The sequence below is a fragment of the Ruegeria sp. AL12 genome (assembly GCF_056540885.1).
Map to the genome: position 1 here is coordinate 1,236,659 of NZ_JBQFXN010000001.1, position 113,425 is coordinate 1,350,083.

Sequence of the window (113,425 nt, forward strand, 5' to 3'; positions counted from 1 at the left end):
TCTTTTTCAGGTTCGCCAGAACCGCGTCACGAACACTCATGCTTGTTCCCCTTGATCCGCCCTGCTGACAGGGGCGTGCGTATCGACTCGGCGCTCATTGCACGTGTCTCCGTCTTTGTCTGTACATTTGACGCATCCCGCCCCGCGAAGTTACGTTGAGCCATGCGCTTTGTCCTCTTGTGCCTGAGCCTGACGCTCTCTGCCACCCCCTCTTGGTCACAAGAGGCGATTGGCCTTGCGGCCCCGGCAGAGGTTAAAGACTCCGGCTTGTTGCAACATATCCTTCCTCGCTTCTCTCTCAAGACCGGGATCCGTGTTATTGCAGACGACGCCGGGGTCATGGTGCTGGAAACCGCGCCGCCCGGTGATCCTGTTTTTGCCCGCAACGACGTGATCTATCACCTGCGTATCGAAGACAACGACCGCCAGTCCCGTTTTCTTGAATGGCTGAAGTCGGATATCGGCAAGCGCACGGTGGAAAGCTTTGCTCCGGCAGACGGTGGGCCCTACTCTGCCAATTTTGATATTGCCGTGGTTGAGTCCGGTGACATCGTCGAGGGCGACACCCAACTTGGCGAGGAACTTTCGATGACCCATTGCGGACGCTGTCATGTCATCGGGCCAAGGAACCGCATGAATGGCCTGGGGTCGACCCCCTCTTTCGCCGTTCTGCGCGCAATGCCCGACTGGTCGCAGCGATTCGAAGCGTTTTTCGCCCTGAACCCCCACCCCGCATTCACACAGATCGACGGTCTGACCCCGCCTTTCGATCCCGAACGCCCGTCTCCTATTCACCCGGTTGAGATGACATTGGACGATCTTGACGCGATCCTGGCGTTCGTATCGCGCATCGACGCTGCGGATCTGGGTGCACCCCTGAAACTTCAGTGATCCTTTCTGTCTGAATAGTAATCCTCGGTCGTGACGACCCGAGGCTTGGGCTTTGACTGGAAAGGATTGTCTTGCTGTTGGAACTGCACGTTCACCCGGCAATTGTCACACATCTGGATCATCCGCGCCTGATCCGACGTCGCGAACATCGGATGCGTGCCCGAAAGCTTCTCCATGATCCGCTCAACGGTGGATTTCACGCCGAACAATGCCCCGCATTCCACGCAAGCAAAAGGTTCTTCTTCGTTCAGAACCTGCTGTGACAGGGCCGCATCGCTGAGATCAAGTTGTGGAACAAGCGTTATCGCATCCTCGGGGCATATGGTCTTGCACATCCCGCATTGCAGACAGGCATCTTGCTGGAAGTTCAATTGCGGCTTGTCCGGATTGTCGATCAACGCACCGGATGGGCACAGCGACACACAGCTGAGGCACAGGGTGCAGCTGTCGGTATTCACTGCAACCGCCCCGTAAGGCGCATTTTCGGGCAGCAGCAAAGGCGATTCAGCCTGCGGGTTCAGCGCCTGTGCTGCCAGCCGCGCGATTTGCCGGCGATTGCCCATAGGCAAGACCGGATCGGACAAAGGCCGGGGCACCGCTTGCCCGTACAGCAGATCGGACATCGCATCGGGGTCTGCTTCGTCAACCAGGCCTATACCCTCGGGGCCAGCAATTGCATGTGCCAATTCAAGCTCCCGGTTCAACGCCTCGCGTTCAGTCGTCGGCGCCAACAGCACATCCACCCGCGCGAACCCATGCGCCAGAGCAGCCAGCATCTCGGCATGGCCAAAGCCAGATATCACATTCAATTCCAATGGGATCACGTCCGAAGGTAATCCACGCCCGAAACGCGCCGCCAACCGGATCATTTCGGCCCCGTGGGCGTCATGTACAAGCAACCGAGGCGTGGTGCCGCCAGCCCGTCGAAAAGTGCGAGCCAGAATATGCATCCGCGACAACAGCGCCGAAACAGGTGGGTCTTCATAGGTTATGGCCGTTGAAGGGCACAGCGCGGCGCAAGCACCACAGCCTGCACATACCATCGGGTCAATCGCCACATGCTCGCCCGCCGGGGAAATCGCACCGGTTGGGCAGATATCCAGACAATTGGTACAGCCCACCTGCTCGGCCCGGGAATGGGCACACAGGGTTTCTTCCACCCGCACATAAAGTGGCTTTTCGAATGTCCCCACCAATTGCGCGGCTTCAAAAGCCAGACGCTCCACGGAAACCGCATCCCTGGGATCAGCCCGCAAATAGCCTTCGCGCTTGTCCGGGGCTTGAACAAAGGGCGTGTCTCCTGCCAGATCAATGACAATGTCACACGATGAAAGCGCACCGTCCTTTGGATCGGTCCAAGCAAACGCGCCGCGCCCACCGGGCACGACTTGCTGAAGCGCGTCCAGACGCAACGAAAACCCACCAAGCGCACCGGAAACCGAACGCAGCCGCCCCCGCACCACGTCATAGGCGCGCGACAGGGGCTCTGACAAATCGGTCGTCATGACGGTCACTGCCAACGTATCCGCCAGACGCTCTGCCAGATCAAAGGCCACCGCACCGGGTCCGATGATGAAACAGGTGCCTTCACTGAAGACATCCACGCTGGGTGTGACCGGTTGCGCCAGAACGGCCTCGGCCGCCAAAGCGGCCATCTTGGGGGTCGCATCCGCACCTTGGTCTGACCACCCGGCCCGATCGCGCAGATCGACAAATCCGGGCACGTCGATATTCAGGTCTTCGGCCAGTGACCTGAAAACGTCATGCTCTTGCGCACAAGCGATGACGGTATCACCTTCTTTCATCAAGGCAGCGGCGGACTGCAACTCATCGGTACAAAGCGCCGTATGCAACCTAGAACAGGCAACGCCGCAGGCGCTTTCGATCTTGTCCGGATCGATTGCCTGTGTTCCGGCGCAATCACATAGCAGTAGTTTCGTGGCCATATCCTCTCCTCGGGCAACCGTCCCGGTTCAATCCACACTAGGCTGTACCCCCGGGAAAGCAACTTCAACCCCTTGCCGCGTTTCCTGCATAGGGTTGAATTTCGGCAATAAATGCCACGAAACACAAGCATTCACAGGCCTGCTCACGCAGTTGCTACCCTGGACTACGACCAAAGTCGTAGAGCTTAGGCTTGGCACACAGCCAGTTTGTGTACCATAGTGGACTTGGAAAGGCAGGGGAGAGCCTTTCGGGGAGGAGCCAGTGGCCAAGGCCGCAAGCCAGACTGAAATGCCGGTTGGCGTCATCGTGCGCAAGACACCCGGGGTCACACGGTGGGCCCGGTGGAACTGGCGCGCTGTGGCCCTTTTACCCGGCGCGGGGCCGACCGACTGGCAGGAACTGCGCCGCGAAGGCGATGCCGTCGAGTATCACGCGGCCACCTTGCCCCTGACGCTCTGGGCAGATGAAACCGAAGCCTACATGGTTAACTTGTCGGATGGGCAGCCTTCGCTGTACCTTGTGCTGCGGGACGAACTGAAAGGCGAAACTCCCCTGAATGCAGTTCTGATCACCGCCTCTCCGTTCGAGGGGCAGGATTACGCGGATACCGGTGAAGAAATTGTCGAGAAGATCCCGATGACTGAAGGGCTGATTGCCTGGGTCCGCGATTTTACTTTGAAACATCATCAGCACGAAGTTTTCGTCAAGCGCCGCCGCGACAAGAAGCGGACAGATCTGGTTGAAGACGGTAAGGGTGATGCTCGTATCCGGCAGACGTCGGACGTGTATCGCGCCCCGAGAAAGGCGCTGCAATGAACCGGCCCGATGATTTCTGGTCTCGCCGAAAGGCCGCCGTTCACGCCGAAGCCGAGGCCGAGGCACTGGCCCTTGAAGAACAGGCGATCGCAGAACGGCAAGCGGAGCTGGAAGAAAAGGATGACGCCGAGATCCTCGCCGAGTTCAACCTTCCCGACCCAGAGACCCTGCAACCCGGCGACGATGTTTCGGGCTTCATGGCCAAGGCCGTGCCTGATCGCCTGCGCCGTCGGGCTTTGCGTCGGCTGTGGCGGCTGAACCCGGTTCTGGCCAATGTCGACGGGCTGGTTGATTACGGCGAGGACTACACCGATGCGGCCTGCGTGATCGAAAACATGCAAACCGCCTATCAGGTTGGAAAAGGTATGCTGGCACATATCGAAGCACTGGCGGCCCACGCGGAAGAGATCAAAGACGATGCTGCTGAAAGCGAAGGCGATACGCGCGCTGAACCCGAGGCCGAGCCGGTCGAACCCGATACCGGGCCCGAGCCGGTTTCCGTCGCCCGCGCGGACGAGCCGGAAGAAATCGACCTTCCCCCGGCGCCACGTCGTATGACATTTGAATTTGAAGGATGACCGAATGACCGCAAGTGACGCGCACACTCTGGACGTTTCAGCCGAGGATCGCCTGCGCGCGGATTTCTACAACTTTCTGGGCTTGCTGCTGGCCGGTCCACCCGACCAGATGCTGCTGGATCAAATGGCGGGCCTCAGCGGTGATGACACTGATCTTGGTCAGGCCATCCAGGCCATGGCGCGGGTTGCAAAGGTCACCAAGCCCGCCGCCGCGGAACGGGAATTCAATGCATTGTTCATCGGTTTGGGTCGGGGCGAATTGCTGCCCTATGCCAGCTTCTACCTCACGGGTTTTCTGAACGAGAAACCTCTGGCGCAGCTTCGCAATGACATGGCGGTGCGCGGGATCACACGCGCCCAGAACGTGTTCGAGCCCGAGGACAACATCGCCTCATTGATGGAGATGATGGCAGGCATGATCGTTGGGCGTTTTGGCAGCCCGGCATCGCTTGAAGACCAGAAAGCATTCTGGAGCAAACATATCGGCCCATGGGCCGCACATTTCTATTCGGATTTGGAAGCTGCTGAAAACTCGGTTCTCTATGCATCCGTCGGCACCGCCGGTCGGGTATTCATGGAGATCGAGCGCGAAGCGTTCCGGATGACAGCGGGGTAGCCCGCACATCGCCGGTGCCCCGTGGGCACCAAACCGCAATTGGGACAGGAGGAGCCCATGAGCAAGACCAAGGAAGAAGGCGCCACACGCCGCGACTTCCTCAAACTGGCCGGAACCGCAGCGCCTGCTGCTGTTGCCGCCGCCAGCCTGACCGGGAAAGCCGAAGCGGCCGAAGCGCCGACAGACGATACCCGCATCCAGGATACCGCGCATACACGCGCCTACATCGAAAGCACCCGGTTCTAGGATCGGACGTTTTCACACCCGACTGACGGTTGCGATTGGCCCCGACGTCGGCTTCAGCAGTACCAAGCCAGCCGTGGCATACACGGCGCGCAAGGGAGGAAACAAATGCTTAGGAAAAAGACCAACGGGGTTGCGAGACGCCCCCAGCGGACAAGTATCCTGTCCCAGGTCGGCGAGAAAACCGTCGATCGCCGCGCATTCCTGCGTGGCTCGGGCCTGACGATCGGCGGCCTTGCCGCGATCAGCGCCACGGGTGGAACCGTGACGCCAGCCAGCGCCCAGACCGCAGCCAACACGGCTGTCGAGAACATCAAATCCGTCTGCACGCATTGTTCGGTCGGTTGCACGGTGGTTGCCGAAGTTCAGAACGGCGTCTGGATCGGGCAGGAGCCCGGCTGGGACAGTCCGTTCAACCTGGGCGCCCATTGCGCCAAGGGTGCCGCCGTTCGCGAGCACGCCCATGGCGAGCGCCGCCTGAAATATCCGATGAAAAAGGAAGGCGGAGAGTGGAAGCGCATCAGCTGGGAAGAGGCGATCAACGAGATCGGCGACGGCATGATGAGCATCCGCGAAGAATCCGGGCCTGACAGCGTGTACTGGCTGGGTTCCGCCAAGCACAACAACGAACAGGCCTATCTGTTCCGCAAGTTCGCCGCCTACTGGGGCACGAACAACGTGGACCATCAGGCCCGGATCTGCCACTCAACCACGGTTGCTGGCGTTGCGAATACATGGGGCTACGGCGCCATGACCAACAGCTACAACGACATGCACAACAGCAAGGCGATCTTCATCATCGGCGGCAACCCTGCCGAGGCGCATCCCGTCTCGCTGCTGCATATTCTGCGCGCAAAAGAGCAGAACAACGCCCCGCTGATCGTCTGCGATCCGCGCTTTACGCGTACCGCGGCGCATGCGGATGAATATGTCCGCTTCCGCCCCGGCACGGACGTTGCGCTGATCTGGGGTATCCTGTGGCACATCTTCGACAACGGTTGGGAAGACAAGGAATTCATCCGCACCCGTGTCTGGGGCATGGATCAGATCCGCGAGGAAGTTGCCAAGTGGAACCCGGATGAGGTGGAACGTGTCACCGGCACTCCGGGGTCGCAGTTGAAGCGGGTTGCCCGCACGATGGCCAACAACCGTCCCGGAACGGTTGTCTGGTGCATGGGCGGGACGCAGCATACCAACGGCAACAACAACACCCGCGCGTACTGCGTACTTCAGCTTGCACTGGGCAACATGGGAACCTCGGGTGGTGGCACCAACATCTTCCGCGGTCATGACAATGTTCAGGGCGCAACGGACCTTGGTGTTCTTTCCCATACCCTGCCCGGCTATTATGGCCTGTCCGCAGGCGCATGGGGTCACTGGGCCCGCGTCTGGGGCGAAGAACCTGAATGGCTGGCCGGTCAATTCGCCACGATCAAGGACAAGGACGGCAAGGACAAACCGCTGCAGAACGAGCGCGGCATTCCTGTTTCTCGCTGGATTGACGGTGTTCTGGAAGACCCGGCCAACATGGATCAGGACAACAATGTCCGCGCCATGGTTCTGTGGGGCCACGCGCCCAACTCGCAGACCCGGATGACGGAAATGAAGACGGCGATGGAAAAGCTGGACATGCTGGTCGTGATCGACCCGTATCCCACCGTTTCCGCCGTTTTGCATGACCGTACCGATGGCGTCTACCTGTTGCCCGCCTGTACGCAGTTCGAAACCCGTGGCTCGGTCACGGCTTCGAACCGGTCGTTGCAGTGGCGCGACAAGGTGGTCGATCCGCTGTTCGAAAGCCTGCCGGACGAGGTCATCATGGCCAAATTCGCCAACAAATTCGGCTGGGCGGACCGGTTCTTCCGCAATATCGAGATGGAAGACCCCGAAACCCCGAATGTTGAAAGCATCACGCGTGAGTTCAACTCGGGCCTCTGGACCATCGGCTATACCGGTCAGTCGCCGGAACGTCTGAAAAGCCATATGGCCAACCAGCACACGTTCGACAGAACCACGCTGCAAGCCATTGGTGGACCAAACGACGGCGAATATTACGGTCTACCGTGGCCCTGTTGGGGCACACCGGAAATGGGCCATACGGGGACACCAAACCTCTATGACATGTCCAAACCGGTGGCTGAAGGCGGCCTGACCTTCCGCGCCCGTTTCGGCGTGGAACGCGACGGCGACAACCTGCTGGCCGAAGGGGTCTATAGCGTTGGATCGGAAATTCAGGATGGATACCCTGAGTTTACGATGCAGATGCTGATGGATCTTGGCTGGGACGGTGATCTGACGGCCGAGGAACGCGCGGCCATCGACGCCGTGGCCGGACCAAAGACCAACTGGAAAACCGACCTGTCCGGCGGCATCCAGCGGGTCGCGATCGCACATGGCTGTGCGCCCTTCGGGAACGCCAAGGCCCGCGCGGTTGTCTGGACCTTCCCGGATCCGATCCCACTGCATCGCGAGCCGCTCTATACCAATCGGCGCGATCTGGTGGCGGATTATCCCACCTACGAGGACCGTCAGGCCTATCGCCTGCCCACCCTTTATGCTTCGATCCAGAAGAACGACTTTTCAAAGGATTACCCGATAATCCTTACGTCTGGTCGTCTGGTCGAATATGAAGGCGGCGGTGACGAAACCAGGTCGAATCCGTGGTTGGCCGAGCTTCAGCAGGACATGTTCGTCGAGATCAACCCGCGTGATGCCAACAACCTTGGCATTCGGGACGGATCACAGGTCTGGGTCGAAGGCCCCGAGGGCGGCAAGGTCAAGGTGATGGCGATGCTGACCAACAGGGTCGGTGCCGGCGTGGCCTTCATGCCGTTCCACTTCGGCGGCCATTTCCAGGGCGAGGACCTGAGGGAGAAATACCCCAAAGGTGCAGACCCCTATGTGCTGGGTGAAAGTACCAACACCGCCCAGACCTATGGCTATGATTCAGTGACCCAGATGCAGGAGACCAAGGCGACTCTCTGCAAGATCTGGGCAGCGTAAGGAGGACGATAAATGGCTAGAGCAAAGTTTCTCTGCGACGCTGAACGCTGCATCGAGTGCAACGCCTGCGTAACCGCGTGTAAGAACGAACACGAGGTGCCGTGGGGCATCAACCGCCGCAGGGTGGTGACGATCAATGACGGCAACCCGGGCGAACGCTCGATCTCGGTCGCCTGTATGCATTGTTCGGATGCGCCTTGCATGGCGGTGTGCCCGGTCGACTGCTTCTATCAGAACGAAGAAGGGGTCGTGCTGCACTCCAAGGACCTGTGCATTGGCTGCGGCTATTGCTTCTATGCGTGCCCCTTCGGCGCGCCGCAATATCCGCAGGCGGGTAACTTCGGATCGCGCGGCAAGATGGACAAATGTACCTTCTGCGCCGGCGGCCCCGAGGAAACGCACTCGACCGCAGAGTTCGCCAAATACGGTCGCAACCGGATCGCCGAGGGCAAGCTGCCCATCTGCGCCGAAATGTGTTCCACCAAGGCCCTGCTGGCCGGTGACGGCGACGTGGTTTCCGCAGTTTACCGTGAACGCGTCGTGGCGCGCGGTTTCGGCTCGGGCGCCTGGGGCTGGGGCACGGCCTACGACCAGAAAGACGGCTGAAATCCGGCTTTTGACAAAACAGCCTCCCGCCATTTGCGGGGGGCTTTTCAGGTGATGTGATCGGGGATCCGTTTCCTGCAACGTCACAGCAAACGTATTTGAGAGGCATGCATGACCAATGATGTTTACTGGCTGCTGAAGCTTGACCTCAATCTGGATAAAAAGGATGAGTTCGAAGCGCTTATGGCGGAAATGGTCGCGGCCACGCTGCAAGAAACCGGCGCCATAAGCTATGAATGGCACATGACCGGTTCGGCTGTTCATATCTACGAACGCTATGCCAGTTCCGAAGATGCCATGATACATATGCAAAATTTTGGTGCTAACTTCGCTGAACGGTTTCTGGCCCTTCTGACGCCAGTGGGGTTGGACGTGTATGGTCCGGCCAAGGATGATCTTCGCGAAGCGCTCACGCCAGTCGGCGCCGTTTTTCACCAGCAAATCGGTGGATTTGACCGCTGATATGAAAATGCACAGGAGGATATCCCTATGCGTCTGTTTCAGTTTCTGCTCGTTTCGATTTTTCTGACCGGAGCCGCATGGGCGCAAGAGACCTCTGAACCCACGGCGGATGAGCGCACCTCGACCGGCGGAGCGACAACGCTGGAAGATATTCTTGCCCGGCAGCGTGGTGAAACCGTCGACAACAGCTATCGTTCCGAGAACACGGGTCAGGGCAATGCCGAGGGGTTGCTGGGGCAGCTTGGCACGCGGGGTGTGGCCTCGGACAGTGACGTGTATCGCGCTTTGCGCTATGGCTCGGCTGATGTGACGGTGTCTTCTCATGGTCCGGCAGACAGCGTGCTGATACAGGATGGCGGCATGTGGTGGCTGACCTTCCGCACCGGACCGCTGCGCGAATACGGCACCTATATCATTGCCGGGATGCTGGGCATCATCCTGTTGTTTTTCCTGATCCGAGGCAAAATTCGCATCGACGGTGAAAAAACCGGCCGCACGGTCACACGTTTCAACGGGTTCGAGCGGTTCGGCCATTGGCTGTTTGCCGGGTCGTTCCTGATCCTTGGCGTCACGGGCCTGCTGACGCTTTATGGGCGCGACTTCCTGATCCCGGTTTTCGGGAAAGAGGGCTTTGCGGCCCTCGCACAGGGCTGCAAGTGGTTGCACAACAATCTGGCCTGGGCCTTCATGCTGGGCCTGATCATCGTCACGGTAAACTGGATTGCCCATAACATCCCCAACCGCGTCGATCTGAAATGGCTGGCCGCAGGTGGCGGGTTGTTCACCAAGAACAGCCACCCGCCGGCAAAGAAGTTCAACGCCGGTCAAAAGATCATATTCTGGGCCTGCATCCTGCTGGGCGTCTCCATCAGCCTGTCAGGCCTGTCGCTGTTGTTCCCGTTCGAGATGCCCTTGTTTGCCAAAACCTTCCAGATCGCCAATTCGACCGGTATTCCGCAAATGATGGGCCTGAACCTGCCGGAGCAGATGTCGCCGCAGGAAGAAATGCAATATGCTCAGGTCTGGCACGTGATGGTTGCTTATGTGTTCATTGCGATCATCGTGGCGCATATCTATCTCGGCTCTGTCGGAATGGAGGGCGCCTTTGACGCCATGGGCACCGGCGAGGTCGAAGAACAATGGGCCCGTGAACACCACTCTTTGTGGCTGGAAGAAGTTCAGGAAAAAGAGGCAGGCAAAACCGCCGCCTCGCCTGCTGAATAGATGCGAGGGCTGGTTCTGGCCCTGGCGCTGATCCCTCTGCCCGCCTCGGCCGAATTCTTCACGCTCAAGGGACATGGCGGCCCAATCATGGGGATCGCCACAGCCCCGGACGGGCGTATCGCAACAGCCAGTTTCGACAATTCCGTCGGACTGTGGGCTGATCGGACCCCCGAATGGCTGGAAGGTCACGAAGCCGCCGTGAACGCCGTTGCCTTCAATGGCACGGCCATCTACTCGGCCGGAGATGACTTCACCCTGCGCAAGTGGCCCGGTGGCGACGTGGTTGGGCGACATCAGGGCAAGATCGTGGGTCTGGCAGCGTCCAAGACCCACGTCGCAACCGCCAGTTGGGACGGAACGATTGGGCTTTGGCCCGTGAACGGAGCCGCGCCCACAACTCTCGGGCCAACCGGAAGCGGTGTGAACGCCGTGGTGTTTTCTTCTGACGGCACACGGCTTTATTCCGCAGGCATGGATGGGTCGCTGCGCATTTGGGACATCTCGAACGGGCAAGAGATCAACCGGCTCATCGAACACGGGTTCGGCATCAACGAACTGGTCCTGAATGAACAGGACGACTGGATCGCTTACGGTGCCGTTGACGGAGTGACCCGAATTCTGGACCTTTCCACCGGTGAAGAACGCGATTTCACTCTGGATCGTCGCCCGATCCTTGCCATGGCGCTCAGTCCGGATAGTCGGTTTCTGGCCGTGGGCGACGGCGAAGGCTATATTATGGTCATCGATACCTCGGACTGGCGCATCGCACAGGACTTTCGTGCAACGTTGCGAGGACCAGTCTGGGCCCTAGCCTTTTCGGTCGATGGTGAAAACATCCATGCTGGCGGGATCGACGAGGCCATGTACAGTTGGCCGGTCACCGCCTCGTCCGACCGGCAACAGATGGCTTCTGCCGAGCCGAGTTTTCTGCAAAACCCCGACGAGATGGACAATGGTGAGCGTCAGTTCGCGCGGAAATGTTCGATCTGTCACAGCCTCACCCCCAACAGTCAGCGCCGCGCAGGCCCCTCCTTGCACGGGGTTTTCGGCAGACGCGCGGGCACGTTACCGGGATATTTGTACTCGGATACGCTGCAAGGCTCTGATATCATTTGGAATGACGAAACAATAAATGCTCTTTTCGACGAAGGGCCTGACCATTACATTCCGGGGTCCAAGATGCCGATGCAGCGAATTACACAAGCTCAGGATCGTCAGGATCTTATTGCTTTTCTGCGCCGCGCAACGGGTGCCCGGAACTGAACAGGAGGAGACCATGAAAGCCTTTCTTGCCGCGGTCGCCGCAATGGTCGTCATTGCAGTGGCAGCCCCTGTCGTGCTGGATCGGATCGGTTTCACCGCCGCCGATGCCACGTCCGGCTCTGCCGTGCGCCTCGACTGAATGTCACAATACCTGACCACCCGCGAACTGGCCGATCTGCTGCGCATCGGCGAGCGCAAGGCCTATGATCTTGCCTCCTCGGGCGAGGTGCCCTGTGTTCGCGCCATGGGCAAACTGCTGTTCCCGCGCGCCGAAATCATTGCCTGGCTCAACGCGTCGCGATCCGGTCCGCAGGTGGCCGAACCGCCTCTGCCTCCGATTGTAGCAGGCAGCCATGATCCTCTGTTGGACTGGGCGCTGCGTGAAAGCGGATCGGGGCTTGCCACCTATTACGACGGCTCCTTTGACGGGCTGACACGGCTGAGCGAACGCAGCGCACAAGCGGCTGTATTGCACATCCACGAAGACGGAGGGTTCAACGAAAAATCCCTGCGGGACGCCTTGGGCGAAGGGCCGGTGGTGTTGTATGAAATCGCCCGGCGCCAGCGCGGGCTGCTTCTTGCCCCGGGCATATCGGATATCAAAACGTTCAAGGATCTCAAATCGCGCCGCGTGATCATGCGTCAGGACAGTGCGGCCAGCCAACACCTGTTCGACAGCCAGCTGGAAGCCCATGGCATGAGCCGAGACGATCTGGACGCGACCCCCGGCTGCGCACGCACGGAAGAGGAACTGGCCATCGCCCTTCACGGCGAAAAGGCCGAGGCCGGCTTTGGGCTGGGGGCTTTGGCAGGGCTTTACAACCTGGGTTTCGTCCCCACCCATTCCGAGAGGCTGGATCTGGCGATTTGGCGCAGGTCATATTTTGATCCGCCAATGCAGAAACTGATAACGCTGCTGCGCTCGGATCAATTTGCGCAAAGGGCCCGTGAATTCGGTGGCTACGACCTGTCGGGCCTGGGCACGATCCACCACAACGGTGCCAGCGGTTGAGCCCTCATCCGCCTTTTACCTTGTCAGGATGCGCCCGCCGCAGGCCGGCTTAGTCGGCGTTCGGAAAGAACACCTGCTGCCCGTCCAGCCTGAACGACGCAATCGCCTCCTGCCCGTCCGGCCCCGTCAGCCAGTCGATGAAACGCTGGCCGGCCGTCGCCCGCACATGCGCGTGCTTGTCAGGGTTTACAAGAATCACGCCGTATTGATTGAACAGGCGCGGATCCCCTTCGACCAATACCTCAAGATTTCCGCGGTTCCCAAAAGACAGCCACGTGGCCCGATCCGTCAGCGTATAGGCATCCATTCCACTGGCCACGTTCAGCGTCGCCCCCATACCAGATCCGGTCTCGCGATACCACGTACCCGAAGCTTCGGTAGGGTCCAGCCCGGCCGCGGACCAATAGCCCAGTTCAGCCTTGTGTGTTCCGCTGTCGTCACCGCGTGATGCAAACGGCGCTTCGGCCTCGGCGATTTTCGACAGCGCGGCCAACACATCGGCGCCGCCGCGAATTCCGGCAGGGTCAGACTTGGGACCGACCAGAACGAAATCATTGTACATCAGATCCTTCCGCTCTACGCCCCAACCGTCAGCAACGAATTTCTCCTCGGCTGGTTTGGAGTGAACCAAAAGAACATCCCCGTCCCCGTTGATGGCGTTGCGAATGGCCTGACCGGTTCCAACCGCCACGACACGGACATCGATACCTGAATCGGCTTCGAACCACGGCAGAATGTATTCCAACAGTCCCGAGTTCTGTGTGGACGTGGTCGACTGCACCACAATAAACGGCTCTTCCGCCGAAACCGCGCTGGTCAACAGGCCCAAAGCCACCGCCGCTGCCCGAATTGCTTTTCGGAACATCACTCTCTCCGCTTTCTCAGTTTCAAGTAACCAATCCGCCCGCTAAATAGCGGCGCGACGCATCGCTTTCGGGTGAATCCAAAACCTGTTTTGCCACACCATGTTCCACGATATGCCCGCCCTGCATCATGACCACGTCCGAGGCCAAACGACGTGCTTGACCGATATCATGCGTCACCATCACGATCCGCACAGCCCGAGCCGATGCCCGCAATATCATTCGTTCGATCATCTGGGTCGCGCTGGGATCCAGAGCGCTGGTGGGCTCGTCCAGAAACAAGGTCTCGGGGTCCAGCGCCAGCGCACGGAGAATCGCCAATCGCTGCGCTTCTCCCCCGGACAATGACCGCGCGGGTTGTCTGGCCTTGCCGTCCAGCCCGCCTTCGGCCAGCAATTCGGCGATACGGGCCTTACGGGCCCTTCGCCCCATGCCTTGACGCTTGAGAACGAAGTCAAGGTTTGCCGCAACCGATCGACGCAGCAGAACCGGTTTCTGAAACACCATGGCCTGGCGGGCTTTCTGTGCCGCGCCCAGCGGTTTTCCATCCTGGACGACCTGTCCCCGATCCGGCGTGATCAGCCCGTGAAGACAGCGCAGCAGCAGGCTTTTGCCTGCACCGTTGGGGCCAAGAATCAAGGTTGGCCCCGGCCCATCCAGAACCAATGACGAGACATCCAACAACGCCTTGCCGTTACTGCGGATTTGCAGGTTCTCGACCTTCAGGCAATTCACCGCGTCGCAGAACAGGTCACGCATGACGCACCCCTTCCCGTTCGGCCCGCAGGCTGACCGCGCTGACCATCGCGTTCACGGCCACCGCGATCCCGATCAGAATTGCCCCCAGCGCCAGAGCCAGCGCCAGATTTCCCTTCGACGTCTCCAACGCGATCGTCGTCGTCATCACGCGCGTCACATGATTGATGTTGCCGCCCACGATGATCACCGCGCCGACCTCGGCAATGGCGCGCCCAAACCCCGCAAGCAAGGCGGTAACCAGTGCCAGCCGCGCATCCCAGAGAAGCACGGGAACCGATGCAAGCCGCGACACGCCCAGTGATCGCAGCTGTTCGGAATATTCCTCGGCCAGCATTTCGACCACCTGCCGGGTCAATGCCGCGATAATGGGAGTGACCAACACGACCTGCGCAATGATCATGGCCGTCGGGGTATACAAAAGCTCTAGCACACCCAACGGGCCCGAGCGGGACAGCATCAGATAGACCAGCAGCCCCACGACCACGGGCGGGAACCCCATCAGGGCATTCATCAGAACGATCAGCATCCGCCGCCCCGGAAACCTGGCCACAGCCAGAGCGGCACCGACGGGCATGCCGATCAGGGCAGAAATCAGAACCGCAAACACGGATACTTTCAGGGACAACAGCACAATCGCCCACAGCTCTGAGTCTCCCTCAAAGATCAGCGCGATGGCAGAGTTGAATTCTGATGCAAATCCCTGCATTTAATCCCGTGAAATTCACATTTCGTATGAAATGCGTTCGTTTACAGGCAAATACTACTCTGATTTCAGGTCGAGTACAGACACATATCCGGCATTTAGAATGAAAAACGCGGCCCCGCTTGGGACCGCGCTTCAATTCCCTAAGGAAAGGCTGAGATCAATTCAGTGCAGCATCGGTGATCTGATGTGTCCAGGCCCCTTCGGGCTTTTTGGTAATAACCGGATCAGACCCGCCTGCCAGCAATGTGTTGACGGTGCGGTCGAAATCAGCCGGGTCCAGCGCGCCGTTCGACCCTGCGGTCAACTTGGCGATCTCACCCATCATACGCTTTTGGTGCTCTTCCGTCTGGGCACCGGTTGCATCGTTTTCCAGAACGATTTCCGCCGCTTCGTCCGGGTTCTCCTCGGCATATTTCCATCCCTTCATCGACGCGCGAACAAACCGCTCCATCTTGTCGGCGAAAGCCGCGTCGCTCAGGTTCTCTTCCAGCACATAGAGACCGTCTTCCAGCGTTGCCACGCCCTGGTCTTCGTATTTGAAGGTCACCAGCTCATCCGGGCTGACACCGGCATCGATGACCTGCCAGTATTCATTGTAGGTCATGGTGCTGATGCAATCCGCCTGACGCTGAAGCAACGGGTCGACGTTGAAGCCCTGCTTCAGAACTTCCACTCCGTTTTCGCTTTTGCCATCGGTGCTGATGCCCAACTGGCTCATCCAGCTCATGAAGGGAAACTCGTTGCCAAAGAACCAGACACCCAGCGTGCGGTTCTTGAGGTCTTCGGGCGACGAGATCCCGGCGTCTTTCCAGCAGGTCAGCATCATGCCCGAGCTTTTGAACGGTTGCGCGATGTTCACCAGCGGCAGCCCTTTTTCACGGGCAGCCAGCGCGGCAGGCATCCATTCGACGGTCACATCGGCGCCACCGCCTGCAATCACTTGCGTCGGAGCGATGTCAGGCCCGCCGGGCAGAATGGTGACGTCCAGCCCCTCTTCTTCGTAAAAGCCCTTGTCCTTGGCAACATAATAGCCCGCGAACTGTGCTTGCGTGACCCATTTCAGTTGCAATGTCACCTCATCCGCCGCCAGCGCCGCACTGGCTGCCAGGCTAAAGGCGGCAACCGCCCCGCTGAGTAGCTTGTTCATCTTCATTTCTCCTAGTTGCTTGTTGTGCCCCAATTTCGGGGTCTGTTGATTTCTTTGTCTTATCCGCGCTGTGACGGGTGCCAGAAGGTCACCACTTTTTCGATCCCCGCCACCAGCCCATAAAAGGCCGTGCCGGCCAGTGCCGCAACAACGATTTCGGCCCAGACCATGTCCAGCGACAATTGCCCGACACTGGTAGAGATCCGGAACCCCATACCAAGTGTCGGTGAACCGAAGAACTCGGCCACGATAGCGCCGATCAGAGCCAAAGTGGTGGAAATCTTCAACCCGTTGAAAATGAAAGGCATCGCTGCGGGCAAACGCAGTTTCATGAAGCTCTGCCAATAGGTTGCGGCATAGGTCTCCATCAGATCGCGCTGCATCGAGGTGGCTTCCCGCAGGCCCGCCACGGTGTTGACGAGCATCGGAAAGAACACCATCACAACCACCACCGCCGCCTTGGAGTGCCAGTCGAACCCAAACCACATCACCAGAATGGGGGCGGTTCCGACAATCGGCAGGGCGGCCACGAAATTGCCGACCGGCAACAGGCCCAGGCGCAGGAAATCCCAGCGATCCACCGCAATCGCCATCAGAAAGGCCGCGATGCACCCGATGACATAGCCGCTGAACGCGCCCTTAATGATGGTCTGCACAAAGTCAGCCCACAGGATCGGAAGGCTGTCCGCAAACCGTACCGCAATCACCGACGGCGCTGGCAGGATAACAAGCGGAACCTCTAGCCCGCGCACCAGAAGCTCCCAGATCCCGATGACCGTCAGGCCAAAGATCAGCGGGGCCAGAAACCGCACCATTCGGGTGTCGACATAAGGCCCGCTGGCCAACCGGCTGTTCAACCACCAGCCCAAAAGCCAAAGCAGGACAGCACACAAAACCAGTATCATTGCGCCATCCCCATCCGTTTCAATACGGCCCGTTCAATCAGCCCCAGCAGCCCGACCAGGCACGCCGCCAGAATGGCAGCCGCGAACAGAGCCGACCAGATCTGTACCGTCTGACCGTAATAGCTGCCGGCAAGCAATCGCGCGCCCAGACCGGCAACAGCCCCAGTCGGAAGCTCACCAACAATGGCGCCGACCAGCGACGCAGCGATCCCGATTTTCAGCGAGGTGAACAGATACGGCATGGATGCCGGCAGGCGCAATTTCCAAAAGCCCTGAGACCGGCTGGCGTTATACGTCCGCAGCAAGTCCAGCTGCATCGCATCGGGGCTGCGCAGGCCCTTGACCATGCCGACGACAACCGGAAAGAAACTCAGATAGGCCGATATGATCGCCTTGGGAATGATGCCCTGGATACCGACGGAATACAGCACCACAATGATCATCGGCGCCAGCGCGATGATCGGAATGGTTTGACTGACAATGGCCCATGGCATGACCGACAGGTCCATCACGCGGCTATGCACGATACCCACGGCCAGAAGAATGCCTAGGCCGGTGCCAATCGCAAATCCCAGCATCGTCGCGCTGAGCGTGACCCAGCCATGATAGATCAGCGACCGTTTCGAAGTGATCTTTTTCTGGACCGTCGTTTCCCACATTTCCACGGCGACCTGATGCGGGGCCGGCAAACGAGGCCTGTCCTGTTCCCACGTGGCCGGGATGGCGAATGTGTTGTTCAAAACAAGACCAACCTCAGACATGTCCCGCCGGTCCTTGGCGGATGGCGGCTGCACGATGGCCCCCGCGCGTTCTTGTTCGGTCAACACGCCCTTTATGTTCATCGGAATACAGGCCACGTACCAGAACAGAACAATTGCGGCGATGACGGTGAATACGGCGATGACTTGCTTCATGCACGCCACTCCATCCGATAGACGGGCACGGTATCCGGCGGCACAGGGGGTTCCTCGGCCGTCACTTCAAACCCTTCACGGCGATAAAAACGTTGCGCCGCCGTATTGGGCCGGTGCGTCGTCAGCCAGAGAAAATTTCGGCCCTCTTTTGCTTTGTCGACAAGGCGCTTGCCGATACCCTGCCCCGTCCGGCTGCAATACAGCGCGCCGATTTTATTCTGTGCCGGGTCCACTGACATGTAGCAATCGACCGGATCACCTGCGACCCACATTTCACGGCTGTCGAATGCGTCGCTGATCAGCTTCGCCAGCTCGTCGACAGGAAGTTCGTCGGGCATCCAGTCCGTTTGCGTGGCCCAGTCATGAACAACCTTGGCGCAGGCAGGCACATCGTCTGGCGCCGCGCGCCGGATCTTATCCGCATTCAGCTCAGCCGTCATTGGAATGCCCACCCCGCAAACCTTCGCGCACACGGTGCGCGACCTCGATGAATTCCGGGGTGTCGCGAATGTCCAGCGGCCGTTCCTTGGGCAGCGGGCTGTCAATCACATCGGCGATCCGCCCGGGCCGCGGGCTCATCACCACGATCTTTGTGCTCAGATAAACTGCCTCGGGAATGGAATGCGTCACAAATCCGATCGTCTTGCCGGTTCGCGCCCACAGCGCCAGAAGCTGTTCGTTCAGGTGATCGCGCACGATCTCGTCCAGCGCGCCGAAAGGCTCGTCCATCAAAAGGATATCGGCGTCGAAGGCCAGCGCCCGGGCGATGCTGGCCCGTTGCTGCATCCCACCCGACAGCTGCCAGGGGAACTTTCCACCAAATCCTTCAAGATCAACAAGTTCTAGAACGTTCTTTACACGTTCTTCCTGCTCCTGCGCCGAGTATCCCATGATCTCGAGCGGCAGTTTGATGTTCTTGGCGATGGTCCGCCACGGGTACAGGCCCGCCGCCTGGAACACATAGCCATAGGCCCGGTTCCGGCGAGCCTCGTCCGGGGTCATGCCGTTGACGGTCAACGTGCCGCCCGTAGGCGTTTCCAGCGCAGCGACACAGCGCAGAAAGGTCGTCTTGCCGCAGCCCGAAGGGCCGATGAAACTGACGAATTCGCCCTTGTCGATCGCCAGATTCACGTCCTTGAGGGCGTGCACGGGTCCGTCATTGGTTTGGAAGGTCAGGTCGAGGTTCTTTGCCTCAATTACCGGCGCGCTCGTTATCATTCTTTATTAGTCCCCAATCTTTCGACCCAAAGCCAAACCAACCCAGCAATCGCTCCTGCAACGCTAAACAGCAGTAGGTCATGCAAATCGACCACCAAAGGTCGTCCTGTCATGTTTTCGGTGCTGACCAAAAGGTACACCGCCACACCCGTCAATGCGCCAAAAACCGCAGCTGTTTTCGGATGAAAAAGGTGAAAGATCACCGCAGTCAACCGCAGTGCAAACGCTGGCAGGACCGTGAAGATGAGACCGAACAGCCAATACAACGGCACGAGAGACATGACTGCCCGCCAACCCATGCCGTTTTCTGTCTGTGATTCGATCAAGAGAAGCAGCAACACCGTCCCCACGAAGACCGCAACCAGATACCCCAATACAGCGCGGAAAAACGGCACTCACACCCCCGTCGCCGGGATGCCCGACCGCTCTACCGGGCGCGGGGCGGTCAGCTGTTTCCAGGTGCTCAGCGCCTTGTTGACGGTGGTATTCGCCTCACGCGCGACAAAGTCTCCATGACCTTCCTGCGTCCGGATTTCACCGTCATGCACCGCCACCTGACCCCGCGTCAGGGTAAAGCGCGGCAGACCTTTGACCTCTTTGCCCTCGAACACATTGTAATCAATCGAAGATTGCTGCGACGCGGCGCTGATCGTTTTGCTTTTCTCAGGATCCCAAACAACAAGATCAGCATCCGCCCCGACCAGAACCGCACCCTTTTTAGGATAGCAATTCAATATCTTGGCAATGTTTGTTGAAGTAACAGCCACAAATTCATTCGGTGTCAGACGCCCAGTATTGACCCCATGTGTCCACAACATCGGCATCCGGTCTTCCAGCCCGCCGGTGCCGTTCGGGATCTTGGTGAAATCCCCGACGCCAAAGCGTTTCTGTTCGGTTGTAAAGGCGCAATGATCGGTTGCAACCACGCTCAGCGTTCCAGATTGCAGGCCATTCCACAGGCTTTCCTGATGCTGTTTGTTGCGGAACGGAGGACTCATGACCCGTCGCGCCGCGTGGTCCCAATCCTGATTGAAATATTCACTTTCGTCCAATGTCAGGTGCTGGATCAGGGGTTCTCCCCACACTCGCTTGCCCTGCATTTTTGCCCGGCGGATGGCTTCATGCGCCTCTTCGCACGAGGTGTGTACAACATAAAGCGGCACACCCGCCATATCCGCGATCATGATCGCCCGGTTGGTGGCTTCGCCTTCCACCTGCGGCGGGCGCGAATACGCATGTGCTTCGGGGCCGGTATTGCCTTCGGCAAGCAGCTTGGCACTCAACTCTGCCACCACATCCCCGTTCTCGGCATGTACCAGCGCGGTACCGCCAAGCTCGGCAAGACGCTTGAACGAGGCGAACAGCTCATCATCATTCACCATCAGCGCGCCCTTGTAGGCCATGAAATGCTTGAAGGTGTTGATGCCGCGCGTCTCGATCACGGTTTTGATGTCGTCGAACACCTGTTCCCCCCACCAGGTCACCGCCATATGGAACGAATAATCACAATTCGCCCGCGTCGACTTGTTGTCCCAACGTTTCAGCGCATCCAGCAGGCTTTCACCCGGATTGGGCAGTGCAAAATCGACAACCATGGTGGTGCCGCCGGCCAGGGCCGCCCGCGTCCCGCTTTCAAAGTCATCACTGGAATAGGTGCCCATGAACGGCATTTCGAGATGGGTATGAGGATCAATCCCGCCCGGCATCACAAAACAGCCGGTTGCGTCCAGTTCCTTGTCCCCCGTCAGGTTCATACCGATTTCGGTGATCACGCCGCCCTCGACCAATACATCCGCCTTGTAAGTCAAATCCGCGGTGACAACGGTTCCGTTTTTGATGACAGTACTCATTTTGAACTCCCTGATGCGGTCTGCGCCGCTTGCTTCATCTGGCCAAAAATATCCCGGGGGAGTCGCCCTCGGGGCGACGGGGGCAGCGCCCCCTATTCCACGATTTCGGCAGTCTCGACCACGGCATGCAGCAGAACATCCGCCCCGGCTGCGGCCCATTCCTTGCTGATTTCTTCGGCTTCATTGTGGCTCAGCCCGTCAACACAGGGGCACATGATCATCGCGGTCGGCGCAACCCGGTTGATCCAGCAGGCATCATGCCCCGCGCCCGAGATGATATCAGTGTGCGAATAGCCCAGCCGTTCGGCCGCGTTTCGCACGGCCGATACGCAAGCATCGTCAAATTTCACCGGATCGAACCCGCCGACTTTCTCGAATTCGATCTGAAGGCCCATCTCGTCAACGATGTCCTCGGCAGCCACCCGCAGGCGGTTTTCCATGTCGGTGATCACCTCCAGCTCGGGCGAGCGGAAATCGACCGTAAACACCACCTTGCCCGGGATCACATTGCGTGAGTTCGGGTAGACATCGATATGCCCCGCCGCGCCCACCGCATGCGGAGCATGTGACCATGCGATCTCGTCCACCTTCTCCAGGATCCGCGCCATGGCCAGCCCGGCATTCTTGCGCATCGGCATCGGTGTCGATCCGGTATGCGCGTCCTTGCCCGTTACCGTGATCTGCGTCCAGCTCAGCCCCTGACCATGGGTGACGACGCCAATATCCTTGCCTTCGGCTTCAAGGATCGGGCCCTGTTCGATATGCAGTTCAAAGAACGCATGCATCTTGCGGGCGCCCACCTCTTCATCACCACGCCAGCCGATCCGGTTCAGCTCATCCCCGAACTTTTTGCCCTCAGCATCTTCGCGGTTGTATGCCCAGTCTTGCGTGTGCATCCCGGCAAATACGCCTGAAGACAGCATCGCCGGCGCGTAACGCGTGCCTTCTTCGTTTGTCCAGTTGGTAGCGACGATCGGATGTTTCGTATTGATCCCCAGGTCGTTCAGCGTCCGGATCAGTTCCAGCCCACCCAGGACACCCAGCACGCCGTCAAACTTACCGCCTGTCGGCTGCGTATCCAGATGCGATCCCACGTAAACCGGCAGCGCGTCGGGGTCAGTGCCTTCGCGGCGGGCAAACATGTTGCCCATCTGGTCAAGCCCCATGGTGCACCCTGCTTCCTCGCACCATTTCTGGAACAAGGCGCGGCCTTCCGCGTCCTCATCCGTCAAGGTCTGGCGATTGTTGCCACCGGCGACACCCGGGCCGATCTTGGCCATCTCCATCAGGCTGTCCCACAACCTGTCGCCATTGATCCTGAGATTCTGCGCCGGAGCTGCCATGTTCATCTTCCCTGTTTGCTGGCGAGTTGGCTCGCTTTTGATGTCTTGATTTGACCATATGGTCAAACTCACGCTATCACGGGTTCGGTATCAGTCAAGAATTTGCGCGGTTCAGCTGAAATTTTCAGTACGTCCCGCACCTGTTCGACGAAAAAAGAGACACGCTGAAAACATGCCAAAAGACCGCGCACCAACCCGTATTCAGAAAAAGAACCGCGCCGCGATTCTAGAGGCCGCTCTGAACGTGTTTTCAGCCCACGGGTTTCGCGGCGCAACCGTAGACCAGATCGCGGTAGAAGCAGGTCTGAGCAAGCCGAACCTGCTGTACTATTTCCCATCAAAAGAAGCGATCCATACTGAATTGCTGTCCGGCCTGCTGGATACCTGGCTGGCTCCGCTGCATGATCTGGACGCCAATGGCGATCCGATGGAGGAAATCCTGGCATACATTCGGCGCAAGTTGCAGATGAGTCAGGAGCTACCACGGGAAAGCCGCCTTTTTGCCAACGAGCTTGTACAGGGCGCGCCGCGTATTCACGATGCATTGTCCAATGACCTCAAGACACTGGTCGACGAAAAGGTCACGATCCTTACCGGCTGGATGGATCAGGGAAAAATCGCGCGGGTGCACCCCTACCACCTGGTGTTTTCGATCTGGGCCTTGACGCAGCACTATGCAGATTTCGATGTTCAGGTTCGTGCAATTCTGGGCAACGAAGATCCGTTCGAGGGCGCAGAAACTTTTGTTGACACGTTGTACCGCAAACTTCTGAGCCCCTGAAAAAAGGGGCCGAAAAAACGGCCCCTTGACGATCTGTCGCAATCCCGTCATTCGGCCGCCTTGGCCATCGGGTTGTTCGGATGCGTCGTCCAGTTCGCATAGGATGGCTGAACTTCTTTTCCGGTCCGGGGATCAACCTCGCCCGCTGCCATCGGCACCATATCGATGCAGCCTTCGATCGGACAAACATCGACGCAGAGGTTGCAGGCGACGCATTCGTCATCCATCACCTCAAAAACGCGGTCCTCGGACATGGAAATCGCCTGGTGGCTGGTGTCTTCGCAGGCCGCATAACACCGGCCACACTTGATGCACTGATCCTGATCGATCTTCGCCTTGGCGACGTAGTTGAGGTTCAGATACTGCCAGTCGGTGACATTGGGCACCGCACGTCCGATCACTTCATCAATGCTGGAATAGCCTTTCTCATCCATCCATTCCGACAGCCCTGCCGTCAGTTCGTCGATGATCTTGAAACCATAGGTCATCGCAGCGGTGCACACCTGAACGTTGCCGCAACCCAGCGAGATGAACTCGGCCGCGTCACGCCAAGTGGTGACGCCGCCGATGCCGGAAATCGGCAGGCCTCGTGTCGCCTCGGCCCGCGCGATCTCGGACACCATCGACAATGCAATGGGCTTGACGGCGGGGCCGCAATACCCACCGTGGCTGCCTTTGCCGTCAATGGACGGTTCAGGGCTGAACGTGTCCAGATTGACGCTGGTGATCGAATTGATGGTGTTGATCAGCGACACCGCATCCGCGCCACCGTTTCTGGCTGCCGCAGCCGGTTTGCGGATGTCAGTGATGTTCGGCGTAAGCTTAACGATGACCGGACGGTCGTAATACTGTTTGCACCAGCGCGTGACCATCTCGATATATTCCGGAACCTGCCCCACGGCCGAGCCCATGCCGCGTTCGCTCATCCCATGAGGGCAGCCGAAGTTCAGCTCGATCCCGTCCGCACCGGTTTCTGCCACGCGTGGCAGAATGGCCTTCCATGCTTCTTCCTCGCACGGAACCATGATCGACGCGATCAAGGCGCGATCCGGGTAATCGGATTTGACCCGCGCCATTTCCTCGAGGTTCACCTCGAGAGGACGATCCGTGATCAGTTCGATATTGTTCAGGCCCAGCAAACGGCGGTCGGCCCCGTAGATTGCGCCATAGCGCGGGCCATTCACGTTTACGACCGGTGGTCCTTCGGCGCCAAGCGTTTTCCAGACAACGCCGCCCCACCCGGCTTCGAAGGCGCGGCGCACATTGTATTCCTTGTCCGTCGGCGGCGCAGAGGCCAGCCAGAACGGGTTGGGGCTGGAAATGCCCAGAAAGTTTGTCGTCAGATCGGCCATGGCTTCTCCCTTCCCGGCTCAGCCGGATTTTTTGAATATCATTTCGGTCGGGCGAATACGCCCGGCCTTGAGGTTTTTGACGTAGTTTTGGAACTTTTCGGGCGCCGTTTCCCCCATCATCAGGTGGATTCCCAGCGGCGCTGGTCCGGTCTCGGCTATCTTGGCAAACACATCTTCGAAGAACTGGATCGCAAACGCGGTGCGGTCTGTTTCGGCAACCAGCTCAAGACCAGCCGCGGCCGCGGCGTCTTTGTATACCTCTGGCGCGTGAACAAAGGAGGTTTCTGGAAAAGTGGACCAGGGAAGCGGAAAAGCCAGCGGCTCATCCACCTCTCCGCCCATGACGTCGAACAGGGCAAATGTGCCACCGGTGGCCAGTACGCGTGAAACTTCAGCGAACAGCCCCGCTTTGTCTTCGATATTCATGCCCACATGCATCATGACGGCAAGGTCGAACCCGGCATCCGGCACAGGCATGTCCAGAGCACTGCCAACGTGAAAGCTTGTCTTTTCGGAATGCCCGACCAGATCGCTGAGCGCAGTTGCGGTTTCCACGAACTCGGGCGTCAGGTCGACCCCTGTTACCGTTGAGTCATATTTGTCCACTATGTACCGGGATGTGCCTCCGATGCCGCATCCGATATCCAGAACGCGTGTCGCATGGGTCGGGGAAAGCTGCGCAAACAGGTTGTCGGTCGCAAGAACGCCGCCCGTATGGAATTCATCCCCCGCCTTCAGATCAGCGACCGTGGCCGCATCCGGGTCGATGCCGCTGGCCTCCAGCGCCGCGCGGACGCGTTCGGTCAGTGCACCGGTGGTATAGTGTTGAGCAACGGCTTGTTCGATCTGGGACATGGGAATACCTCAGCAGCGAAAGGAATGGGGTGAATACCCCACCCTATCACGAAACGAGCATCGCGTGGATGTCCATCGCCGCGTCCCGACCTTCGGCAACGGCCGTTACGGTCAGATCTTCGCCGCCCGCAGCGCAGTCACCACCAGCCCAGACACCAGCCAAGGAGGTTCGGCCAGCGCCGCTGATGGCGATCTTGTTGCCATCCAGCGTCAGGCCTTCGGGTGCGCCCTCCAAGGTCTGTCCGATGGCCTTGAGAACCTGATCGGCCGGCAAGCGGATCGTTTCTCCGGTTCCGATCAGCTGACCGTTCTGGCTGGATGTATATTCCAGCTCGATCTCGGTCGCGGCGCCATTGCCGTGGATGGCCACCGGCTGAACATTGGCCATGATCCGAACGCCATGCGACGCTGCCAGGTCCTGCTCGTACCGACTGGCCCCCATGGCATCCCGGCCGCGGCGATAGGCAATCGTGACGTTTTCGGCGCCCAGAAGCTTGGATTTCACGGCGGCATCCACAGCTGTCATGCCCCCGCCGATGACGACCACATTCCGTCCAACGGGCAGATCGGCAAGGTCGCTGGCCTGCCGCACGTCCGATATGAAATCGACCGCGGCCCGCACACCGTCCTTGTCGACGCCGCCTGCACGCAAGGCGTTGACACCGGCAAGACCGATGGACAGAAACACTGCGTCGTAGTTTTCGACCAGCCCATCCAACGAGATGCTTTCGCCCAAAATCGAACCGGTCTCGATTGCAATCCCTCCGATTTTCAGCAGCCAGTCCACCTCGGCCTGTGCAAAATCGTTGGTCGATTTATAGGCCGCGATACCATATTCATTCAGGCCGCCGGGTTTGGGCTTGCTTTCGTGGATCACCACGTCATGGCCCAGCATCGCCAGCCGGTGGGCACAGGCCAGACCCGCAGGCCCGGCCCCCACAACGGCAACCGTCTTGCCGGTCGAAGGCGCACGTTCAAACGGATGCACACCCGAGGCCATGATTTCATCGGTGGCGAAACGTTGCAGGCGCCCGATCTCAACCGGTTTGCCTTCGGCGGCCTCGCGAACGCAGGCCTCTTCGCACAGCGTTTCGGTTGGACAGACCCGAGCGCACATTCCGCCCAGAATATTCTGTTCCAGAATCGTTCGCCCTGCTGATTGCGGTTGACCGGCTTGAATCTGGCGAATGAACAACGGGATATCGATATCCGTTGGACAGGCCGTCACGCATGGCGCGTCATAGCAGAAATAACAGCGATCTGCGGCTACTGCGGCCTCATGCTGGACAAGCGGCGGATGCAGATCGGTGAAATTCGAGGTCAGCTCATCGCTTGAAAGCCGCCCGGCTACGATACCGGGTGCCATCTGGCCCTGTGCCATCACTCTACTCCCTGTAGATATGTTTGTTATGCTCTCAGCTTGCCACAAATAATTTTTTTATCAATTGGTAAAATTTGCCAAATGGTCAAAAAATGAAAAGCGCTGCAAAAACAACCGTGTTTTTGGGCACTTTGCTTAGGGATTGATCACGAACCGCGTTGAATCACTGGGCCCGAAGGCAGGATTTGCCCAGGAAAGGCTGTGCGAGGATTGGCATACAAGGTTCGGTGAGCATGGCGCGCTGCCGATTGCACCTTTCGACATGAACCGGGCCAACCTCGGAAAATCCGCAAAAGAACCTTGCTCAACCCTTCCTCGGCGCGATGAGAGGAATGCCATAGACTAAAAGAAATCAAACTTTCGGCTTTTGACGCCCCACCCCGCTTGCTGTAATCCGGATTAAAGGGTGCCGGTTCCGGCAGCTTTCAGGAATGGGCATAGATGCAGGCAAGTTCTCGGAAATTCAACATAGCGGTTGTCGGGCAAAACAACCGTCTGCAATATGAGGCCCTGTTGTTCGCGGCCTCGCTTCGCCACTGCTCGCCTGGGTTCAAAGGCCGGCTGTTTGTCGCCACACCCAACCCGGGCCCGCGCTGGTCCAACAACCCCGGCATCCAGGACGAAGACGTTCTGAAAGCCCTGAAACAGTTGGATGCCGAAATCCTGCCCTTCGACTCGCATGTTTTCGGCGAAAGTTACCCTTATGGCAACAAGATCGAGGCTTTGTTGGCCCTGCCGCAAGGTGAACCCTTTGTGTTCTTCGATACGGACACGCTGATCACCGGCGACATCACAAGCGTTCCGTTCGATTTCGACCGCCCCGGAGCCTCACTGAAGGTCGAGGGCACGTGGCCAAAGCCGACGCTGTACGGCCCCGGCTTTGACGGTATCTGGCGGGCGCTCTATGCCCGCTTCGGGCTGGATTTCGAAAGCTCGGTGGATCCGGACCAACCCGATGGTTACTGGCGGCGATACCTTTACTTCAACGCGGGTTACTTCTTTTACAAATGCCCCAGAATGTTCGGTGAACGGTTCCTGGACTACGCAAGAACGATCCGGGATGAAAACATTCCCGAACTGACGGGCCAGAACCTTGATCCATGGCTGGATCAGGCAGCCCTGCCGCTGGTCATTCATTCTTTTGGCGGCGGTCGGGATGCATTGCCTGACGGGCTTTTGGACGGGTCCGTCAGCTGCCACTATCGCCTGTTCCCTTTGCTTTATGCCCGCGAAAGCGATCACGTGATCGATGTGCTGGAAACCGTCGTGGCCCCCAACAAGGTCAAAAAAGTGCTCAAACAGTATGATCCGTTGAAAAAGCTGGTTCTTCAGGGCAAAGGCGAAAAAATCCGTGCGCTCTTTGATCAGGACAATCTGCCGCGGCGGGAACAGGCACTGCGCAACGCGATCAAAAGCAAAGGCCTCTGGCTGCGCTGACAGGATCGTTGTGCGCAGGCAGGCAATGGCCTACAGATTCCGCAAGACAGATACCAACAGGAGATTTTCACGATGTCTGACGGCCCGACCTACGGTTTCGACACATTGCAAATTCATGCGGGTGCCCGCCCCGACCCGGCGACCGGAGCACGCCAGACACCGATCTATCAGACCACGGCCTATGTGTTCCGGGATGCGGACCACGCAGCGGCCCTGTTCAACCTGCAAGAGGTGGGCTTTATCTATTCCCGCCTGACCAACCCAACCGTCGCCGTTCTGCAGGAACGCGTGGCGACGCTTGAAGGCGGCGTCGGGGCGGTGTGCTGCTCGTCCGGGCATGCGGCGCAGATCATGGCGTTGTTCCCGCTGATGGGGCCCGGCTGCAACGTGGTCGCCTCGACCCGTTTGTATGGCGGTACGGTCACGCAGTTCAGCCAGACGATCAAACGCTTTGGCTGGTCCGCCAAATTCGTGGACACCGATGATCTGGACGCCGTAAAGGATGCCATCGACGAAAACACCCGCGCCGTGTTCTGCGAATCCATCGCCAATCCGGGCGGTTATGTGTCTGATATCCGTGCGTTGGCGGATGTTGCTGATGCAACGGGCATTCCGCTGATTGTCGACAACACCTCGGCCACGCCCTACTTGTGCCGCCCGATCGAGCACGGCGCGACACTGGTTGTGCATTCCACCACCAAGTATCTGACCGGCAACGGCACCGTCACCGGCGGGTGCATCGTGGATTCTGGCAAGTTCGACTGGTCCGCGAATGACAAATTCCCGTCGCTGAGCGAACCCGAGCCTGCCTATCACGGCCTGAAGTTCCACGAGACCTTTGGGCCGCTGGCCTTCACCTTCCACGGTATCGCCATCGGTCTGCGTGATCTGGGCATGACCATGAACCCGCAGGCAGCTCATTACACGCTGATGGGGATCGAAACACTGTCGCTGCGGATGGAGCGCCACGTGGAGAACGCCCAGAAAATCGCGGCATGGCTGGAAGCGGATGACCGGGTGGAATACGTCACATATGCGGGATTGCCGTCATCACCTTACAAGGACCGGGTCAAATCGCAGTATCCACGTGGCGCTGGTGCATTGTTCACCTTTGCGGTGAAGGGCGGCTATGACGCCTGTATCAAACTGGTCAACGCGCTGGAAATCTTCAGCCACGTGGCCAATTTGGGCGATGCCCGCTCGTTGATCATCCACTCGGCCTCGACCACCCACCGACAACTGACGCCGGAACAACAGGAAGCCGCGGGTGCGGGCCCCGGTGTCGTGCGGGTGTCTATCGGCATCGAAGACGTGAACGACCTGATCGCGGACCTTGATCAGGCCCTCGCCAAGGCCAGCGCCTGACAATGGCCGGGCACGACACAAACGACCTTGGCCAGCCCATCGGTTTGCCGGTGTCGGGTGACTTTCCGCGCCCGACGCCGCCTTATACACCGATGGAAGGCCGGTACTGTTCTGTCGTGCCACTGGATGTGAATCGCCATGCGCCCGGACTTTTTCGGGCGTTTGCAAATGACAGGGATGGCCGTAACTGGACTTACCTGCCCTATGGCCCGTTTGACAGCGAACCGGAATTTGAAGACTGGGCCCGCGCCAACTGCATGGATGCGGACCCGATGTTTCATACCGTATTGGATGCGGACGAAGTGCCGGTGGGCATGGCCTCTTATCTTCGGATCGAACCCGCAGCGGGTGCCATCGAAGTCGGCCACATCCACTTCTCGCCGCTGCTGCAACGCAAGCCGCAATCGACCGAGGTCATGTACCTCATGATGAAGCGGGTTTTCGACGAGCTTGGCTATCGCCGGTACGAGTGGAAATGCGACGCACTGAATGCACCGTCACGCAATGCCGCTGAACGGCTGGGATTTACTTTCGAAGGGGTGTTTCGGCAGGCGACTCACTACAAAGGCCGCAACAGGGACACGGCATGGTACGCGATCATCGACACTGAATGGCCGCGCATTCGCGATGCATTCGAAGCCTGGCTGTCGCCCGACAATTTTGACAGCGCGGGCCAGCAGCGCAAGCCGCTGATGGCCCGTGCAAAGGATTGACCCTATTCTGAAATCTCGAATTCCATCGAGACGCTGACAGAAACCGAAACCTCGCCGCCCGCGACGGGAACACCACCCGCATCCGCCATGCTCAGCGCGCGCATTTCTGCCATCGGACGGATACCTGCCGATTGTTCCGAGATCGACTGAACCGGGCCGAGCGTCACGCCCGCGGCCTGTGCCAACTGCTGTGCCTTGGCAGTGGCTTCGCCGACGGCCTTGGCGCGCGCCTGCGCCTCGATCGGTTTGGGATCCTGCACGCCAAAGCTCAGGCCCCCGAAATCATTGGCGCCGTCCTGAATGACCGCGTCCATGACCTTCCCCAGTTGGGTCAGGTCGCGCACACGCACAAACACGCGGTTGGACGCTGTAAAGCCGGTGATTTCAGGCTTCTCGCCATTCTGTCCATGACGACCCGACCAGACGGGCGACAATGACAGGTCCCGTGTCTGGACGTCACGATCTTCGATACCCATCTCGGTCAGGCGCGCAAGAACTTTGGAAACGGCATCCGACGTCGCCTGCATCGCAGCCGAGGCTTCGGCGTTTTCGTGGGTCACGCCCAAGGTTATCGTCGCCATATCAGGCGCAATCTGCACTGTTCCGCTTGCATCAACGTTGATGCGACGTTCTTCCGCATGAGCGGCCCCGGCAGCCGTAGCCGCCATCATCGCGGCCAGAAAAGCGAATGTCTTCAAGGTTATCACTCCAATTTGTTTTGTACTAAGATGGGTTGGCAGGGCTTGGCCATACAAGAGGAGATACCGCCTTTTTCTTTCCCTCGGCGGGTTCCTGCTTTAATGTCGGCCTGCAAACGCAAAGTCGTTTGCATTGACGTTGATAATTATGGTTCCTCCGGAATATGAAACCCGCCTTTGCGCTGTCTTTTTCTGCGACCGGAATAACACTGCACCACCGTTCCGATGACGACTGGTTTGTCATCGGTACGATTCCGCTGGATGTTCCGGACTTGTCCGGGCAGATGCAGGCGTTGCGGGAAAAAGCATTTGCGCTGGAAAATGATCTGAGCTGCAAGCTCGTGCTGCCAGAAGATCAGGTTCGGTTTCTACAGGTTTCGACTGATGGGTTGCCGCCGGAAGGCCGGACGGAACGTATCGAAAGTGCTCTGACCGAGGCCACGCCTTATACCTTGTCGGAACTGAGTTATGACAGCCAGACCGAAGGCGACACGACCTGTGTTGCTGCCGTGGCGGTTGAAACGCTGGCCGAAGCGCGGACCTTTGCCTCGGAACATGGTTTTGTGGTGGTGGCGTTCACTGCCGAAGACCGCGAGGGCGCGTTCCCGCGCGAGGCGTTGTTCCGCGAAACCTCGGACGCTTCCGATCTGTCACACCCGGAAAACCAGCCATCTCCGGTGGAAACGGACGCAGGTGAACAGGCTGATGATTCCGGCCTGCCCACCCATCCGATTGCCGGCACCGCCGCACCCGAGGCTTTCCGAGCACCCCGGGAAACAGCGAACAGCCTTGATGCATCTTCAGGGGTAAACCGATCTGCCATTGCTGTCTTTGCCGCTGTGTTTCTCGTTGGTGGACTAGTTGGTATTTGGCTGGCATCGGGGTCCGGCCCTGAACAGGATCAGGCGGAACAGAGCCCGGCGCAGTTTGCGGTTCCCGCCACTGAACCGGCCGCAGAGCCCCTGCCTGAACCAGAGCTGGACACGGCTGCGCTGGAAGCCCCGCAACAAACCGTTCCGGACCTTGCGACCGATGACGCCGAAGAGCCTGCGAACGCAGCCTCAGAAACCGAGACCGGAGCGCAGCCGGATCTGACCGCCACAGATGCAGCAATTCTGGAGGCCCTCAAAGTTGCCCCTACCGCGGTGGAATCCGTCGCTCAGGACCCCGAGACACAAAAAGGTGTCGAGGCCGTTACGGGCATAAGCACGACAGCGCCAGCGGCACCGGAAATACCCGAAACTGTTGAACCGCAGGAATTGTATCTGGCATCACTCGACAACGCCGATCTGTTCGAGGATGCGGTTGCCCTACCGCCCGACCCCAGTTTTGACACCGACGCTCCTTTTGAACCCGACGTATCCCCCAACATTGCGGGCACTCGGTTTGATCTGGATGAGAACGGCCTGGTCGTGCCAACACCGGAAGGCACCGTGAATCCGGAAGGGATCGTTGTTTATCTGGGGCGCCCATCCAAGGTTCCGCCTGAAACTCCGGTTCGTTTCGAAGAAGAACCGGTGGTCGACGAGGTCGACGACAGATTGGCGGGCATTCGGCCCAAGCCACGCCCTGCTGATCTGGTCGAGAATTTCGAGCGCGGTCAACTGGGTGGCCGGTCATTGGAGGAATTGGCATCCAAGCGGCCGAAAGCGCGCCCGGAAAGTCTTCAGACCAAGCCACAGGTCGATGATGCACCAACGGCCTTGGCTGTCGTAAGAGTACCGCGCCCCAAATCCCGCCCTGCCGGATTGGCCCCTGCCAAATCACCTGTTTCAAACAGTTCGAACCTTGGGTCCACAGCAGCATTAGATCAGAAATCCGATGAAGCAGGATCGTTCCAACCAAAAACCGTCGCGCCCAAAATTCCTTCGACCGCGTCGGTTGCGCGACAAGCCACGATCGACAACGCAATCAACCTACGCAGATTGAACCTGATCGGGGTCTACGGAACGCCAGCCAACAGACGCGCATTGGTGCGGCTTCCCAGCGGGCGTTACAAAAAGCTGAAAATCGGAGACCGCCTTGATGGCGGGAAAGTCATCGCGATCAGCGACAGTGAGCTTCGATATCAGAAAAAGGGCCGCAACGTGACCCTGGCGATGCCGCGCAGCTGAAAACCGGCAATCGATCTTCTGACGCACCAACCGTCACATAAAAGCGCCGAAGGCAGATGAACTGCCCCCGGCGTGTCAGTGCGTTGCAATCAGGCTGCGGAAATCTCGCCGCTTTCGATCTGTTCGCGTTCGATGGATTCGAATAGCGCCTGGAAATTTCCCTCGCCGAAACCGTCGTCGCCCTTGCGCTGAATGAACTCGAAGAAGATCGGTCCGATGACGGTTTTCGAGAAAATCTGTAGCAGAATCCGGGTCTCACCACCGTCGACAACGCCTTCACCATCGATCAGGATGCCGTGTTTCATCATCCGGTCCAACGGCTCCTCGTGGCCGGCCACACGGGTCTTGGACATCTCGTAATATGCCTTGTTCGGGCCCGGCATGAATTTCAGGCCGTTTTCCGCAATTGCATCGGTCGAGGCGTAAATGTCGTCACTGCCGACGGCGATATGCTGAATGCCTTCACCATTGTATTTCTTCAGGTAAGACACGATCTGACCCGTTTCACCACGATCTTCGTTGATCGGAATACGGATGCGCCCACAAGGAGATGTCAGCGCCCGGCTGAAAAGCCCGGTGAACTTGCCCTGAATGTCAAAGAAGCGGATTTCGCGAAAGTTGAACAGGTCGCCGTAGAACTTGAACCACTTGTCCATGTTGCCCTTGTAGACGTTGTGCGTCAGGTGATCGAGATAGAAGAAACCCACACCCCGTGGTTTGGATTCTTTGATCCACTCGAATTCCTGATTGTATGGCGATGTGTCGTAATATTGATCGATAAAATAGATCAATGATCCGCCGATGCCCTTGATCGCAGGCACATTCATGGTTTTGTCAGCGCCGTCGTAAGGTTCTGCACCTTTCGACACCGCATGGTCATAGGCCTTTTGCGCGTCAACAACGCGCCACCCCATGGATGGCGCGCAAGGGCCGTGTTCATCCACGAACCTCGCGGCAAAGCTGTCGGGATCCGCGTTCAGGATATAGGTGACATCCCCTTGCTGCCACAGCTCGACGGCGGGTTTTTCCTTGTGGCGGGCCACCAGGTCAAACCCCATCTTCGCGAACAGATCACGCAGCTCCTGCGGTTCAGGATGGGCAAACTCGACGAATTCAAACCCATCGGTACCGGCAGGGTTTTCTTCGCTGATAACAGATTTCGGGGCGTTGTGTGGGAAAGGACCCATGGCGCGTCTCCTTCGAAAACAGGAATTTCTTTGCTGATTCAAAAATATGACTTTTATGACGCTGTTTCTGCGCATTGTTTTCGTGTAAACTGCCGATAGGCGCGCAAAACGCGCATAAAAGTTAATAAAGGCAGGATTTTTCCGCACATGCTGGACGCGACCGACAAGCGATTGCTTTCCGCCCTGCAAAAGGACGCACACCTGACCGCGCACCAACTGGGCGAAATGCTGAACCTGTCGCCCAGTCAGGCAGGACGCCGCCGCCAGCGGCTTGAGGCCGAAGGGTACATCACCGGGTATGCCGCCCGGCTGGACCCGCTGAAACTGGGTCTGCAAGTGCAAGGCTTTGTTCAGGTCCATCTGGGGACTCATGGCCCTGAACAATCTGCAAGCTTCGCCCGCATGGTCGACACCCGCCCCGAAATTACCAGCGCATGGACGATGACCGGAGAGGCAGATTACCTGCTGCACATCTATTGTGACGATCTTTCCGCGCTCAACAGCTTGCTACATTCGGTCATCCTGCCGCATCCTGCCGTTGCAAGGGTCCATAGCCAGATCGTAATGGACCAACTGAAACGCGACGCCCCCCTGCCCACCTGAACGGGCCCGAGAGGACACCTATGGACGTATTCCTATATCAGGCTTCGATCTATCTGGCAGCGGCAGTCATCGCCGTTCCCCTGTCTGCACGGCTGGGGCTGGGGTCGGTTCTGGGGTATCTGGCCGCCGGGATCATCATTGGTCCTGTTCTTGGGCTTGTCGGCGCGGAAACGGAAAACCTTCAGCACGTTGCCGAATTCGGTGTGGTGATGATGCTGTTCCTGATCGGTCTGGAACTGGAACCGCGCGCCCTGTGGGATATGCGTGACAAGTTGCTGGGATTGGGCGGGTTGCAGGTTGCGTTGTCGACGGCTGCGATCGCTGCCGTGGCAATGTACGCCAACCACCCCTGGTCGGTCGCCCTGGCCGTAGGGCTGACCTTGTCGCTGTCATCCACGGCAATCGTTCTTCAGACTCTTTCGGAAAAGGGCCTGATGCGAACAAATGGCGGTCGAGCTACGTTTTCGGTGCTGCTGACGCAGGACATAGCGGTCATTCCGATCTTGGCCTTGCTTCCACTTCTGGCCTTGCCGGCCATGCCACATATCGAATCGGATGGTTCGATTGACCGCGGGGCCGGAGAACTTCACGGCGCGGACCATCACAGCCTTTCTCTGGTCGAAGGTCTGCCGGGTTGGGCCGTCACGCTGGTTACGATCGGGGCAGTGGTGTTTGTCATTCTGGCCGGTGTCTACCTGACCCGCCCGCTGTTTCGCTTCATCCACGCGACCCGCCTGCGCGAGATGTATACCGCCCTGGCGCTTATGATCGTGGTCGGGATTTCCTTCCTGATGACCCTCGTCGGACTGTCCCCTGCCCTGGGCGCCTTCCTGGCGGGCGTGGTTCTGGCCAGTTCCGAGTTCAGACATGAAATGGAAAGCGACCTTGAGCCATTCAAAGGGCTTTTGCTTGGGCTTTTCTTCATCACGGTCGGTGCCGGTATTGATGTTGCCTATTTCTTTGACGATCCCCTTGACCTGATCGGTCTGGCGCTTCTTTTGATCCTTGCAAAAGGGATCATCCTGTATCTTGTGGGCAAGGCCTTCAAGTTGCGTGGGCGCGATCACTGGCTGTTCACCTTGGGGCTGGCGCAAGCGGGTGAGTTTGGCTTTGTTCTGCTGGCATTTTCCACGCAACAGAATGTCATCCCCCCCGACCTGTCCCAAAAACTGCTGATGATCATCGCTTTGACGATGCTGATCACACCGCTTCTGTTCATCATCTACGATCTTCTGTCGCGAAAGATCGGCGACACTTCCAAAGAACCCGTGCCGGACGAAATTGACGAAAAAGGCCCCGTCATCATCGCCGGGATTGGTCGGTTCGGGCAGATCGTAAACCGGCTGGTGCGGGCCAGCGGGTTCAAGACGGTTGTGCTGGACCACAACATCGAAACCATTCAGCTGATGCGCCGTTTCGGCGTCAAAGGGTTTCTGGGCGATCCTACACGCCCTGAATTGCTGCGTGCTGCGGGATTGGAAAAAGCGTCGGTCCTTGTCGCTGCCATGGATGACCACAAACAAGTCACGCGACTTGTCGGGTATGCCAGACGGCAGCGCCCTGACCTGCACATCATCGCACGCGCCCGCGACCGGACTCATGTGTACGAGCTCTATCAGGCTGGTGCCAACGACATCGTGCGGGAACTGTTCGACAGCTCATTGCGCGCAGGCCGCTATGTTCTGGAGAATATCGGGCTGAGTGAGTACGAGGCCGCACAGGCGGAACAGACCTTTTATCACCATGACCGGATGTCTGTTCGCGATCTCGCCGAACTATGGGTCCCGGGTCTGCCAACGGCCGAAAACAAGAAATACATCGAGCGTGCACAGCAGCTGGAAAAGGATCTGGAAACCGCGCTGCTGGAACTGGCTGAAAAACACGCCAAGAAATCCGCCTGACCCAAGCCTGTGCCCGGGTCAGGCAAGGAATCAACCGTCAGACACTCCTGCCTCGGCAAAGGTTGCCATACCGGAATGGCAGGCCACGGCGCTTTTGAGAATATTGATCGCCAGTGCCCCGCCCGAGCCTTCACCCAGCCGAAGACCAAGGCTCAGCAGCGGTTCCTTGCCCAGCTTCGCCAATACGGCACCGTGTGCGGCCTCGGCGCTTTGGTGGCCGGCCACGGCGTGATCCAGCGCGGTGTCCGACAGCCTTCGCAGGCAGGCAGCGGCAGCGGTACAGATGAAACCGTCCAGGATCACAGGAATGCGCAATATCCGCGCGGCGGCAATCGCCCCCGCCATCGCCGCGATCTCACGACCTCCGAGGCAGCGCAGGATTTCAAGGCCGTCCTCTGACTTGTGCAACGCTACACCTTCGGCCACAACGCGGGTCTTGTTGGTCAGCCCCGCATCATCGACGCCCGTCCCGCGACCTGTCCAATCGGCCGCGTCACCGCCGAACAGCGCGCAGGCAATGGCGGCTGCCGGGGTGGTGTTGCCAATGCCCATCTCGCCCACGACCAACAGATCAGCCTGCGGATCCACGGCCTGCCAGCCAGTGCGCAACGCGTCCAGCAATTCGGCCTCCGTCATGGCCGGTGCCTGGGTGAAATCTGCGGTCGGGTTGTCCAGATCCAGCGCGTGAACATCCATCGTTGCACCCGCCGCCCGGGCCAGTTGGTTGATCGCCGCACCGCCATGTTCGAAGTTCATCACCATTTGCACGGTCACTTCCGACGGAAAAGCCGAGACCCCCTGTGCAGTGACTCCGTGGTTTCCGGCAAAGACGATGACCTGTGGCGCCGCGATCTGTGGCCGGGCATTTCCTCGCCATCCTGCGTACCAGATTGCCAAATCTTCAAGTCGCCCCAGCGCGCCTGGGGGTTTCGTCAGTTGTCCGTTTCGCTCTGCAGCGCCCTGTGCCGCGGTGGCATCCGGCCCCGGAGCCGCTGCAAGCGCAGCACGGAACGCGTTCAAATCATTCAGTTCAGGCAACATGAAAGCCTCATTGCATCAGAGTGATCCTGTGTGTTTAACCGAAGCATCGAATCCAACAAGACCCCGAAAGGCACGGGCGTGCATAAAAACGACACCAATCCCTTTTCCCTGTGGGACATTCCGCTGGCTCTGGTGCTGTTGACCCGCCTGCCCCTGCCCCGATTGCCCGAACCTGTATTCAAGCGGCAGGCACAGGCGGCATGGGCCTTCCCCGTCGCCGGGCTGGCCGTCGGAGCGATTGCCTGTCTGGTCGGATGGTTGGCAATGGTCTTTCATCTGCCCCCTTTTGTTGCCGCGGCCCTGTTGGTTGCAACGTTGATCATGACGACGGGCGCGATGCACGAGGACGGTATGGCCGATACGTTCGACGGCCTCTGGGGCGGGTTCACCGCTGAACGTCGACTTGAAATCATGAAAGACAGCCAGATCGGAACCTATGGTGTTCTCGCTTTGGTTTTTTCTCAGCTTGCTCGGGTTTCGGCAGTTGCCACGATTTTGGCAACAGGGTCGATTTGGGCGATTCTGGCAGCCTGCATGTTCTCACGCGCCTTGATGCCGGTTTTGATGGCATCCCTGCCAAACGCCAGAAAATCGGGGCTGAGCCATTCGGTGGGAACCCCCGGCGCGATTTCGGTCAGCATGTCCTTGGGCCTGGCCGCTCCAATCGCCGTTTTTCTGTGCGGGGGTGCGGCGATCACCGCCATCTTCTCTGCCGCCTCGGTTGCTGCCATCTTGGCGCTGACAGCGCGCAAGAAGATCGGCGGCCAGACCGGGGACATACTTGGGGCATCGCAACAACTGGCCGAGATCGCGTTTCTGCTTGCCATCAGCGCGCAGATCTAGGACACGCCGCCTGTTTCGATCCGCAGTGTTCCACCGCAATGCTTGCAATGCACGGCATCGGGATCATGCCGATACAACCCGCAGCTTGGGCATTTGTGACGTACCTTCTGCGGCATGAATATCGCCTGCGCCAAACGGACAAACAACGCGACACCCACGACCATGATGAACACCGAGAACAGCTTGCCCCAAGGGGTGCTCAGCGTGATGTCACCGAACCCGGTTGTGGTCAGGGTGGCCATGGTGAAATACAGCGCATCTATGTAAGGCGTCTGGGCGTCTTCCGGAATGAAGAACACCAAAACCGCCGTGGAGGTGGCAAAGACAAAAACCATCAGATTGATTGCCGCAATCACCGCGTCTTCGTGGGTGCGAAAAAAGGTACTGTCGCGTCGCAAGTCCCTGAGCAGGTGGTATGAATGGATCAGGCGCAAGGCCCGCAGAATCCTCAGGAAAGCCAGGTTGCCCGTCAGGAACGGATCCAGAACCAGCGAGACGATGACGACAATATCCGCCAGCGTATAAATCTGGCGCAGCAGCTTCCAGCGATCCTTTGAAATCCAAAGCCGCGCAGAGAAGTCCAAAAAAATCAAAAATCCGATCAACTGGCTTGCAAGGACCAAGCCGGGACCATGAGTGACGTGAGCCGTTGCGACAAAGAAAACGATTGTCGCTACATCGAACAGGATCAGAGCGTACCGAAACCAGACCGAAATCGGGTCATGCCCGATATACAGATATCTAACTGTCTGCTTCATGTCCGCCCTGTAGCTTGCTGCATATACAGTGAAATTAGCGGTACTTGCGGAATTCACCAAGCCACGAAAAAGGCCGCCCCGATGGTGGAGCGGCCTGTTGTCATATTGAACTCGCTGTCAGGCAGCGCGAGAGGTCAGAACTTCGTCCACCTGTTTGGCAGCGGATACTTCGCCGGTGCCGGAAACCGCCGCGACCTCGCGGGTCAGACGTTCCAGGGCAGCTTCGTACAGCTGACGCTCGGAATAGCTCTGCTCGCGCTGGTCGTCCGTGCGATGCAGATCGCGGACCACTTCCGCAATCGAGATCAGATCGCCCGAGTTGATTTTCTGTTCGTATTCCTGAGCACGGCGCGACCACATGGCGCGTTTGACCTTTGCCTTTCCCTTCAGCGTTTTCATCGCCTGACTGATCACGTCGGGCGAGCTGAGCGACCGCAGACCGGATTCGGTAACCTTGTTGGTCGGCACACGCAGTGTCATCTTGTCTTTCTCAAATGAGATGACGAACAGCTCCAGAGAGAACCCCGCGACTTCCTGTTCTTCGATCGAGATGATCTGGCCTACGCCGTGGGCGGGGTAGACAACATAGTCGTTCGGGCGGAACTCGAGCTTTTTCGACTTTGTCATTCAGTTTTTTCCTTGCTTGCGGACGGGACACAGACAACAAAAACACCACATGCGGGGACTTTTTCAGCCCCGACAGGCGGCGATATTGTCACAAATTCAAATCTCCAAAGCGAGCATACTTGTGGAGCGCATCCCAATCTCGGTCATCATACAAGAAACAAGTATATCACAAAAATACGACACCCGAAAGTTTACCCCACGGTAAATTTTTATATTCAACCTGTTTTCAACAGGTTGTGCCGCGTTCTTTGCGCATCAAACAGGGGTTTGAGCGCGAATCGCTCAACCACCCTCGCCCGGTGCTTCCGAGAAATACTTCTCCATCTTGCCTTCTTCACCGTCGCGTTCTTCCGCATCGGGAAGCGGATCTTTCTTGGTGACGATCACGGGCCACATTTCCGAGTACTTGCGATTGAATTCGACCCATTGATCCATGCCCGGTTCAGTATCGGGTCGGATCGCGTCGGCCGGGCATTCCGGTTCGCAAACACCGCAGTCGATGCATTCGTCGGGATGGATGACCAACGTGTTCTCACCTTCATAGAAACAGTCCACCGGACATACTTCGACACAGTCGGTATATTTGCAGGCGATACAGTTTTCGGTGACAACATAGGTCATGATCGGATTCCCGTTTGCGGTTTGAGCGTTTAGCTAATTCAGTCTGGCCTACTCTTCAAGATATGATCAGCGATCTTCTGTGCGAGAAAGATCAAGTGAACGGCGATCTTTCTTCGTCGGGCGACCTTTTCCCTCAAACCCCGGATTTTTGGGCGGAACGTCCTGTTTTTCGGTCATTTCGAAATACAGCGTTTGCGCTTCGGGGGCCGGACCACGGCGATCCCCGATTTTTTCGATGCGCACGACGCGGACGATACGGCCCTGAGCAAAGGTCAGAACGTCGCCCGGTGCCACGGCCTGCGCCGGTTTTTGCACCCGGTTTCCGTTCAACCTGACATGGCCACCGCTGACCTGTTTGGCGGCCAGGCTGCGGGTCTTGAAGAACCGCGCCTGCCACAACCATTTGTCAATCCGCAGCTTGGCCTCGGCCATTTCGGATCAGTTGCCGTCCTTCAAACCCATCAGCGCGGCTGCAAACGGGTTGTCGGGATCAATCGCCTTTTCCTTTTTCGGCGGCCGTGACGAGAAGGTCTTGGCGCCCTGAGGCTTGCCGCCCTTCTTGCTGTGCGGTTTGCCACGGCCATCCTGCGGTTTGCCGCGCGGTTTGCCCTTGCCCTGCCCATGCTCGCGGCGCGGGCCTCGGTTGGGCTGTCGCTGACGGGCCCAGGTGAAAGTGTAGAACACTTCAACCTCGGGTTCGTCAGACACATGTTCTGCGGGAAGGCTGTCCGCGCCAGCCTCGGCTGCCGCCTCGGTGCCGTCGGTGGCCTCGACTGCCGCCTCGGCGGGTGCGGCGACCTCTTCTGCCGCGACTTCACTTGCCGGGGCTTCTTCGGCGGTCGGTTTGTCCGCTTCAGCTGCCGCCGGCTGTTCGACCGGTGCAGGTTTGACTTTCGGACGCTCGCCGCGTTCCGCCTTGTATCCCAGCCCCTGCATAAGGTCTGCGAACTGATCCAGCGTCATACCGGTGATCGACAGCATATCGGGTTTGGCTTCGAATCCGCCGCGGCTGTCTTCTGCGCGCAGCATGTCCGCCAAACGTTCCAGCATGTCGATACGGATCGAACGCTCGCCCGCATCGCGGTAGCCACACATGGTGTCATAGCCCTGCGGCGCATCCTTGGCGACCGGCACGGTCACCAGGCCCGGCGGCGGCGCTTCGGGGAATTCCTGCAACCCGCTGGACAGCGCCCAAAGCACGAGACGCAGACGCGTGGGGGCCGGTTTCAGCAGCAGCGGCATGAAAATGGTGAACTGGCCGAACCGGATACCATGCTTGCGCAAGGCGCCGCGGGCGTCCTGATCAAGATCCTTGACCTCTTGTGCGACCTGGGCGCGGGGCAGGATACCCAACGCTTCGACCATGCGGAAAGCAAAGCCTTTGGCAAGGCCGCTGAGTTCCTCATCACGGGACAGGTTCAGCAGCGGCTCGAACAGAGCGGCCACCTTGCGGTCAATGAAGTGCTGCAAACGGCGCTGCACTTTCTGCTCGATATCCGGCCCCGCCGATTCGTCAACGAACACTTCGACCATAGGTTTGAGAGGTTCCGCCCCGGCAACCAGCTTACCAACGGCGTATTCACCCCACATCAGGCCACCCTGATCGGTGAAATCAATTTCAGTATCGGGCGCGTTGTAGAAGCGATCGGCGCGCAGATGGAATTGCGGCGCGAGTGCTTGCAGAGACGCCGATTTCAGAGCTTTCGCCTCGGTTCCCTGCGCGCTTTTGTCCGGGATGAACCGGAACCCTTCCAGACGACCGACGAATTCGCCTTCGACGGTCACTTCACCCTTGTCATTTACTTCGGCCAAAAGGGCCTCCTTCTGTTTGAGCCGGCGCAACAAAACGGATGTGCGCCGATCCACAAATCTTTGCGTGAGACGCTCGTGCAGAGCGTCGGACAGTCTGTCTTCTACAGTGCGGGTTTCGTCACGCCAATGTGATTCGTCACGAACCCACCCTTTCCGCTGCGCAACATATGTCCACGTGCGAATATATGCCAATCTTTTAGATAAAGCGTCGATATCGCCGTGGGTCTGATCGATCCGTCTGATCTGCCGCGCCATGAACTCGTCGGGAATAGATCCCCGTTCATGCAGATGGCCATAGATCACCTCCAGCAAGCTGGCGTGTTCCGCATGGCTGATACCGCGAAAATCAGGGATTCTGCACACATCCCACAACAACCGGATGGACGGGCCGTCGCTTGCCCGGGCGACAACCTCGGTCACTTGCGACAGCGATTTCAACGCGTTCAGGTCATCAGCAGGGCGGGCCTTGATCAGGTGTTCATCATCCGGGCTGACCTCAAGCGAGTCGATCAACGCATCGATCGAGCCGAACCGAAGGGCGGCGTTCCGCCAGTTCAGCTTTTTCATCGGCGTAAACCGGCTGTCCATGATCGCCTGTGCCACGCCCTCGTCCAGCGGCGGGGCCTCTCCGGTTACGCCGAAGGTGCCATCCGACATCCCGCGACCTGCCCGGCCCGCGATCTGCGCCAGCTCATTCGGCGCAAGCGGACGCATCCTGCGCCCGTCGAACTTGGACAGGGATGAAAACGCGACGTGGTTCACATCCAGGTTCAACCCCATCCCGATAGCGTCCGTGGCAACCAGGTAATCAACCTCGCCGTTTTGATACAGGTCCACCTGTGCATTCCGGGTCCGCGGGCTGAGCGCCCCCATGACCACCGCGGCACCACCTTTCTGGCGGCGCAGCAATTCGGCGATGGCATAGACGTTTTCAACCGAGAACCCCACGATGGCGCTGCGCGCAGGCATCCGGCTGATCTTTCTGGAGCCCGAGTAAACCAGCTGTGACATCCGCTCTCGCCGCACGAACTGCGCCTGGGGGACCAGCGCCGAAATCGGGCCACGCATTGTGTCCGAGCCCAGGAACAATGTCTCGTTCGTGCCGCGAGACCTGAGCAGACGGTCGGTGAAGACATGACCCCGTTCCGGATCGGCACAGAGCTGGATCTCATCAATGGCAACAAAATCAGCACCCATGCCTTCCGGCATCGCCTCAACCGTGCACACCCAATACTGCGCACGGGGCGGTACGATCCGTTCTTCGCCCGTGACCAGCGCCACCACCGACGGCCCACGGATCGCAACGATCTTGTCATAGACCTCGCGCGCCAGCAGGCGCAGCGGCAGACCGATCACGCCGGTCCGATGGCCCAGCATGCGTTCGATGGCGTAATGGGTTTTACCAGTGTTGGTCGGGCCAAGTACGGCCACGATTCGGGATGACCCGCTCACATTCGCCCCCTGCCCCGAGCCTTACAGCGCCTTGCCTTCAACCTGAGGCTTCAGCCGATTCACGGCATTGGTTACTTCTTCGTGATGAGGATGTATAGACAACGCCCGAGAATAAGCCTCGTAGGCTTTCCGAGGTTCCCCGATAACTTCAAAGATCAGACCCAGACCGTAAATCGCCTCATAGTGATTTGGATTCAGCGTCAGCACATGTTCCAGATCGGCGGCCGCCATACCAAAGCGCTCGACCCCGAAAAAGGCCGATGCGCGCAGATGCCAGCCTTCGGCGAAATCAGGCGCGTGATCCGTCAGCGCGGTCAGGTGATCCAGAGCAGCGTCGACGTCGCCCTCATCCAAGGCCTCGCGTCCCCGCTCCAGCAGCAGATCAGCCGACGCAGACCCCGATTGCGACCACAGCGCCTGCAACTGCCGATCCAGTGCAATTGCCTGTTCCGGGGTCGACTGCGCCAGTTTTTGCAGCAACTCATCCTCGTCCCGTGAATCCGCCTGCTGCGCGAAACAACTGGTGGAAAACGTGACTAGGACAAAAAGTGCCGCAACGGTACCTTTGAGATTGTGAATTGCAATGCTCATAACAATAGGCAGTGTAGCGTTGCGACCGGGGATGTCCATTCACGGCGCACTAACAATATGAGGAAAAGCATGAGCGAGACTCTTGAAAAGGCGGCTGCCGCACTGAACGAAAAACTGGATGGCGGCGCGTTTGATGACACGGCCAAGTTCGCCATCACCGATCTGGGTTCGATCGTTCTGGACGAAAACGGTGCGCGGGTCAGCGATGAAGAGGCCAGTGTCACCATGAGCGCTGATGCAGAGACATTCGAACAGATCCTCAGCGGTGAGCTGAATCCGACCGGCGCGTTCATGTCCGGAAAGCTGAGCATTGACGGCGACATGGGTGTTGCCATGAAGCTTGCCTCGGTGCTGGCCTGATGGAGTTGTCGCCGGCCCCCTTTTTTGAAGATGTGGCCGGCGGACCTGCCGGTGGAAAGGCCCATTGGTTGACGACGTCTGACCAAAAACGCATTCGCGTGGGTCACTGGCTTCCGGATGATGGCGCACATGGCACCGTCATGATGTTCCCCGGACGCACCGAATATATCGAAAAATATGGCAGTACCGCCGGTGAATTCGCGAAGCGCGGCTTTGCGATGCTGGCCGTGGACTGGCGCGGTCAGGGTCTTGCGGATCGGTTGCTGGACAACCCACGCATCGGCCATGTCGATCATTTCACCGATTACCAATATGATGTTCAGTCAACCCTGGACCTTGCGAGCGCTCTGGATTTGCCCAAGCCGTGGTATGTCGTCGGGCATTCGATGGGCGGTGCCATCGGGTTGCGTGCCGTCATAGAAAAAGGGTGCTTTGCCGCGTGCGCGTTCACCGGCCCGATGTGGGGAATTTTCTTCACTCCGTTCATGAAACCTCTGAGCCGCGTTACGGCGTATTGGGGCACCGCGCTTGGCCTTGGCGAACGCACCCCCCCGACCACGACGCTTGAAAGCTATGTCCTGTCGCAACCTTTCGACGGGAATATGCTGACCCGCGACCCGGACATGTACCGGATGATGCAAAATCAGCTGAATGCGCATCCCGAACTGGCTCTTGGTGCCCCTTCCAACCGTTGGCTGCGCGAGTCGCTGGACGAATGCGAATGGTTGATGGAACAGCCCGCCCCAAAGACACCCTGTCTGACTTTTCTGGGCAGCCACGAACAGATCGTCGATCGCAAGGCCATACGGGCGCGCATGGCCAATTGGCCGAATGGTACATTGATCGAAATCCCGAACGGTGAACATGAAGTGCTGATGGAAGCACCGGACGTTCGGGGCCCCGTTCTGGACCAGCTTGCCAGGCATTTCCGGGCCAACCAATCAAATGGGGCGTCCAAGCTGGTTTCCACGTAAACCATTTCACCTTGGGATTGGCCGCTTGTGATCCGCGCGCGCCAACCCTAGATGTTTGCAAAAGCAGTCTACAAAAGGTGATCCATGCGCGACCTTCCCTTTCCCGTCCGTGACGCAAACGCAATGGGCGGTGCCGACAATCTGGGCAATCTTCCCGAATGGGATCTGACGGATCTCTACGCCTCTGAAGAGGCGCCCGAACTGGCGCGCGACCTAGACTGGCTGGAAGGCGAATGTGCCGCCTTTGCTGCCGACTATGAAGGCAAGCTGGCAGAGCTGGACGCCGCGGCCCTTTTGGCCTGCGTTCAGCGCAATGAAAAGATCAACGCCGTCGCAGGCCGTATCATGTCCTTTGCCGGTCTGCGCTATTACCAGCTGACCACCGACGCAGAGCGGGCCAAGTTCCTGTCGGACATGCAGGAAAAGATCACCGTGTTCACGACGCCTCTGGTGTTCTTCACGCTCGAGATCAATCGGATCGAAGATGATGTGCTTGGGGCGCATTTTGCTGCCAACCCAGATCTTGCCCGATACGAGCCCGTGTTCCGGCGCATCCGCGCGATGAAGCCCCATCAGCTGTCGGACGAGCTGGAAAAATTCCTGCACGATCTGGGCGTCGTCGGCGACGCGTGGGAGCGTCTTTTCGACGAAACCATCGCCGGACTGACCTTTACGGTGGACGGCGACGAACTGAACATCGAAGGCACCCTGAACCTGCTGACCGAACAGGACCGCTCCAAGCGCGAGGCCGCGGCGCGCGAACTGGCTCGCGTGTTTCAGGAGAACATCAAAACATTTGCCCGTGTCCACAACACGCAGGCCAAAGAGAAAGAAATCGTCGATCGCTGGCGCAAGATGCCGACCGCGCAAACAGGTCGTCACTTGTCGAACGATGTCGAACCCGAAGTGGTCGAAGCCCTGCGCGAGGCGGTCGTGGCCGCCTATCCCAAACTCAGCCATCGGTACTATGATCTCAAGCGAAAGTGGCTGGGGCTGGATGTGATGCAGGTCTGGGACCGCAACGCGCCGCTGCCGATGGAAGACACCCGCACCGTGTCGTGGGAGGACGCCGAGAAAACCGTGATGGAAGCCTACGCCGCCTTCGATCCCCGCATGGCCGACATCGCGGCGCCGTTCTTCTCGAAAGGTTGGATCGACGCGGCGGTTAAACCCGGCAAGGCCCCGGGCGCCTTCGCGCATCCCACCGTGACCGAGGTGCATCCTTACGTGATGCTCAACTATCTGGGCAAACCGCGCGACGTGATGACGCTTGCGCACGAGCTGGGCCACGGCGTGCATCAGGTGCTGGCTGCCGATCAGGGCGAGATGCTGTCCTCGACGCCGCTGACGCTGGCCGAAACCGCCAGCGTCTTCGGCGAGATGCTAACTTTCCGCAAGATGCTGGACCAGGCCGAAACGCCCGAACAGCGCAAGGTTCTGCTGGCCGGCAAGGTCGAGGACATGATCAACACGGTGGTCCGCCAGATTGCCTTCTACGACTTTGAATGCAAACTGCACGCCGCCCGGCGCGAGGGGGAGCTGACCCCGGATGACATCAACGCCCTGTGGATGAGCGTTCAGGCCGAAAGTCTTGGCCCGGCATTCGAATTCATGCACGGGTACGAGACCTTCTGGGCCTATATCCCGCACTTTGTTCATTCGCCCTTCTACGTTTACGCTTATGCCTTCGGCGACGGGTTGGTGAACGCGCTGTACTCGGTCTATGAAAGCGGTGCCGACGGGTTCGAGGACAAGTATTTCGAAATGCTGCGCGCAGGCGGATCAAAGCACCACAAAGAACTGCTGGCCCCGTTCGGGCTGGATGCCAGCGACCCGAAATTCTGGGACAAGGGCCTGTCGATGATCTCGGGCTTCATTGACGAGTTGGAGACGATGGAGAGGTGAGACGCCCTTAACAGAGGGTAGCGACATCTGCCTTGTGGCAAAAAAACTTGCCATGCCCGGCAATGTCGCGCCCAAGGGGCTCTTGAATGCCCGCTGCGCGGACAAAGGGCCATTTCGCTGCGGTTGCGCTAACGTCCGTTGGCGGGGTGGCAGCCAAGTTGTCTTTTCTAAGGGCCGAAAACTCAGCTGCGTGTTCGGAAATTCCGGTATCCTAAGCAGACCCAGGCTCTATAGCCATCAATCTTTGCCCACTCTGGTACATTTTCTCCGGTCTCAAACTCTATATTTCCGGGCCGTTTAAGCATTTTCGGCAATTCACCAAAAAATGCTAAGGCGTCTAGATCGCTGAGTTCCTCCTGCAACCCGATGAACCATTTGTTCACGTCCAGAGCAAACTGAATGCTATCTGTTGCATTTGATGATGCTTGTAGTTTCATAAAAGTGATCGCGAAGTCTTCCGTCACAACTTCTCCGACGGAAATCCTTTTTGTCCGATTGGTCCACTCCGGGTGATCATCGTCGGCATCAATTGCAACTGACGCGGCTTCTTCGCATTTTCTTAGCATGTTAGCAGAGCGCCTCTTTACACGCTCATCGAACTTTGCTCGCTCTTCAGCCGCCTGTAACCTTCCTTCTGTTCGAGCTGCACGACGCTCACTGCGCAAAGACAACACCAATGAGGTTATTCCCGTAACCGCTCCGATAAAACCGAGCCAAAAGGTGTGATCATCCACCCATTCAGCAACTATTGATACAGGATCGACTTAAGCGATCGCGGGCGACGATAGGCCAAATCCAAGTACGATGCTCGCAGTCAAGACTCCATTAATTTCCCAAGTCAGCATAGTGTTTCCTCCCCTAACATTTTCGCTTTTCGGAGCTTTACAGAAATCGCGGCCGAAGAAGGGTATTATGACAGTGGAAGTCCAGAAACGACGCATACGAGAAAATCATGCATTCTGCTGGCTGTTACCATCAGGGCTCGAACGCTTCAGCGAAGTAGCAGACATTCGTTGGCTCTGCGGCATCCGTCACTTTGGGCTCATCGCGGCCATACCAAGATCACTTCAACTGACTGTCCTTCGACCCCCGCCGATTGACACCGCCGCGCGCTTTGAACGCGCCGTCCCGCTCTTGCTGGCAATCCAGGCAGAGCTTTACTCCCGGCAACGCGACGCGACGCTTTTCCGGGATAGGTTCCTCGCATTCGGCACAATGGGTCAGGCTTTCGCCCTGGGGCCGCTTTTGCGCCTGCATCCGCGCCAGTTCATCTGAGATCGACGCTTCGATCTGTTCGCTCACGGCGCCGTCGCGTGCCCAACCTCCGGCCATCGGTCATCTCCTGAAATTGTGACACTCAGGATAGCTGAGCCGCTGGCCGCAACGCAAGTTACAGTGAAACCGCGCCCTCGAATACACGATCAATCACCTCTTGCGTCCCGCGTGAGAATTCCAAAGGGCAGGGATACTCCGCCCCATCCCTGATTGATCGGCAAAAGGCCTCGACCTGCAACTTGTAATGGTCTGCTCCGGGGAAGCGGGTGACCTGAACTTCAAGCCCCGGCCGGTGCAGCTCGACCCGCGCCTCTCCGAACACACGCGCATTGAACGGGGTCGTCAGGCGGATCAAACCGCTTTCGCCGTGAAATACCATCTCTTGATGGGGATGCATCCGTATGGACACATAGCTGGAATAGGTAAATCCGGGGAACTGGGCGCGTATTTCGGTAAAGATGTCGATATCATCCTGCCAACGGATCGCGGATTGCACCGACACAGGCTCTTGACCGGTTGCAAAGCGTGCTCCACCGATCACGTAGACCCCGATGTCACGCAATCCTCCACCGCCCGTTTCCGCACGGTTTCGAATGTTCCGAGTGTCAGAGCGATTGTCGAAACTGAATGCACCGGTCACATGTACCAAATTGCCGATGGCACCATCAGCGATCAGTTTCCTTGCAAGCTGCCATTGAGGGTGATGGACGATCATGTATGCCTCGGCGGCCAACAGGCCGCTTTGGTCTCGCTTTTGGATCAATGCGTCGAATTCATCCGCCTTCATGGTCATGGGTTTTTCGCACAGAACATGCTTGCCAGCGCTCAAAGCCTTAAGGCTCCATTCCGCATGCATATGGTTGGGCAACGGGATATAGATTGCGTCGATTCCGGCGTCTGCCAACAACGCATCATAGCTGTCAAATACTTGCAAATCCGGGCAAAAGGACTGAAACGGTTCTGCCTTTGCGGTATCCGAGGTTGCCAGCGCGGCCAAGCGCGCGCCATTGGCGGCATGTATCGCCGGGGCCATGTATTCGCGCGCAAATTTCGCTGCACCCAATACACCAAATTGAACCGGTCTTTGCATTGCACCCTCCGTACTCGGCTTGTTTCAAATTACGCGCTTCCCGAGGGGTCACCAGCGCTCGTTCTGCTGCGAAATCAAAGACAAAACACGTCTTTTCCTAACACAGCTTTCGACCTTCAGCCATTGATTTAGGGCTTTGGTTCAGTTTCCGCCAACATTCGCAAAAAACGCCCCCTGATCATCAGAGGGCGTTTTCCGTCATTGCTTGAACGCGAAGAATCTTCCTGCGAGGCAAGAAGGGCGCAACTGTTAGCTTACGCCCAACATGCCTTTTTCCCGCGCCAGATCCCGCATTTTCTTTTGCAGCTTCTCGAACGCGCGCACTTCGATCTGGCGAATGCGCTCACGGCTTACGTTGTACTGTGTGCTCAACTCCTCGAGCGTGACAGGCTGATCCATCAGACGGCGCTGGGTCAGGATATCCTTTTCCCGATCATTCAGCACATCCAAAGCCGCCGCCAGCAATTCCCGACGCGCTTCCAGTTCATCGCGTGCTTCGTAATCACCGGCCTGATCGGCATCCTCATCCTCAAGCCAGTCCTGCCATTGCATGGTGCCTTCGCCTTCGGACCCGACCGTGGCGTTCAGGGACGCATCACCACCGGACATCCGGCGGTTCATGCTGATCACTTCCTCTTCGGTCACGCCCAGATCAGTGGCGATCTTCTTGACGTTTTCAGGGCGCAGGTCGCCCTCTTCCAATGCACCGATGCGGGCCTTGGCCTTGCGCAGATTGAAGAACAGCTTTTTCTGCGCCGAGGTCGTGCCCAGTTTCACCAGAGACCAGGACCGCAGGATGTATTCCTGGATCGAGGCACGTATCCACCACATTGCATAGGTCGCCAGACGGAAGCCTTTTTCAGGGTCAAACCGTTTGACCGCCTGCATCAGGCCCACATTGGCCTCGGAAATCACTTCGGCCTGCGGCAGACCATAGCCGCGATAGCCCATGGCGATCTTGGCCGCCAGACGCAGGTGAGACGTCACCATCTTGTGCGCGGCTTCGGTGTCCTGCTCTTCGACCCAACGCTTGGCCAGCATGTATTCTTCTTCCGGCTCCAGCAGAGGAAACTTGCGGATTTCCTGCATATAGCGATTCAGGCCGCCCTCGGGCGTCGGTGCGGGAAGATTTGCGTAGTTTGCCATTATTGTGTCCCTCCGACAAATGTTTAGATGTTTAACATAGGATATGGGTAAGGAACCCTTCCCATTCAAGAGGTGCTGCTAACAGTCTGGAATTAATCTTACGTTAAGGAAAGGTAAAAAGCCCTTTTTCACAGGAGTTTGCTTATTATGACAGCGGTGTGCGCAGACGTTCGACAAGGTTTTGCATATCTTGCGGCAAATCGGCCTCGAACCGCAGGGATTCACCGGTGACAGGGTGCTCGAACCCCAAAACGGCGGCATGAAGCGCCTGACGGGGGAAAGTGCCTACAAAACCGGCGGCGGCGGCAGAGAACGCTTTGGCGGACAGCTTGCGCTTGCCGCCATAAACCGGGTCGCCCACCAGCCCGTGCCCTGCGTGGGCCATGTGAACGCGGATCTGATGCGTTCGGCCGGTTTCAAGCCAGCATTCGATCAGGGCAAGACCCGCCGGCACACCAAATGTCTCGACAACGCGTGCGCGTGTCACGGCATGCCGCCCGCCATGGAACAGAACCGCCTGTTTCTGACGGTCGGTCTTGTGTCGCGCAAGTTGCGTCGTGACGCGCATGATGTTGCCGGGTTCAAAGCTGATCCCTTTGACACCGCGCAACCGAGGATCGTTGGCATCCGGCACCCCGTAACACACCGCACGGTAATACCGTTCGACGCTATGCGCCGCGAACTGCTCGGCCAGACCGTGATGCGCCGCGTCTGACTTTGCGACCACCAGAAGACCACTGGTTTCCTTGTCGATGCGATGCACGATACCGGGGCGTCTCACCCCGCCGACGCCCGACAGATCGTCTCCGCAATGGTGGAGCAAAGCATTCACCAATGTCCCGCTGGGTGATCCCGGCGCGGGATGCACGACCATGCCTGCGGGTTTGTTGACGACGATTACGTCCGCATCCTCGAAGACGACCTCCAGCGGGATGTCCTCGGGGCCGATATGGCTGTCTTCGGCCTCGGCCACGGCAATCGTGACCCGTGCCCCTTCGGCAACCTTGGCCTTGGGGTCGCGCGCCTCGGCACCGTCGATCTGCACCGCGCCCCCTTCGATCAGACGCGCAAGTCTGGTGCGCGACAGGTTTTCCCCGTCTGGCACATCGCGGGAAAGCGCCTTATCAAGGCGAGGCGGCGGATCGGCCGCGATCTGAAACTCAATCTGGCGGGTGCCCATGACTGTCCCTTCCGAACCTCAAGAACCGCAGGAAACTCCGCAACTGCGATTGCTGCGGCGGATGGTCATGCTGTTGACCGCGGTGATGATTGGCGGGGTTCTAGTGACATTCGCCCTGATTGTCATCCGCCTATCGGACCGCACACCCACCTTGCCGGATCAGATCGCGCTGCCCGACGGCGCCCGGGCGCAGGCCCTGACCATCGGGGCAAACTGGTATGCCGTCGCAACCGATGACAATCGCATTCTGATCTTTGACAAAACAACTGGAAAACTGCGCCAGGAAATCGCGGTCGAATAGGCTCTGCCACCTGTTCCGGCGGCATGAAATATCCGGGGATTGTCCAGCCTCAGCCGGGAAACAGCCGAGTTCCGATCCACGCAGCACCCAGACGCTGATCCAGCGCATCCGACCGCATCTTGTGCTTGCCAGACACCGGCGCCAACATGATGTCGCCCAAGCAAATCCTGTCACCAACCGTGAAAAGCTCTACGCTTGCGCATTCAAGGTCGCGCCCCAGGGTTTCAGCGATCCGGATCATGTCTTCAAAACGTTCGGGCCGGGGTTCAACGGTGCTGCTGGTTGGTGAATACAGCTCATCTGCAAGGTAATCGTAGTCGCGATCATGGAGCATCTGGATACGCCCTCGCCCCCGGTCACGGTCAACCTGCACCAGCTGTACGCGTCCGGCGATCACCCAGAATTTCCAAGTGCCGGCCTGTCGATCCCCGGCGGACAAATCTTCTTCGATGTAATAGAGGGGCTTTTGCGTGGCGCGCCACCATTCGCCTGTCCAGAACCCTTCGGGCGTTTTTGTCTTGTGCCACGCTGCCAGTTTCTGGTTGGCATCGTCGCGCTGCGGGCCATCCAGCGGGAACGACAGGGCCAGCTTGTGACCATGGCTCATCGTTCCTTTCAACCAATACTGACCGGGCCCGAGGTCGAGTGTTTCGGGCAACGCCGGAATATGCGCCTCCCACATGCGCTGTGGGCAGGCAAGCAGTTCCGAGGCGCTGCCCACGTATTTGGACCGGTCAGAGATCAACGGATCAGGGACTTCGCCAAACAGCTTCATGACCACCAGTTTTTCGGCGAATGTCTTTGGCGCGCGCAGATCGGGTAGAGACCGATGGCTATCCGCATAGTTGTACAAAGACATACCAAGCGCATTCAGCCGCGCAGGATCACTGCCATAGTGTTCCCAACCGCGCGAAAAACCGACGCGTGGCGGGGTGTTGGCGCCATGAAGATTGTCGGCTGCAATTGCGTCGAGATCAGCCTGTGCCGCCTTGAGATAGTCTTCCCTGTCAGAGAGCAGAGCAACGGACACGACGCCGCCGGTGGCGTCGTGGATTTCTTCGGTCGTAGCGCGCAAGGTGGGCAGGTTTGCCGGAAACTCCACCGGTTTGAGGCCCCCACGGCCGTGGCGCGGCAAAGGCGCGTCGCCCGGTCTCACCCCCAGGTTCCTCAGACGTCGGTCCAGAAACGAATGCCGCTTGATCCCGTTTGCAATCCACCATCGCATCCGACGCCCCCACAGATGTACGGCAAGCGTTTCCTCTTTGATATACGCGTCCCTGAACTCTCGGACGTGAATATCATTGGCTTGTCCTGCCCGTCTGAAAGGCAAAGGATAAAAGACCGGTATGGGGCTGGCATGTTTAAGTTCGTCGTGGTGGCGCAGAAACCACGTCATGACACCGGGGCCGTAGACGCTGTGTTCCTGATCTGACGCATGCGGCAACTCCCCAGCCTGTTTCAGGCGTTCCAGTTCTTTCCGTTCTTCCCCTTCAACCCAGGGGCGGATCGGATAGGGATCCTGGCAGTATTCGGAATACGCATTCAACGTGGGGCTGTCGGATGGCAGCCGCATGACGGCATTGCAGATGGTATCACGGTTGAAATACCCAAAGACATGATCTGCCCTTGGTATCGGGGCAAGCGCCAACACATCCGTGTCGCACCACAGAAAGTCCGTTTTCTTCATCAGATGCAATCTGAAGATATCGGATTGGGGCACGGGCGTCTTGAACTGGTTGTTTACGATGAAATGCTTGGGCTCGTGGATTTCGTTTGCCGACACCAGTTCGATACCATCCGGAACGTTGTCGACTTGCCCATAGTGGAACAAAACAACCCTGTGCCCGCATTCGACGAATGACAGCATGCACATCTGCTCCAGAAAGCTCAGGCTGCCTTCCATCCACAGCATCCCAATCGTCGGAAGAGAGTGATCCGCAACCATTCGTCTATTTCTCCAGGGGCTGTTTTGTCAGGACTCTGTCCGGTTTTCGTCAGTCGAAGACGGCGCGCTGGCCGACAGGCGTTCCTTTACGCTACGGTCCTTTGCGACAAAATCCACAGCCGGTTTTTCAAGAAGTCTCTGGTACAGCTCATCATACTCGGGCAGCTTCAGCAGATCGTTGATCAGGGCCTTGTGCCAGCGGAACGCTCTTCTATGCAGCCGTCGAAGCCTGTCGTCAGCGCGAAACTCTTCCAGCACCGCATCCACTTCATCCTTGTACCGCAGGATTGTTTCATCCTTGGCACCGCCACGGTTCCAGCGGTCCCAATATTCGGTTCCAAGTGTCTGCGAGGAATGATTTGCCCGACCTCGGCTGCGCTTGGCCAGATAGGCCTGCGTGGATCTGACGGCATAGTGGTTGATCTGTGCGACTTCAAAACCAAACGGAGGCGAGACATGGTTGCCGAAGGGCGCAGGTTCCGTGGCGTGCCCTCCGGGCACGGACCGGAACACGCCGGCCTGAAGTTCGGCACGGGGGTGCGGGTTGTGCAACCCGAAACGAAGATAGAAATCGCCCTGCCTGAACAGGGATTTGACAAACCGGCGCCCTGCCCCGCCTTGTTCGAAATCCAGTTCACAATCGAAGAATTGCCGCGTCACCAGCGTATCGCGCATAACATGCCGACCACTGTTCGAGAAAATCTTCCAGGGGATGGAGATGACGTCAACGCCGGGCGTTGCCTCGATCAGATCATCAACCCTGTGATTTCCAACGTGAATATTCAGGAATTCATCCGCGTCGCCGACATATAACCATTTTGCGTCTTTCACCACCGGCAAGCGCCGTGCCTGTCTCAGCGCAGACCGGTGTATCCCTCCGGTTCCAACCCGGTTCCTGTGAAACTCCACATGGCCCAAGTCCTGCAACCGTCTCAGAATCTGGTTGGTACCGTCTGTACAATCATTGGTGTAGACAATGATCCGATCAAACCCCAACACCTTGTGATGGGCCACCCATTCCAGAATATAGGGACCCTCGTTCTTCATCGCAGTGATGAGGACTTTTTCAGGCTTTTCCATCGCTGCCACTTATCCCCGCCGCCTAGCCGTTCTGACCTTTGCTGTCATCTTGCGGGACAATCTTTTCAATGGCGATCTGCGCGCCGGCAATCGCACGGATGCGCAACTCTCGGGGGTGCTGACCCAGAAACTCGTTGACCGCACGGATCACCCCGTCGCCCCACCAGCCGCGGCGGTGGTAGTCGTCGAACGCCATGATCCCCCCAGGTTTGATCTTGGGAAACAAAGCGGCTAGATCAGCGGTCACGCCTTCATACGAATGGTCTCCGTCGACATAGGCGAACGAGATGCTTTCATCATCAAAAAGCTCCAACGCAGGCACCGAAAAATCGCGGATAATACCGACCTTGCCCTCTTCGATCTCGGCCTCGAAAGTCTTTACGACCTTCTGGAAGATGGCCTCCATCTTTTCGTCTTCGGTCCGACCCACAAACGCGGTTGTGTGCGATTCCTCACCAATATGCTTCCACGGGTCGATCAGAAAAAGCTGACTGGGCTCGATCAGTTTCAGAATGGTCGGAGAGAACTCACCCTGCCAGACACCGATTTCAACGGCCAAGCCCCCCTTTGGCAAACGCGAAAGGAATGTTCGGCGGATTGCGTCTTTGCTGTTTTTGCGTTTGGTCGCTTTGTCAGCCTTCGGTTTCTTCTGGCCGCCGGGCGCAACACCGATAACCTTGGGTTCGTTCGACATCTCGACCTCACTTGCAGACGGGTATCACATTCACTCAAAACCCGTTTTGTTCATTGCGCCATGGCTACCACGCCACAGCCTCAAGAACCAGAAGCTATGTGTCCTTTTTGCCAAGCGGTGGCAACTTGTCGATGCCAAGCCACGGTGGCTGCAAGCTGGTTATCCGGTAACGTGCAGCATTACGCCCGAGGAAACTGTTTATCGCCGCATTCATACCCGTATACGACCCGCCTCCGTGACGGCGATAGGATGTGAACGCGATACTGCCCCCGGGGGCAAGAACCCGGTCGATACGTCGCAACAGCTGGGTCATCACCTGCTCTGCCCGCACCCCGCGGATGATGACGACGCCGACGCTTTCGTCTTCAAACAGCTTCAGCATCAAGGGGGGCAGCGCCCGGTAGATATGCAATCGCCCGGCAAGAATGGGGTCGCGGAAATATTCCAGCAATGCATAAAACGTGCGATCCAACGCCTGTAGCTCGGGATCCTGAGTTGCATCCGGACATGTAAAACCGTCCCAAGACAACCCCCACGGTCCTATGACCGTCAATTTCTCGACAGCGTCCAGATCAAGTATTTCTTCGATGATTTCAGTCTCAACATGTCCGATCAGCACCCAATTCTTCTTGCCACTGATTGATCGAAGAAAACTCTGCCGCTGGTCTTTTGTTCTTTCAACTTCCGGAGGGGCAGAAGGCAGGTAGACAGGATCCTTGGGATCGAACGGCACCGAAACCTGTTTGGCATCCGTAATTTGCGCATGCTGCGCCGCGGCCTCTTCGTAATCAAACGAGGTTTCGAGGGCATCGAGCCGAACGAACCAAGGAAAATTGTATGGCTTGGAGTTCTCGGGCTTGGACATCTTGCCGAGCCGCGTCCATTTCGCGACCTGGGCAAATGTGATTTCCGGGTCCTTGTACATTTCAGCGTTGAAAGACAGATCGCCATCTTCCATCACGCCGAGTTCCAGCGCCTTCACATAGCGTCCGCTGCGAAAGCGGCTGAACTTTGCAACAAAATCCTGCGCCACCTCGGTTTTTCTGAGGCTTGCGATACGTTCCTTGTGAAATTCAACTGCCTGATGATGCAATTGCCGCAGAACAGTATCGGATCGCAGTTTTTCATACACCTCCCGAAGTCGCGCAACTTTGGACAGGATCGAGGTTTCTTCGATGTCGTTATAGCAATGCAGCTTCCAGTAGGCCTGACCTGTTGCCTCCATCTTCGGATGAAAACTCGAGGTATTCACATCCCCGCGCAACCGTTTCATCAGATAGCTTTCCACGGACCTCACCGCATAGTGGTTCATCCGAAAAAGCCTGCGCCCAAACCCGGCGCCCGTTGATGAATACGCCCACCCTCGTCTTCGCATGGCCGGCGGCAACGGATCACCGTCCCCGTCGACCCAAGCAAATCGATCCGCCTTGTTGGGTATCGGGCCGCGCGGTCGATGCGTGCTGATTGTGCGATACGATCCGTTGTTGCGAAACAGCGATTTGAACGCCCGCAAGTTGTGAGGACTGACGGCGCCAAGCTCGCCCGCACGGGTGAATTGCTCGACAATGAACTTGTCTTGGAACTCGACGATTCCGTTGTGCCCGAACAACTGCCAGATCGCGGCAAATCCGTCCGCATGCGGCAATGCACGAAACAAATCGTCCAGCGTCCCGTCGCCGACGCGAATATCAAGAAATTCATCCACGTCGCAGACCAATATCCATTCGGCTTCATTGCACCAGGGGTGTTCCATGGCGTTTGCGTAAGCTGAAGCCTGAGGTCCAAACTCCCACGGGCCGGGATTGTCGATATGCGCCAGGAATCCAAGCTCCTCGCATCGCCGAAGAATCGCGTCGGTGCCATCGGAACAATCGTTCGAATTGACGATAAAATGGGTGAAGCCGATCGAAAGATAGTATGCAATCCATTCCAGGATGAACGGCCCTTCGTCTTTCATCGTGGATATGACAAGTCTCATCGCGTCTACCTGTACCCGTGGCCCGCAAATTCAGGATAGCGGGAAAAAACGCATCTTTGCAGATGTATAGCGCGCATCCCTGCCTGCGGCTTTGTTACGGGCCCCGGAAATGCATTGCAAGTGGACGAGCCCTCCGGTTCAGCGACTGCCAACTCCAGATCCCGCAGACGATCGCAGCCCCGCAGGCAGCGTTCAATGCGTAGGGCTTTACGCTTGAAAACGACAATTTGATTGCCTTCGGGCGCCAACCATTTATAGCTGACGTTCAATGTCGCCAAAGGTTTTTGGCAGCAAGGATGCGGTATCTCGAGTGGATCATGACAGGTAATCTTAAAGATCAAAGGGCGCATGGCCTTGATTCACTGCGCGGTATCGCTGCGTCTGCGGTCGTGTTTGTACACGCAGTGCACATTCATCCACTCGGCGTCTACTACAAGAACTGGGGTGCCGACTACTATGCGATGGGAGTGCCGCTGTTTTTCATAATAAGCGCGATGTCCATGTCGCTAGCTTATCCAAAGGGAGTGTCCTTTGATCGAAGCTGGGCCTATGCCTTGCGCAGATTTTTTCGAATTGCACCACTCTTCTACGTTATGCTCTTTGCTTGGCTGTATATTGGGGTCCAGGCCGAAACCGGTACGATCATCAGGAATATTACATTTCTGTTTGGGTTTGTCCCCAGTGAACAAACCAGTCTTGTTCCGGCGGGTTGGTCAATCGGCGTCGAAGCTATCTTCTATCTTCTGTTCCCCTTCCTTTGGATTTGGCGGAACATTTGGTCAGCGGTGTTTCTCTTTTTGCTCGCCTGCTTGGGATGGGGGTATGTAAACTTATCCAGTCAGGGTGAAGTTCCCGATTTTTATTATTGGACCAGCTTTTTCACGAACGCCCCGTACTTTGCGTTGGGTCTGATCGTTTGGTGCGCCTACCGTTGGACACCTAAGTCATACGAGCGCCCCGTCGGCTATTTAGCGCTCGGTGCCGGGATCGCCGGGTTGATTTACATGTATCTGTTTGGCCCGGTTCTTGATCAGGCGCAAACGCTAAACAAACCGGTTCCACTCGCACTGGTTTTGGGCTGGGGCTTCGCCTTTGCAAGCCTAGCTCTATCGCAGGCACTTCGACCCGTTTTTTTTCTCTATAACCCTTTTACCCGCTTTCTTGGAAAGATCAGTTACAGCCTATATCTGATGCATCCGTTTCTTATCTATAACACAAACCTGACCCGATGGGCCGCAACACTTACGGACAATCCGGATCTTGTGGTGCCCATTGTCTGTGTTATTACCCTTGCCGTAGCGATACCTATTGCAACTGTTATCTATTATGCTGTCGAAGTTCCATTCATCCGCCTTGCCCGCCGGATAACCAAGCCTGATTTGAGAAACCCGGCTTCACAACAATTGGCGTCGTAACGGCAGAGCACGCCTACCAAAACAATGCGGATCTATAGCATCAGGGGAACAATCTCGCCTCGATTGCGGGCGATCTCGGCAATGTCAAAAGCGCCGCCTTGCAGTTCAGCCTCAGCCCGAACAACCATAACAGAGTGATTTTTGACGATGACTTCACGAACGATGTCCGGGCGACAGGCGCAGGACATGACGCATTGAAGCACCAGGTTCGTCAGCCCCTCTTTCCCTTTGAAGTGATCGGAATTGTAATGTGGTTCCATCGTAGACCATTGCCAATCTTCAATGGCGAAAATGCCCCCTTCCGACATGCGTGCAAAAACGAGGTTAAATGACAACATCGTTTCCAAATACTGGTGCGAAGCGTCATCTATAACGAGATCAATATTCTCGTTGCCGAACTCTGCGTCCAGCAATTCTCCGAACCGACTGATGTCCGCCTGACTTATCCCCTTGCAAAGCCGCACATTATCCTGCCGCGAACACCTTTCGACATACGCGTCAAGGTGAGGCAGATCGCGCGTCGAATATTCAACTGCTACCAGTTTGTCAGGCCGAAATACACAATCGAGGAGAGCAACGCTCCCTCCCTGCCATACTACGATATCGACGACATTATGAGCATCGATCTTCGAGGTGCAATCAAGTTCGGCGTCGATCATTTCGCTGGTTTTCGCCAGCAGAAACTCATTATTGCTCGATGTGATTTCATGATATTTTGCAACATTGACCGTGGCGGAAGAATGACACCGCCACCGATACCTCTGTTCCGCTCTGACCAGAAAATTGGTTGAACCTTCTTCCTTTTCGTATCCCCTGAAATTGAGTGCATCGCAGTTGAGAAGACTTGCCTGAAACTACTCATAATTATGCCCTTACCTGTTGGAATGGTGCTTCATGACCTGAAGGTTAAGGGTTCACAAACTTCCTGAACCCCAAACGCGGAATGATAAGTGGGGCAGTTGTTTTACGACCCAACAAATGGGTTGGGTCCGACCTTATTTGCCAAGACTTATGCTGAAGTTGGCGCAAACATTCGCGTAATTCTTAGCGTCAAAAAAGATATGTTTCACTCTGGGCGTCAAAATTGAAGGTTAAGGCACGTCTGAGTTGAAAAAAAACACAGTTAACAGGAAATGTGACTCCATTTATCCAACGCCGCAGGCGATTTCCAGCGAATCTTGTTGAAACTTCACAGCAGAGAGGTCAGAACCAGCCAGACATCTATGCAAGGTTATAATCTATGCTCGCGGAACTTCGGGAACAATATCTGACCACGGTTGCCCGTGCCCTGGATGGCACGATCTATGAAGACCCACCAATTCTGTTTGGAGACACCAAACCGGATTATGACTCCAAAAACCGTGAATACGGCTGGGATTGGCCGTCTGTTGCTTTCACTATGGTGGGCAGCAAGAGATTGGCCAATGTTCGCGCCATGGTGGAATCCGTCATCGGCAACCAGGTTCCCGGCGATTTTGTCGAAACCGGAGTATGGCGTGGCGGTGCCAGCATCTTCGCGAAAGCGGTTCTCTTTACATATGGCCAGAATGACAGACGTGTCGTTCTTTGTGACTCTTTCAAGGGACTGCCCGAGCCGAATGAAGAACTGTATCCTCACGACAAGGGGTCTGATTTCCATAAGTACGACGCTCTGGCCGTGTCAGCCGATTCTGTAAGGGCGAATTTTGAAAAGTTCGGGCTCCTGGACGATAATGTCGTGTTCATTGAAGGCTTTTTCAAAGACACCATGCCACTGGTACCCAGCGAGCAGATTGCAGTGCTGCGTCTTGACGGCGACATGTATGAATCAACCATAGATCCTTTGCGGCACCTTTTCGGTAAGGTCTCGGAAGGCGGTTGGATCATCGTTGACGACTATCACGTGGTTCCCGCAGCTAAAGCGGCCGTGCATGATTATCTTGACGAGGTGGGCTATAAGCCACCCGCGATCAACGAAATCGATGGCGTGGGCGTCTATTTCCAAAAGGTCTAGAGAGGACCAGGCCTTGGGTTCAGGTCATGGGTCAGGTTGCGCCCGTCACCTGAACACCTGAAACGTCACGCTCAGCAAGGCTGCGGCCTGTAGGTGTTTCAGAATGGCCGACCAGGCTGACACCCTTGAGGTGCTACCGGGCAGAATCCTTAACATTCCGATGAACGCCCGAAACATGGAACTGATTCAGGTTCTGAAAGCAGTTCTTTCACGTGGTACAGCCGTCTTCGGCACCCCTTTTGGACGTCGCACAGTGGGCGCCACACCGGATGCAATCTTTGCGCCCGACCCCAATTTCTTGTTCTTTCACTGAGAGATGGTGCGGTCGAGAAGACTCGAACTTCCACGGGAGTTACCCCACAGCGACCTCAACGCTGCGCGTCTACCAATTCCGCCACGACCGCACTGCCAATGACTTTGTAAAGCGGCGTATAGACGTTGGTGCGCGCGATGTGAAGAGGCAAAAACGCAGTGGTTTAAATTCCTTCACCACGGGCTTATCTCTGCCAGTGGACGACACGCCATTGACCTGACAGGAGCCACACGATGCCCCCGCCCGAAAACCGCCCGATCGTTCAGATCGATATCGTCTCGGATGTCGTGTGCCCCTGGTGCGTTGTCGGGTTTCGACAGCTTGACATGGCGTTGCAGCAACAGGGTGTCCTTGCCCGGCTTCGCTGGCATCCGTTCGAGTTGAACCCGGACATGCCACCCGAAGGCCAGAACCTGCGTGAACATATCATGGCCAAATACGGCTCGACCGCCGAGCAAAGTCAGCAGGCACGGGACAAGCTTACCTCGATCGGGGCCGAGCTCGGCTTTGCCTTCAACTTCGACGATGACAGCAGAATGGTGAACACATTCGCAGCGCATCAGTTGCTGGATTGGGCGGAATCAGTCGGCCGACAGCATCCTTTGAAACTGGCTCTGTTCGACGCGTATTTCACAGCGCAGCGGGATGTTTCCGATATGGATGTTCTGCTGGAAGTTGTTCGATCCATCGGGCTGGACGCGGATACGGCGCGACAAGCACTTGAAAGCGGAGAACACATAGCCCTGGTGCGTGAAAAGCAGCTGTTCTGGACCAGCCGGGGAATTTCAGGCGTGCCATCCATGGTTTTTGGCGGGAAATACCTGCTGACCGGCGCACAGGGTTCTGAAACCTATGCCCAGGTGCTGCAACGTTGCCTGTCCGAGGCCGCCTGACCCCTTTTCTTGACCGATTCAGACGGATATGAGACCGGCATGGAATGGAAAATCACCGATGGTCTGATCAGCTATGACGACGCCGTTGCCTTTATGGAGGCGCGCGTCGCCGCAATTGCAAATGGCGAAGCCGAAGAATGTGTCTGGCTGCTGGAACACCCGCCGCTTTATACGGCCGGCACTTCGGCCAGGATCGAAGATCTGACCGACCCCGATCGGTTTCCGGTTTACGAAAGCAAACGCGGCGGCGAATACACCTATCACGGGCCCGGCCAGCGTGTGGCCTATGTCATGCTGGATTTGAACAAACGTGGTCGCGACGTGCGTCAGTTTGTGAAACAGCTGGAGACCTGGGTGATCTCGGCGCTGGCGGAATTCAACGTGCAAGGCGAGATCCGTGAAGGGCGCGTGGGGGTTTGGGTTCGGCGTGATGACAAGCCGTTGACAGCGACCGGCAAACCGGCGGAAGACAAGATCGCCGCCATTGGTTTGCGCCTGCGCAAATGGGTCAGTTTTCACGGAATCTCAGTGAATGTCGAACCGGATCTGGAACATTTTTCCGGCATCGTCCCTTGCGGGATAAGCGAATACGGCGTGACCTCATTGGTCGACCTGGGCTTGCCGGTAACGATGGCAGACCTTGATGCCGCACTGAAAAAGACTTTCGCAGACGTTTTTGGCCCAGTGGCACCCTGAATCCATCTGTCGATCACTGCGCAGCGAATCGCTGCGCGCCACTGTTGCAAACAACAATCCCTGTGACAGGCTGGCTCTGTTTCCCATGCGTAAGGCAATTAACCCTGAATTCGGTGGATTTGTAGAAGTCTTTAAGCATTTTTTAACTCAGGTGGATACAAAGGCCCCGTTAACGAGTAATATGGAACTGCCAATCAAGAGTGAGTGGTATGTTAACCGGTGATCCAGGGCTCGCCCTCGAAATCCGAGAAGTGTTTGGTTACGAGTCTGCCGTTCCGACCCCAAATCGGAACGGCAATTCTCTTTCAGGCACCGCTAGTTTTCCTGATGCCCAAATCGGGAAGAACCGATGCAGGCGCGGTCGGCCTGTTCAAGCTCGAGCGTCGCATGGCCCACCCCAAAACGATCTTGCAGGGTTTGCCTGACACTGTCCCGCACCCCTTCGGCATTTGGCCAGGCGTTCGTATCGATGACCAGATGAGCCGTCAGCGCGGGCTGCCGTTCCTGCATGCTCCACAAATGCACGTGATGCACTTCCGCCACCCCTTCTGTTTCTTCGATAGCCGCCGCAACCTGCTCTGGTTCCAGGTCGGGCGGAGCGCCCAGCATCAGAACGCGGATCGTCTCGCCCATCTCACCTTTGACATGCCACATGATATAGACCGAGATCAGGATCGTTACCGCCGGGTCTACCCATGTCCAGCCGAACAGGATCACTGCGGAGCCCGCTACAATCACGGCGACTGATCCCAATGCGTCAGCAACATTGTGAATGAACGCGGCCCGGATATTCATGCTTTCTTTGGCCATAGTATATGTCAGCGCAGCGGTTACGAGATCGACCACCAATGCCAGCGCGGCAATCCAAACCACAATCCAGCCATTGATCGGCTCGGGTTCAAAAAACCGCATCACGCCTTCGTAGAACAGATAGACCGACAACACGATCAACGTGGTGTAATTGACCAACGCGGCGACGACTTCGGCCCGGCCATAGCCAAAGCTCATACGGGGATCGGCTGGACGCCGGGCGATTTTGCGCGCGAAAAACGCGATGATCAGCGCCACGGCGTCCGAAAAATTGTGCAGCGCATCGGCAATCAACGCCAGAGAACCCGAAATGATGCCCCCGATGACCTGAGCCAATGTCAGGAACATGTTCACCGCAATCGCCCAGGCGACGCGCGCATCGCCAGCGTCTGGATCAATGTGGTTGTGCTGGTGACCATGCCCGGTGTGGGAATGCTGGTGTGCCATATCGTTTCATGTCCCTTGTTACGGCTTCCCAGAGCATGTAATTCCTCTAGCCACTAGAGGTTCAAGAGGTCAAAACCGGAAAAATGTATTCGATCGGGGACTTATCGCGCCGAACCGGAGTGAAAATTCCGACAATCCGGTTCTATGAAGACAAAGGCCTGTTACCCAAACCAGAGCGAACCGCGGGCAATCAACGCCGGTATGACGAAGTCGCGTTGAAACGGCTGATCTTCATTCGCCATTGCCGTGATCTGGGATTGCCACTGGCTGATGTCGTGGGCCTGTTGTTTCTTGAGGGCGCCTCTGGCAGCGACCTTAACCGGGCGCACGAAATTGCCGAAAGACAACTGGCCGATCTGCGGGACCGAATTGCCCGCCTGCAAAACCTCGAAACGGAACTGACCCGAATTTCAGCGGCCTGCGACGGGCAGCACGATCATGTCTGTGCCGTGCTGCACGCATTTCAGGACCACGGCGAATGCATGGGGCCCCATGGCGCCGAATGATCAGGCGAGAGCGGCGCTGATCTTTTTCGCGTGTTCACCGATAAGCTCGAAATCCCCCATCTTGCCCGGCGGGCGCATGGAAACCCCTTCGTGGCGCGGCAGGACGTGAAAATGCAGGTGGAAGACTTCCTGCCCGCCTGCCGCCTCGTTGAATTGCTGGATCGTCACCCCGTCCGCGTCGAATGCGGACTTGACCGCCCGGGCCATCTTCTGCACCGTTTTCACAACCGCCGTCAGTTGCTCGGGCGTGGCATCCAACATGTTGCGGCATGGTGTTTTGGGGATCACCAACAGATGCCCGTCCGCGCGCGGCATGATATCCATGAAAGCCAGCGTTTCATCATCCTCGTACACGCGCATGCACGGGATTTCTTCGCGCAGGATTTTGGCAAAGATATTGTCGGGGTCGTAATCAGCCATCTCAAACCTCTGGATTGCGGGTGTCGGCACAGTTCTGAGACGCGCGCGGGCGACGGTCAAGGCGGAACTCTGCCAACGCCCATGCCGCATCGACAGTCCGGGCTTGAATTCTCATCCGCCATGCCCAGATTCCCCACGTTCAAGGCCGGAAAATCGTGCGGCACCCGCGTGCCCGCGACAATTAATCTTGATCCAGATCAAACTCGGCCATTGAAGGTGCCCTCTTCACATTCTAAAACCAGCAGGAATCCCGCGCGTTGGAGAGGTCCGACTGCGCGGTGCAGTTGCAACAGGAGGCACCTATAATGGCAGACGCAGCCATTCACGGTCACGACCATGAAGATCAGCGCAGCTTTTTCCAGCGCTGGTTCATGTCGACCAACCACAAGGACATCGGGATTCTGTACCTGGTCGTTTCGGCCCTTGCCGGTCTGATCTCGGTGGCGATGACCGTTTACATGCGGCTCGAGCTGATGCACCCGGGCGTTCAGTACATGTGCCTGGAAGGCTTCATGGCCGACCCGTGTACCCCCAACGGTCACTTGTGGAACGTGATGATCACCTATCACGGTGTTCTGATGATGTTCTTCGTTGTCATCCCCGCCCTGTTCGGCGGATTTGGCAACTATTTCATGCCGTTGCAGATCGGTGCGCCGGACATGGCGTTCCCGCGGATGAACAACCTGTCCTTCTGGCTGTATGTCGCCGGCACCTCGCTGGGTGTTGCCTCGCTGCTCAGCCCGGGTGGGAACGATCAGCTCGGCTCGGGTGTGGGCTGGGTTCTGTATCCGCCGCTGTCGACGACCGAAGGCGGCATGTCCATGGACCTGGCGATTTTTGCCGTGCACGTATCGGGCGCCTCCTCGATTCTCGGCGCGATCAACATGATCACCACCTTCCTGAACATGCGTGCCCCGGGCATGACCCTGTTCAAGGTACCGCTGTTCAGCTGGTCGATCTTCGTCACCTCATGGCTGATTCTGCTGTCGCTGCCGGTTCTGGCAGGCGCGATCACCATGCTGCTGATGGACCGCAACTTTGGCTTCACCTTCTTTGATCCGGCCGGCGGCGGTGACCCTATCCTGTATCAGCACATCCTGTGGTTCTTCGGCCACCCCGAAGTGTACATCGTGATCCTGCCCGGTTTCGGCATCATCAGCCACGTGATCGCCACCTTCTCGCGCAAGCCGATCTTCGGCTATCTGCCGATGGTATGGGCGATCATCGCAATCGGCGTGCTGGGCTTTGTCGTGTGGGCGCACCACATGTACACCGTCGGCATGTCGCTGCGTCAGCAGGCCTATTTCATGCTGGCAACGATGGTCATCGCGGTTCCGACGGGGGTCAAGGTATTCTCGTGGATCGCCACCATGTGGGGCGGCTCGATCGAGTTCAAGACGCCGATGCTGTTCGCCTTCGGCTTCCTGTTCCTGTTCACCGTCGGCGGTGTGACCGGTGTGGTTCTGTCGCAGGCCGGTGTCGACCGTGCCTATCATGACACCTACTATGTTGTGGCACATTTCCACTACGTGATGTCGCTGGGTGCTGTCTTCGCGATCTTCGCCGGGGTGTACTTCTACTTCAGCAAGATGACGGGCCGTCAGTACTCTGAGTTCTGGGGCAAGGTTCATTTCTGGCTGTTCTTCATCGGCGCCAACCTGACCTTCTTCCCGCAGCACTTCCTGGGCCGTCAGGGCATGCCGCGCCGCTACATCGACTACCCCGAGGCATTCGCCCAGTGGAACTTCGTTTCGTCGATCGGCGCGTTCATCTCGTTCGCCTCGTTCCTGCTGTTCTTCGGGATCGTGTTCTACGCCCTGTTCCGTGGTGCGAAAGAGACACGTCCGAACCCGTGGAATGAATACGCGGATACGCTGGAATGGACCCTGCCGACACCGCCGCCCGAACACACGTTCGAGCAGCTGCCCAAGCAGGAAGACTGGGACAAAGGCCACGCGCACTGATCCCGATCTGATCCAAAGAAACCCCGCCCAAGTGGCGGGGTTTTCGTTATCCACCTCTGTCAGTTCGCCAAGTGTACCAAAATCCGCTATGATACCCCCACAGAACAGTCGGAGGATCGGCAATGCCGGAAATCGACTTTTGGTATTCAATAGGCAGCACTTACAGTTTCCTTACCGTGATGCGTCTGGACGACTGGTGCGCTGAACATGACGCCACCGTAAACTGGCGGCCCTTTAATGTGCGCACGGTCATGTCAGCCCAGCAGAATATCCCGTTCGCCGGAAAACCCGAAAAATCCGCATATATGTGGCGTGATATCGAACGGCGCTGTGCCAAGTATCACATCCACGCCAGCCTGCCCGCACCCTATCCGATTTCCGATCTTGCCCTGGCCAATCAGGTCGCTTTGTTTGGTATGAGGGATGGGTGGGGCAAGTCATTTACCCAGAACCTATACCGCATCTGGTTCGAGGATGGCGTCGAGGCCGGCAGCGAAAGCGCCCTGTCCGAAGCATTGCTGCGGTGCCAACAGGATCCTCGCCTGACGCTGGCTCGCGCGCGCAGCCCGGATATCGTCACCGCGCTGGAAGCTGAAACAGACATCGCCGTGAAACTGGGTGTTTTCGGCGCCCCCAGCTTCGTGGTGAGGCAAGAGGTGTTCTGGGGCGACGACCGTTTGGATGACGCCTTGTCCTGGGCGCGTGTGGGCCACGTGGTCTGATCAAAACCCGTCGACATGAGGCGGCACTGCGATATGTTTCCGGTATGCCGTACAAATGGAATCAGACATCCGAAACCGAACAGGAACTGCGCCTCTGGCCGCATAATTCTCTGCCGCGACGTGGGGCGATGATTGCCATCCTGTCCGTATTTCTGTTCGGTTTGATCCCGTTGCTGGCCGTGCTTGGGTCGGTCGTGTTGTGGGGCCTGTTACCGTTTCTGCTGTTGACGGTGCTTGGGCTTTGGCTGGCGATTCAGGCGAACTATCGCGCGCGCAGTGCGTTTGAGATTTTCACCTTGTCCGGTTCACAAGCCCGCCTGGTGCATCACACCCCGGGCAAAGACCAACAGGAATGGTCGTGCAATCGCTATTGGGCACGACCTGAAATGTACGAAAAAGGCGGCCCGGTTCCACACTATGTCACGCTCGTCGGAGACGGGCGCGAGGTCGAAATCGGGGCGTTTCTGTCGGAGGACGAGCGTATCACGCTCTATGACGATTTGGCCAGGAAACTGCGCGACCCTGTCGCGCAGTAGGTGTTTCAGCCTGATGTCTCAGCAGTCGCCGTTTGACGCGGCGCAGAGGTGATCCTTGACCATAGGCCCGACCTTGCCGAAGTCCATCTGTCCGGTATAACGGGTTTTCAACTCGCCCATGACCTTGCCCATGTCGCGAATGGAACCGGCACCGGTCGAAGTGATTGCAGCCTGAATCGCCTTTGAAACCTCATCATCATCCAACTGTTTGGGCAGAAACTCTTCGATGACGGCGACTTCCTGCATCTCGCGCTCGGCCAGATCCAGGCGACCACCCTCTTCATAGGCGCGCGCACTTTCCTTGCGTTGCTTGGTCATTTTTCCAAGAATTTCAAGCACCTCTGCATCACCACAGCCTTTGACTTCTTCATTGTCCGAGGCGCGCGCGGCGATGTCGCGGTCCTTGATGGCCGCGTTGATCAACCGCAGTGTCGACAGACGCTCGGCTGCTTTGTCTTTCATTGCTTGCTTCAGGGCGGCATTCACCCGTGATCGCATGTCCATTTGGCTTGTCCATCCCCATGACAACGAAACCCCGAACATATCTAAACAAAAAGCGCGTTACAACCGGGGGCGAACAAGCTTAACCCATTGAAAAATAACGATAGCCTAAAAATTGAACAGACTTGACCCAAGCGCTTAACCCCCTTAGGTATGCGCCGGTTTACCTTGCAGGAGAGTCGCGCCATGGCCCAGAACGCCCCGTCCAAGCCCACCGCATGTCTGGCATTGGCCGACGGAACGCTGTTTTACGGCATCGGTTTCGGTGCAACCGGACAGACCGTGGCCGAACTCTGCTTCAACACAGCGATGACCGGATATCAGGAAATCATGACCGACCCATCCTATGCCGGGCAGATCGTCACCTTTACCTTCCCCCATATCGGCAATGTCGGCGTGAACCCGGAAGACGACGAAACCGGTGATCCGGTCGCCGCTGGCATGGTCGTCAAATGGGACCCGACCGAGCCGTCCAACTGGCGCTCGGCCGAAGAACTCAAGGGCTGGCTTGCCCGCCGTGGCCGCATCGCCATCGGCGGCGTTGATACCCGCCGTCTGACCCGCGCCATTCGCCAGCAGGGCGCGCCGCATGTGGCGCTGGCTCATGATCCCGAGGGCAATTTCGACATCGAAGCACTGGTTGCAGCGGCCCGCGGCTTTGCCGGGCTGGAAGGTATGGACTTGGCCAAGGATGTCACCTGTGCCCAAAGCTACCGCTGGGATGAAATGCGCTGGGCGTGGCCGGAAGGGTACAAGCGGCAAGAGGCCCCCGCCCACAAAGTCGTGGCTGTCGACTATGGAGCAAAGCGCAATATTCTGCGCTGTCTCGCCTCGGCTGGATGTGATGTAACCGTGCTGCCAGCGACGGCGACCGCTGCCGAAGTGCTGGCCCATCAGCCGGATGGCGTTTTCCTGTCGAACGGTCCCGGCGACCCGGCCGCAACGGGTGCCTATGCTGTGCCGATGATCAAGGAAATTCTGGACACAACCGATCTGCCCGTCTTTGGTATCTGCCTTGGCCACCAGATGCTGGCCCTGGCGTTGGGCGGTCAGACAGTCAAGATGAACCACGGCCACCACGGCGCGAACCACCCGGTCAAGGATCTGGAAACCGGCAAGGTCGAAATCACGTCGATGAATCACGGTTTTGCCGTGGACGCGCAGTCTTTGCCGGAAGGCGTGGTCGAGACCCACAGATCGCTGTTTGACGGCTCGAACTGCGGGATCCGCATGACTGACAGACCTGTATACTCGGTACAATACCACCCCGAAGCGTCGCCCGGACCCCAGGACAGTTTTTACCTGTTCGAACGTTTCGCCGATGCGATGGAAAAGAAAAAAGAGCAGGCATAAACCCTTAAGTTACCGGAGTTAACGGCACATTAACCTTGTTTGATCAACCCTGTGCGCAGGTAACTGTGCCAGGGTTTTTTTAATGGTTGAACTTAACCTTCAGGATTTTACAAACGCGTCCCCGATCCCGGCGCCCGGTTTTCGCAAACCGCTGGGCACATGCCTGCTGGAAACCGAGGTCATCACCCGTTCACAACTGGACCATGCGCTGAGCCTGCAAACCAGGCAGAAAGCGCCGCTTGGCGAGATTCTGGTTGGCGAAGGGTATGCCACCAGGCAGGACGTTCTGAAAGCTCTGTCCACGCAGTTCGGGTGGCAGATCGCGGACCTCGAACAAATTCCACCGATGCCCGGATTGTGCAACCTGAAGCCGGTGGATTTCTGGCTTGAGCACAATGTCATTCCCTGGATGCGCATCGGCCCTCTGGTTTTGGTCGCCACTGCCCGGCCCGATCGTTTTGCAACCGTGATCGCCGAGATGCAGGATTGCGACTATTCCATCCTGCCCGTTCTTGCGGGTTCTCATCAGATCGACCGGGTCATTGCACAGCACTTCTCGCGGACACTCGCAAAAGCGGCCGAAACCCGTGTGAACGCGGAACAAAGCTGTCGCAACTGGACCGCCGGGTCCCGGCTCGTATCATCTGCGGCAACGCTGGGTGTGCTGTGTCTTTTTGCCCTGTTCCCTGCGATTGGATTGATGGTTTTGTTGGGCGCGGCCGTAGGCAGTTTGGTTCTTTTTGCAGCCTTTCGGATAATGGGCGCCCTGGCCTGCCTCAGCGACCGCATGAAAAAGCCGACCGAGCCAACAGAGGCGGCGATCGCGCTTCGTCACCCCTGCGTGTCCATCATGGTGCCGTTGTACAAAGAGCGAGAAATCGCGAATGCTCTGGTGCAGCGGCTTCAAAGGCTGACCTATCCCAAAGCGCTGCTGGACGTCATTCTCGTGCTCGAGGCGACCGATGACGTGACGCGCGGCGCCCTTGCGCGAGTGGCTCTGCCCAGTTGGATGCGTGTTGTTGAAGTCCCCGAACTGAACGGTTTGACCACCAAACCGCGCGCCATGAATTACGCGGTGGACTTTTGCCGCGGTGACATCGTTGGCGTTTGGGATGCCGAAGACGCACCACAGCCGGATCAGATCGAACGGGTGGTTGCGCATTTCACCCAAGCTTCGCCCGAGGTGGTTTGCCTGCAAGGTGTTTTGGATTACTACAACCCCCGCACGAACTGGCGGTCGCGCTGTTTTACCATCGAATACAACAGTTGGTTTCGCGTAATCCTGCCGGGCATCGCACGTATGAGGCTAGTCGTCCCGCTTGGGGGAACGACGTTCTTTTTTCGCCGCGAAAAGCTGTTGGAACTGGGCGGTTGGGACGCCCACAATGTCACCGAAGATGCCGATTTGGGCGTGCGGCTTTGCCGGGCGGGTTACCGGACCGAGATGGTGGACACCGCCACCTTCGAAGAGGCGAATTTCCGCGCCTGGCCGTGGGTGAAGCAACGCTCACGCTGGCTCAAGGGGTTCATGGTCACCTATCTTGTGCACATGCGGGACCCGCGGAAACTGTATGCTGATTTGGGTGCGGCCAAGTTTATCGGCCTACAGGCATTCTTTCTGGGCACTCTGGGTCAGTTCCTGCTGGCTCCTGTTCTATGGATTTTCTGGTTGTACGCCCTGGGCATGCCCAATCCGATGGAACAGATCCTGCCGCAGCAGATCACGACGGCGCTGATCTGGCTGTTTCTGGCAACCGAGGCCCTGAACATATGCGTCGGGATCATCGCTGTATCCGCGCGTGAACGTCGGTTTTTGCTGCCGTGGGTTCCGACGATGTGCCTGTATTTCCCGCTGGGGGTGGTTGCCGGCTACAAAGCCCTGTGGGAACTGGCGACAAATCCGTTTTTTTGGGACAAAACCCAACACGGGCAGGCCAGCGAAGACGTTCCACTGGCCTGAAGTTCACTTGTCGCGACGACTGGCATCCTGTTTCAGACGTGTCATGAAGGCGACCGAAATATGTTCCTTCAACGCCTGCCCCGCGGCCTCCTCGTCTCGGGCTGCGATGGCATCGACGATTCCCTTATGCTCACTTTGCGCGATCTCGCCACGGCCCTGAACTGCCAGCGAAGTGGTCGCCATCAAAGCCATGGTCCGGTGAACCAGATCAAGCTGCTGAACCAGATAGCGGTTGTGTGACGCCAGATGAATCTGTTCGTGAAACCGTCGGTTGGCGCGCGACAAGGCCGTTGGGTCATCGATCAGCTTGTCATCTTCGACGACCATGTCCTGAAGAACCTTGATTTCTTCTTCGGTGGCGTGTTTCGCGGCCAGGCGCGCAGCAAGCCCTTCAAGTTCCCGGCGCACGATGTAAAGCTCGGCCATCTGGTTGTGATCCAGGGATGCGACGATCAACGACCGCCCGTCCCGTTCCAGCAAAGACTGGGTTTCCAACCGTTGCAACGCTTCGCGGATCGGGGTGCGTGACACTCCGAAACGCTCTGCCAGTTCGCTTTCGACCAACCGATCACCGGGCTTATAGACGCCCACATCGATGGCTTCCAGGATAAGGCTGTAGGCGTCCTTGGTCGGGGATCGGGTCTGGCTCATGGGATCGTTTGTCTCCTCGTTCGGACATGTCTAGCCGTGACAGGGGGCGGCGATCAAGTACAGCATTGAAAACCGACCGACTGCGCCCTAAACCCAAGCCATGGTCAAACCTTCGTTTAGTCATGTCACACAATGGGTGTTCGATCTGGACAACACCCTATACCCACCGCATATGCGGCTGTTCGATCAGATAGAAGTTCTGATGACGGATTATGTGGTGCAAGCCATCGGTGTTGACCGGGCCGAGGCCGACCGGCTGCGCGCGCATTACTGGCGGGAATACGGGACCACGCTGGCCGGGTTGATGGCCGAACATGATCTGGACCCCGACCCCTACCTGCACGCGGTACATCAGGTTGACATGAGCCACATGGACCCGGATGCGGAACTGGCCGATCATATCCGCGCCCTTCCCGGCCGGCGGATCGTCTACACCAACGGCAGCGCGCCCTATGCGGAACGGGTCCTTGAGGCACGCGGCCTGACAGGCCTGTTCGACGCGATATACGGTGTTGAACATGCAGGGTACCGACCAAAACCCGAAAAAGCCGCGTTCGAAGCGGTTTTTGAAAAGGACGGCCTTCAGACCGAAATAGCGGCCATATTCGAAGATGAACCACGCAATCTCGCGGCCCCACACGAGATGGGAATGCGCACGGTTCATGTTTCTCCCGACCCGCATGAAGCCGATCACATCCACCATCACACGGACGATCTGACCGCGTTTCTGGCGCGCCTGCGATAGGCTGTCACAGTGCGACGATCTGCACGTTCTGCACACGCATCTGCGTCCTTATATGCGCTGCAGCGACGAACAGATGGAGACCCCGATGAGCGCGATTGAGATGCCGCTGCGCCTGCCGATTTGGCAGCGCCTTTTCTTTGCAATTCCCGTCGTTGGATGGCTGGCGCGCGACGCGGTCAACGCCAAGGCAGAAGACTTGTATTACACTACTGCTGCGATTTTCAGCATGTGGGGCTGTTCCATCATGTTGTTCGGCCTTCCCGGCCTCTACATCCCTGCCCTTATGATGGTGCCGCTGATGTTTCTGATCCTCATCCTGATTTCACGGGGCTGAAATACGGGACAGGATTTCACTTGGCACTCAGGGCAGATCCGAACTAGGTTCTGCCCAGAATGATGAGAGGCGCCATGTCCGACAGCTGTGACATCCTGATTTCCGGTGGCGGGATCGCCGGTCTGACCGCCGCGGCGGTATTTGGAACGGCAGGTTTTGAAGTGATCTGCGTTGATCCGAGCCCTCCAATCACCGAGCGGGACGTGGACGGGTCAGATCTGCGCACCACGGCTTTTTTGCAGCCTGCGCGCGGCCTGCTGGAACAATGCGGTCTGTGGGCAAGACTGGATGCACAGGCGGCCCCGTTGCAAGTCATGCGGATCGTTGATGCCGGGGGTGATTTGCCCGAGCCACGCGTCGTTCGCGACTTCAACGCGGCCGACATCTCCGAACAACCTTTCGGCTGGAACCTGCCCAACTGGCTGTTGCGCCGTGAAATGGTGGCGCGACTGGCCGAGTTGCCGAATGTCGATTTCCGCCCCGGCACCGCGACCACCAGCCTGTTCACCCGAACCGCCGAAGCCCGCGTGAGCCTGAGTGATGGCAGCCGCGTCCGGTGCAAGCTTGTGCTTGCTGCCGATGGTCGCAACTCGCCGATGCGCGAAGCAGCCGGCATCAAGGTGCACACAACACGATATGGGCAGAAGGCGCTGGCATTTGCGGTGACGCACCCCATTCCACACGAGAATGTCTCGACCGAGATTCACATATCCGGGGGGCCGTTCACGCTGGTGCCTCTGCCGGACTGGAACGGGCAGCCCTCGTCCGCCATCGTCTGGATGGAACGCGGACCGAAGGCCGTTGAACTCCTGAACCTGGAACCCGAGGCTTTCGAGGCCGCCATGACCTCTCGGTCCTGCGGGTTGTTCGGCCCGCTGAAATTGGCATCCCGCAGAACGATCTGGCCCATCATCAGCCAATCGGCGGAACGTCTGGCGGGTGAACGCATTGCGCTGATGGCCGAGGCGGCGCATGTAGTGCCTCCCATCGGGGCACAAGGATTGAACATGTCTCTGGGTGACCTGCGTTGCCTGCTGGATTTGGCGCAAGCCCGGCCCGAAGGTCTGGGAGACGAACAGATGCTGGGCGCCTATCACAAGGCCCGTCACACCGAGGTCGAGATGCGCCTCAAGGGCATTGATCTGCTGAACCGCGCCTCGATGATTGAGACGCGGCCGCTGCGAGATGCACGGGCGATGGGGCTGAGCGCGCTCTATTCCCTGCCACCAGTGCGCAAGACTTTGATGCAGATGGGCCTTGGCGTTCGCTAAGGCCCGGTCCGCTTACAGAACCTGATCCAGCACCCGTTTCAAACGCGCGATGGTGCCGTCCACGTCGTACAGCTTGTCGAGCCCGAACAGACCCAACCGGAACGTGCTGAACCCTTCGGGCTCATCACATTGCAACGGAACACCTGCGGCAATCTGCATGCCAAGTGCCGCAAATCTCTTGCCGTTCTGGATTTCGGGATCCGAGGTGTAGCTGACCACAACTCCGGGCGCGCCGAAACCGTCGGCCGCAACCGAAACGACACCCTTGTCCTTGAGCATCGATCGCACACCATCACCCAGCGCCCACTGCGCCGCACGCAACTTTTCGAACCCGTATTCACGAGTCTCTGCCATGGTGTCGCGGAAGGCCAGCAACGCATCGGTCGGCATCGTGGCGTGGTAGGCGTGGCCCCCGTTTTCATAGGCTTGCATGATCTGCCGCCATTTCTTCAGATCAAGGGCGAAACTGTCGGAACTGGTCTGCTCCAGACGTGCCTCTCCGCGTTCAGACAACATGACCAGACCGGCACATGGCGAGGCGCTCCACCCTTTCTGCGGCGCCGAGATCAGAACATCGACACCGGTGGCTTTCATGTCCACCCAGGCGCAACCCGACGCAATGCAATCCAACACCATCAACGCACCCACCTCATGCGCCGCGCTTGCCAGCACGGTCACATAGTCATCCGGCAGAATGACCCCCGCCGACGTTTCGACATGCGGAGCAAAAACAACACCGGGCTTTTGTTCGCGAATCGCGGCGACGACCTCTTCGATCGGAGCAGGGGCAAAAGGCGATGGGCTGGAATTGCCAGTCTCGCGCGCCTTCATGACTGTGGTCGAGTTTGTCAGAGACCCGCTTTCAATGATCTGGCTCCACCGGTACGAAAACCATCCATTGCGAACCACAAGCACATCTGCGCCGTGCCCGAACTGTCGGGCGACCGCTTCCATGGCATAGGTTCCACCGCCGGGAATAACGGCGACGCCATCTGCATTGTACACGCCCTTCAACATATCCGAAATGTCGCGCATCACCTGCTGAAACTTCTGCGACATATGGTTCAGCGAGCGGTCCGTAAATACGACCGAGAATTCTTCGAGCCCGTTCGGGTCAACGGTTTCCAGCAAGCCTGGCATGGCGCATCCTCTCCAAAGCGTTTTCGAAGTCTTGTCCGCTTTGTCAGTTCGGGTAAAGCCCTTTCGCGGCAAAATTTGACCCAACGTAAAGCTTAACAAACACATAATTTTTTTCGCTTAAATTCGTGAAAGCACGAAAATGACGCCAACCAGTGTCACTTCCCCTTTACACTTCTACTTGCTTCTGAACAGATGCGCACACTTTATACTTGAAGGGATAGATTCACCCGTGACGATACAAAAGCGGATCAGCTTCCAGTTCGTTCGAGACGAAGTAAAACGACGCATTGAAAGCCGTGTCTGGCCACAAGGATCGCTTTTGCCGACGGAGACCCAACTGGCAGAGGAGTTCAATTGCGCCCGGGCCACTGTGAACAGAGCCTTGAGAGAACTGGCCGAACAGGGCTTTGTCGAGCGCAAACGCAAGAGCGGCACACGTGTCAAGAAAGAGCCCAGCAAACACGCCAAACTCGAATTGTCACTGGCGCGGCAAGTGGTCGAAAGCCAGAATGCAAACTATCGTTATGCGCTTGTGGAAAGGAATGTCGTCACCAGCCCAGGATGGCTTTCCTCGCAGATCAACGTGGCACCGGATGCGCGTGTTCTACATGTAATCTGTATGCACTATGCGGACAATCGGCCCTTCCAGATGGAAGAACGATGGATCAACATCGAGGCCGTACCTGATGTGGAGGACGCGGACCTGTTCGAACAGGGGCCACATGAATGGCTGTTGACGGCCGCACCTTTCACCGATGCCGAGGTCGCTTTCTGTGCCATTTCCGCAGATGCGCGACTGGCAGAATTCATGGGCACCACGGCGGGAACATCCATGATTCAAATGGAGCGCACCACCTGGAAAGAAGACAGGCCGCTTACCTTTGCGCGCATGACGCATCATCCGGGCTATTGCATCCGCACCAAGTACTGACTCTGTTCAGCCAATGGGACCGGGCAGACGTTCTTCGCTCAGCAGAACATTGGCCTCGACGTCGCCTGCACCCGGCAGAGTCATGATCCGGCGCCGCAAAACACGTTCGAAATCGGCCAGGTCCCGGGCCACGACACGCAGTCGATAATCATACAGCCCCAGCACATGCTCGACGGTCTGCACCTCGGGAACGGCACTGACAGCGCGCTCAAAATCTTCAAGGCTGACTTGGCCCTTGCGCCCCAGCTTGATGCCCAGAAAGACTGTGACACCGAATCCCAGCGCCTCGGCATTCAGACGCAGCCGACGGCCCTTGATTATTCCTGCGTCTTCCAGCCGGCGAATGCGACGCCAGGTGGCGGGTTGGGATAATCCGAACCTGCGCCCCAATGCTCCGGCACTTTGCGTGGCATCCTGTTGCAGCGCGCGAAGAAGACGGCGATCAATCTCATCCAGCTCGATCATACCGGCAGCACCTCGTCCCGCTTGACCCGCGCGATGTGCATAAGGGCTTCGATATCGGCAATATGCGGCAGGGTCAGAATCCGGTCGCGATAAAGCTGCTGATAGTGCTTCATGTCTCTTGCAATGACGGAAAGACGAACATCGACACGACCCAGAAAGGTCTGGATTTCGATCACCTCTGCCACGTCACGCGCCGCCTGCGTGAAATCGTCGAAAGCGCGGGCCTGCGTCTTGTCGAGCGTGATCCGAAGTGAAACCTCGACGGCATATCCCATCGCGGCCCAGTCTATCACGGCCTCCTGCCCTTCGATGATCCCTGCGGCCTGCATCTTTTCGATTCGCCGCCAGCAGACACCCGCGCTGATCCGGCAAAGATCGGCCAGTTCCGCTGTTGTCAGGCTCGGGTCTGCTTGAAAGTGGCGCAGAATGCGCCGATCAATGTCATCAAGCATGATTTTTTCACAGTCTCCGATTTCTGCGAATTATTCTTCATCTTTTTTGCAAATACTCAAGCCCAACCCTATCGCCATTGCGCGAACAGGCAGATACAACCGCCGCAATCAAACCAGAAAGGACCGGCGAAATGCGCGTCTATTACGATCGCGATTGCGATATCAACCTGATCAAAGACAAGAAAGTGGCTATCCTGGGCTATGGGTCGCAAGGTCACGCGCACGCGCTGAACCTGCGCGATTCAGGCGCAAAGAACCTGGTCATCGCCCTGCGCGAAGGTTCGCCTTCGGCCAAGAAAGCCGAAGCAGAGGGCCTGGAAGTCATGGGCATCGCCGAGGCGGCCGCCTGGTGTGACGTGATCATGTTCACCATGCCCGACGAGCTTCAGGCCGAGACCTACAAAAAATACGTCCACGACAACATCAAGCCGGGCGCGGCCATCGCCTTTGCCCACGGCCTGAACGTCCATTTCGGCCTGATCGAGCCGAAAGAAGGCGTCGATGTCATCATGATGGCCCCCAAGGGCCCCGGCCACACTGTGCGCGGCGAATACACCAAAGGCGGCGGCGTACCCTGCCTGGTCGCTGTCCACAACGATGCAACCGGCAAGGCGCTGGAAATCGGCCTGTCCTACTGCTCGGCCATCGGTGGCGGGCGCTCGGGCATCATTGAAACCAACTTCCGTGAAGAATGTGAAACCGACCTGTTCGGCGAACAGGCCGTTCTGTGCGGTGGTCTGGTCGAACTGATCCGCTGCGGCTTTGAAACTCTGGTCGAAGCCGGTTACGCCCCTGAAATGGCGTATTTCGAGTGTCTGCACGAAGTGAAGCTGATCGTTGACCTGATCTATGAAGGCGGCATCGCCAACATGGATTATTCGATCTCGAACACCGCCGAATACGGCCAGTATGTCACCGGGCCGCGTATCCTGAAATACGACGAGACCAAAGCGCGCATGAAAGAGGTTCTGAACGACATCCAGCAGGGAAAATTCGTTCGTGACTTCATGCTGGAAAACGCCGTTGGCCAGCCGACCATCAAAGCGGCGCGCCGCGCCAATGACGAGCATATGATCGAAGAAACCGGCGCCAAGCTGCGCGGCATGATGCCGTGGATATCGGCCGGAAAGATGGTCGACAAAGAAAAGAACTAAGAAGGGCGGAAGCCTGTCACAGGGCGGCCCATGTGGCCGCCCTTTTCGTTTGAATAAAGGTCCGGCAAGGCACATAAACAGCCGGCCAGGTTTAATTTTTGGCGCAGCCGCGCGTTCCAACAGGACAATCAATGGTTCAACAGCCGACAAAACAGGACTGGAGCGGCGTCTTCACGCTGGGCCTGATCTGGGGCGCGACCTTCATGGTCGTTGCCATGGCACTTGAAGGGTATGGCCCAATCACCGTTGCCACCTCACGAACCACGCTGGGCGCTGTTACCCTGTTGCTGATGATGAGGGCGACCGGTCGCAAGCTGCCGGTTCTGACGCCGGCGCTGAGTGTTTCGATTGTCCTTATTGGCGTGCTGTCCACTGCCGTGCCATTCATGTTGCTGAGTTGGGGGCAGCAATTTGTGCCATCTGCTTTTGCGGGGCTGTCTATGGCGGCCATCCCGCTGATGGTGCTGCCGCTGGCGCATTTCTTCTCGGATGAACCACTGAACCTGCGCCGGTTTCTGGGGGTGTGCCTTGGCTTTTCCGGGGCGCTGGTTTTGATCGGACCCGGCCTTGCACAATTGGGCCAGGGGGCCGAACCCGTCGCGCAACTGGCCTGCATCACGGCGGCGCTGTGTTACGCAAGTTCATCCGTGCTGACTCGACGCTGCCCGCCGGTTGACCCTTTGGTACTGGCTGCCCTGACGCTGGTTGTCGGCGCCGCGCTTCTTCTGCCCATAATGCTGCTCACCGAGGGGCTGCCGACCTGGCAAGGCCCACGCCCGACAATCGCCCTGATCGTTCTGGGTTTGCTGCCAACTGCGTTTGCCACCCTTTTGCGCGTTTCGATCACCCGCAGCGCCGGGTCGGTTTTCCTGACATTGGTGAATTACCAGGTGCCGATCTGGTCGATGGTGTTCGGCGCATGGATCCTGTCCGAGGCCCTGCCCCTGCGCTTTTTCATCGCTCTGGCCCTGATCCTGACCGGCATGGCCATCAGCCAGTGGTTCAGCCTGCGAAAGGTTTTGTTCGGGAATTAGCTTGTGGCGGCTTCGACCTCTGCCACGATGCTGTCGACAACTTGGGTCAGCAACCCATCGTCTTCGCATTCAGCCATCACGCGGATCAGAGGTTCTGTCCCGGATTTGCGGATCAACAACCGGCCCTGCCCGTTCAGCCGCGCCTCGGCATCGGCGATGGCCGCCTGAACACTTTGAACCTCCAACGGTGTTTGATCGCTGGAGTAGCGCACATTCTTCAGCAACTGCGGAACGGTTTCGAACTGCTTGGACAGATCAGATGCCTTGCGCCCCGACAGAACCATTTCCGCCAGAAAATGCAGACCAGCCATCAACCCATCACCGGTGGTGGCGTAATCGCTCATCACGATATGGCCGGACTGTTCCCCACCAAGGTTGAACCCGCCTTCACGCATCCGTTCGACCACGTAGCGATCACCGACGGCCGTTCGCTCCAGACGCAAACCCTGCGCTGTCAGATGGCGTTCCAGGCCCAGGTTGGACATGACGGTCGCGACCAGAGCGTCGCCCTTCAACTGGCCCGATTTCTTCCATGCCGTCGCCAGCAAAGCCATAAGCTGATCGCCGTCAGCCACCTGACCGGTTTCGTCGACCACAACCACTCTGTCCGCGTCGCCGTCCAGACAAATGCCCACGTCGGCGCCATGCGCGACAACGGTTTCTGCGGCCAGTTGTGGCTTGGTCGATCCGCAGTTGAGATTGATGTTCTTGCCGTTGGGCGCGATTCCCACGGGGATCACTTCTGCGCCCAGCTCCCACAGAACCTCCGGCGCGGTGCGGTGGGCTGCGCCGTTCGCACAATCGATCACCACCTTCAAACCATCCAGACTGACGTTCCGCGGCAACGACGACTTCACACGTTCGCCATAGCGAAACCGTGCGTCATCAACCCGGCGCGCCCGGCCGATATTCTGCGCCTGGGCGGGTCTGACGCCTTCGTCGATCAGTCTTTCGATCTCGACCTCGGCCTGATCGGACAGTTTATAGCCGTCCGGCCCAAAGAACTTGATTCCGTTGTCTTCGGCAGGGTTGTGGCTGGCCGAGATCATGACGCCCAGATCAGCCCTCATGGAGCGCGTCATGAGGCCAACGGCGGGCGTCGGAACGGGCCCCAGCAGCAGCACGTTCATTCCAGTGGACGTCAAACCGGCCGTCAGCGCGTTTTCCAGCATATAGCCGGACAAACGCGTATCCTTGCCGATGACAACCCGGTGCACTCCTGTCGCGTCGCGCCGGAAATACCGCCCGACTGCGGCCCCGATGCGCAACGCCATCTCTGCCGTCATCGGATGCGTGTTGGCGGTGCCCCGCACCCCGTCGGTTCCGAACAGCTTGCGCATAGGTGTCACTCCGTGATTTGCCGTGCGACCGGATTACCGGACAGCAGCCCATAGGCGCAAGGCCTGAGAGGTCTCGGCCACGTCATGAACGCGGATGATCTGCACGCCCTGAGACAATCCCGCCAGAGCCACCGCGATTGATCCCGGCGCGCGGGCAGTCTTGCAAGGCTCTTTTCCGATGGTGCCAATAAAGCCCTTGCGCGACACGCCCAACAGGATCGGGCAGCCCAAGCCGTGGAACAGGCTGAGATTGCGCAAAAGGGTCAGGTTGTGATCCTCGGTCTTCCCAAACCCGATCCCGGGATCCACAACGATCTGATCGCGGCTCAGGCCAAGACGTTCCAGCAACGCGATCTGGCCTTCGAGAAAATCGTAAACATCCAGCAATACATTGTCGTATCGCGGATTGATCTGCATCGTCGCCGGATCACCCTGCATGTGCATGACACAGACAGGCACACCCTGCGCGGCACAGAACGGTGCCAACGCCGGATCGAAGGTGAAGCCCGAGACATCGTTGACCAACCCTGCCCCGGCCGCGCAGGCAGCCTTGGCGACATCGACCTTTCGTGTATCGATGGAAATCAAAGCGCCTGTTTCCGACCGGATCGCTTCGATCAACGGGCGGGTTCGCGCGATCTCTTCCCCGGCCGGGACAAAATCCGCACCCGGACGGGTGGACTCTCCGCCGATATCCAGAATCGTGGCACCATGCGCCACCATATTCACCGCAGCCACGCGAGCAGCATCTACCGAGCTGTGAACACCGCCATCCGAGAAACTGTCCGGCGTGGCATTCAGAATCCCCATGATATGAGGCACCTGCATATCAAGGCCCGCCACGTCAGCCCGCGGTTGGATCAAACGGCTCAGGTAATCTGACGGAACGTCCGAGGCCGCGACGATTTCGGGTTCGGACCCGCGCCGCAGGGCTTCGACATGGGTGAACCAAAGGGGTTGACCCGCCAGCGGCACAGCACCTGCGGGACGGGTCCTTCCATGCTGGACCAGTGGTCTGAAATAGGTTCTCACAGCTGAGCCTGATCCACCGCTACAGCGCGCAAGGGCGTTTTGGGTTCCGTCGGCAAAGCGCCGCCGATCACCATCATTTCGCTCGCTTCAAAGGTCGCCGCGAACCATGCAGCCAGCGCCACGGCATCCGACGGGGCGGCAGACGGGCCGTCAACGGCATCCAGGACGATCTTGGATGGGGCCCAGACACAGATCTGGCCATTCTTCATCGCCCAATCCAATTCGGTCCGCGTCGAGACCACCACACAGCGATGATCCCGTGCCGCCAGAACCCAGGCATTCTGTTCAATTGCCAACAGGTCAATTCGGCGTTGTGTCATCGCATGACCCGTTTGCGGAGCGGCCAGGTCGGACGCCCCAACGCACAGGATCAGCGGGCGCTGGCGGTTCTCCAACTGATCGATCCAACCCTTCAGGTTCTCCGACGCGATGGCGTCATTCGACAGGAAGACAAGGCGGGGATGCGGGCGTTCTTCTTCGGCCACCTCATGATGGACAGAGTCTTTTCCGCGCACGATCTCAACCCCCAACGCACCCGGGCCCCGATCCAGTTTTTCGATGCGAACAAAAACCCTTACAGCCTGAGGTTCAAGCAGGATGCGTTCCGCAACGCGTTCGGCCAATGTCTCAAGCAGGTTCAGACGCTCGGCCGCCAGCTCATAGGCGATGGATTCCGTTACCCGGTCATATGACAGGATGCGATCCACATCATCATCAATCGGGTCCGTCAGAGGCCGGACTTCGACCACGATGTTGAAGCAGATCCGCTGGGTTGTTCCCCGCTCGGCCTGGAAGGCGCCGATTTCGACTTCGACGATATGGTCGCGCAACGAGATACGATCCAACGGCCCCCGAGGAGACGTCGCCTCGGACCGTTCGGACGGGTGTGCGAATGCCAGACGGATTTCAGAACTCATGGGTCAGGCCTTTTCGGGCTCGTTGCATCGTTTGCTTACTATAGGCGTCGCGAGGGCCTATAGCACTCAAACAAGCGCCATTCCAACCGCCGAATGCGGCGTCACGAGACCCGAAACCAGCTCATCATCCCCGAAGCAGCATGCCCAAGCATATGACAATGCAGCAACCAGTTCCCGGGATTGTCCGCGATCAATGCAATTTGGCGCGCCTGTCCCCGCCCGACCAGAACGGTATCACGCCAGGGGCCCAGAGAGCCATCGTCCATGATCAGCCGGAAGTGATGCCCGTGCAGATGCATTGCGTGCGGAAATGCGGTTTCATTCACGAACTCGATCCTGTGCAAACTGCCGACGGCCGCATCCAGAAACGGATCTTCGGGGCGCTCGGCGTAACCGTTCAGCGCCCAGAATTTGCCCAATTGCGCCAGCTCGCGGCCTGACAGTTCGGTTTCACCCAGCCGGGCGCTTTCCAGCCAGCGCATTGCACCACCTTGCAAAACCATCCGGTGCGTTCTGGCATGTCGAAGATTCCCGATCTCAGGCAAAGGGTTAGGCGGCAATGCTGACACGCCCTGCCTGTTCGCCCCGGCAGCGTTTCCACCGACCTCGAACCGTGCCAGCCCAAAAGAACCATCTCTTTCGACGCTGACCAGGCTTGCCGTTTCGCCCTCGGTGACGACATCCACTATCAGATCCGCACGCTGCGCAGGTGCAAACGGGAAAGAGCCCGTCAGCCGCAGCGGTGTTTCCAAGGGCATTCCATCCAAGGCGACGATCCACCCCGAAAGACCATCAAGATCCAGGTCAAATATCCGGGCATTGGAGGCGTTGACCAATCGCAGTCGCAGTCGCTCGTTTCTGCGTACCGCAAACGCGGGATCGAATGATCCGTTGACGGTCAGGATGTTCCCAAGCCGGCCTGCATGGCTCAGATCATGGCCATTGTCGAAATCATCCGTTATCTGCGCGGTCTCAGGGTTCAACCGCCAATCATCCAACATCAGCACCAGATCCTGATCAACATCCGGTGCCGTGGCCTCTGCAACGATCAGCGGCCCATAAAGCCCGCGGGCAACTTGTTCCATCGACTGGTTGTGCGCGTGGTACCAATAGGTGCCCGCATCCGGGGCAACGAAGTCATAGTCAAAAGTGCCGCCCGGTTCGACGACATCCTGCGTCAGGCCAGGCACACCATCCATGGCGTTGTCTATGCGTATCCCGTGCCAATGCACCGATGTGGGTCGGGGAAGGTCATTCACCAGCTTGCGCTGAACGCGTGCGCCCTGATCGACCTTTATTACCGTACCGGGGACTGTGTTACCGTAACTCCAGACCGCCGTGTCAGGAAACCCATCAGGCGCAACGCGCTGCCGGCTCAGATGCGCCTTGAGCGGCGGATAACCGGCGGCCCCGGCCGCGGCCGGCGCAATGGCGACTGCGGCGGCTGTTTTCAGAATCTGTCGTCGGGTGAAAAGCATTACGGGCCTCCTGGGCCCGTAATATAGACTGCAACCTGCCACGCGCCATCAAGCTTCCAGCGCGGGTGCGTCAATCAGTTGCTCGCTGTCCGGTAGTTGTGGCGGTAGAAAATGTGCACACCGATCCGCGCAGTCTGTTTATAGACCCGCGACCAAGATGGCCGAACCGCGGTCGTGTGGTAGTGGGTCGCCCCTTCGGTCAGCTCTTGGCCGATACCATCAATGGCCGCCCGAGCGACCTTGGACACGCGCTCATAAGCTTTCTTCTCGTGGATGACCTCTTTGCGACCGTCACATGTATAGGTGAACTGGCACTGGTATTTCTTGCCGGTGCCCTGGCGGATCACACCACACAGTGAACTTGGAAAGCGGCTGCTTTTGACCCGGTTCAGAATGACCTCGGCCACCGCAAACTGACCACGCACGCTTTCGCCACGCGCTTCGAAGTACAGCGCCTCGGACAGGCACTTCCAGTTTTCGTCACCGGTCGCCTTGGGCTGTTGGTCTAGCCAGTCCTTGGAGTATGTTACTTCAACAGGTTTGGCCGCCTTGCGCGGTTGGAAAAGTTTGAAATAGTCGCGAAAACTTTGCGCCGGCAATTCGCTGCGGGCGACAAGTTCTTTCTTTGCAGTATCAATTGCTTCCCTCTCGGCGAAGGACGCACTCGGCAGCACGGTTGCCGCCATTGTGGCAACAGCCATTATGTAACGTAGCATCAGATAACCTCGCACAGGCACTTCACGCGCCATACCCTCCCCCGGCGGGCGCGACGAGGCATCTAACGCAATCGAGCGCAAAGGTCCAGTCTTTCGGAAAATGCAAGTGGAATCTTGCCCGCAGCGAAGATAAATTTCGCCTGCGAGTGTTCAGATAACCCACTAATCCTTGGGTTTTCAGCCCCTGTCAACCCCCAAGTCTGGAGGAAATCGCCAGTTGAGCGGCAGCCAGCCGAGCGACAGGAACCCGGAAGGGCGAACACGAAACATAGTCGAACCCCAAATCCCTGCAAATGGCGATTGATTCGGGGTTTCCGCCGTGTTCTCCGCAAACCGACAGGGTTACATCCGGTTTCGCGGCTCGTCCCCGCTCGGCTCCCAGCTTCAGCAATTCCCCGACCCCATCCGGATCAAGAACGTGGAACGGATCTTCGCCGAAGACACCCTGGCGAACATAGGCGGACATGAACCGGCCGGCATCGTCGCGGGACAGACCATAGGTCATCTGCGTCAGGTCATTGGTACCGAAACTCATGAACGCGGTCTGCGGGGCGATCTCTTCTGCGCGCAGACAGGCACGCGGGGTTTCAACCATCACACCCAGCCGATATTCAAATTCCTGCCCTCGTTCTGACGCGACCGCTGCCGCCACCGAATCGATGCGGGACTTGACCAGTTCGACCTCTCGTTTCGCAGAGACCAGCGGGATCATCACTTCGGGCACGACCGGGGCGCCGTTCTTTCTGGCATCAAGCGTGGCTTCGAAGATCGCGCGCGCTTGCATGTCATAGATTTCCGGCACCGTTACGCCCAGGCGAACGCCGCGCAAACCCAGCATCGGGTTGTATTCAGTCATCGCATTGACCCTGCGTTCGACATCGGAAACCGGCAAATCCAGCGCCTCGGCCAATTCCCGTTGACCGCTGCGCGTGGTGGGCAGGAACTCGTGCAAGGGCGGGTCGAACAGGCGAATACAGACAGGCTGCCCTTCCATGATTCTGAACAGTTGAACAAAGTCTTCACGTTGCATCGGAAGCAAACGTTCCAGCACAGCCGCCCTGCCTGAAGACGTTTGCGCAAAAATCATCTCGCGCATCACGATCAGGCGACCGGGTTCAAAGAACATATGCTCCGTCCGGCACAGGCCGATGCCCTGAGCCTGAAAATTGCGCGCCGTCTGCGCATCGGCCGGCGTGTCGGCATTGGCGCGGATGTCAATATCACGCTCGGCATCGGCCCACGCCATCAATGTCTGAAAACAATCATCCAACGCGGCCTCAAGCATGGCAGGCTGCCCTGCCAGCACCTGACCGGAACTGCCATCGATTGTCAGAATATCACCGGTTTTGAAAACACGGCCATCGGGCGCGGTCAGCATCTTCTTTTTAGTCTGGAACCGCATGTCTGAGGCACCAACGATACAGGGCAGGCCAAGTCCACGACCAATCACGGCGGCGTGGCTGGTCATGCCGCCCTTTTCCGTCAAAACCGCCACGGCGGCATGCATCCCGCGCACATCCTCGGGCGAGGTTTCGCGGCGGACCAGAACGCAGGCCTCTCCGCGCGCGGCACTGGCCTGCGCTTCTGCGGATGTAAACACGATCTTTCCGGTTGAGGCGCCCGGGCTGGCACCGATGGCCGTCGTCAACACATCACGCCGCGCTTCCGGATGGACCTGCCGGTGCAAAAGTTCATTCAACGCATGGGGGTCCACACGCATCACCGCCTCTTGCGGCGGTATGATCCCGTCTTCAGCCAGACGAACGGCGATCCGCATCGCCGCGCGCGACGTTCTCTGAACCCGGACGCCATCCAGAATGTGCACTTTGCCGTTTTGAATGACGAACTCGACCTGCATTTCTTCGCGCAGTTTTTCGCGCATCAGCGCGGCTTGTTCTTTCAACTCGGCAAAGGCTTTGGGTGCGACTTCTTCAAGCGACGGTCCTCGCGGGTCTTTTTCAAGAAACAGCGCGGCCACATCTTCGCCCAGCGCATCCCGGCCCTGGCTCTGGCTCAGGTAGCGCCCCGTGATCTGCGGCATTCCGGTGGTGGAGTCGACCAGTTGAAGCACGCCTGATCCGCATTCACCCTGCCCGACGCCCGGGATCATCTCTTGAATGACAAGCCCAAGACCGGCATCTGCCGGAGCACCCTTGGCCTGCCGCAGCAGCCGGGCGGATGTCCCGTCCCATGCGCGGGCCATCGAGCGCAAAACTCCGATCAACTGCTCACCCCGGTCCTGCGGGAAGGCTTCATCCGTTTCATCTTCGTAGGCGCGCAGGGAATGGCGCAAGCCTTCGCTGCCATCCATGTCGATGTCATCGAACACATCCGCGTCCAGCCGCGCCACGTGGATCGCATAGCTTTGAACGAACCTGAGATACAGCGCAGCAGCGGCCTCTGCCCCCATGGTGTCGGACAGGTCCACATAGCGTGCATCATTCATGCCAATGTTCAGAACCGCACCGGGCCCACCCCAGTCGGGATCTTCAGAACTTGGCCGGACGCACAGCAAGGTCGTGGGATCGAATTGCTCAAGGATCGCGTCAAGGTTCGGAACGTCGCCTTCCGCAATCTGATGGACCGCATCAAACGACAAGGCGACGGTCCGGGGCACCGGCAGATCCAGTCGGACCAGCCGTTGCAGACACTTGGCCCGCCCGCCATGGGTATGGGCCGTGACCGGAGCATCGGATGTAATGAGCGTGGTATGCGGATTATTCTGCACTGCAGCACCTTTTGATTTGAGTGCAGCATAAGCGCTTGCGCCCTTCGTGCAAGGGCGTTGTGGGCACGCATCACTGCGTGCCCGATGTTTTAACCTTCGATCCGCGACAGATCGGCCACGCTGGAACAAACCTGCCTGATCTGACTGAGCAGGTTCAACCGGTTACGACGGATCACGTCATTGTCGGTGTTGACCTGTACGTCCTCAAAGAACGCATCCACCGGCCCGCGCAGCGCGGCCATGGCCGCCATTGCAGTTGGGAAGTCTTCGGATTTCAAGGCAACGTCAATCTGCGTCTGCGCCCCGTCCAAAGCCGCGAAAAGCGCCTTCTCGCTGTCGGTCTCAGCGAATTTCACATCCGCACCGTAAGAGTATTCCACGCCGTCCTTTTCCTCGGCCTGGGTCAGGATGTTGTTGGCCCGCTTGAACCCCTGCACGAGGTTCTCGCCATCTTCAGTCGCGATCACTGCATTCAGGGCGCGGGCGCGTTTGACCAGCAGGTTGAGGTCGTCATTCCCCTCCATCGCGATGCAGGCATCGATGATGTCGTGGCGGATGCCTTCGTCGCGGAGGAAGACCTTGAGACGGTCGTGGAAGAAGGAGAGGAGGTCATCGCGCATTGGTACGAACTCCCCGCGCCAATCGATTCCGCTTCTTTGATTGACCCAAACTCCCGCTATTTCGTTTATGGCTTCGAGAACAACAGATTCCCTGGCACTTGGGCCTGCTGCAATTGCAGCTTTCACTAATGCAACTTTGTCCTCGGCTGTTGCTCCGATGAACTCCCTTATTTCCTCGGAAACTTCTTGGCCACGTTCGAAGTCTTGCCACATCTCATTGGCAATGGCTTTTTTCAACTCTGCGTACCTGGGCTGTCGAACTTCTTCGAAACCATTTTCGATTTGATCTGTTAAAGAGAGGCTGAAACCATTCTCCAGCACCAACCGAATAACCCCCAATGCCGCACGACGCAGAGCAAACGGGTCTTTCGAGCCAGTCGGCTTCTCATTAATCGCCCAGAACCCGGTCAGCGTGTCCAGCTTGTCAGCCAGCGCCACGGCGACCGACAGAGGTGCCGCAGGCACATCATCCGACGGCCCCAGCGGCGAGTAATGTTCCTGCGCAACAGCAGCCACCGCGGAATCCTCGCCGGCGGCTTCGATGTAATACCGCCCCATGAGCCCCTGAAGTTCGGGAAATTCATAGACCATCTCTGAACTCAGATCGGCCTTGGCCAGGCGCGCGGCCTTCTCGGCCTGATCCGGGTCGGCGCCGGTTACGGGGGCCAGTTCGCGGGCCAGCGCGGCGATGCGCTCGATCCGCTGGGCCTGGGTGCCCAGCTTGTTGTGGAAGGTCACGTTCTCCAGCGCGCGGGTCCATTGGGTGATGTCCGCTTTGGCAATGCGCAGGTCGTTTTCCCAAAAAAATTTGGCATCGGCCAGACGCGCCGACAGCACCTTTTGGTTGCCGGCCAGAATGGTCGCGCCGTTGTCGGTGGTCTCGCGATTGGCGACGGTGATGAAACGCTCGATCCGACCGGTCTTGGGGTTCTTCACCGAAAAGAACTTCTGATGCTCTTTCATCGAGGTCTGCAACACCTCGGGCGGCAATTCGAGGAATTCCTCGTCGATTTTCCCCATCAACACCACAGGCCATTCCACCAGCCCGGCAACCTCGGCCAACAGCCCCTTGTCTTCGACGATTTCCAGACCGGCGGCAAAAGCCATGTTCTGCGCATCATTCCAGATGTGTTCGGCACGTTCATCCTGTGACAGCAAAACGAATGCGCGTTTCAGCTTGGCGGCATAGTCCTCGAAAGACGTAACCGGGAACCGGTTGGGGGCCATGAAACGATGACCGACCGTGGTGTCACCGGAGCGGATGCCATCGACCTGCATCGGAACAACCTGCGCCCCGGAGTCATCGGACAAGATGCACAGAATGGAATGCAACGGGCGCACCCACCGCAGACTGCCACTGCCCCAACGCATGGATTTGGGCCATGGGAAATTGCGAATGGTAGCTTCCAGCACTTCGGCAATGATCTCGGCGGCCGGGCGGCCCGGTTTCTCGATGGTGGCGAAATAGACAGCGCCCTTGGGTGTCTCACGCTCTTCCAGTTGGTCGCGGGTCAGGCCCGCGCCCCGCAGGAACCCTTCGATCGCCTTGTCCGGCGCGCCAACCTTGGGCCCTTTGCGCTCTTCCCGGATTGTCGGGCTTTGCGCCAGCAGACCTTCCACCGCCAGTGTCAGGCGGCGCGGTGTGGTCAGTGCGGCCGCGTTTGAATAGGTCAAACCGGCCTCGACCAGGCCATCGGTAATCCGCTTTTTCAGATCCTCACCGGCACGGGTTTGCATCCGCGCAGGAATTTCTTCGGAAAACAGTTCGATCAGCAGGTCGGGCATAGTCGGTCCTTAGAAGTTCACAATCGTCTGAATGACGATGGCATTGGCGATATCCACAAAGAAGGCGGATACAAGGGGCAGCACGATAAAGGCAATAGGCGACGGCCCATATCGCTTGGTTACTGCCGTCATATTTGCAATCGCCGTGGGTGTGGCGCCCAGGGCAAAGCCTCCGAAGCCCGCTGCCAGCACCGCTCCGCGATAATTCGAGCCCATCAGGGGAAACAGTACCCAAATCACGAAGACGACCGTAAACACCGTTTGCGCCGTCATGATCACGGCAATTGCCACACCCAGTTCCGCGATGGTCCACAACTGCAAGCTCATCAGTGACATTGCCAGAAAGGCACCAAGCGCAAATTCAGACAGCAATGCCAGCGACGGTGTCCGTGCAACCGGCGGCGCGGTCGGAGCGATGGCCGCTCGGACATTCGAAATCACGATGCCCATGATCAGACAGGGCACAAACAGCGGCAGTTTCAGCCCAGCGGCCGAAATCGCCTCGCCCAGCGCATAGCCCAGAATAATCGCAAGGTTCAGATGCAGCAGCACGCGCATGATTGTCACATGGTCAATTTCGGTGGCCGCGGTCGTTTCTTCCGGCAGTCCGACCGTATGTTCTTCGTCAGGTCGGTCCGGCGACAGGCCTCGTGTTTCCACCAGAAGACGGGCGATGGGGCCACCCACCAGCGCAGCAAGCACCAGTCCGAGCGTCGCCACGGCAACGCCAAGTTCGGTTGCACCGTCCAGACCCGTTGCGCTGGCAACTTCGGGTGCCCATGCGATTGCGGTTCCGTGTCCACCAATCAAAGCGGCCGAACCGAACAGAACGCCTGCTTGCGCCGGATAGCCAAACAAGGAAGCCCCTGCCGCGCCGATAACGTTCTGCGCAACAATCGTGACAAGCGTCAAAATCAGGAGGATCAACAAAGGCTTACCACCGGCAATCAAGTCAGAAAGCCGCGCGTTCAGTCCGATCCCGGCAAAGAACAGAACCAGCAGAGCGTCCCGGGTCTGCAACTCGAATGACAGCTCAACATTGGCAAAGAGATACAGAAGCAAAACCACGAGCGAAGCCAAAAGGCCGCCCGTGACCGGTTCAGGAATATTGAACTGCCTCAGAACTGCGACTTTGCCGTTGATCCGGGCACCCAACAAATACACCGCAAACCCCAGAGTTGCAGTAATGAAGTCCGGGATCAAAACGGCGTCAGCCATGGTTTTCCTCAGTTTTCAGGGCGTTTCGGGCACTCCTCACCCACCACCGTACCGTCATAGGCTTTTTCACCGCAGTTGTTCAACGCGTGCCAGACATATCCCTTGCCATCCCTGGTAATCGCCACGATCCGGTCGACGCCGAAATGGATGTTCTTCTCACTCAAAAACGCCTGCGCCTGCCCCGATTTCAGTGCATCGCCCAGCGAAACGGCGTCGTAACAGTCAAACCAACCCGGCGCGGTCAAGGGTTCTGGGTTTTCAACAGCAATAAATCCGGCCATCTGATCCGGCTTCAGATCCGTTTCAAAACAGCCTCGGTAGCGGATCGGAGAACTGTCTGCATCGATCGCCTGAAAGTCCGAATAGGTGATTGGGACAGGCGCATCGCTTTGGTCCGTCATCAGGACCACGTCCTGGCCGGGCTGCGGTTCGACCTCATAGTAGAAACCGTAAATCTGCAAATAATACATTCCGGCCCCGGCCACCAAGGCCGACAACAACAGAACAATTGCCAGCAGTTTTCCCGTCATGTTTCAGGCTGCCTCTTTCAAGTTCTTGTAAAATAGGACAGGTTTCGTCCGGGTACAGGCATCAATGAGGTCAACACCATGGAATCCACGCTTGCTGTCGGTTTTTTCGGCGCATTGTTTGCCATCATGAACCCGGTTTCCAACCTGCCGGTGTTTCTGAGCGTCACTCAGGATCTGCCTGCCGCCGACCAGCGCAAGATTGCGGTGAAGACGGTGATCTATTGCCTGATCCTTGGCGGTGCCTTTGCGCTGGTCGGAAGTCAGGCGCTTGGCCTTTTTGGCATCAGCGTCAATCACTTGCGCGTCGCCGGCGGCCTGGTCGTCATGATGATCGGCCTCAACATGCTGAACGGAAACGAAAGCACCTCTCATCATGGAACAAAAGGAGAGAAGGAAGCTTACCCCGAAACCGATACGGTGGCCTTTTACCCGCTGGCCTTTCCCATTCTTGTGGGCCCCGGCACGATAACCACCCTGATCCTGTACGCACATCAGGTTAAAACTGCGGTTGAGACCTTTGTTTTTACAGGAGTATTTCTCGTCGTGCTCGGCCTGCTTCTGATCACGTTCTGGAACGCCGCCTGGCTGGCTGAACGCCTGTCCAGCAACGCGCGCGTGATCATGAGCCGCTTCATGGGTATGATCCTTGCCGCCATTGCCGTCAGCATGATCGCAGACGGGCTCAAGGCGCTTTTGCCCGGGCTGGCCTGATTGCCTCATCAGGCCTGAAACCCGGCGGCCTCGGTGTGTACGAACGCATCCGCACATTGTTTGGCCAACGCCCGGACGCGCCCGATATAGGCCTGCCGTTCGGTCACCGAGATCACGCCGCGCGCGTCCAGCAGGTTGAAGATGTGACTGGCCTTGATGCATTGATCATAGGCCGGGTGCGCCATGATGATGCGTTTGCCCGTCTTCGGGTCCACATGCTCTTGGCTCAGAATGGCGGCGCACTCGGCCTCGGCCTCTTCGAAGTGGCGCAGAAGAACCTCGGTGTTTGCCACGTCAAAGTTCCAGCGGGCGTACTCCTCTTCGGTCTGCTTGAAGATATCGCCATAAGTCAAAGGACTGGGCGACTGGGGGTCATTGAACGGCATGTCCATCACGTGATCGATGCCCAGCACATACATGGCCAGACGCTCAAGCCCATAGGTCAGTTCACCTGATACCGGCGCGCAGTCATGGCCGCCAACCTGTTGGAAATAGGTGAACTGGCTGACTTCCATTCCGTCACACCAGACTTCCCAACCCAGACCCCAAGCGCCGAGCGTCGGGCTTTCCCAGTCATCTTCGACAAAACGGATGTCGTGCAGATCCATGTCGATGCCGATCGCCTCGAGGCTTCCCAGATACAGCTCCTGCAAATCCGGTGGGCTGGGTTTGATCAGCACCTGGTACTGATAATAGTGCTGCAACCTGTTCGGGTTTTCACCGTAACGCCCATCCGTCGGGCGGCGTGACGGCTGAACGTAAGCCGCAGCCCAGGCTTTCGAGCCAAGCGCGCGCAGGGTGGTCGCGGGATGGAACGTTCCGGCCCCGACTTCCATGTCATAGGGCTGTAGAATGGCACAGCCTTTAGACGCCCAATAGGTCTGAAGCCGCAGGATGATCTCCTGAAATGAACGCGGTGCGCTGGTCGGTTCGGTCATGGCATTCCCTTTAGGCGCCTTTGCGCCCGGTTCCGGTCGGTTTTGCCCTTCCTATGCAAGGGGCAAAGGGGCGTCAACGGGGCTTGGCGCCAAGCCTGTATCTGCGGTGCCACACTGGAAATTCCCCGCATTCGCGGCATGGCGTTTCGCAAATGAATTCGCGTATTCTGCGCCAAAGCACGAACACTGCATAAAACGGGCAGACTATGACACGCGTATTTTCAGCAATCCTATTGTTTCTTCTGGTCGGCCTGCGCGCCGCAACCGCACAACAAGATCCCGGCGTTTGGGTCCAGGTCGAGGCCCAGCCATCACTGCGCGAAGCGCAGGAACGGGCACAGGCCTATGCCAGTGCTTTGCCGGACGTGAACGGGTTTCGCCTGAACAGCGGCTGGTACGCGATCGTGATCGGCCCCTATGCGCGGACCGACGCCGAACAGGTGCTGCGCGTCTATCGGGCCGAAGGCCAGATCCCGCGCGACAGCTACATCGCGTTTTCCAGCGCGATGGGGCAACAGTTCTGGCCCATCGGGGCAAACGTTCTGAACCGTGGCACCGTCGCGGCACCAATTGAACAAGCGGCACAACCGGAAGAGGCTCCGGCAGTCGCCACACCACAGGATTCGGATGAAACCCGTGCGCAGGCGCTTCAGTCCGAACGTCTATTGACCGCGCAGGAACGCAAGGATCTGCAAACGGCTCTGCGCGCGGCGGGGTTTTACAACTCGACCATTGATGGTGCGTTCGGGCAAGGCACCCGCCGTTCGATGAGCGATTGGCAGCGCTATAACGGGTTTGACGCCACGGGTGTTCTGACGACGTTGCAGCGCAAGGCCCTGATGGATGACTACAACGCGCCGCTGATCTCTGTCGGAATGGAGCGGTATTCCGACGACAAGGCCGGGATCGTGCTCGACATGCCTCTGGGCGCTGTCAGCCTTGATCGCTATGAGGCCCCCTTCGCACATTTCAAAAGCACCTCTGACCTGAACGCCAAGGCGCTGCTGATCAGCCAGGAGGGGGACAAGAACACGCTCCGCGCGCTTTACGAGGTGATGCAATCGCTTGAGATCGTTCCGCTGAATGGCCCTCGTGAATTGGGCCGTGACCGGTTTACCCTTGAAGGACGCGGCAACGGCAAAGTGTCCGTTACGCAAGCGCAATTGGCCGATGGAAAAATCAAGGGCTTCACCCTTGTCTGGCCCGAAGGAGACGAGGCACGTCGCCTGCGAGTTCTGTCAGCGATGACATCCAGCTTCAGCACGACGGATGCGGTTCTGGATGCTGCCGCCGGTGCATCCGCAGAACAGCGCATCGATCTGGTGTCGGGCCTTCAGGTCCGCAAACCCCGGCTGACGCGCTCTGGCTTTTTCGCGGATGAGAACGGGACAGTACTGACGGTTTCCGAGGCCGCGGACAGCTGCACGCGGATCACGCTGGATGGTGATCAAGAGGTTCAACTGGCCCTGACGGACCCTGAACTCGGCGTGGCAGTCCTGCGCCCTGCAAAGACACTCGCCCCCATGAGCGTCGCTGCGTTCAGTGCCGCCAAGCCGCGCATCAAGTCAGAGGTGGCCGTGTCCGGCTTTTCCTATCAGGGCGCGTTGGGTGGCCCCACCCTGACCTACGGGCAGGTCGCGGACGTTCGAGGACTGAACGGTGAGACCGGCGTCAAGCGTCTGGCGCTGAACGCTCAACCCGGCGATGCGGGTGGCCCCGTCTTCAATGACAGCGGCAACGTCGTCGGAATGTTGTTGCCCACACCGTCCAAAGGGCGCACCCTGCCCGCTTCGGTCAGCCTTGCGGCCACCGTTGATCGGTTGACCGAAATTCTTGCAGAGGCCGGAGTGTCCGGTCAATCGAGCGAAGAAACCATACAGATATCACCCAATGAGTTGAACCGGCGCGCAACCGGCATGACGGTTCTGGTTCACTGCTGGGATTGATCCGACAGCACCTCAACAAAAAAGCGCCGCATGAAAGTGCGGCGCTTTTTCGTTACAGAATATCAGGTGTCACGTGGATCAAGGTCGGCACAGGCGCATCGAATGCGGCCCTTACTGCACTTTGCATCTCTGCCACATTCGAAGGCGCCGAGGAGCGCGCACCAAAGGCTTCGGCAAGTTTGCAGAAATCGGGATTATGCGCCATGACCGCGTTGGGCGCGATCTGGCTGCGCACCATACTGTCCTCGATTTCCTTCAGTTTGCCATTGTCCCATAGAATGATCGGAAGCGACAATCCCAACTCAACCGCCACGCCCAGTTCCTGCATCGTGTAATGGAACCCGTAATCCCCGGCGATTACCGCCGTGGGTTTGCCGCGCCGGGCAACCGCCCCGCCAATACTGGCGGGCAACCCATAGCCAAGAGTGCCAAACCCCGTCGGATGATGCCAGTGATGAGGATAGGCCATGTCCCATACCTCTTTGGCGACATAGGCAAACTGCGTCATGTCCGAATAGATCATGGTGTCGGCCGGCATGGCAGCGCGCAAAGCATCCGCGATCGGCACGATTCCGGGCCGCTCTGCATCCACCTCGGCACGCCAGCGGACGCGCATCTCGGCGACTTCCTCGGGTGACCAGCCTGTTGCTGGTTTCATGTCCTGGGTTGCGTGCCACAAGGCGCGGGCAAAGCTCTGGCTGTCGACTTGCAGCTTGATGGCGGCGCGATGGCGATCGGAATGAACTTCGGGGTCGAGGTCGACGCGTATCAAGGTCGCCTTGTGCCCCAAATCCTGCCGCCACAAATCGACCTCGCCCAGCTCGGCCCCCACCGCAACGACCAGATCCGCCGACGCGATTACCTCGGCGCTGCCGGGACGTGGCAACATGGACCCGAAGTCCAGCGGATAATTTGCGCCCGGCAGCCCGCGCCCGGCATAAGTGGTAAAACAGGCCGCCCCCAGCTGTGTCAAAATCTGACGCCAATCATTCGACCTGCATCCGCCACCTAGGATGAACAGCGGCCTGCGGGCAAGGTTCAACATGGACACGACCGATGACACGTCAGGCGGCAAGGCTTTGGTGCGCAGCGCAGGCTGGTTGGGGAACGGCGCGGAGTCGGCCTCGGCCTGCAACTGCGCGATGGGCACCTGAATGTGCTTGGGGCGCGGGCGAGAAAGCTCGAATTCTTCAAACGCCCGTTCTATCAGCCCATAGGCAGCTTCGGCGGAGTTGGCCTGTACGGACCAATCCGCAACCGTACCGGCGGCAGCACGTTGATCTTTCATCTGGTGCAACTGACCCCGGACAGCCTGCGTTTCATCCAGACAAGAGGACAGAATCAGCATCGGAACCGAGTCGCTGTAGGCCTGTCCGATCGGGGTCATGATGTTGCACAAACCGGGGCCGGTGATCACATAGGCGACGCCGGGGCGACCGGTTGCGCGCGCGTAACCATCAGCCATGAATCCGGCCCCCTGCTCGTGCCGGGCCAGAACATGCGTGATGCCGGCCTCTTCGATACCACGATACATGTCCTGGTTGTGGACGCCCGGTATACCGAAAATCACATCCACGCCACGATCCTTGAGCATATGCGAGATTTGCGCGCCAAGGGGTCTTTTCATCAGCCTCTCCAGAATTGAACGGTGAAGATTGCGTATACCGCTAAAAGCTCGAGCCGCCCGACCAGCATTCCAGTTGTAAGCAGCCATTTGGCCGTATCGTTGAGACCAGCAAAATTACCCGCCGGTCCGATCTGATCGCCGAGACCCGGTCCAACGTTCGCCAGCGCTGTCGCGGCCCCGGAAACGGATGTAATGAAATCCAGACCTGTCAGTGCCAACGCCCAAGACAACACCCCCATCGACAAAACGAAAAACATGAAAAAGCTCATCACCGATGTCAGAACGTCCCGTCCGACCGGCCTTCCATCATAGAGCGGCATGAACACGCCATGCGGGGACCGGATCCGTTTGATCTGGCTTTTGATTGAGGCGAACAGCAACTGATAGCGAAAAACCTTGATCGAGCACGCAGTCGACCCCGCGCATCCACCGATCAATCCGATCAGGAAAAACAGCATGATCGGAAAGCTGCCCCAACCCATGTAATCGACACTGGCATATCCTGTCCCCGAGATGATCGAGGTGATGTTGAACAGTGACTCGCGGAACGCCTGTTCCCAATGATGCGGAAAGACCGAGGTCAGAAAGACTGACATGATGACAACCAGAACCAGAATGGTCGCCAGAAATGCCCGGATTTGACTGTCTTTCCATAACGACGCCGTATGACCATTGGCCAACTGGACATAGCGCACAAAGGGAAGAGCAGCCAGTATCATGAAGACGGATGCAGCATATTCGGCCGGGCCTGAAAATGTTCCAAACGAGGCATCATAGTTCGAAAAACCGCCCGTGGACACCGTCGTGAAAGCATGCACTAACGCGTCGAAAAAGCTCATCCCAAACGCGGCATAGACCAGCACGCACACAAGAGTCAGGAAGACGTAGATCAGGGAAATCTGCCCCGCAATCTCCTGCGCGCGAGGCAGAATTTTTCCCATGGTCTCAAACCCTTCCGAGCGGAAGATTTGCATGCCACCAACCCGCAATTCGGGCAGGAATACCATCGCGACGACGATGATACCGATGCCTCCCAGCCATTGCAGGATACCGCGCCACAACAAAAGGCCCTTTGGCAGCGTGTCCAACCCTGATATCACGGTCGAACCGGTCGTCGTAAGGCCTGACATCGCCTCAAAATAGGCATCGACAAAACGCAGCTCGGTTTCACCGAACAGAAACGGGATTGCACCAAACACCGGCAGCGCGACCCACACGCCGGTTGTCAGCAAAAAGGTCTGCCGGATGGTCAGCCCCTCGCCCACACCGTTCGAGCAACTCATCGCCAGGACGGATCCGGTCAGCATTGTGATTATCGCGCTTTCCAGGAACACATTCCATTCGCCGCGACCTTCGATAATGTCCGCGAGCATAGGAAACAGCATGGTCGCCCCAAGAATGGCGACCAGCAAGCCAATCACATATCCGACCGGGCGAAGATCCATCATAACGCGCAGCGTTGGCGCGCCAGCCCGACCGTGTCAAGCAGATGATCCCGGTTTACGTGTCTGTTTTGGTATCTGCCCCCGGCATTGCGGGCGGTTTTGACGGCGGTCGCGTTTTGCGCGCCTGCGGTTTTGATTGTTCTGCCGATGCCGCAGGTTTTGACTGCGCGGCAGCGGGCGCCGGCTTCTGACGTTCTGCTTTGGGCGCAAGGGGCGCGGTTTTTGCTCGGGTCAAAACGGTTTGTTCAATAGGCTTTGCGGCTTTGGCACGCGCAGCAGGTGCCTTGGTCGCAGAAGCCGCCGGTCTGGTACGAGGTTTTTTTGCCGGGGCCGACTCGCCAGAGGAAGGCGTGGTTGCAGTCGCGTTCCGCGCAGCCGGTTTGGCGTTTTTTGCAACAGCTGCGGCCGGTTTCGGTTCTGTTTTTGGCTGCGGCGCCGATTTGGGTGCTGGTCTTGGTGCGGGCTTTGCTATCGCCGCAGGTTCAGCCTTTGGCGTGACGGCGGCGCGCGGCTTCGCGGAAAACTCCGCAGGTTTGAGCTCAGGTTTGCCGGCGGTGACCTTCGTTACGGTTTTTTTCACTGCTGCAGTCTTTTTGACGGCAGGTTTTGGCACACGCGGCGCAGTGGCTTTTGCCTTGATTGTCGTCTTTTCCACCGGCTTTTCCGGGGACGCCGCAGCCACGTGCAACGCTTGCACAGGAGCCATCGGCAATTCGAACGCTGAACGGGCCACGATCTGCATGATCTTCATCTGGTTGACCATTGCGTAACCAGCCATGCGAATTGCCGCAGCTTGAAACTCCAGCGGTTGGGTAATCGGATTCATTACATGCTTCTCCTGTAATAACGATGCAGCCCAAATGTGATGGATAAAACGCCTTGCCCTCTTCGATTTCTCGAACGGTGGTCGCGGTCTTGCAGTCCAAGGCGTCTCACGTCTCGGCATCCTTTTCGGGGCGGCCAGCCAAACAAATGGCAAGCATCCAGCTGCTGCATTCACGATAGATATATAACAAACGACTGCGCAAATGCAGCATTTTTGCTGCATTGCGGCAAAAGAGCGCCTACCGCCGCAATCTCTGATTAAATCCTAATCGCTTACACGGCGGTGTTCACCCAACGTGAAACAAAGTGTTGAACAGTCTTGGATCCAAGCTGGATGCCGCAAAGGTTGGGCCTTCGGTCAGAATCGACACAGCGTCGTGGCTATGCAGGCTTTCCTGATGGCTGGCTATTATCCGGAAATCACCAACATGATGATCTGCCAGCAATTCGGCGCAGAACAAGCGCGCCGCATCTTCGACAAAAATCGGATTGGCTGCGTTCAACTCGGCAAAAGCCTGTTCGTCTTCACGTTTGACCATGACCTGAGTTTCGGTCGGCACCGCGCGTCGGCACAACTCGATCAGGTCTTCGAACCAAAGACAATCGGCATCGCAATCCACGACCACGGAAATTCGCGCGACAGATCGTTGCGAATGCGGTGTTGCCAATTGTCTCCGCATGACACGGGCATGTTCGCTCAACTCCAGAGAGCACGGGCAGGTCGAGGAATAGACATAGTCCAGGTGCATGATCTTCTGGCGCACACCGCCCGACTCCACCAGTTCCAGAGCGATGTCGTAATATTGATATCCTTCCAGACCTGATCTCAGGCTCTTGACCTTGTCGGGGTAAGAAAACCGCATTTGGATACGAGCGTCGAAGCTGTCCAGGTCGTTCATGTAGTCGTCAAGCGCCGCCTGCATCACTTCGAAGCTGAATGTACGCTCGGCATGTTTGTAAAAAGACCGCATGATCCGGGACATATTGATGCCCTTTTTCTCGGCCTCAAGGCTGACGGTGCCCGTAACAGACGTCTCAAGCGTCAGGTCTTCCCCATCTTTCCGATGGAAACGGATCGGCAGGCGAAAGTTCGAGATGCCAACATGCTGAATCTGTTGTTTGGCACCGCGTATCAAGCTGGACGGGCCGTTTTGCAAGTCGGGCAAAGACGCGCGGTAATTCGCGTCAACCGAGAAACCCTCCGGGTACTCGCGCGAAAGCGAAGGATAGTTCACCTGCGTCAGGCCGGGCACCAGCCGCGCAATAGCCGGATCCAGCTGGGTGATCTCGGATGCCGTCGCAGATTCCGCCCATTGCCGCAGAACTTTCAGGGCCTCGGCGGCTTTTTCCTGATCCGGAGTCTCATCAATGTCGCGCGGGTGGATGTTCATCGGCTGCGGTTCCTCGATTGGTCGTAGAAATATATACGACTGCAGGTGATTTACCAGTTTAACCCAATACGCAGGCAATAGCAGTCCGGATTGAAAAAACCGGCGCAAAACCGTCATTCTGCAACGAAATACGCCTTTCGCAGACACAAAGGCCAGGCTTCAACCGCGAACACCACCCGGAAAGACGCCGCGTTCACAGATAACGCGACGACCCCTAGTGGTAAGAGGCTTGTCACTGTGCTGCTGTTTGCTTCTGCGAAGCCTCCAATGCCTGCTGGATGTCTGCCAGCAGGTCTCCGGCGTCTTCCAGGCCAACGGAAAAACGGATCAGGCCCGGCGTAATGCCCAACTCGTCCTTCTGCGCATCGCTCAGACGCTGGTGCGTTGTGGTCGCCGGGTGCGTTGCGATCGACTTGGCATCGCCCAGATTGTTCGAGATCACAGGAATGGTCAGCGCATTGAGGAAAGCAAAAGCCGCGTCCTTGCCGCCCTTGACATCCAAGGACAATACAGTCCCGCCGTTTCCACCAAGTTGCGATTGAACCAGAGCATTTTGCGCGTGGGTCTTCAAGCCGGGGTAAAGGGTGCGCGCCAACGCGTGATGCCCTTCCAGCGCCTCTGCGATCCGTTGTGCACTGTCGGCCTGCGCATTGACGCGCAGCGCCATGGTTTCCAGACCTTTGAGCATGACCCAGGCATTGAACGGGCTGAGCGCGCCGCCGGTATGCTTCAGATACGGCTCGACGGTTCCGCGGATGAAATCCCTGGTGCCGATGATGACGCCGCCCAGCGCACGGCCCTGTCCGTCAATATGCTTGGTCGCCGAATAAACGACCACATCCGCGCCCTGTTCTATCGCGCGCGAAAAGACGGGCGTCGAAAACACGTTGTCCACCACCACAATCGCCCCAACGGCGTGGGCCAACTTGGACACGGATGCGATGTCGATCACTTCAAGAGTCGGGTTCGACATCGACTCGAAGAAGACCGCCTTGGTGTCCGGGCGGATCGCTGCCTGCCATTGCTCCAGATCGGTACCGTCCACAAAAGTCACCTCGACGCCAAAACGGGTCAGGATGTTTTCCAGAATGTACAGGCAGGACCCGAACAGTGCCTTTGCTGAAACAACATGGTCCCCTGCCCTCAGCATCGAGGTCAGCGCACCGTTCACCGCCGCCATGCCCGAAGCCGTCGCAAACGCATCCTCGCCACCTTCAAGGGCCGCGATGCGCTGTTCGAACATCGAGACCGTCGGGTTGCCATAGCGGGCATAGATGAACTCATCAGGGCCGCATTCCAGAAACCGGGCTTCTGCCTGTTCGGCAGTTTCGTACACAAAGCCCTGTGTCAGGAATATCGCCTCGCTCACCTCGTTGTACTGACTGCGGCGGACACCGCCATGGACGGCTTGGGTGCGTTTGTTCCAGTTCTCGCTCATCTCATTCCCTTTCAGCCTCCGGCGGAGGCAAACAAAAAACCCCAGACGCGGCCAAGCGAAAGGGGTCTTTCATCCTGACCTTTTAGCGGTGTTGTTTAGCGTGGCCCGCAATCCGGTAACAAATCGCCACGAAGCTTCAGGATCGCAATACGCCTCGGGCGGTTTGCGGTCAAGCCCGGCCTGCATTTTGGTCACGCTTTCGTAAGCGGCCCTTGCCGAACCGGCAGAAACCCGCATGATCCCTTCAACATCAGGAGAACACATGGCCGACCCGATTGATCTGTACTTCTGGCCCACACCGAACGGCTGGAAAGTGTCCATCGCCCTGGAAGAGATGGAGCTGCCCTACACCACGCATCTGGTCAATATCGGAAAGGGCGATCAGTTCGACCCGCAGTTCCTGAAGATCGCCCCGAACAACCGGATGCCCGCAATCGTGGACCCTGACGGGCCGGATGGTGCACCGATCTCGGTTTTTGAAAGCGGGGCAATTCTGATGTATCTGGCCCGCAAGACCGGGCGGTTCTATGGCAAGACCGAGCGTGATCGGATCGCCGTCGAAGAATGGCTGATGTGGCAGATGGGCGGCCTTGGGCCGATGGCCGGTCAGGCGCATCACTTCCTGAAATACGCCCCGCAACTGAACCCGCCACAGGACCTGCCCTATGCCAAAGATCGTTACCGGGCCGAGGTCGGTCGTCTGTACGGGGTGCTCGACAGACGGCTGGCCGAGAACGAATACGTTGCCGGAAATTTCTATTCGATTGCAGACATGTCGATCTGGGGCTGGGCCAGCCTGTGGGAAGGGCAGCAGCAAGTGCTGGAGGACAAACCCCACTTTGCGCGCTGGCTGAAGACCGTCGGCGCCCGCCCCGGTGTTCAGGCCGGGCGCGCTCTGCACGCAGAGCTACGAGGAGACAATCGTGACAAACAGGCGCAGGAGGTCTTGTTCAAACGATGACTGCGTTGAAAACCCGTTTGGATTGATGCGGATCATCAGCCCTGTCCGCCCTGGCCACGGCTGGTTCGGCTAGCGAAACTTGAATTCGGGTTCCGCCGGGAAAGGCATCGGGGTGTTCCTCCAAGCACCACTGCGCAGCGCGGCAGGATTTCTGTGGTCAACGCGCATCCGGGGCGTCAGGACAAAAGCCGCTTGCTTCTTCCCATCCGTTTCCCGCACCAAGCGTGTCATCTCTTTGCGCTTTAGACGCTGCAATTCCGAGAGGTATTTTTGGGTGTTCCCAAGGTGTCTGCGCTCGAAAGAGTGGGCACTCAATGCTTCCTCGATCATTCTGGCGGTATGCACGTATCCTTTTGAACGCGTATGCTCCAACAGCTCGCCAAGGCGACCGGCAATCTGGCTCTCATCCAGCTGGACGGTTTTTTCGAACGATCCATTTCGTGTTACTTCGGGCATCTGAACTGACTCTGAGAAGATGTTGAGTAGCGTGCCGTCGCGCCTGCGTTCAGACACAGGCCGACGCATAGAGATGCCCGCAGTACTAACACGGCATCAAAGAGTCGACCGGCCAATGCCGAATTGGCGGAAAAGCGCCTTTGACCCAGCGTGATATGCGGAAACTTACCGACATTCATCAGCGCACAGGTCTTGCTGTGCGCAAGGCGGCAAGGCAGCCGCTCGCTATTGTCCGTCACGGCAGGCCGCCCCTGCGCCCTGCACCAGCATATCCAGCATCCCCGAAATATCCTCGATTTCTTCCGCAATCACATGGGTCACTGAATGCGCCCGCTGCATCCGGCCCGTCACCTTCAGCAAACGCCCCGAAATCACCGCACGGCGGAACCGTTCGTAGATTTTGCGCCAGACCACCACATTCACGATCCCGGTCTCATCTTCAAGCGTCAGAAAGATCACGCCCTTGGCCGTCCCCGGCCTCTGCCGCAGGATCACAAGCCCGGCCACAGCCACGCGCGCGCCCTCGGGCGGGGAATCCAGTTGGCTGGAAGGTAGGCAGGACGGCGGGCGCGGCCAATCCCGGTTTGAAACCACAGGGCGAATGGGTGTAACAAGCATAAGAACAAAAATAGAACAAAACACAAGAAAGTCCAGACACGGCGCGCTGAGTCGCAAATGAGGCTGGAAAGACCTAAATGCCTTCACTAAGGAAGAAATCGAACATCGCAAAAGGAAGACGCACGCAATGGCAAAGATCACCTATGTCGAGCACGGCGGTACCGAACACACAGTCGAGGTCGCCAACGGACTGACCGTCATGGAAGGGGCCCGTGACAACAACATTCCCGGCATCGAGGCCGATTGCGGCGGCGCCTGCGCCTGCTCGACCTGCCATGTCTACGTCCACCCCGACTGGGTCGAGAAAATCCCGGCCAAGGATGACATGGAAGAAGACATGCTGGACTTTGCCTATGAGCCCGACCCGGCCCGCTCGCGCCTGACCTGCCAGATCAAGGTCACCGACGCGCTGGACGGTCTGGTCGTTCAGATGCCCGAAAAGCAGATCTGATGCACAACGATGCGCCGCGCCTGCCCCGCCGCTTTTGGCAATCTCGGGCACGCGGCGCTTTGCTATCTTTCGGACTTTGGCTCACGCTGCAACCGGCTGACGCGGCGGAAACCATCAACGACGCCCGCTTCACAGAACCAACCACCCGCTACGCCCATGGCGTCCTGGGTGACACGATCGAATATGGCGCGGTGGAACTCACGACCGAAACTACGGTCGTAATTGTTCGACTGCCGCAGGATCGCGTGTTCGAAGACCTCGCTCCGCGTTTGGCAGACGTCAACCTGGACGGCGCGCGCGAAGCAATTGTCGTTGAATCCCGCGACAAATCAGGGGCTCAACTTGCGATCTACGACGCCGCCGGAGACAAGATCGCGGCCACGCCTCATATTGGCACCCGATTTCGCTGGCTCGCCCCGATCGGGGCAGCCGACCTGGACGGCGACGGACATGTCGAGATCGCCTATATCGATCGTCCGCACCTTGCCAAAACCCTGCGCATCTGGCGCTACAAAGACAACGCCCTGAGCGAAATCGCGGCTCTGCCCGGATTGACCAACCACAGGATCGGTGAAGATTTCATTTCCGGTGGCCTGCGCATCTGCGGCGACCGCCCGGAATTGATCGTGGCCAGCGCCGACTGGACGCGGATCGTCAGCGTCTTCTACGACAACGGCTGGATCATATCCGACCGGGGCCCGTTCAACGGCCGCAAAAGCCTTGCCCAAGCCCTGAACTGCTGATCCGCCTCTTCATCTGGCCAAAAATATCCCGGGGCGTGAGCGGTTGAAAGGAATTCGTCCAGTGGACGATTTCGACCGCGAACACGCGCAGCGCCGGGAAGCCGCAAGGCCGAGGGGGCACCCCCCTGCCCCGTCAACCTTCCAAAGCACGCCATCCGATATCGCGCCGGTAAAACCCGTCAGGCCAATCCACAGCTTCAACCATTTCATAGGCCCGGTCGCGCGCCTCTTGCAGCGTGTTCCCACGGGCGGTCACGTTCAGCACGCGCCCGCCCGATGCAACCACCTGTCCATCGACACTCTTTGTACCAGCGTGGAACACCATGTTCCGGCTGTCTTCGGGCAGGCCTTCGAGCCCTTTGATCGCAGTGCCTTTCTTGTAAGCACCCGGATAGCCATTGGCCGCCATTACCACCGTGATGGCATGGTCATCCGCCCAATTCACCCGCATCTCACCCAACCTGCCTTCGGCGGCGGCGTGCATCAGGTCCATCGCCTGCGCGCCCAACCTCATCATCAACACCTGACATTCCGGATCACCGAAGCGGACGTTGTATTCAACCAGCCTTGGCTGCCCGTCCTTGATCATCAAACCTGCATAAAGAACGCCCTGAAACGGCGTTCCCCGGCGCTTCATCTCGGCGATGGTAGGGCGCACGATCTCTTCCATCGCGCGCGCTTCCACCTCTTCGCTCAACACCGGCGCCGGAGAATACGCGCCCATCCCGCCCGTGTTCAGCCCGGTATCGCCCTCGCCAACCCGTTTGTGATCCTGGGCCGTCCCGACAGAAAGAATGTCCTCACCATCACACAGAACGAACAGCGAGGCTTCTTCGCCATCCATGAATTCTTCAATGACGACTTCCGCACCAGCACCACCAAACGCACCGCCAAACATGTCGTCAATGGCGTCCAGTGCGGTCTTTTCGTCCATCGCAACGATAACGCCCTTGCCCGCGGCCAGACCATCGGCCTTGACCACAATCGGTGCGCCCTGTTCGCGGATATAGGCTTTGGCAGGCTCAGCCTCGGTAAACCGGGCATAAGCTGCGGTGGGGGCGTTGGCCGCGTCGCAGATTTCCTTGGTAAAGCTTTTCGACGCTTCCAGCTTCGCCGCCTCGGCTGAGGGCCCAAAAACCAACACTCCGGCTTCGCGCAACCGATCAGCCACCCCGGCCGCCAAAGGCGCCTCGGGCCCGACGATCACGAAATCAATTGCATTTTCTTCGGCAAAGCCGACAACAGCCCCGCCGTTTTCAATATCCAGAGCGGCACAATCCGCGATCTGCGCGATCCCCGCATTCCCCGGAGCAACGATCAGGCGATCACATTTGGGGTTTTGCAGCACTGCCCATGCCAGGCTGTGTTCGCGCCCTCCGCTGCCGAGAATGAGGATATTCATGAAAGCTCTCCGATCTGCTTGGCCTTGCCTGCGCGGCGTTCTAAGCTGGGCGCGCATTTGAAACAAGGCGCTGAAATGTCCGACCTGCTTGATGACCCGATTCCCGGCCAAAACACCCCTGAATACACAGTGTCCGAAATTTCGGGTGAGGTGAAACGGACGCTCGAAGGCTCATTCGGCCGAATCCGCGTGCGCGGTGAGGTTGGGCGCGTGTTCAAAGCCCGATCCGGGCATCTGTATTACGACATCAAGGATGACCGGAACGTTTTGGCCTGCACCACGTGGAAAGGTCAGATTTCCGGCCTGTCCGTTGTGCCCGAAGAAGGGTTGGAGGTCGTCGTCACCGGCCGCCTTACCGCTTTCGGGGCGCAATCCAAATACAACCTGAACGTTGATGAGGTTTCCGTCGCGGGTCAGGGCGCGCTCATGGCGCTGCTGGAGAAGCGCAAGAAACAACTGGAATCCGAAGGTCTGTTCGCACCTGAACGCAAGAAACCCCTGCCGTACCTGCCGCAGATCATTGGCGTTGTGACATCCCCTTCCGGTGCAGTGATCCGCGACATTCTGCATCGGCTCAGGGACAGGTTTCCGCGCAAGGTGCTGATCTGGCCTGTGGCGGTTCAAGGGGCCAACTGCGCCCCCGAGGTCGCCCGCGCCATCGAAGGCTTCAACCAACTTACACCCGGCGGCGCGTTGCCGCGGCCCGACCTGATCATCGTCGCCCGTGGCGGCGGATCGATCGAAGACCTCTGGGGCTTCAATGAAGAGATCGTCGCCCGCGCCGCAGCCGCGTCGGACATACCGTTGATCTCGGCCGTTGGGCATGAAACCGACACCACCCTGATTGATTTCGTGTCGGACCAGCGCGCGCCGACGCCCACCGCGGCCGCCGAACTGGCCGTTCCGGTGCGCATGGAACTGCTTGCCTGGACCGAAGAGCAAGCTGCGCGCCTATCCCGCGCGGCAACGGATGCCGTCCAACGCCGAACGCAAAGGCTGCGCGATCTGTCCCGCGCCCTGCCGCGCCCGGACAGCCTGTTGAACACACCAAGGCAACGCCTTGATTTGATTGCAGATCGCCTCACACCCGCCTTGATCCGCGGGGTTCAGAACCGTCGCCTGCAAGTGGTGGAATTGTCTGCTCATCTGCGCCCCTCGACCCTGCGAAGCTTGATATCGACGCGACAGGAATCGCTGCGCAACCTGTCATCGCGCCTGTCCTTGCGACCGATCCAAAGGGAAATCGATCAACAGCGCCAAAACCTCGATCGTTTGCGCGATCGAATGCACACGGCCCAAACCACGCGACTGGACCGCCTCAAACAGCAACTCGAAGCGACGGACCGCCTGCGCGAGACGCTGAGCTACAAAGCCACTTTGGACCGCGGATACGCAGTCGTCCGGGCCGAAGGGAATGTGATCACCACCAAGACTCAGGCCGCCAAACAAACGGCGCTCGAGATCGAATTCGCCGATGGTGTTCTCAGCACCGGCCCGGGCGCGAAATCACCCTCGAAGAAACCCAGGCCGGACACCCCGGATCAGGGATCACTGTTCTAAGCCATGTTGACCATCTGGGGCTGAAGGACATCATCCAATGTACAGGCCCTGATGTGGTGCGTCGGTGAGCTGGCGCTGGAGTTTCAGCGCCACGATGCCGGGCACAGGTTCGGCCTGCTGGACACCGATGAGTTTCGCAAGCTGAACCCGAACGGCACCATCCCCGTGATACAGGACGGCCCAAATCCCCCGCTGTGGGAGACGGGGCCGATCCTGCGCTACCTTGCCTCCATGTACGGAGCGGATGATTTCTGGCCACGCGATCCGACCCGGCAAGCCGAAGTGGACAAATGGGCGGAATGGGCCAAGATCAATATCGCGATGGCCTTCACGGTACCTGTGTTCTGGCGGGTCGTGCGAACCCCGCAGGCAGAGCGCGATCACCAAGCGATCGAAACGGCCGTCACAGCGCTAGAGAACACGCTGACAATCGCCGATGCGCAACTTTCCGAAAACACTTTCCTGTGCGGTTCCTGCCTGACTTTGGCCGATATCCAGTTGGGACACATACTCTATCGCTACTATGACATCGATGTTTCGCGCGCATCACTGCCCAGCTTGCGCCGCTATTATGAAGGGTTGACGGACAGAACAGCTTACCAAACCCATGTCATGATCAATTATGATGAGCTGCGCGCCAACTGATCAAACGCCAACGTCCGGCCCGTAACAAACCATTTCTTCCCCAAGATCCTCTGCCTCATACAGCTCGGTCGCTTGCGGATTGCCTTCGAACTGCGCAATCAAACCGCCACCGGATTGAGTGAAAACCCAGCATTGCGGATCCAACCTGTCTTCGTAGACAAAGCAGATCTGCTCACCCTGCTGATACCAGATACCTTCCTTGCAATTCCCGTCGAGAAAAGACCAGATCACACGACGGTTCGGAAGATACCGCTCCACCCCGTAAATCTGACCTTCGAACCCGTAAAACAGAGTTTTGCCCTGCGTATACTTGTCGAACTCCGAGCCAGACAGGGGCGTTTGTGCCGCCACGGAATGTGCGGCAAAAGTCACGAGAATCATCAGGAACCTGAACATGTTTCCATTTTGTCAGAAGCGCTTCGGTCATGCCATTCGCCTGTTGAACCGGTGTCATCACATAGCACTTAACTCAACGTAAGCGGTTGATTTCACGCCACGCCCCAGATCAGATTATTCTGAACCGGCGAGGAGATGACATGCCAACCCTACTGTTCTGGATCGCCTTTGGCTGTGCCCTTGGGTACCTGCCGCTGACCTCCCGGCCCGCCGGTTCTTTGCGCACTGTACTGAAAACCGCATCGGTCGCCCTATTGGCGGTCACGGCCATCATGAACGGTGGGCCTTGGCTGTTGGTTCTTGCCCTCGCTCTTTGTGCGACAGGCGACGCGCTGCTGTCGCGCGAAACAGATGCCACCTTCATGACGGGCATCGCCGCATTTGCCGCCGGGCATCTGGCCTATATCGCTCTGTTCCTGACACTGCCGATCAGTTCTGCCGGGCTGATCCTCGGCGCGCCTGTGATTGTATGGTCTTTGATCATTCTGGGCATCATCATGGCCACATTGCTCGCGCCCCGCGCCGGAGACCTGAAGGGGCCCGTTCTGGCCTATATCCCCATCATTCTTGGCATGGGGGTCACGGTGCTGGCACTGCCAGATGCCGGTCCCCTTCGGTGGGCGTTTCCCGCCGCCATGGCCTTCATCGCGTCAGATCTAATCCTCGCAACCGAGAAGTTCCTGCTGCCGCCGCACCATCCGGCCCTCAAGGTGACGCCCTATCTCGTATGGCCCCTTTACTGGGGTGCTCAGCTTGGCTTTGTCCTTGCATTTGCGTGACCCTTTGCAACTGCCGCAAATCCGCATTAGGTGAAGGGAACACCTGTGGAGACCAAGTATGGCGTTTTTCTCAAAGCTAAAGGACAAGCTGTTCAAATCTTCATCTCGTCTTGAAGAAGGGCTGGAAGCCATCGTCGAGGATGGCGGCGAGAAAACGGCGGCTCCGGACCCGGTGATCCCCCAGCCGCAGCCCGATCCGCAACCCGTTCCGAAAGTGCCAGAGCCTGCCCCGGCACCGCAACCGGTTGAACCGCCGGCACCGATCCCGGCTGACCCCACGCCTGTCGCTCCACCGCCGGAAATACCGGAATCCAAGGGTATCCTGAACCGCCTGTTCAATCGAGGCGCCGTCACGGAAATGCGCCGCACCCTGGACGATGACATGCTGGAACAGCTCGAAGAGCTGCTGATCGCCTCGGACATGGGCGTCGACACGGCCTTGCGGGTCACGTCTAACATGGCTGAGGGCCGCTTTGGCCGCAAACTGTCGACCACAGAGATCAAGCAACTTCTGGCACAAGAAATCGCCCGCGTGATGGAGCCTGTGGCCAAGCCTCTGCCGATCTATACCAAACGGCCACAAGTGGTGCTGGTCGTCGGCGTCAACGGCTCGGGCAAGACCACGACAATTGGAAAACTGGCCAGCCAGTTCAAAGAGGCCGGCAAAAAGGTCGTCATCGCCGCCGGCGATACCTTCCGCGCCGCGGCCGTGGAACAGTTGCAGGTCTGGGGTGATCGCGCCGGAGTTCCGGTTCTGACCGCCCCCGAAGGCTCGGACCCCGCCAGCCTCGCCTTTGACGCGCTGACCCGTGCACAGGCAGAGGGCGCCGATCTGCTGATGATAGATACGGCGGGCCGCCTGCAAAACCGCACCGACCTGATGGAGGAACTGGCCAAAATCGTCCGCGTCATCCGCAAGGTTGATGACACTGCTCCGCACAACACCTTGCTCGTACTCGACGCCACCACCGGACAGAACGCGCTGAGCCAGGTGGAAACGTTCCGCAATCTGGCGGACGTTTCCGGTCTGGTCATGACCAAGCTGGACGGCACGGCCAAGGGCGGTGTTCTTGTTGCCCTGGCAGATAAATTCGGGTTGCCCATCCACGCGATCGGCGTCGGCGAACAGATCGACGACCTTGCCCCTTTCGACCCCGAAGAATTCGCCGCCGCCCTCACCGGTCTCGACAAAGGCTGATCCCAGGCTTCATCTGGCCCCAAATATCCTCGGGGAGTGTGGGGGGCAGACAGCCCCCCACCCTCTCCGCTCCGCAAAAGGTCCGCGTATTTGAGCGACTGGCTGATCTCTCTCGAAGGCACCGAAGCCGGACACCAGCTGGCATTGGTGCTGGCTTTGATGGCGGCGTTCCTGCACGCGGTCTTCGGTGCATTGCAAAAAGGCAGGCATGACCCATGGCTGTCCCGCGGCGCGATCGACGCCTGCTATTGCCTCATGGCCGCCCCCTTCGCCTTTTTCGTGGTGCCCTGGCCCGAACCTCATATGTGGCCGATCTTCGCGCTCGTCTGGCTGATCCACATCGCCTACAAGACACTGCAAGCCATGGCATATACCAAAGGCTCTTACACCGTCGTCTAT

The 113,425-nt window shown here is 58.3% G+C and carries 112 protein-coding genes, 1 tRNA gene, 1 pseudogene and 1 riboswitch (2 of these 115 cut by a window edge); of the genes and pseudogenes, 52 read left to right on the forward strand and 62 right to left on the reverse strand.

Translation table 11 applies throughout. From position 1 onward, the window contains the following. Positions 1-40: the start of an Mrp/NBP35 family ATP-binding protein gene (locus tag ACR0C6_RS06215; protein ID WP_480618670.1), read on the reverse strand. It extends 1,022 nt beyond the left edge of the window; only the first 40 of its 1,062 coding nucleotides appear in the window; the start codon lies at positions 38-40; the stop codon falls past the left edge of the window. A 122-nt stretch (positions 41-162) separates the two neighbouring features. Here ACR0C6_RS06215 and ACR0C6_RS06220 point away from each other — a divergent pair, with 122 nt between their 5' ends. Beyond that, positions 163-891, forward strand: coding sequence for a c-type cytochrome (locus ACR0C6_RS06220; protein WP_480444872.1), 729 nt, complete (start codon positions 163-165; stop codon positions 889-891). On the opposite strand, the gene ACR0C6_RS06225 is transcribed toward ACR0C6_RS06220, so the two are convergent. Continuing rightward, positions 885-2,837, reverse strand: coding sequence for a 4Fe-4S binding protein (locus ACR0C6_RS06225; protein ID WP_480618671.1), 1,953 nt, complete (start codon positions 2,835-2,837; stop codon positions 885-887). The two genes, ACR0C6_RS06220 and ACR0C6_RS06225, sit on opposite strands and share 7 nt — an antisense overlap. A gap of 262 nt (positions 2,838-3,099) precedes the next feature. Between ACR0C6_RS06225 and ACR0C6_RS06230 the strand changes: the two genes are divergently transcribed. The 11 genes from ACR0C6_RS06230 (at position 3,100) to ACR0C6_RS06280 (ending at position 12,661) form a co-directional block, all read left to right on the forward strand. Further along, positions 3,100-3,654, forward strand: coding sequence for a DUF3305 domain-containing protein (locus ACR0C6_RS06230; RefSeq protein ID WP_480618672.1), 555 nt, complete (start codon positions 3,100-3,102; stop codon positions 3,652-3,654). Next, the gene (locus tag ACR0C6_RS06235; RefSeq protein ID WP_480618673.1) at positions 3,651-4,232 is read left to right on the forward strand and encodes a DUF3306 domain-containing protein; all 582 of its coding nucleotides are present in this window, start codon (positions 3,651-3,653) and stop codon (positions 4,230-4,232) included. Before ACR0C6_RS06230 ends, ACR0C6_RS06235 begins: the two co-directional genes overlap by 4 nt. Before the next feature lie 4 nt (positions 4,233-4,236). Continuing rightward, positions 4,237-4,848: a TorD/DmsD family molecular chaperone gene (locus ACR0C6_RS06240; protein ID WP_171231802.1), complete on the forward strand. Its 612-nt coding sequence runs from the start codon at positions 4,237-4,239 to the stop codon at positions 4,846-4,848. Between the two features lie 57 nt (positions 4,849-4,905). Further along, positions 4,906-5,094, forward strand: a complete 189-nt coding sequence (locus ACR0C6_RS06245; protein ID WP_171116379.1) for a ubiquinol-cytochrome c reductase iron-sulfur subunit N-terminal domain-containing protein — start codon at positions 4,906-4,908, stop codon at positions 5,092-5,094. 105 nt (positions 5,095-5,199) lie between these two features. Then, on the forward strand, positions 5,200-8,094 hold the full coding sequence (locus tag ACR0C6_RS06250; protein WP_152457710.1) for a formate dehydrogenase subunit alpha: 2,895 nt from the start codon (positions 5,200-5,202) through the stop codon (positions 8,092-8,094). Positions 8,095-8,106: 12 nt separating this feature from the next. Beyond that, entirely contained in the window at positions 8,107-8,700 is a 594-nt protein-coding gene (fdh3B, locus tag ACR0C6_RS06255; protein ID WP_010439472.1) for a formate dehydrogenase FDH3 subunit beta, read from the forward strand. A 111-nt stretch (positions 8,701-8,811) separates the two neighbouring features. After that, complete coding sequence (locus tag ACR0C6_RS06260) at positions 8,812-9,162, forward strand: putative quinol monooxygenase (protein WP_480444868.1); 351 nt, start codon at positions 8,812-8,814, stop codon at positions 9,160-9,162. A 27-nt stretch (positions 9,163-9,189) separates the two neighbouring features. Further along, positions 9,190-10,386, forward strand: coding sequence for a formate dehydrogenase subunit gamma (locus tag ACR0C6_RS06265; protein WP_480444867.1), 1,197 nt, complete (start codon positions 9,190-9,192; stop codon positions 10,384-10,386). Then, a complete protein-coding gene (locus tag ACR0C6_RS06270; protein WP_480444865.1) occupies positions 10,387-11,649 on the forward strand; it encodes a c-type cytochrome in 1,263 nt (420 codons plus the stop codon). Between the two features lie 13 nt (positions 11,650-11,662). After that, positions 11,663-11,788 carry a hypothetical protein gene (locus ACR0C6_RS06275; protein WP_256367747.1) on the forward strand — a complete coding sequence of 42 codons (126 nt, stop codon included), beginning with the start codon at positions 11,663-11,665 and terminating at the stop codon, positions 11,786-11,788. Then, positions 11,789-12,661, forward strand: coding sequence for a substrate-binding domain-containing protein (locus ACR0C6_RS06280; RefSeq protein ID WP_480444864.1), 873 nt, complete (start codon positions 11,789-11,791; stop codon positions 12,659-12,661). It abuts the gene before it with no gap. Positions 12,662-12,710: 49 nt separating this feature from the next. Here the strand turns inward: ACR0C6_RS06280 and ACR0C6_RS06285 are convergent, their stop codons facing one another. From ACR0C6_RS06285 to ACR0C6_RS06335, 11 genes are all read right to left on the reverse strand, one after another. Further along, positions 12,711-13,526: an ABC transporter substrate-binding protein gene (locus tag ACR0C6_RS06285; RefSeq protein ID WP_171228562.1), complete on the reverse strand. Its 816-nt coding sequence runs from the start codon at positions 13,524-13,526 to the stop codon at positions 12,711-12,713. 22 nt (positions 13,527-13,548) lie between these two features. Next, positions 13,549-14,283 carry an ATP-binding cassette domain-containing protein gene (locus ACR0C6_RS06290; RefSeq protein WP_480618674.1) on the reverse strand — a complete coding sequence of 245 codons (735 nt, stop codon included), beginning with the start codon at positions 14,281-14,283 and terminating at the stop codon, positions 13,549-13,551. Further along, positions 14,276-14,989, reverse strand: a complete 714-nt coding sequence (locus ACR0C6_RS06295) for an ABC transporter permease (protein WP_171228560.1) — start codon at positions 14,987-14,989, stop codon at positions 14,276-14,278. The genes ACR0C6_RS06290 and ACR0C6_RS06295 overlap by 8 nt, the downstream gene beginning before the upstream one ends. 157 nt (positions 14,990-15,146) lie before the next feature. After that, positions 15,147-16,136 (reverse strand): ABC transporter substrate-binding protein, encoded by a 990-nt coding sequence (locus tag ACR0C6_RS06300; RefSeq protein ID WP_152457702.1) that lies wholly within the window; start codon positions 16,134-16,136, stop codon positions 15,147-15,149. A gap of 59 nt (positions 16,137-16,195) precedes the next feature. Then, positions 16,196-17,041, reverse strand: a complete 846-nt coding sequence (locus tag ACR0C6_RS06305) for an ABC transporter permease (protein WP_480444860.1) — start codon at positions 17,039-17,041, stop codon at positions 16,196-16,198. Then, positions 17,038-17,955: an ABC transporter permease gene (locus ACR0C6_RS06310; RefSeq protein ID WP_171116397.1), complete on the reverse strand. Its 918-nt coding sequence runs from the start codon at positions 17,953-17,955 to the stop codon at positions 17,038-17,040. Before ACR0C6_RS06310 ends, ACR0C6_RS06305 begins: the two co-directional genes overlap by 4 nt. Next, complete coding sequence (locus ACR0C6_RS06315; RefSeq protein WP_253283776.1) at positions 17,952-18,395, reverse strand: GNAT family N-acetyltransferase; 444 nt, start codon at positions 18,393-18,395, stop codon at positions 17,952-17,954. The genes ACR0C6_RS06310 and ACR0C6_RS06315 overlap by 4 nt, the downstream gene beginning before the upstream one ends. Next, entirely contained in the window at positions 18,385-19,173 is a 789-nt protein-coding gene (locus ACR0C6_RS06320) for an ABC transporter ATP-binding protein (RefSeq protein ID WP_480444857.1), read from the reverse strand. Before ACR0C6_RS06320 ends, ACR0C6_RS06315 begins: the two co-directional genes overlap by 11 nt. Beyond that, on the reverse strand, positions 19,170-19,568 hold the full coding sequence (locus ACR0C6_RS06325) for a hypothetical protein (protein WP_480444855.1): 399 nt from the start codon (positions 19,566-19,568) through the stop codon (positions 19,170-19,172). Before ACR0C6_RS06325 ends, ACR0C6_RS06320 begins: the two co-directional genes overlap by 4 nt. After that, positions 19,569-21,023: a dihydropyrimidinase gene (hydA, locus tag ACR0C6_RS06330; RefSeq protein ID WP_480444853.1), complete on the reverse strand. Its 1,455-nt coding sequence runs from the start codon at positions 21,021-21,023 to the stop codon at positions 19,569-19,571. 92 nt (positions 21,024-21,115) lie between these two features. After that, positions 21,116-22,366, reverse strand: a complete 1,251-nt coding sequence (locus ACR0C6_RS06335) for a Zn-dependent hydrolase (protein ID WP_171639664.1) — start codon at positions 22,364-22,366, stop codon at positions 21,116-21,118. Positions 22,367-22,538: 172 nt separating this feature from the next. Here ACR0C6_RS06335 and ACR0C6_RS06340 point away from each other — a divergent pair, with 172 nt between their 5' ends. Next, positions 22,539-23,147 carry a TetR family transcriptional regulator C-terminal domain-containing protein gene (locus ACR0C6_RS06340; protein ID WP_480618675.1) on the forward strand — a complete coding sequence of 203 codons (609 nt, stop codon included), beginning with the start codon at positions 22,539-22,541 and terminating at the stop codon, positions 23,145-23,147. A gap of 47 nt (positions 23,148-23,194) precedes the next feature. Here ACR0C6_RS06340 and preA read toward each other — a convergent pair whose 3' ends face one another. From preA to ACR0C6_RS06355, 3 genes are read right to left on the reverse strand one after another with little or no spacing between them, the layout of a single operon-like run. Then, complete coding sequence (gene preA / locus ACR0C6_RS06345; protein WP_480618676.1) at positions 23,195-24,499, reverse strand: NAD-dependent dihydropyrimidine dehydrogenase subunit PreA; 1,305 nt, start codon at positions 24,497-24,499, stop codon at positions 23,195-23,197. Positions 24,500-24,517: 18 nt separating this feature from the next. After that, entirely contained in the window at positions 24,518-25,354 is an 837-nt protein-coding gene (locus ACR0C6_RS06350; RefSeq protein ID WP_480444851.1) for a methyltransferase domain-containing protein, read from the reverse strand. A 46-nt stretch (positions 25,355-25,400) separates the two neighbouring features. After that, on the reverse strand, positions 25,401-26,735 hold the full coding sequence (locus ACR0C6_RS06355) for an NAD(P)-dependent oxidoreductase (protein WP_480618677.1): 1,335 nt from the start codon (positions 26,733-26,735) through the stop codon (positions 25,401-25,403). Positions 26,736-27,176: 441 nt separating this feature from the next. Between ACR0C6_RS06355 and ACR0C6_RS06360 the strand changes: the two genes are divergently transcribed. The 3 genes from ACR0C6_RS06360 (at position 27,177) to ACR0C6_RS06370 (ending at position 30,250) form a co-directional block, all read left to right on the forward strand. Further along, positions 27,177-28,172, forward strand: a complete 996-nt coding sequence (locus ACR0C6_RS06360) for a hypothetical protein (protein ID WP_480618678.1) — start codon at positions 27,177-27,179, stop codon at positions 28,170-28,172. 72 nt (positions 28,173-28,244) lie between these two features. Further along, positions 28,245-29,537 carry an O-acetylhomoserine aminocarboxypropyltransferase/cysteine synthase family protein gene (locus ACR0C6_RS06365; protein ID WP_480618679.1) on the forward strand — a complete coding sequence of 431 codons (1,293 nt, stop codon included), beginning with the start codon at positions 28,245-28,247 and terminating at the stop codon, positions 29,535-29,537. Positions 29,538-29,539: 2 nt separating this feature from the next. Further along, positions 29,540-30,250 carry a GNAT family N-acetyltransferase gene (locus tag ACR0C6_RS06370; RefSeq protein ID WP_480618680.1) on the forward strand — a complete coding sequence of 237 codons (711 nt, stop codon included), beginning with the start codon at positions 29,540-29,542 and terminating at the stop codon, positions 30,248-30,250. 2 nt (positions 30,251-30,252) lie between these two features. Here ACR0C6_RS06370 and ACR0C6_RS06375 read toward each other — a convergent pair whose 3' ends face one another. Continuing rightward, positions 30,253-30,948, reverse strand: a complete 696-nt coding sequence (locus ACR0C6_RS06375; protein ID WP_480618681.1) for an SIMPL domain-containing protein — start codon at positions 30,946-30,948, stop codon at positions 30,253-30,255. A gap of 164 nt (positions 30,949-31,112) precedes the next feature. On the opposite strand from ACR0C6_RS06375, the gene ACR0C6_RS06380 reads away from it, so the two are divergent. Continuing rightward, positions 31,113-33,062, forward strand: a complete 1,950-nt coding sequence (locus ACR0C6_RS06380; protein ID WP_480618682.1) for a hypothetical protein — start codon at positions 31,113-31,115, stop codon at positions 33,060-33,062. 89 nt (positions 33,063-33,151) lie between these two features. On the opposite strand, the gene hppD is transcribed toward ACR0C6_RS06380, so the two are convergent. After that, positions 33,152-34,249, reverse strand: coding sequence for a 4-hydroxyphenylpyruvate dioxygenase (gene hppD / locus ACR0C6_RS06385; RefSeq protein WP_480618683.1), 1,098 nt, complete (start codon positions 34,247-34,249; stop codon positions 33,152-33,154). Between the two features lie 147 nt (positions 34,250-34,396). Here hppD and ACR0C6_RS06390 point away from each other — a divergent pair, with 147 nt between their 5' ends. Together ACR0C6_RS06390 and ACR0C6_RS06395 are read left to right on the forward strand one after the other, a co-directional pair. After that, positions 34,397-34,852 (forward strand): Lrp/AsnC family transcriptional regulator, encoded by a 456-nt coding sequence (locus ACR0C6_RS06390; RefSeq protein WP_152457686.1) that lies wholly within the window; start codon positions 34,397-34,399, stop codon positions 34,850-34,852. A gap of 20 nt (positions 34,853-34,872) precedes the next feature. Continuing rightward, positions 34,873-36,753: a monovalent cation:proton antiporter-2 (CPA2) family protein gene (locus ACR0C6_RS06395; protein ID WP_480444839.1), complete on the forward strand. Its 1,881-nt coding sequence runs from the start codon at positions 34,873-34,875 to the stop codon at positions 36,751-36,753. Between the two features lie 30 nt (positions 36,754-36,783). On the opposite strand, the gene cobT is transcribed toward ACR0C6_RS06395, so the two are convergent. Further along, entirely contained in the window at positions 36,784-37,794 is a 1,011-nt protein-coding gene (gene cobT / locus ACR0C6_RS06400) for a nicotinate-nucleotide--dimethylbenzimidazole phosphoribosyltransferase (RefSeq protein WP_480444838.1), read from the reverse strand. 78 nt (positions 37,795-37,872) lie between these two features. Here cobT and cobS point away from each other — a divergent pair, with 78 nt between their 5' ends. Beyond that, positions 37,873-38,637, forward strand: coding sequence for an adenosylcobinamide-GDP ribazoletransferase (cobS, locus tag ACR0C6_RS06405; RefSeq protein ID WP_171228547.1), 765 nt, complete (start codon positions 37,873-37,875; stop codon positions 38,635-38,637). On the opposite strand, the gene ACR0C6_RS06410 is transcribed toward cobS, so the two are convergent. From ACR0C6_RS06410 to ACR0C6_RS06435, 6 genes are all read right to left on the reverse strand, one after another. After that, positions 38,634-39,395 (reverse strand): ion channel, encoded by a 762-nt coding sequence (locus ACR0C6_RS06410; RefSeq protein WP_171228546.1) that lies wholly within the window; start codon positions 39,393-39,395, stop codon positions 38,634-38,636. The genes cobS and ACR0C6_RS06410 overlap by 4 nt on opposite strands. 117 nt (positions 39,396-39,512) lie before the next feature. Continuing rightward, on the reverse strand, positions 39,513-40,022 hold the full coding sequence (locus ACR0C6_RS06415; RefSeq protein ID WP_171116428.1) for a CarD family transcriptional regulator: 510 nt from the start codon (positions 40,020-40,022) through the stop codon (positions 39,513-39,515). A 282-nt stretch (positions 40,023-40,304) separates the two neighbouring features. Further along, entirely contained in the window at positions 40,305-40,643 is a 339-nt protein-coding gene (fdxA, locus tag ACR0C6_RS06420) for a ferredoxin FdxA (protein WP_152457680.1), read from the reverse strand. 66 nt (positions 40,644-40,709) lie between these two features. Then, a complete protein-coding gene (locus ACR0C6_RS06425; RefSeq protein ID WP_480618684.1) occupies positions 40,710-41,075 on the reverse strand; it encodes an RNA-binding S4 domain-containing protein in 366 nt (121 codons plus the stop codon). Between the two features lie 6 nt (positions 41,076-41,081). Next, complete coding sequence (locus tag ACR0C6_RS06430; RefSeq protein WP_480618685.1) at positions 41,082-43,907, reverse strand: helicase-related protein; 2,826 nt, start codon at positions 43,905-43,907, stop codon at positions 41,082-41,084. Positions 43,908-43,928: 21 nt separating this feature from the next. Then, positions 43,929-44,537, reverse strand: coding sequence for a tetratricopeptide repeat protein (locus ACR0C6_RS06435; protein ID WP_171116434.1), 609 nt, complete (start codon positions 44,535-44,537; stop codon positions 43,929-43,931). 30 nt (positions 44,538-44,567) lie between these two features. Here ACR0C6_RS06435 and ACR0C6_RS06440 point away from each other — a divergent pair, with 30 nt between their 5' ends. From ACR0C6_RS06440 to ACR0C6_RS06450, 3 genes are all read left to right on the forward strand, one after another. Beyond that, complete coding sequence (locus tag ACR0C6_RS06440) at positions 44,568-44,858, forward strand: SCP2 sterol-binding domain-containing protein (protein ID WP_152457676.1); 291 nt, start codon at positions 44,568-44,570, stop codon at positions 44,856-44,858. After that, positions 44,858-45,832 carry an alpha/beta fold hydrolase gene (locus tag ACR0C6_RS06445; RefSeq protein ID WP_480618686.1) on the forward strand — a complete coding sequence of 325 codons (975 nt, stop codon included), beginning with the start codon at positions 44,858-44,860 and terminating at the stop codon, positions 45,830-45,832. Before ACR0C6_RS06440 ends, ACR0C6_RS06445 begins: the two co-directional genes overlap by 1 nt. 84 nt (positions 45,833-45,916) lie before the next feature. Next, positions 45,917-47,737 carry a M3 family oligoendopeptidase gene (locus ACR0C6_RS06450; RefSeq protein ID WP_480618687.1) on the forward strand — a complete coding sequence of 607 codons (1,821 nt, stop codon included), beginning with the start codon at positions 45,917-45,919 and terminating at the stop codon, positions 47,735-47,737. Between the two features lie 182 nt (positions 47,738-47,919). Here ACR0C6_RS06450 and ACR0C6_RS06455 read toward each other — a convergent pair whose 3' ends face one another. The 5 genes from ACR0C6_RS06455 to ACR0C6_RS06475 form a co-directional block, all read right to left on the reverse strand. After that, on the reverse strand, positions 47,920-48,471 hold the full coding sequence (locus ACR0C6_RS06455) for a hypothetical protein (RefSeq protein ID WP_480618688.1): 552 nt from the start codon (positions 48,469-48,471) through the stop codon (positions 47,920-47,922). 328 nt (positions 48,472-48,799) lie between these two features. Further along, positions 48,800-49,069, reverse strand: a complete 270-nt coding sequence (locus tag ACR0C6_RS06460) for a DksA/TraR family C4-type zinc finger protein (RefSeq protein WP_170346639.1) — start codon at positions 49,067-49,069, stop codon at positions 48,800-48,802. Positions 49,070-49,127: 58 nt separating this feature from the next. After that, positions 49,128-50,102, reverse strand: coding sequence for a Gfo/Idh/MocA family protein (locus ACR0C6_RS06465; RefSeq protein WP_480618689.1), 975 nt, complete (start codon positions 50,100-50,102; stop codon positions 49,128-49,130). A 249-nt stretch (positions 50,103-50,351) separates the two neighbouring features. Then, on the reverse strand, positions 50,352-51,248 hold the full coding sequence (gene rpoH, locus ACR0C6_RS06470) for an RNA polymerase sigma factor RpoH (RefSeq protein ID WP_171116444.1): 897 nt from the start codon (positions 51,246-51,248) through the stop codon (positions 50,352-50,354). A 145-nt stretch (positions 51,249-51,393) separates the two neighbouring features. Next, positions 51,394-52,428 (reverse strand): RluA family pseudouridine synthase, encoded by a 1,035-nt coding sequence (locus ACR0C6_RS06475; RefSeq protein ID WP_480444828.1) that lies wholly within the window; start codon positions 52,426-52,428, stop codon positions 51,394-51,396. Between ACR0C6_RS06475 and ACR0C6_RS06480 the strand changes: the two genes are divergently transcribed. After that, positions 52,427-52,729, forward strand: a complete 303-nt coding sequence (locus tag ACR0C6_RS06480; protein ID WP_152457651.1) for a DUF6476 family protein — start codon at positions 52,427-52,429, stop codon at positions 52,727-52,729. The genes ACR0C6_RS06475 and ACR0C6_RS06480 overlap by 2 nt on opposite strands. A 49-nt stretch (positions 52,730-52,778) precedes the next feature. Here the strand turns inward: ACR0C6_RS06480 and ACR0C6_RS06485 are convergent, their stop codons facing one another. The 4 genes from ACR0C6_RS06485 to ACR0C6_RS06500 all read right to left on the reverse strand — a co-directional run bounded on the left by ACR0C6_RS06485 (position 52,779) and on the right by ACR0C6_RS06500 (position 58,426). Beyond that, positions 52,779-54,674: an ATP-grasp fold amidoligase family protein gene (locus tag ACR0C6_RS06485; RefSeq protein WP_480444826.1), complete on the reverse strand. Its 1,896-nt coding sequence runs from the start codon at positions 54,672-54,674 to the stop codon at positions 52,779-52,781. Between the two features lie 27 nt (positions 54,675-54,701). Further along, positions 54,702-55,721, reverse strand: a complete 1,020-nt coding sequence (locus tag ACR0C6_RS06490) for a glycosyltransferase family 2 protein (protein WP_480444824.1) — start codon at positions 55,719-55,721, stop codon at positions 54,702-54,704. A gap of 55 nt (positions 55,722-55,776) precedes the next feature. Continuing rightward, on the reverse strand, positions 55,777-56,448 hold the full coding sequence (locus ACR0C6_RS06495) for a class I SAM-dependent methyltransferase (protein WP_480444823.1): 672 nt from the start codon (positions 56,446-56,448) through the stop codon (positions 55,777-55,779). A 94-nt stretch (positions 56,449-56,542) separates the two neighbouring features. After that, complete coding sequence (locus ACR0C6_RS06500) at positions 56,543-58,426, reverse strand: glycosyltransferase family 2 protein (protein WP_480618690.1); 1,884 nt, start codon at positions 58,424-58,426, stop codon at positions 56,543-56,545. Between the two features lie 317 nt (positions 58,427-58,743). On the opposite strand from ACR0C6_RS06500, the gene ACR0C6_RS06505 reads away from it, so the two are divergent. Beyond that, positions 58,744-59,841: an acyltransferase family protein gene (locus ACR0C6_RS06505; RefSeq protein ID WP_171328781.1), complete on the forward strand. Its 1,098-nt coding sequence runs from the start codon at positions 58,744-58,746 to the stop codon at positions 59,839-59,841. Positions 59,842-59,873: 32 nt separating this feature from the next. On the opposite strand, the gene ACR0C6_RS06510 is transcribed toward ACR0C6_RS06505, so the two are convergent. Next, positions 59,874-60,500: a class I SAM-dependent methyltransferase gene (locus ACR0C6_RS06510; RefSeq protein WP_480444819.1), complete on the reverse strand. Its 627-nt coding sequence runs from the start codon at positions 60,498-60,500 to the stop codon at positions 59,874-59,876. Between the two features lie 581 nt (positions 60,501-61,081). Here ACR0C6_RS06510 and ACR0C6_RS06515 point away from each other — a divergent pair. Both ACR0C6_RS06515 and ACR0C6_RS06520 read left to right on the forward strand, forming a co-directional pair. Further along, complete coding sequence (locus tag ACR0C6_RS06515; protein ID WP_171328784.1) at positions 61,082-61,834, forward strand: TylF/MycF/NovP-related O-methyltransferase; 753 nt, start codon at positions 61,082-61,084, stop codon at positions 61,832-61,834. Positions 61,835-61,937: 103 nt separating this feature from the next. Beyond that, positions 61,938-62,147, forward strand: coding sequence for a hypothetical protein (locus ACR0C6_RS06520; RefSeq protein ID WP_480618691.1), 210 nt, complete (start codon positions 61,938-61,940; stop codon positions 62,145-62,147). 4 nt (positions 62,148-62,151) lie between these two features. Here ACR0C6_RS06520 and ACR0C6_RS06525 read toward each other — a convergent pair. Then, positions 62,152-62,238 (reverse strand) — tRNA-Leu (locus ACR0C6_RS06525). Positions 62,239-62,380: 142 nt separating this feature from the next. On the opposite strand from ACR0C6_RS06525, the gene ACR0C6_RS06530 reads away from it, so the two are divergent. Together ACR0C6_RS06530 and lipB are read left to right on the forward strand one after the other, a co-directional pair. After that, the gene (locus ACR0C6_RS06530; RefSeq protein WP_480618692.1) at positions 62,381-63,040 is read left to right on the forward strand and encodes a DsbA family oxidoreductase; all 660 of its coding nucleotides are present in this window, start codon (positions 62,381-62,383) and stop codon (positions 63,038-63,040) included. A 39-nt stretch (positions 63,041-63,079) separates the two neighbouring features. Further along, positions 63,080-63,736: a lipoyl(octanoyl) transferase LipB gene (gene lipB / locus ACR0C6_RS06535; RefSeq protein WP_480618820.1), complete on the forward strand. Its 657-nt coding sequence runs from the start codon at positions 63,080-63,082 to the stop codon at positions 63,734-63,736. Positions 63,737-64,051: 315 nt separating this feature from the next. Here the strand turns inward: lipB and ACR0C6_RS06540 are convergent, their stop codons facing one another. After that, positions 64,052-64,993 (reverse strand): cation diffusion facilitator family transporter, encoded by a 942-nt coding sequence (locus ACR0C6_RS06540; protein ID WP_480618693.1) that lies wholly within the window; start codon positions 64,991-64,993, stop codon positions 64,052-64,054. Positions 64,994-65,076: 83 nt separating this feature from the next. Between ACR0C6_RS06540 and ACR0C6_RS06545 the strand changes: the two genes are divergently transcribed. Further along, positions 65,077-65,499 carry a MerR family transcriptional regulator gene (locus ACR0C6_RS06545; protein WP_480618694.1) on the forward strand — a complete coding sequence of 141 codons (423 nt, stop codon included), beginning with the start codon at positions 65,077-65,079 and terminating at the stop codon, positions 65,497-65,499. Here the strand turns inward: ACR0C6_RS06545 and ACR0C6_RS06550 are convergent, their stop codons facing one another. After that, positions 65,500-65,919 carry an HIT family protein gene (locus ACR0C6_RS06550; protein ID WP_480444811.1) on the reverse strand — a complete coding sequence of 140 codons (420 nt, stop codon included), beginning with the start codon at positions 65,917-65,919 and terminating at the stop codon, positions 65,500-65,502. 305 nt (positions 65,920-66,224) lie between these two features. Between ACR0C6_RS06550 and ctaD the strand changes: the two genes are divergently transcribed. The 3 genes from ctaD (at position 66,225) to ACR0C6_RS06565 (ending at position 69,141) form a co-directional block, all read left to right on the forward strand. Then, positions 66,225-67,883, forward strand: a complete 1,659-nt coding sequence (ctaD, locus tag ACR0C6_RS06555) for a cytochrome c oxidase subunit I (RefSeq protein WP_170346621.1) — start codon at positions 66,225-66,227, stop codon at positions 67,881-67,883. Positions 67,884-68,005: 122 nt separating this feature from the next. Further along, positions 68,006-68,605 (forward strand): 2-hydroxychromene-2-carboxylate isomerase, encoded by a 600-nt coding sequence (locus ACR0C6_RS06560; protein WP_171206854.1) that lies wholly within the window; start codon positions 68,006-68,008, stop codon positions 68,603-68,605. A 44-nt stretch (positions 68,606-68,649) separates the two neighbouring features. Continuing rightward, entirely contained in the window at positions 68,650-69,141 is a 492-nt protein-coding gene (locus ACR0C6_RS06565) for a DUF2244 domain-containing protein (protein WP_480444807.1), read from the forward strand. An 18-nt stretch (positions 69,142-69,159) separates the two neighbouring features. Here ACR0C6_RS06565 and ACR0C6_RS06570 read toward each other — a convergent pair whose 3' ends face one another. Beyond that, positions 69,160-69,645 carry a GatB/YqeY domain-containing protein gene (locus ACR0C6_RS06570; protein ID WP_152457635.1) on the reverse strand — a complete coding sequence of 162 codons (486 nt, stop codon included), beginning with the start codon at positions 69,643-69,645 and terminating at the stop codon, positions 69,160-69,162. Between the two features lie 183 nt (positions 69,646-69,828). Between ACR0C6_RS06570 and carA the strand changes: the two genes are divergently transcribed. Both carA and ACR0C6_RS06580 read left to right on the forward strand, forming a co-directional pair. Next, a complete protein-coding gene (carA, locus tag ACR0C6_RS06575) occupies positions 69,829-70,995 on the forward strand; it encodes a glutamine-hydrolyzing carbamoyl-phosphate synthase small subunit (RefSeq protein WP_480618695.1) in 1,167 nt (388 codons plus the stop codon). 82 nt (positions 70,996-71,077) lie between these two features. Beyond that, positions 71,078-72,955 (forward strand): glycosyltransferase, encoded by a 1,878-nt coding sequence (locus ACR0C6_RS06580; RefSeq protein WP_480618696.1) that lies wholly within the window; start codon positions 71,078-71,080, stop codon positions 72,953-72,955. Between the two features lie 3 nt (positions 72,956-72,958). On the opposite strand, the gene ACR0C6_RS06585 is transcribed toward ACR0C6_RS06580, so the two are convergent. Further along, on the reverse strand, positions 72,959-73,606 hold the full coding sequence (locus tag ACR0C6_RS06585) for a GntR family transcriptional regulator (protein WP_152457632.1): 648 nt from the start codon (positions 73,604-73,606) through the stop codon (positions 72,959-72,961). Between the two features lie 100 nt (positions 73,607-73,706). On the opposite strand from ACR0C6_RS06585, the gene ACR0C6_RS06590 reads away from it, so the two are divergent. From ACR0C6_RS06590 to ACR0C6_RS06600, 3 genes are all read left to right on the forward strand, one after another. Then, positions 73,707-74,351, forward strand: coding sequence for a pyrimidine 5'-nucleotidase (locus ACR0C6_RS06590; RefSeq protein ID WP_171119595.1), 645 nt, complete (start codon positions 73,707-73,709; stop codon positions 74,349-74,351). Positions 74,352-74,436: 85 nt separating this feature from the next. After that, on the forward strand, positions 74,437-74,685 hold the full coding sequence (locus ACR0C6_RS06595) for a hypothetical protein (protein WP_480618697.1): 249 nt from the start codon (positions 74,437-74,439) through the stop codon (positions 74,683-74,685). A gap of 74 nt (positions 74,686-74,759) precedes the next feature. Beyond that, the gene (locus ACR0C6_RS06600; protein ID WP_480618698.1) at positions 74,760-75,956 is read left to right on the forward strand and encodes a UbiH/UbiF family hydroxylase; all 1,197 of its coding nucleotides are present in this window, start codon (positions 74,760-74,762) and stop codon (positions 75,954-75,956) included. Positions 75,957-75,968: 12 nt separating this feature from the next. Here the strand turns inward: ACR0C6_RS06600 and ACR0C6_RS06605 are convergent, their stop codons facing one another. Beyond that, entirely contained in the window at positions 75,969-77,096 is a 1,128-nt protein-coding gene (locus ACR0C6_RS06605) for an aminotransferase class V-fold PLP-dependent enzyme (protein ID WP_480618699.1), read from the reverse strand. Positions 77,097-77,325: 229 nt separating this feature from the next. Between ACR0C6_RS06605 and ACR0C6_RS06610 the strand changes: the two genes are divergently transcribed. After that, the gene (locus ACR0C6_RS06610) at positions 77,326-78,027 is read left to right on the forward strand and encodes a GntR family transcriptional regulator (protein ID WP_371809324.1); all 702 of its coding nucleotides are present in this window, start codon (positions 77,326-77,328) and stop codon (positions 78,025-78,027) included. 6 nt (positions 78,028-78,033) lie between these two features. Here ACR0C6_RS06610 and ACR0C6_RS06615 read toward each other — a convergent pair whose 3' ends face one another. Further along, entirely contained in the window at positions 78,034-78,492 is a 459-nt protein-coding gene (locus ACR0C6_RS06615) for an Lrp/AsnC family transcriptional regulator (protein ID WP_171206860.1), read from the reverse strand. Then, a complete protein-coding gene (locus ACR0C6_RS06620; RefSeq protein ID WP_171119589.1) occupies positions 78,489-78,944 on the reverse strand; it encodes an Lrp/AsnC family transcriptional regulator in 456 nt (151 codons plus the stop codon). The genes ACR0C6_RS06615 and ACR0C6_RS06620 overlap by 4 nt, the downstream gene beginning before the upstream one ends. 131 nt (positions 78,945-79,075) lie before the next feature. Between ACR0C6_RS06620 and ilvC the strand changes: the two genes are divergently transcribed. Further along, a complete protein-coding gene (gene ilvC, locus ACR0C6_RS06625) occupies positions 79,076-80,098 on the forward strand; it encodes a ketol-acid reductoisomerase (RefSeq protein WP_171170636.1) in 1,023 nt (340 codons plus the stop codon). A 131-nt stretch (positions 80,099-80,229) separates the two neighbouring features. Further along, the gene (locus ACR0C6_RS06630; protein ID WP_171231853.1) at positions 80,230-81,132 is read left to right on the forward strand and encodes a DMT family transporter; all 903 of its coding nucleotides are present in this window, start codon (positions 80,230-80,232) and stop codon (positions 81,130-81,132) included. On the opposite strand, the gene glmM is transcribed toward ACR0C6_RS06630, so the two are convergent. From glmM to ACR0C6_RS06675, 9 genes are all read right to left on the reverse strand, one after another. Further along, the gene (gene glmM, locus ACR0C6_RS06635) at positions 81,129-82,472 is read right to left on the reverse strand and encodes a phosphoglucosamine mutase (RefSeq protein WP_171228515.1); all 1,344 of its coding nucleotides are present in this window, start codon (positions 82,470-82,472) and stop codon (positions 81,129-81,131) included. The genes ACR0C6_RS06630 and glmM overlap by 4 nt on opposite strands. A gap of 33 nt (positions 82,473-82,505) precedes the next feature. After that, positions 82,506-83,504, reverse strand: a complete 999-nt coding sequence (gene folP / locus ACR0C6_RS06640; protein ID WP_480444798.1) for a dihydropteroate synthase — start codon at positions 83,502-83,504, stop codon at positions 82,506-82,508. Further along, on the reverse strand, positions 83,501-84,421 hold the full coding sequence (locus ACR0C6_RS06645) for a dihydroneopterin aldolase (RefSeq protein ID WP_152457620.1): 921 nt from the start codon (positions 84,419-84,421) through the stop codon (positions 83,501-83,503). The genes folP and ACR0C6_RS06645 overlap by 4 nt, the downstream gene beginning before the upstream one ends. 101 nt (positions 84,422-84,522) lie before the next feature. Beyond that, positions 84,523-85,899 carry a multicopper oxidase family protein gene (locus ACR0C6_RS06650; RefSeq protein ID WP_480618700.1) on the reverse strand — a complete coding sequence of 459 codons (1,377 nt, stop codon included), beginning with the start codon at positions 85,897-85,899 and terminating at the stop codon, positions 84,523-84,525. A 74-nt stretch (positions 85,900-85,973) separates the two neighbouring features. Further along, positions 85,974-86,615 carry a cell wall hydrolase gene (locus ACR0C6_RS06655; RefSeq protein WP_170346602.1) on the reverse strand — a complete coding sequence of 214 codons (642 nt, stop codon included), beginning with the start codon at positions 86,613-86,615 and terminating at the stop codon, positions 85,974-85,976. 187 nt (positions 86,616-86,802) lie between these two features. Further along, positions 86,803-89,343 carry a putative PEP-binding protein gene (locus ACR0C6_RS06660; protein WP_171119583.1) on the reverse strand — a complete coding sequence of 847 codons (2,541 nt, stop codon included), beginning with the start codon at positions 89,341-89,343 and terminating at the stop codon, positions 86,803-86,805. Positions 89,344-89,432: 89 nt separating this feature from the next. Next, positions 89,433-91,748, reverse strand: a complete 2,316-nt coding sequence (gene glyS, locus ACR0C6_RS06665; protein WP_480618701.1) for a glycine--tRNA ligase subunit beta — start codon at positions 91,746-91,748, stop codon at positions 89,433-89,435. 9 nt (positions 91,749-91,757) lie between these two features. Continuing rightward, on the reverse strand, positions 91,758-92,966 hold the full coding sequence (gene gltS, locus ACR0C6_RS06670) for a sodium/glutamate symporter (RefSeq protein ID WP_171639697.1): 1,209 nt from the start codon (positions 92,964-92,966) through the stop codon (positions 91,758-91,760). Positions 92,967-92,974: 8 nt separating this feature from the next. Beyond that, the gene (locus ACR0C6_RS06675; protein WP_171170622.1) at positions 92,975-93,496 is read right to left on the reverse strand and encodes a DUF6446 family protein; all 522 of its coding nucleotides are present in this window, start codon (positions 93,494-93,496) and stop codon (positions 92,975-92,977) included. Positions 93,497-93,574: 78 nt separating this feature from the next. Between ACR0C6_RS06675 and ACR0C6_RS06680 the strand changes: the two genes are divergently transcribed. After that, a complete protein-coding gene (locus ACR0C6_RS06680; protein WP_480444794.1) occupies positions 93,575-94,207 on the forward strand; it encodes a MarC family protein in 633 nt (210 codons plus the stop codon). A gap of 8 nt (positions 94,208-94,215) precedes the next feature. Here the strand turns inward: ACR0C6_RS06680 and ACR0C6_RS06685 are convergent, their stop codons facing one another. After that, a complete protein-coding gene (locus tag ACR0C6_RS06685) occupies positions 94,216-95,145 on the reverse strand; it encodes a glycine--tRNA ligase subunit alpha (RefSeq protein ID WP_480444793.1) in 930 nt (309 codons plus the stop codon). Between the two features lie 206 nt (positions 95,146-95,351). Here ACR0C6_RS06685 and ACR0C6_RS06690 point away from each other — a divergent pair, with 206 nt between their 5' ends. Then, positions 95,352-97,091: a serine protease gene (locus ACR0C6_RS06690; RefSeq protein WP_480444791.1), complete on the forward strand. Its 1,740-nt coding sequence runs from the start codon at positions 95,352-95,354 to the stop codon at positions 97,089-97,091. Positions 97,092-97,143: 52 nt separating this feature from the next. Here the strand turns inward: ACR0C6_RS06690 and ACR0C6_RS06695 are convergent, their stop codons facing one another. The 5 genes from ACR0C6_RS06695 to metZ form a co-directional block, all read right to left on the reverse strand. Continuing rightward, positions 97,144-98,718 carry a thiamine pyrophosphate-binding protein gene (locus ACR0C6_RS06695; RefSeq protein ID WP_480618702.1) on the reverse strand — a complete coding sequence of 525 codons (1,575 nt, stop codon included), beginning with the start codon at positions 98,716-98,718 and terminating at the stop codon, positions 97,144-97,146. Then, positions 98,718-100,166, reverse strand: coding sequence for a TrkH family potassium uptake protein (locus tag ACR0C6_RS06700; protein WP_152457609.1), 1,449 nt, complete (start codon positions 100,164-100,166; stop codon positions 98,718-98,720). Before ACR0C6_RS06700 ends, ACR0C6_RS06695 begins: the two co-directional genes overlap by 1 nt. 52 nt (positions 100,167-100,218) lie before the next feature. Continuing rightward, a complete protein-coding gene (locus tag ACR0C6_RS06705) occupies positions 100,219-101,163 on the reverse strand; it encodes a hypothetical protein (RefSeq protein ID WP_480618703.1) in 945 nt (314 codons plus the stop codon). A 112-nt stretch (positions 101,164-101,275) separates the two neighbouring features. Continuing rightward, complete coding sequence (gene folE2, locus ACR0C6_RS06710; RefSeq protein ID WP_480618704.1) at positions 101,276-102,379, reverse strand: GTP cyclohydrolase FolE2; 1,104 nt, start codon at positions 102,377-102,379, stop codon at positions 101,276-101,278. Positions 102,380-102,611: 232 nt separating this feature from the next. Next, complete coding sequence (metZ, locus tag ACR0C6_RS06715; RefSeq protein WP_480618705.1) at positions 102,612-103,817, reverse strand: O-succinylhomoserine sulfhydrylase; 1,206 nt, start codon at positions 103,815-103,817, stop codon at positions 102,612-102,614. Positions 103,818-103,879: 62 nt separating this feature from the next. Beyond that, positions 103,880-103,957, reverse strand: a riboswitch (SAM riboswitch). Between the two features lie 122 nt (positions 103,958-104,079). Between metZ and ACR0C6_RS06720 the strand changes: the two genes are divergently transcribed. Beyond that, entirely contained in the window at positions 104,080-104,778 is a 699-nt protein-coding gene (locus ACR0C6_RS06720) for a glutathione S-transferase N-terminal domain-containing protein (protein ID WP_480444784.1), read from the forward strand. A 69-nt stretch (positions 104,779-104,847) separates the two neighbouring features. Here the strand turns inward: ACR0C6_RS06720 and ACR0C6_RS06725 are convergent, their stop codons facing one another. Then, the gene (locus ACR0C6_RS06725) at positions 104,848-105,234 is read right to left on the reverse strand and encodes a hypothetical protein (protein ID WP_171119571.1); all 387 of its coding nucleotides are present in this window, start codon (positions 105,232-105,234) and stop codon (positions 104,848-104,850) included. Positions 105,235-105,459: 225 nt separating this feature from the next. Further along, positions 105,460-105,852 carry an OB-fold nucleic acid binding domain-containing protein gene (locus tag ACR0C6_RS06730; RefSeq protein WP_152459842.1) on the reverse strand — a complete coding sequence of 131 codons (393 nt, stop codon included), beginning with the start codon at positions 105,850-105,852 and terminating at the stop codon, positions 105,460-105,462. Between the two features lie 127 nt (positions 105,853-105,979). Between ACR0C6_RS06730 and ACR0C6_RS06735 the strand changes: the two genes are divergently transcribed. Together ACR0C6_RS06735 and ACR0C6_RS06740 are read left to right on the forward strand one after the other, a co-directional pair. Beyond that, on the forward strand, positions 105,980-106,303 hold the full coding sequence (locus tag ACR0C6_RS06735; protein WP_152457603.1) for a 2Fe-2S iron-sulfur cluster-binding protein: 324 nt from the start codon (positions 105,980-105,982) through the stop codon (positions 106,301-106,303). Further along, positions 106,303-107,046 carry an FG-GAP repeat domain-containing protein gene (locus tag ACR0C6_RS06740; RefSeq protein ID WP_480618706.1) on the forward strand — a complete coding sequence of 248 codons (744 nt, stop codon included), beginning with the start codon at positions 106,303-106,305 and terminating at the stop codon, positions 107,044-107,046. The genes ACR0C6_RS06735 and ACR0C6_RS06740 overlap by 1 nt, the downstream gene beginning before the upstream one ends. A gap of 133 nt (positions 107,047-107,179) precedes the next feature. On the opposite strand, the gene purD is transcribed toward ACR0C6_RS06740, so the two are convergent. Then, entirely contained in the window at positions 107,180-108,448 is a 1,269-nt protein-coding gene (gene purD / locus ACR0C6_RS06745; RefSeq protein WP_480618707.1) for a phosphoribosylamine--glycine ligase, read from the reverse strand. A 75-nt stretch (positions 108,449-108,523) separates the two neighbouring features. Here purD and xseA point away from each other — a divergent pair, with 75 nt between their 5' ends. The 3 genes and pseudogenes from xseA to ACR0C6_RS06760 all read left to right on the forward strand — a co-directional run bounded on the left by xseA (position 108,524) and on the right by ACR0C6_RS06760 (position 110,653). Then, entirely contained in the window at positions 108,524-110,008 is a 1,485-nt protein-coding gene (xseA, locus tag ACR0C6_RS06750) for an exodeoxyribonuclease VII large subunit (RefSeq protein ID WP_480618708.1), read from the forward strand. Between the two features lie 39 nt (positions 110,009-110,047). Then, positions 110,048-110,236: pseudogene (locus ACR0C6_RS06755) on the forward strand (glutathione S-transferase N-terminal domain-containing protein); the annotation flags it as partial. Then, positions 110,222-110,653: a glutathione binding-like protein gene (locus tag ACR0C6_RS06760; RefSeq protein ID WP_480618821.1), complete on the forward strand. Its 432-nt coding sequence runs from the start codon at positions 110,222-110,224 to the stop codon at positions 110,651-110,653. The pseudogene ACR0C6_RS06755 and the gene ACR0C6_RS06760, both read left to right, overlap by 15 nt. Here the strand turns inward: ACR0C6_RS06760 and ACR0C6_RS06765 are convergent, their stop codons facing one another. Next, positions 110,654-111,049: a hypothetical protein gene (locus tag ACR0C6_RS06765; RefSeq protein WP_253283775.1), complete on the reverse strand. Its 396-nt coding sequence runs from the start codon at positions 111,047-111,049 to the stop codon at positions 110,654-110,656. 140 nt (positions 111,050-111,189) lie between these two features. On the opposite strand from ACR0C6_RS06765, the gene ACR0C6_RS06770 reads away from it, so the two are divergent. The 3 genes from ACR0C6_RS06770 to ACR0C6_RS06780 all read left to right on the forward strand — a co-directional run. Continuing rightward, positions 111,190-111,828 (forward strand): lysoplasmalogenase family protein, encoded by a 639-nt coding sequence (locus tag ACR0C6_RS06770; protein ID WP_480618709.1) that lies wholly within the window; start codon positions 111,190-111,192, stop codon positions 111,826-111,828. A gap of 58 nt (positions 111,829-111,886) precedes the next feature. Beyond that, positions 111,887-113,026: a signal recognition particle-docking protein FtsY gene (ftsY, locus tag ACR0C6_RS06775; protein WP_480618710.1), complete on the forward strand. Its 1,140-nt coding sequence runs from the start codon at positions 111,887-111,889 to the stop codon at positions 113,024-113,026. 90 nt (positions 113,027-113,116) lie between these two features. Next, positions 113,117-113,425, forward strand: partial view of an EamA family transporter gene (locus ACR0C6_RS06780; RefSeq protein WP_171328829.1) — the beginning only. It continues 594 nt past the right edge of the window; the window shows 309 of its 903 coding nt (coding positions 1-309); its start codon is at positions 113,117-113,119; its stop codon lies beyond the right edge, outside the window.

Coding starts and splice junctions, on each gene's coding strand:
- ACR0C6_RS06220 (WP_480444872.1), top strand. CDS start 163: ATGCGCTTTGTCCTCTTGTGCCTGAGCCTGACGCTCTCTGCCACCCCC.
- ACR0C6_RS06225 (WP_480618671.1), bottom strand. CDS start 2,837: ATGGCCACGAAACTACTGCTATGTGATTGCGCCGGAACACAGGCAATC.
- ACR0C6_RS06235 (WP_480618673.1), top strand. CDS start 3,651: ATGAACCGGCCCGATGATTTCTGGTCTCGCCGAAAGGCCGCCGTTCAC.
- ACR0C6_RS06240 (WP_171231802.1), top strand. CDS start 4,237: ATGACCGCAAGTGACGCGCACACTCTGGACGTTTCAGCCGAGGATCGC.
- ACR0C6_RS06245 (WP_171116379.1), top strand. CDS start 4,906: ATGAGCAAGACCAAGGAAGAAGGCGCCACACGCCGCGACTTCCTCAAA.
- ACR0C6_RS06250 (WP_152457710.1), top strand. CDS start 5,200: ATGCTTAGGAAAAAGACCAACGGGGTTGCGAGACGCCCCCAGCGGACA.
- fdh3B (WP_010439472.1), top strand. CDS start 8,107: ATGGCTAGAGCAAAGTTTCTCTGCGACGCTGAACGCTGCATCGAGTGC.
- ACR0C6_RS06260 (WP_480444868.1), top strand. CDS start 8,812: ATGACCAATGATGTTTACTGGCTGCTGAAGCTTGACCTCAATCTGGAT.
- ACR0C6_RS06265 (WP_480444867.1), top strand. CDS start 9,190: ATGCGTCTGTTTCAGTTTCTGCTCGTTTCGATTTTTCTGACCGGAGCC.
- ACR0C6_RS06270 (WP_480444865.1), top strand. CDS start 10,387: ATGCGAGGGCTGGTTCTGGCCCTGGCGCTGATCCCTCTGCCCGCCTCG.
- ACR0C6_RS06275 (WP_256367747.1), top strand. CDS start 11,663: ATGAAAGCCTTTCTTGCCGCGGTCGCCGCAATGGTCGTCATTGCAGTG.
- ACR0C6_RS06280 (WP_480444864.1), top strand. CDS start 11,789: ATGTCACAATACCTGACCACCCGCGAACTGGCCGATCTGCTGCGCATC.
- ACR0C6_RS06285 (WP_171228562.1), bottom strand. CDS start 13,526: ATGTTCCGAAAAGCAATTCGGGCAGCGGCGGTGGCTTTGGGCCTGTTG.
- ACR0C6_RS06290 (WP_480618674.1), bottom strand. CDS start 14,283: ATGCGTGACCTGTTCTGCGACGCGGTGAATTGCCTGAAGGTCGAGAAC.
- ACR0C6_RS06295 (WP_171228560.1), bottom strand. CDS start 14,989: ATGCAGGGATTTGCATCAGAATTCAACTCTGCCATCGCGCTGATCTTT.
- ACR0C6_RS06300 (WP_152457702.1), bottom strand. CDS start 16,136: ATGAACAAGCTACTCAGCGGGGCGGTTGCCGCCTTTAGCCTGGCAGCC.
- ACR0C6_RS06305 (WP_480444860.1), bottom strand. CDS start 17,041: ATGATACTGGTTTTGTGTGCTGTCCTGCTTTGGCTTTTGGGCTGGTGG.
- ACR0C6_RS06310 (WP_171116397.1), bottom strand. CDS start 17,955: ATGAAGCAAGTCATCGCCGTATTCACCGTCATCGCCGCAATTGTTCTG.
- ACR0C6_RS06315 (WP_253283776.1), bottom strand. CDS start 18,395: ATGACGGCTGAGCTGAATGCGGATAAGATCCGGCGCGCGGCGCCAGAC.
- ACR0C6_RS06320 (WP_480444857.1), bottom strand. CDS start 19,173: ATGATAACGAGCGCGCCGGTAATTGAGGCAAAGAACCTCGACCTGACC.
- hydA (WP_480444853.1), bottom strand. CDS start 21,023: ATGAGTACTGTCATCAAAAACGGAACCGTTGTCACCGCGGATTTGACT.
- ACR0C6_RS06335 (WP_171639664.1), bottom strand. CDS start 22,366: ATGGCAGCTCCGGCGCAGAATCTCAGGATCAATGGCGACAGGTTGTGG.
- ACR0C6_RS06340 (WP_480618675.1), top strand. CDS start 22,539: ATGCCAAAAGACCGCGCACCAACCCGTATTCAGAAAAAGAACCGCGCC.
- preA (WP_480618676.1), bottom strand. CDS start 24,499: ATGGCCGATCTGACGACAAACTTTCTGGGCATTTCCAGCCCCAACCCG.
- ACR0C6_RS06350 (WP_480444851.1), bottom strand. CDS start 25,354: ATGTCCCAGATCGAACAAGCCGTTGCTCAACACTATACCACCGGTGCA.
- ACR0C6_RS06355 (WP_480618677.1), bottom strand. CDS start 26,735: ATGGCACAGGGCCAGATGGCACCCGGTATCGTAGCCGGGCGGCTTTCA.
- ACR0C6_RS06360 (WP_480618678.1), top strand. CDS start 27,177: ATGCAGGCAAGTTCTCGGAAATTCAACATAGCGGTTGTCGGGCAAAAC.
- ACR0C6_RS06365 (WP_480618679.1), top strand. CDS start 28,245: ATGTCTGACGGCCCGACCTACGGTTTCGACACATTGCAAATTCATGCG.
- ACR0C6_RS06370 (WP_480618680.1), top strand. CDS start 29,540: ATGGCCGGGCACGACACAAACGACCTTGGCCAGCCCATCGGTTTGCCG.
- ACR0C6_RS06380 (WP_480618682.1), top strand. CDS start 31,113: ATGAAACCCGCCTTTGCGCTGTCTTTTTCTGCGACCGGAATAACACTG.
- hppD (WP_480618683.1), bottom strand. CDS start 34,249: ATGGGTCCTTTCCCACACAACGCCCCGAAATCTGTTATCAGCGAAGAA.
- ACR0C6_RS06390 (WP_152457686.1), top strand. CDS start 34,397: ATGCTGGACGCGACCGACAAGCGATTGCTTTCCGCCCTGCAAAAGGAC.
- ACR0C6_RS06395 (WP_480444839.1), top strand. CDS start 34,873: ATGGACGTATTCCTATATCAGGCTTCGATCTATCTGGCAGCGGCAGTC.
- cobT (WP_480444838.1), bottom strand. CDS start 37,794: ATGTTGCCTGAACTGAATGATTTGAACGCGTTCCGTGCTGCGCTTGCA.
- ACR0C6_RS06410 (WP_171228546.1), bottom strand. CDS start 39,395: ATGAAGCAGACAGTTAGATATCTGTATATCGGGCATGACCCGATTTCG.
- ACR0C6_RS06415 (WP_171116428.1), bottom strand. CDS start 40,022: ATGACAAAGTCGAAAAAGCTCGAGTTCCGCCCGAACGACTATGTTGTC.
- fdxA (WP_152457680.1), bottom strand. CDS start 40,643: ATGACCTATGTTGTCACCGAAAACTGTATCGCCTGCAAATATACCGAC.
- ACR0C6_RS06425 (WP_480618684.1), bottom strand. CDS start 41,075: ATGGCCGAGGCCAAGCTGCGGATTGACAAATGGTTGTGGCAGGCGCGG.
- ACR0C6_RS06435 (WP_171116434.1), bottom strand. CDS start 44,537: ATGGACATCCCCGGTCGCAACGCTACACTGCCTATTGTTATGAGCATT.
- ACR0C6_RS06440 (WP_152457676.1), top strand. CDS start 44,568: ATGAGCGAGACTCTTGAAAAGGCGGCTGCCGCACTGAACGAAAAACTG.
- ACR0C6_RS06445 (WP_480618686.1), top strand. CDS start 44,858: ATGGAGTTGTCGCCGGCCCCCTTTTTTGAAGATGTGGCCGGCGGACCT.
- ACR0C6_RS06450 (WP_480618687.1), top strand. CDS start 45,917: ATGCGCGACCTTCCCTTTCCCGTCCGTGACGCAAACGCAATGGGCGGT.
- ACR0C6_RS06460 (WP_170346639.1), bottom strand. CDS start 49,069: ATGGCCGGAGGTTGGGCACGCGACGGCGCCGTGAGCGAACAGATCGAA.
- ACR0C6_RS06465 (WP_480618689.1), bottom strand. CDS start 50,102: ATGCAAAGACCGGTTCAATTTGGTGTATTGGGTGCAGCGAAATTTGCG.
- rpoH (WP_171116444.1), bottom strand. CDS start 51,248: ATGGCAAACTACGCAAATCTTCCCGCACCGACGCCCGAGGGCGGCCTG.
- ACR0C6_RS06480 (WP_152457651.1), top strand. CDS start 52,427: ATGACTGTCCCTTCCGAACCTCAAGAACCGCAGGAAACTCCGCAACTG.
- ACR0C6_RS06475 (WP_480444828.1), bottom strand. CDS start 52,428: ATGGGCACCCGCCAGATTGAGTTTCAGATCGCGGCCGATCCGCCGCCT.
- ACR0C6_RS06485 (WP_480444826.1), bottom strand. CDS start 54,674: ATGGTTGCGGATCACTCTCTTCCGACGATTGGGATGCTGTGGATGGAA.
- ACR0C6_RS06490 (WP_480444824.1), bottom strand. CDS start 55,721: ATGAAGAACGAGGGTCCCTATATTCTGGAATGGGTGGCCCATCACAAG.
- ACR0C6_RS06495 (WP_480444823.1), bottom strand. CDS start 56,448: ATGTCGAACGAACCCAAGGTTATCGGTGTTGCGCCCGGCGGCCAGAAG.
- ACR0C6_RS06500 (WP_480618690.1), bottom strand. CDS start 58,426: ATGAGACTTGTCATATCCACGATGAAAGACGAAGGGCCGTTCATCCTG.
- ACR0C6_RS06505 (WP_171328781.1), top strand. CDS start 58,744: ATGACAGGTAATCTTAAAGATCAAAGGGCGCATGGCCTTGATTCACTG.
- ACR0C6_RS06510 (WP_480444819.1), bottom strand. CDS start 60,500: ATGATCGACGCCGAACTTGATTGCACCTCGAAGATCGATGCTCATAAT.
- ACR0C6_RS06515 (WP_171328784.1), top strand. CDS start 61,082: ATGCTCGCGGAACTTCGGGAACAATATCTGACCACGGTTGCCCGTGCC.
- ACR0C6_RS06520 (WP_480618691.1), top strand. CDS start 61,938: ATGGCCGACCAGGCTGACACCCTTGAGGTGCTACCGGGCAGAATCCTT.
- ACR0C6_RS06530 (WP_480618692.1), top strand. CDS start 62,381: ATGCCCCCGCCCGAAAACCGCCCGATCGTTCAGATCGATATCGTCTCG.
- lipB (WP_480618820.1), top strand. CDS start 63,080: ATGGAATGGAAAATCACCGATGGTCTGATCAGCTATGACGACGCCGTT.
- ACR0C6_RS06540 (WP_480618693.1), bottom strand. CDS start 64,993: ATGGCACACCAGCATTCCCACACCGGGCATGGTCACCAGCACAACCAC.
- ACR0C6_RS06545 (WP_480618694.1), top strand. CDS start 65,077: ATGTATTCGATCGGGGACTTATCGCGCCGAACCGGAGTGAAAATTCCG.
- ACR0C6_RS06550 (WP_480444811.1), bottom strand. CDS start 65,919: ATGGCTGATTACGACCCCGACAATATCTTTGCCAAAATCCTGCGCGAA.
- ctaD (WP_170346621.1), top strand. CDS start 66,225: ATGGCAGACGCAGCCATTCACGGTCACGACCATGAAGATCAGCGCAGC.
- ACR0C6_RS06560 (WP_171206854.1), top strand. CDS start 68,006: ATGCCGGAAATCGACTTTTGGTATTCAATAGGCAGCACTTACAGTTTC.
- ACR0C6_RS06565 (WP_480444807.1), top strand. CDS start 68,650: ATGCCGTACAAATGGAATCAGACATCCGAAACCGAACAGGAACTGCGC.
- ACR0C6_RS06570 (WP_152457635.1), bottom strand. CDS start 69,645: ATGGACATGCGATCACGGGTGAATGCCGCCCTGAAGCAAGCAATGAAA.
- carA (WP_480618695.1), top strand. CDS start 69,829: ATGGCCCAGAACGCCCCGTCCAAGCCCACCGCATGTCTGGCATTGGCC.
- ACR0C6_RS06580 (WP_480618696.1), top strand. CDS start 71,078: ATGGTTGAACTTAACCTTCAGGATTTTACAAACGCGTCCCCGATCCCG.
- ACR0C6_RS06585 (WP_152457632.1), bottom strand. CDS start 73,606: ATGAGCCAGACCCGATCCCCGACCAAGGACGCCTACAGCCTTATCCTG.
- ACR0C6_RS06590 (WP_171119595.1), top strand. CDS start 73,707: ATGGTCAAACCTTCGTTTAGTCATGTCACACAATGGGTGTTCGATCTG.
- ACR0C6_RS06595 (WP_480618697.1), top strand. CDS start 74,437: ATGAGCGCGATTGAGATGCCGCTGCGCCTGCCGATTTGGCAGCGCCTT.
- ACR0C6_RS06600 (WP_480618698.1), top strand. CDS start 74,760: ATGTCCGACAGCTGTGACATCCTGATTTCCGGTGGCGGGATCGCCGGT.
- ACR0C6_RS06605 (WP_480618699.1), bottom strand. CDS start 77,096: ATGCCAGGCTTGCTGGAAACCGTTGACCCGAACGGGCTCGAAGAATTC.
- ACR0C6_RS06615 (WP_171206860.1), bottom strand. CDS start 78,492: ATGATCGAGCTGGATGAGATTGATCGCCGTCTTCTTCGCGCGCTGCAA.
- ACR0C6_RS06620 (WP_171119589.1), bottom strand. CDS start 78,944: ATGCTTGATGACATTGATCGGCGCATTCTGCGCCACTTTCAAGCAGAC.
- ilvC (WP_171170636.1), top strand. CDS start 79,076: ATGCGCGTCTATTACGATCGCGATTGCGATATCAACCTGATCAAAGAC.
- ACR0C6_RS06630 (WP_171231853.1), top strand. CDS start 80,230: ATGGTTCAACAGCCGACAAAACAGGACTGGAGCGGCGTCTTCACGCTG.
- glmM (WP_171228515.1), bottom strand. CDS start 82,472: ATGCGCAAGCTGTTCGGAACCGACGGGGTGCGGGGCACCGCCAACACG.
- ACR0C6_RS06645 (WP_152457620.1), bottom strand. CDS start 84,421: ATGAGTTCTGAAATCCGTCTGGCATTCGCACACCCGTCCGAACGGTCC.
- ACR0C6_RS06650 (WP_480618700.1), bottom strand. CDS start 85,899: ATGCTTTTCACCCGACGACAGATTCTGAAAACAGCCGCCGCAGTCGCC.
- ACR0C6_RS06655 (WP_170346602.1), bottom strand. CDS start 86,615: ATGCTACGTTACATAATGGCTGTTGCCACAATGGCGGCAACCGTGCTG.
- glyS (WP_480618701.1), bottom strand. CDS start 91,748: ATGCCCGACCTGCTGATCGAACTGTTTTCCGAAGAAATTCCTGCGCGG.
- gltS (WP_171639697.1), bottom strand. CDS start 92,966: ATGGCTGACGCCGTTTTGATCCCGGACTTCATTACTGCAACTCTGGGG.
- ACR0C6_RS06675 (WP_171170622.1), bottom strand. CDS start 93,496: ATGACGGGAAAACTGCTGGCAATTGTTCTGTTGTTGTCGGCCTTGGTG.
- ACR0C6_RS06680 (WP_480444794.1), top strand. CDS start 93,575: ATGGAATCCACGCTTGCTGTCGGTTTTTTCGGCGCATTGTTTGCCATC.
- ACR0C6_RS06685 (WP_480444793.1), bottom strand. CDS start 95,145: ATGACCGAACCGACCAGCGCACCGCGTTCATTTCAGGAGATCATCCTG.
- ACR0C6_RS06690 (WP_480444791.1), top strand. CDS start 95,352: ATGACACGCGTATTTTCAGCAATCCTATTGTTTCTTCTGGTCGGCCTG.
- ACR0C6_RS06695 (WP_480618702.1), bottom strand. CDS start 98,718: ATGAAAAGACCCCTTGGCGCGCAAATCTCGCATATGCTCAAGGATCGT.
- ACR0C6_RS06700 (WP_152457609.1), bottom strand. CDS start 100,166: ATGATGGATCTTCGCCCGGTCGGATATGTGATTGGCTTGCTGGTCGCC.
- folE2 (WP_480618704.1), bottom strand. CDS start 102,379: ATGAACATCCACCCGCGCGACATTGATGAGACTCCGGATCAGGAAAAA.
- metZ (WP_480618705.1), bottom strand. CDS start 103,817: ATGAGCGAGAACTGGAACAAACGCACCCAAGCCGTCCATGGCGGTGTC.
- ACR0C6_RS06720 (WP_480444784.1), top strand. CDS start 104,080: ATGGCCGACCCGATTGATCTGTACTTCTGGCCCACACCGAACGGCTGG.
- ACR0C6_RS06725 (WP_171119571.1), bottom strand. CDS start 105,234: ATGCCCGAAGTAACACGAAATGGATCGTTCGAAAAAACCGTCCAGCTG.
- ACR0C6_RS06730 (WP_152459842.1), bottom strand. CDS start 105,852: ATGCTTGTTACACCCATTCGCCCTGTGGTTTCAAACCGGGATTGGCCG.
- ACR0C6_RS06735 (WP_152457603.1), top strand. CDS start 105,980: ATGGCAAAGATCACCTATGTCGAGCACGGCGGTACCGAACACACAGTC.
- ACR0C6_RS06740 (WP_480618706.1), top strand. CDS start 106,303: ATGCACAACGATGCGCCGCGCCTGCCCCGCCGCTTTTGGCAATCTCGG.
- purD (WP_480618707.1), bottom strand. CDS start 108,448: ATGAATATCCTCATTCTCGGCAGCGGAGGGCGCGAACACAGCCTGGCA.
- xseA (WP_480618708.1), top strand. CDS start 108,524: ATGTCCGACCTGCTTGATGACCCGATTCCCGGCCAAAACACCCCTGAA.
- ACR0C6_RS06765 (WP_253283775.1), bottom strand. CDS start 111,049: ATGTTCAGGTTCCTGATGATTCTCGTGACTTTTGCCGCACATTCCGTG.
- ACR0C6_RS06770 (WP_480618709.1), top strand. CDS start 111,190: ATGCCAACCCTACTGTTCTGGATCGCCTTTGGCTGTGCCCTTGGGTAC.
- ftsY (WP_480618710.1), top strand. CDS start 111,887: ATGGCGTTTTTCTCAAAGCTAAAGGACAAGCTGTTCAAATCTTCATCT.